Source organism: Mesorhizobium sp. M0016, from assembly GCF_040324035.1.
In the GTDB taxonomy this organism is placed as follows: Bacteria; Pseudomonadota; Alphaproteobacteria; order Rhizobiales; family Rhizobiaceae; genus Mesorhizobium.
Window position 1 is genome coordinate 334647 of record NZ_JAMYVM010000002.1, and the last position, 96133, is coordinate 430779.

Here is a 96133-nt window from a genome sequence, read left to right on the forward strand (position 1 = left end):
CCGTCGAGCCGCGGCGTGGCTAGCGAGGGTGCGCGCTATGGCGGCGTCGGCATCGCCACCAGCATCGTCAACTATCTCGTCTACTGCGCCATCCTGTTCGCGCTGCCGGCAATGCCGCCGCTGGCGGCACTTGCGATCGCCTCGCTGGTAGCGATGGCGCTGTCGTTCCTCGGTTACTCCCGGCTGGTCTTCGACTGTTAGGGGGTCTGGGCCAAGCAAGCGCGATTGGCAGAAGCCGCCAAGTTCCGTATATCGGCGACTTGCCTTGCCGCAATTCCGGACGGAAAACCGCTACGCACTTTTCCTGGACTTGCTCGACCCGCTGGAGACCAAAAGATGACCCTGAAGATCGCCGTCCAGATGGACCATGTCTCCACCGTCTCGATCGCCGGCGACACGTCGTTTGCGCTGTCGCTGGAGGCGCAGCGGCGCGGGCACCAGCTGTTCCACTACACGCCGGACCGGCTGTCGATGCTGGGCGGCAAGGTGTTTGCCCGCATCGAGGAGATGAAGCTCCGCGACGAGAAGGGCAATCATTTTTCGCTGGGCGACAAGGTGCGCACCGACCTGTCGGAGATGGATGTGATCCTGCTGCGCCAGGATCCGCCCTTCGACATGAATTACATCACCACCACGCATATTCTGGAGCGCATTCACCCGAAGACACTGGTCGTCAACGACCCGGCCTGGGTGCGCAACAGCCCGGAAAAGATCTTCGTCACCGAATTCCCCGATCTGATGCCCGAAACGCTGATCACCAAGGATCCCCAGGAGGTCGCGGCCTTCCGCAAGGAATTCGGCGACATCATCGTCAAGCCGCTCTATGGCAATGGCGGCGCCGGCATCTTCCATCTCAAGGGAGACGATCGCAACCTCGCCTCACTGCTCGAAATGTTCGCCCAGCTGTCACGCGAGCCCTACATCGTCCAGCGCTATCTCAAGGACGTACGCAAGGGCGACAAGCGCATCATCCTGATCGACGGCGAGGCGGTCGGCGCCATCAACCGCGTGCCGGCCGACCACGATTCTCGCTCCAACATGCATGTCGGCGGCCGCGCCGAAAAGACCGAGCTGACGGAGCGCGAACGCGAGATTTGCGCCCGCATCGGCCCGTCGCTGAAAGAGCGCGGCTTCATCCTGGTCGGCATCGACGTGATCGGCGACTACATGACCGAGATCAACGTGACCTCGCCAACCGGCGTGCGCGAAGTGCAACGCTTTGGTGGCGCGGATATCGCCAGCCTGTTCTGGGACGCGGTAGAGGCGAAGCGGCGGAATTTGGCCGCGTAGTGTGCGTTGCTACGGAGGACTTTGGTGGGTCCAGAGAAGCATCGAAAGATGCTCTTTATCGGGTAAGACTGCCGAGCAAGCGGCTCATCAAATCAAACTATGTCCCGGAAGCGCCGAGGCCTCAGTTTCGGAGGAAGGAGACCGATAAGTCTGGTCTGCAATTTTCGCTGTGGTGTTGCCCAGTCTTTCAGCAGAAAACCCGCATCGGAGTTCTTTTCCAGCAATGCAAAAGCCGCAGACAGTCCGATCAGGTCGACCAAGGTCCTGCGCATTGAGTGGCGGGAGATTAAATGCGCCAGTCCCGGCGCCACTTCGCACCAACGATTGGCCAGTGCCCGCCGTATCGCTATTTCAGTATCAGGCGACATCCTGCCGAGGCCAACTCCGGTACCCAGGATGCGCCCGTCCGCCCAGCCATTGCCGCCGTGAAGCCGATAACTGCCAAGAGCCCGCCCAATCCTCACGGTTCCGCCGATCATATGGGCGGCACGAGCCATATAACCATCGGCACATATCCTTATTTCGTCCGGATCGGATGGACGCATGATTTCAAGCGGAGCTCGACGAAACATCATCCCCGATGTGGTTGACCAAAACCAACCCACGGTACCCCGATCAATAAATAATAATGTCGGGTCAGCTTCGGTGTCGACATGCAGGTAGCCGCTCATTTTCGGCATCGATCGCGGGTCGTTCAGGTGGAATACGGGATGACCGCCCGCAAGCAGGTTGCCGGCCGTATCTATCACCACCTCATCGGAGCTCGACATTGCCGCGATACGGGTTTGGCTGAGATGCGCTCTCACATGGCATTCTATGAAGTCAGGATGCCAAGCATCGTCACCGTCAAGAAAGGAGATCAGGGGCCCGGCTGTCGCGTCAAGCCCGGTCATCATTGCTGTCAACTGCCCGCCATTTTGCAGTCGGGGCAGAAAGCGGAAACGACTGTCGCCAAGCTGGGACAGACACTCTTCAATCCTTCGGCGGGAACCGTCGGTCGAAAAATCATCGACCACCACGCATTCGAACGCAGTGTATGTCTGCGCCGCTACGGATCGGATCGCAGTGTCGATGAATGCCTCTTGATTGAAACAGCCTACGCAAACGGATACGGTTGGTAGCGCGATGTGAGAACCAGCTCCGCTTGGGACGATGTTTTCTTTCAAGAGGCGCTTCTCCGTACACCAGATTTGATCGCCTGAGATATTCCGTCGATCAAATGGCGGTGTTTCTTTGCCAAATTTCTCTCTATCGAAGCGAGTTTTTCTCCGCACTCAAGATCGCAATTGCCGCATGTTGACCCTACAGCACGGGTATCGCCCTCCTACCAAATTCGAGATTGTCAGAGCCATGCTGCGTCATGGCCACAACCTCAGAAAAGGGCACCCTTCCGCGAAGTCGCAACCTGCTCTTCAGGCCAGTTTGCTGTCGGACGATCCGTTCATATCCTATTCGGGAATGTCCGGTACGCCGCTCGGACTAGCAAGTCATATGCCTTTCCGTCCACGCAGCCACCGCGCCTGGTTTCTCATCTCGCCAACCTGGTCCATCGAAAACAGTGCTAGCGTCAAAACCATCCGGACCTATGCCGTTCTGCATAGACTCAAGAACCCCCGTCACTCGCTAATCTTCCTATCCAACACTCAGGCAGAGGCTGATCTGTTGAACCAGTCCGGCGAGGCCGCCGTCCTGCACAACAAGACGTCAACAACCTCCGAACACATATTCAGGCCTCTCGATGACGTCCCTGTAGAATTTGATGCAATCTACAATGCGCAGCTGGCTCCGTGGAAGCGCCATGACTTGTCGCTTGGCATCCAGCGTTGCGCATTTGTCTTCTATCGAGATTCAAGCGGATCCTCCACGACGGAGTCGGAAAGAGCGCGAATAAATCGGCATAGGGAGCTCGCGCCGCATCACGTCTTTATCAACGAGTTTGACGGCACCGGCAAGCCTGTCCGATTGGCACCGGCTCAGGTGAACACGCATCTAAATCGTGCAGCCGTGGGAATCTGTCTCTCTCACCTGGAAGGACCAATGTTCGCAAGCACGGAATATCTTCTCGCGGGGCTTCCAGTGGTCACGACGCCGAACCATGGCGGCCGAGACCTTTATCTGGATGATGACTATTCGCTTACAGTTCCACCCGATCCTCGATCCATCGCGGAGGCTGTCTTAGCGCTGAAGGAGCGACGAATTCCCCGGGATTACATTCGTTCGCAAACTTTGAAACGAATCGAACGAGACCGCGGGCGGTTCATAGACCTTGTAAACGAGATTTTTCTGGAGAGCGGCTCTTCGCGCCGGATCGCCCTGCCTTGGCCTTTCAGATATCCTGTCATGGAGTGGCTTCCACCGCAGGTCGCGATCGATCGATCGCTTTCAGGTTCGGTCGATGCCTTCATCACCGCTTAGAAGCAACACCCTCAGATTGCCGAAGGGCCTAGGCGCTTGTTAACGCGGTCGAGGAGGCGGAGCAGCCGTTCCATTTGGCTTAACCATCTTCCGTTTTTGCAACCGGCACAGCGCGCTGCAACCACGATCGCATGTTCCTGTAATGTTCTTGCCTTGGCCTGAAATCTATGGTTGTCTTGTCCCTGACGTCGCTCGCGGTCTGAACCACAAGGCCGAGGCGAGCCGATATCCGGGGGCAGAGCAAGATGGTGGCGCGGGTTCGCACGGTGGCTTTCCAGGGCATCGAGGCCGTGCCGGTCGATGTCCAGGTGATGATCGCGCCGGGCAAGGTCGGCATGCAGATCGTTGGGCTGGCCGACAAGGCGGTGGCCGAAAGCCGCGAGCGCGTGCAGGCGGCACTGCATGCGTCGGGGCTGTCGATGCCGTCGAAGAAGGTGACGGTCAACCTGGCGCCTGCCGACCTGCCCAAGGAAGGGAGCCATTACGACCTGCCGATCGCGCTCGGCCTGATGGCAGCACTCGGCGCCATTCCCGGCGACATGCTGGCCAGCTATGTCGTGCTCGGAGAATTGTCGCTCGACGGTACCATTGCCGCGGTGGCCGGTGCGCTGCCGGCGGCGATCGGCGCCAATGCCGAGGGAAAAGGCCTGATCTGCCCGTTCGGCTGCGGGCCGGAAGCGGCCTGGGCGGGCAAGGATTTCGACATATTGGCGCCGCGCAGCCTGATTGCCATCGCCAATCATTTTCGCGGCACGCAGGTGCTGTCGCGGCCCGAGCCCGGCATCCATGTCTCGGCCCGCGACCTGCCCGACCTCTGCGACATCAAGGGCCAGGAAAGCGCCAAGCGGGCGCTGGAAGTGGCGGCGGCCGGCGGCCACAATCTGTTGATGGTCGGGCCTCCCGGCTCGGGAAAATCGATGCTGGCGCAGAGGCTGCCCTCAATTCTGCCGCCACTGGCACCGAAGGAACTTCTTGAAGTCTCGATGATCGCCTCGGTGGCCGGCGAGCTCGGCGAAGGCAAGCTCACCGACCGGCGGCCGTTCCGCGCCCCGCACCATTCGGCCTCGATGGCGGCAATGGTCGGCGGCGGCATCAGGGCGCGGCCGGGCGAAGTATCGCTTGCCCATAACGGCGTCCTGTTCCTCGACGAGTTTCCCGAATTCACGCCGCAGACCTTGGATGCGCTGCGCCAGCCGCTGGAGACCGGCGACTGCATGATCGCGCGCGCCAACCACCGCGTCACCTATCCAGCGCGCATCCAGCTGGTGGCGGCGATGAACCCGTGCCGTTGCGGCATGGCCGGCGAGCCCGGCTATCGCTGCCTGCGCGGCGAACGCTGCCGCACCGATTACCAGGCGCGCATCTCAGGCCCGTTGCTCGACCGCATCGACCTCAGGATCGAGGTACCGGCGGTCTCGGCCGCCGACCTGATCCGGCCCGACCGAGCGGAGAAAAGTGCCGCCGTCGCCCAGCGCGTGGCGCGCGCCCGCACCATCCAGCGCGAACGGTTCGAGCGGCTCGGCGTGACCAGCGCGACCACCAACGCGCATTGCTCGCCTTCTGTTATCGAGGACATCGCGATGCCGGATGCCGCCGGCCTGTCTCTGTTGAAGGACGCCAGCGAAAAGCTCGGCTTTTCCGCGCGCGCCTATCATCGGGTGCTGAAAGTGGCGCGCACGCTGGCCGATCTCGAAGCCAGAGAAACCGTCGGCCGCATTCACCTGGCCGAGGCGATTTCCTACCGCATGATGTCGGAGCGGGTGGCGCAGGCGGCGTAACGCTCCTCCTTGAGGGGAAGGTGGCCCCGAAGCGGCAGGGTGGGGGTCGCCGAAGAATGGTCGATCTTTTTGGAGCCGAGCCGAGAAAGGGCCTCTGCAATGACATTGCTTGTAGTGTCGTCCGAAGGGAGTCGCCGCACTTCACGCAGGACCCCACCCGGCCCTTCGGGCCACCCTCCCCTCAAGGGGGAGGGAAACGCAGGCGCTAATTCGCCCGCTCTTTCGCCTTCAGCTCCAGCCGCCGTGCGTGCAGCACCGGTTCCGTATAGCCATTCGGCTGCTCGCGGCCCTTGAACACCAGATCGCAGGCGGCCTGGAAGGCGATGGAATTGTCGAAATCGGCGGCCATCGGGCGGTAGAGCGGGTCGCCGACATTTTGGAGGTCGACGATCGCTGCCATGCGCCGCAGCGAATCCATCACCTGAATTTCGGAGCAGACCTTGTGGTGCAGCCAGTTGGCGATGTGCTGCGAGGAGATGCGCAGCGTGGCGCGGTCTTCCATCAGGCCGACATCGTTGATGTCGGGCACTTTCGAGCAGCCGACGCCCTGGTCGATCCAGCGCACGACATAGCCGAGAATGCCTTGCGCATTGTTGTCGAGCTCGCGCTGGATCTCGTCGGGGGTCCAGTTCGGCCGCACCGCCACCGGCACCGACAATATATCATCGAGCTTCGCCTTCGGCCGGCTCTTGAGCGCCGCCTGGACGGCATGGACATCGACCTTGTGATAGTGCGTGGCGTGCAACGTCGCCGCCGTCGGCGACGGCACCCAGGCGGTGTTGGCGCCGGCCTTGGGATGCTCGATCTTCTGTTCCAGCATCGCCGCCATCAGATCGGGCATCGCCCACATGCCCTTGCCGATCTGGGCATGGCCGGCCAGCCCGCATTCGAGCCCGGCGTCGACATTCCACGCCTCGTAGGCGGAAATCCAGGCGGCCTGCTTCATGTCGCCCTTGCGGATCATCGGGCCGGCTTCCATCGAGGTGTGGATCTCGTCCCCGGTGCGGTCGAGGAAGCCGGTGTTGATGAACACGACGCGTTCCTTGGCGGCGCGGATCGCCTCCTTGAGGTTGACGGTGGTGCGCCGCTCCTCGTCCATGATGCCCATCTTGATGGTGTTTTCCGCCATACCGAGCAGCGCTTCGACGCGGTCGAAAATCTCGACTGCGAAGGCGACTTCCTCCGGCCCATGCATCTTCGGCTTCACCACATACATCGAGCCCGCGCGGGAATTCATCCGACGCCCGTTGGCGCCGACATCGTGCAGCGCGATCAGCGCCGTCATCGCCGCATCCAAGATGCCTTCCGGCACCTCGTTGCCATCGCGGTCGAGGATGGCCGGATTGGTCATGAGGTGACCGACGTTTCGCACCAGCATCAGCGAGCGGCCAGGCAAGCTCAGCGCGCCACCACTGGGCGCGGTCCAGGCGCGGTCCGGATTGAGCTTGCGCGTGAAGGTTTTGCCGCCCTTGCTGATTTCCTCCGCCAGATCGCCCTTCATCAGGCCGAGCCAGTTGCGGTAGACGATGACCTTGTCCTCGGCATCCACCGCCGCGACCGAATCCTCGCAGTCCTGGATGGTGGTCAGCGCCGATTCCAGGATCACGTCGGCAATGCCGGCCGGGTCGGTGCGGCCGATCTGGTTGGTGCGGTCGATGAGGATCTCGATGTGCAGGCCGTTCTGGACCAGCAGGATGGCTTCCGGGTTGGCGCCGTCGCCGCGGTAGCCGGCAAATTGTTTCGGGTTGGCCAGTGTGGTGCCGCCGGCGCCGGCGCCGAGCCGCAAGGTGCCACCCGAAACCGTCAGCCCGTTCACGCCGGCCCATTTGCCCGAGGTGAGCGGCACGGACTCGTCCAGAAAACTCTTCGCCCAGGCAACCACCTTGGCGCCGCGCACGGGGTTGAAGCTTTTACCCTTCTCGGCGCCACCGGTCTCGGCAATGGCGTCGGTGCCGTAGAGCGCATCGTAGAGCGAGCCCCAGCGGGCATTGGCGGCGTTGATCGCATAACGCGCATTCATCACCGGCACCACCAGCTGCGGCCCGGCAACGGTGGCGATCTCGGGGTCGACATTGTCGGTCGACACGGAAAAGGCCGGCCCTTCGGGCACGAGATAGCCGATCTCACGCAAGAAGCTTTTGTAGGTCTCCATATCGATGGGCGCGCCATTGGCGCGGTGCCAGGCGTCGATCTGTTCCTGCATGGCGTCGCGTTTGGCCAACAACGCCCGGTTCTTCGGCGCGAGATCATGGACGATAGCCGAAAAGCCGTTCCAGAAGGCGTCGGCGGCAATGCCGGTACCCGGCAGCGCTTCGCCGACAAAGTCATGCAGTTCGCGGGCAATCCGCAATCCGGCGATCTCGACGCGATCGGTCATCAGGGCTTCTCCAGATGAAAGGCTTTGCGGCCTTTGGCATGTCAGGGGTGAAGGGTCAATTCAGCTTAGGGTGAAGGCGGGGAATTTGAAGCTGCTGATCTCTCCCCAAGGGGGGAGATTACCTAAACCGCAATCCTCGGCCGACCCGATGCAACCGCCACCACATGCGCTTCGATAAACATCCGTTGGGCCTCAACGGTAGACACCTTGAACTCGGTCGAAACGTCGATCTCGGCATTATCCGTGCCTGCATCCTTCGCCCGCTCGGCTACGATCGCCCGCACATCAGCCTCCGCTGCCGCGATCGCCTTGGCCTCGTCCGTGAAGTCGCGCACCGTTTGCCCCGACGCGACCCGGAACAAACCTTCCTTGGGCTGGCTGACGCGGGCTTCGGCCGAGACGCGGACCTGGCCGACGACGGCGCCGAGCGCGTTGGCGACGTCGGTATCCTCCGGCACCACGCACTCATTACCGACCAGCTCGGCCAAGCCGGCATAGTGCAGCGGCGCCGAGGCGCCGAGGCCAATGACCGGACGATCGAGCGCGACGCTGAGCCTTGCGATGCCGGGATGGGAATCGACGGCGCGCTGCACCAGCGCGTGCGCGACGGTGGCTGCACCATCCAGCCCATCCTCGGCAAAGGCTGTCTCCAGAATGTATTCGGCCGACCAGCGCGTGAGCGTCAGCAGCACGCGTTCGGAAATCACCTCCGGAGACGGCGCGATGTACTGGCCTCGCCCATCACGCTTGCGGGCAAACAGTTCGGCCCCGAGCCGGGCCGCAAGCGGGTCCCAGTTGGCCTGCTTGCCCAGCACATGGGCGGCATCCGAGGGGGTGAAGCCCGAGATATGCACCAGCCCGCGCGATACCAGCCGGTTTAGCGTCGCGTTCTGGGCGTTCGAGGTCAGCAGCCTATCGATGGCGAGCGGCACAGCGCCGATCTGCTCGTAGAGCTTTGCCTCGGGCGCGGTCAGGCCGGCGGCGAGCCGGTCCGGCACGCCGGTGCGCAGCGCGAAGCGGCCATCCATGCGGCCGGGGTTGGGCGCCCTGAGCTGGCGCTCGAGCTCCGATGTCACGGAAACACCATGCATCATGCCGGCCAGCGCCAGCGGCACCAGGCGGCGCGGCCCGAGCAGGATTTTCGGGTTGAGCGCGCCATCTTCCAGTGCCACCTCGGAATCGCCGCCGAGGCCGAAAGTGCGCATGGCGACCGCCTCGACCATGGTGCGGAAGCCGCCGACAGTGGCGCCTTCGGGATCGAGCCGAGGACGGCCGCCGTCGAGCACGGCGACATCGGTGGTGGTGCCGCCAATGTCGGACACCATGGCGTTGTCCAGGCCCGTCATGTGGCGGGCGCCGACCAGGCTGGCGGCCGGGCCGGACAGGATGGTCTCGATCGGCCGCTGGCGGGCAAACGCCGCCGAAACCAGCGCGCCATCGCCGCGCACCACCATCAGGGGGGCTACGATGTTGCGGGCCTCCAAAAATCCTTCGGTTGCCGCCACCAGCCGGTCGATCATCGAGATCAGCCTGGCGTTGAGCAAGGTGGTGAGCGCGCGGCGCGGGCCGCCGAGCTTGGCCGACAATTCGTGGCTGGCGGTGACCGGCAGGCCGGTCTTTTCGCGGATGAAGTCGCGCGCGGCGAGTTCATGCGCCGGGTTGCGGGTGGCGAAATAGGCGCAGACGGCAAAGCCCGACACCGAGGCGCCGAGTTCAGGGAGTGCTGCTTCCAGCCCCGACAGATCGAGCTTGGCCGCATTGCCGTGCACGTCATGGCCGCCCGGACAAAACACCACCGGATCGGTGCCGAGCGCCGTCTTCAGCCCGTCGCGCGCAAGGTCGGCCCCGGTAAAGCCGATCATGATGAGCGCCACACGCCCACCCTGGCCCTCGACCAGCGCATTGGTGGCGAGCGTCGTCGACATCGACACGAGTTTGATCGCGGCCGGATCGGTGGCCGATTTTCCCAGCACCGCATCGACCGCGCCGGAAATGCCGACGGCAAGATCGTGCCGCGTGGTCAGCGCCTTGGCCTTGGCCAGCACCTTGCCTTTTGGCCCGCCTTGTTCCGACCACAGCACGGCATCGGTATAGGTGCCACCGGTGTCGATACCGAGAAACAGGGGTTTTGGCTTGGCGGTCATGTCTGGCGGTCCGGGATTCTGCTCCCCCGCCCTTAGCCGATACGGCCCGGCTGATAAAGGCGGGAGAGGTGGGCCAGTTTGACCCTCGTCGCCGCTCATGCCCGCCAAACTTTGTAACGGTCACATTTTTTCATTGGTGCGTGGCCTGCCTTTGCGTGCACCATGCGCCGATCTCATCCCTTTCAGGACTTCGCCATGACCACGCTCCCCGGCATCGCCGACATCCATGCCGCCGCCGCGCGCCTCTCCGGCCTGATCGCCGAAACGACCTTGATCGAATCGCTGGAACTCAACAAACGCTTCGGCGGCCGCATCCTGTTCAAGCCGGAGACGCTGCAGCGCACCGGCTCGTTCAAGTTCCGCGGCGCCTACAACAAACTGTCTTCGCTGAGCGAAGAAGAGCGCAGCCGCGGCGTCGTCGCCTTCTCCTCAGGCAACCATGCTCAGGGCGTCGCCGCGGCGGCTGCCATGTTCGGCGTCAAGGCGGTCATTGCCATGCCGGCCGACGCGCCGGCGATGAAGATCGCCAATGTCCGCAAGATGGGCGCCGAAGTGGTGCCGTTCGACCGCTTTCGCGACGACCGCATGACGGTGGTGCGACCCTACATGGACAAGGGCATGGTGCTGGTGCCTCCTTTCGACGATCCGGCCATCATCGCCGGCCAGGGCACGATCGGTCTCGAACTGACGCGCCAGGCAAAAGCGCTCGGCGTCAGCCTCGATGCGGTCGTCATTCCCTGTGGCGGCGGCGGCCTGACGAGCGGCATTTCGATCGCCGTCAAGGATGCCTCGCCGGCCACAGCAGTCTGGGCCGTTGAGCCCGAGCATTTCGACGACACCCGCCGCTCGCTGATCGAAGGAAAAAGGGTTTCCAACGAGCCCGGCCACAGTTCGATCTGCGATGCCATCCTCACCGCAGAGCCCGGTGCCATCACCTTCGAGATCAACCGCAAGAACCTCGCCGGCGCCATCGCCGTCTCCGACAAGGCGGCCGCACAGGCGGTGCGCGACGCCATGGCCCATCTCAAGCTGGTGGTCGAACCCGGCGGCTGCGTGGCGCTGGCGGCGCTCTCGTCAGGCGAGATCGAACTGTCGGGCAAATGCGTCGCCGTCGTGCTGTCAGGCGGCAATGTCGATTTCACCACCTATGCCGAGATCATGGCCGCGGCCTGAGAACCGATATGGCAGACGCTGAGATAAGGGCGGCTCTCGATCGCCATTGGGCTGCCTCCGATGCCAATGATCTCGAGACGGAGCATCAGATCTATCGCGAGGACGCGGTGCTCGATTATCCGCAATCAGGCGAGCGCATCAGCGGACGGCACAACATCCAGTCGTCGCGCGCCACGCAGCCCAACCGGAAGCGCTTTGCCGTGCGGCGGATCACCGGGTCAGGCGACCTCTGGATCACCGAATATGTCCTGACCTATGACGGGATTCCGTCCTATACGGTGAGCATCATGGAGTTCGTCGATGGCAAAGTGGTTCGCGAGACCCAGTATTTCGGCGATCCGTTCGAGCCGGGGCAGTCGCGCGCGCAATGGGTCGAACGGATACCTTGAAACACGGCGGCGGTAGCATGACCGGCCACCATCCGCTCGATCGTGCCGAACTGCCTGATGATACGGCCGATCTCGCCCGCTATCTCATCGGCAAGCTCGTGGTGCGGGAGCTGCCGGAAGGCATCGTCAGCGGCCGTATCGTCGAGACCGAGGCCTATGTCACCGGCGACGCCGCCGGGCACGGCTATCGCGGCATGACGCCGCGCAACCGTTCGCTGTTCCTCGGGCCCGGACACGCCTACGTCTATCTCGCCTATGGGGTCTCCTGGATGCTCAATGTCTCAAGCGAGGGGCCGGGCACCGGCACCGGCGTGCTGATCCGGGCGCTGGAGCCGCTCGAAGGCATCGCCATCATGCGGCTGAACCGGGGCGTGGAGCGCCTGCGCGACCTGGCGCGCGGGCCGGGGCGGCTCGCCCAGGCATTGCGGATCGACCGTTCGCTGGACGGCCTCGATCTGTGCCGCCAAGGCCCGCTATGGCTGGCAGCCGACGAGCATCAGGCCAGCGACATCGGCCAAGGCATCCGCATCGGCATCACGAAGGATGCGGACCGCCCGCTGCGGTTCTATGTCAGAGGCAGTCCGTTCGTCAGCGGTCCGCGATCGCTCAATTCCTGAACGCTCAGTCGAGCGTGCGCCTGAACCGCACCAATGCGACGCCGGCAAACAAGGCCACGAACCCGACCAGCCAGGCGATCTCGCCCGCAACCGCCGGCAGTTCGGCGCCCTTCAGCATCACCGCGCGGGTGATGCGCAGAAAATGCGTCAGCGGAAAAATCTCGCCGAAGGTCTGCGCCCAGCCCGGCATGCCGCGATAGGGGAACATGAAGCCGGACAGCAGGATCGACGGCAGGAAGAAGAAGAAGGTCAGCTGCAGCGCCTGCATCTGCGTGCGGGCGATGGTCGAGATGGTGTAGCCAAGCAGCACCAGCGCCAGCACGAACACCAATACGGCTGTAAGCAGCAGCGACATGGAACCGGTGAAGGGGATGGCGAACAAGAGCTTCGACGCCGCCAGCACCACCACCACCTGGACGCCACCGACCACAAGATAGGGCAGCACCTTGCCCAGCATGATCTCAAACGGGCTGGACGGCATGGCGAGCAGGTTTTCCATCGTGCCGCGCTCGGTCTCGCGGGTCAGCGCGATCGAGGTCATCATCACCAGGGTCATCTGCAGGATGACGCCGAGCAGGCCGGGCACGATGTTGTATTGCGAGATGCCTTCCGGATTGTAGCGCTGGTGCACCACCACATCGAGCTGGCCCCTGGCGGCCTCACTCGCCGCCTCCTGCATGCCTTGCGCCCGAAGCAGCGCCTGGCTGGCCACTTTGCTTAGCGTCGAGATGGCGCCGCTGGCGGCGGCCGGGTCGGTGGCGTCGGCCTCGATGAGTATCTGCGGATTGTCGCCGCGCTCCACCCGGCGGCCGAAATCGGCCGGGATGGTGACGACGAAGGCGACATCGCCGCGCGCCATCAGGAATTCGGCATCCTCGGCACTTTGCGCGACATGGTCGAAGCGGTAGTAGCCGGTCGTCTGCAGGGCTGCGACAATGGCGCGGGTGTAGGGGTCGTTGCTGGTCGCCACCAGTGCGGCAGGCAGGCTTTTGGGATCGTTGTTGATAGCGTAGCCGAACAGCACCAGCTGCAAAAGCGGCACGCCCAGCATCATGGCGAAGGTGATGCGGTCGCGCCGCATCTGGATGAATTCCTTGATCAGCAGCGCACCGAGCCTGGCGAAGGAGAAGACGCTGTTCATGCCATATTGTCCTTCGAGCCGGACATGAACTGGATGAAGACGTCCTCGAGGCTGGTCTCGCCGGGTTTTACGCTGACGCCCTTGTGCTCCTTCTCGACATCGGCGAGCGCCTTTTCGAGCTTTGCCTTGTCGGAGCCGACGACATGCAGCGTCGCGCCGAACGGCGCCACCTGGTCGACGCCGGGCCGGTCCCTGAGTGCATCGGCGACCTGGTCGAGGCGCGGTCCCTGCAGCACGAAGGTGGTCAGACCGGCATTCGTCACCACCTCGTCCACCGTGCCGGTGGCCAGCATCTTGCCGTAGGAGATGTAGCTGATGCGGTGGCAGCGCTCGGCTTCGTCCATGTAGTGGGTGGACACCAGCACGGTCAGACCGCCGCTCGCCAGCCGGTGGATCTCGTCCCAGAATTCGCGCCGCGCCTTCGGATCGACGCCGGCGGTCGGCTCGTCGAGCAGCAGCAGCTTCGGCTTGTGCATGATGCAGGCGGCCAGTGCCAGCCGCTGCTTCCAGCCGCCCGACAACGTGCCGGCGAGCTGGTTGCGGCGGCTCGTCAGGCCAAGCTCTTCCAGCGTTTTCGACACATGCTCCTCGACCGGTTTCAGCCGGTAGAGCCGCGCCACGAATTCGAGATTCTCGCCGATCGTCAAATCCTCGTAGAACGAGAATTTCTGCGTCATGTAGCCGACTTCGCGCTTGATGCGGAGCGACTCGGTGCGGATGTTGAAACCCAGCACCGTACCTTCGCCCTCGTCGGGCGTCAGCAGGCCGCACATGATGCGGATGGTCGTCGTCTTGCCGGACCCGTTGGGCCCGAGAAAGCCGACGATCTCGCCCTCGGCCACCGTCATCGTCACATGGTCGACGACAGTCTTGTCGCCGAAACGCTTGACCAGGCCATGAACGTCGATGGCGTTCATTTTGAGGCCGCCAGCTCGACATCGACGATCTGTCCCGGCTGCAGCGCTTGCGCCTTGCCCTCAGGCCGCGCCTCGACGAGGTAGACCAGCTTCTGCCGGTTCTCGAGCGAGTAGATCACCGGCGGGGTGAATTCCGGGTCGGGCGAGACATAGCTGACGCGCGCCTTCACCTCCGGCCCGCAGCCGTCGCAATGCACGACAAGCAGCGTGCCGACCTTGATCGACGAGAACGCACTTTCCGGGACATAGACGCTGAGCTTCACCGCACCGTCCGGCAACATCGAAATGACAGGCGCGGTCGGACCAGCGGTGTCGCCGGGATTGCGGATGACGTCATTGATGCGGCCGGGCGAGGGTGCCGCCAGCACGCGCTTCGATAGCCGCCACTCAGCCTGTTCCAACGCCGACTGCGCCTGTTTGACCTGATTGTCTGCCGCCTTGATCGTTTCGGGACGCGCAGGCAGACCGCCGACGGCGAGGTTGGCCTGCGCCTGGCCGACCTGCGCATTGGCGGTCTCCAGCGTCGCGGCGGCGGTGTCGTAGTCGGCCTGCGTGCCGGCACCGCGCTTGAACAGGTCGGCGGCGCGGTCGTATTTGCGCTTGGCATCCGTGGCCTGGGCCTTGGCCATGTCGACCTCGGCCTTCAGCACCGCGATCTCCTCCGGCCGCTTGCCGATCTGCAGGTCGGCCAGCTGCGCCTGCGCCTGGGCGAGCGCGGCCCCTGCCTGGGCGACGGCGATTTTTGCGTCGGCGCTTTCGAGAGTCACCACCGGCGTGCCTGATACAACACGGTCGCCGCGCTTGACCGCGACGGTCTCGACCTGCGCCACCTCGATCGGAGCCAGCAAGACATAGTCGCCCTCGACATAGCCGACGGCAAGCGGCGCTGCCGGCGCGCAGGCGCCGAACAGCTTGGCCGCGAGAGGCAGGGAACAGAGAAAACTCATCGCTTGCCCTCCTTGCGGGCGACCGGATTGCGGGCCGCCAGTATGGCGCCAAGATTGCCTGTCACCGCCGCCACCACCTTGGCGGCCTCGGTGTTGCCGATCTCGCGCCAGCCCATACGACGCATCACTGCTTCGCGACCGATGCGGAAATAGATGACCTGGCCGATCAGCGTGAAGACCACGAGCTTGGTGGCCTCGCTTTCGGCCGGCTCGCCCGTCGCCTGTTCCCAGATCTGGCAGAGGCGGCGATGGGTCGGTTCGAACACCCCGTCATAGATGCGGTCGAGTGCGGCGGTCGGATGCGTCAATTCCCTAAGTACAAATTGTACGATATCGCCAGCTTCCGGTCTGGCTACGATAAACGCCACCATCGCTTCCAGCGCGGCGAACAATTGTGCCCTCGCCGCCTCCGGGCCGGCTTGACCCGGCAATTGCGTGCCGCCGAGCGCCTGGCCGGCAACCGACTGGATGGTTTCGACGATGTGGTCGGCGGCGGCCGCGCGCAACCCTTCCTTGCCGCCGAAGTGATAGGCGATCGAGCCGATGTTGGCCTTGGCCTCGGCGGCGATCTCACGCGTCGACGTGCCGTCGAACCCTTGCCGTCCGAACAGCTTGAGCGCCGAAAGCACGAGTGCGGCGCGCGTCTGCTCTGCGGGGGATGTCTCCTGGCGGGGCGTTTTATCGGCTACGGCTTTGATCATGCTGGGCACTTAATCAATCGATTGATTAAAGTCAAATTGATTATCCGCGGCGGCTTGCCATGTCGGGCCGCAGACGCTTTAGTGGGCGGCCATGGGCAAGGAAGTCGAACGCAAGTTCCTGGTCTCCAGCGCCGAATGGCTGGAAATGGCCGAGGCGAATATACGCATTCGCCAGTTCTATCTTGCCGCAACACCCGGCCGCACCGTGCGCGTGCGCATCAGCGACGGCAGTTCGGCGAAGCTGACGCTTAAATTCGGCAGCAAGATCCGCGAGCGTGACGAATACGAATATGAAATTCCACTGGCGGACGCAGAGGAGATGCTGGCCTTCGCCATCGGACATGTCATCGAGAAGACACGCCACCATGTTAGGCATCGCGGCTATCTCTACGAAGTCGATGTTTTCGGCGGGATTCTAGCCGGCCTTGTGGTGGCCGAACTGGAGACGCCGGAGGATGTACCTGACGAAATGCTGCCTGATTGGCTCGGCCGCGAAGTGACCGGCGAGCAGAGATTTTACAACGCGTCGCTCGCCCTAGAGCCGGATGATTTTAGGTCGGGTCGACCTAAAATCGGAATCCGGCTCTAAATCAAAAGAGATGGAGCATGATGTCGTCCGAAAACCGCTTCACACTTTTCGGCATCATGCTCTAGGGGGATTCCGGAGATCGCCGCATGAGCTTTCGCATCGATCCGCGCCTGCCGCTGACCGGCGAGGTCAGGCGTATCCTTGGCGAGGAGATCGGCAAGGCGCTTGCCCATCTGGCCGTCGCGCGCGACCAGCCGGAGCAGGCATTGCACAAATGCCGCAAGCGGCTGAAGAGCGCGCGCGCCTTGCTGCGGCTGGTCCGTTCCGGAAATGAAACATTCTGTCGGACTGAGAACCAATGCTACCGTCAGGTGGCGGCGCTGCTTGCCGGGCCGCGCGAGGCGACCGCGCTGGTCGAGACCGTCGACCGGCTGGCAGCCGCCTTTCCCGAGCAGGTTGCCGGCGGCGGCCTCGACAGCGTGCGCGACCGGCTTATCGCCCGCCAGCATGAAATCCATGCCGGGGCTGGTCTCGACGCCGCCATAGGCGCGGCCACGGCCGCCTGCGAGGAAGGCCTGATCCGGATCGAGCGGCTGCTGCTCCCCGATCTGCCTGAGCATGCAGCCGATGTGCTTGCGGAAGGCGCTCGCAAGACCTTGCGCCGGGCCAGGAAGGCGCTGGACAAGGCCGGATCCCACGGAGGAGCCGAGGATTTCCACGATCTGCGTAAGGCGGCCAAGACCCACTCGATGCATCTTTCGCTGCTCGGCCGGCTGTGGCCGACGCCGATCAAGGTGCGGCGCAAGGCGGTCGACGAACTGGGTGAAAAGCTCGGCGAACTGCACGATGTCTTCGTCATGCGCGCCCTGCTCGAAGCCGACGGCGAGCCGCTCGGCGATGCGCAGGACACCAAGCTCCTGGGCAAGCTTTTGAAGCGCTCGGAAAAAAGCCTGAAGAAGAGCTGCCTCGCCGGGGCGGCCGAACTGTTCGGCGACAGTCCCAAGCGCTCGACAAAGAAGCTCGCCCGCAATGCGCGCGACGACCTCGCCGGGCCGGCACTGCCGGAAGAGACAGTGCCGGCCGGCTGACGCTGGCACTCCCCCGCCGGCGCGTGCTAGTCACGCTCTACCATGACCGCACCTGCCGACACGCTTCTGGACCGACTTGGCCGCTGGCTTGCCGGCCGGCTGCAGGACGAATCCTCCGGCTATGAGCCCTACACGCCGTCCGACGCCGAGACGTTGCGGCGCACGCTCGAGCCCGGCGACATCCTGCTCATCGAAGGCAACCAGAAGATCTCGGCGGCGATCAAATACCTGACCCAGTCGACCTGGTCGCATGCGGCCTTCTATATCGGCGATGCCTTGTCCGAACCGGAGGACGGATCGGAACGGCGTCGGCTGATCGAAGTCACGCTCGGCGAAGGCTGTGTCGCCGTGCCGCTGTCGCGCTACCGCACCTACAACACCCGTATCTGCCGGGCGAGCGGGCTGACCCCGGAAGACCGCGACCATGTCGTCGCCTTCATGATCGGCAAGCTCGGCCTGAAATACGATCTCAAGAACATTTTCGACATGCTGCGCTTTTTCCTGCCGACGCCGCCGGTGCCGGTGCGCTGGCGCCGCCGCATGCTGGCTTTCGGCTCCGGCGACCCGACGCGCGCCATCTGCTCGACCCTGATCGCCGAAGCCTATGGCGAGATCCGCTATCCGATCCTGCCCGAGATCACCCGCGCGCCCGGCCGCGCCTCAGCGCAGTCGAACTATTCGCGCCGCGAAATCCTGCACATCCGCCACCACTCGCTCTACACGCCGCGCGACTTCGACCTGTCGCCCTTCTTCCGCATCGTGAAACCGACGCTGGAATTTGGGTTCGACTACCGGGCGGTGACCTGGGAAGATAGGGCCGCTGAGGCGAAGGCCGCCGAATAGCAACCATTCAAACCGGCGCCGATGGCGAGTGGCGCCCTATGAGATCATTCGAGACAGTGTCGATGATCTCAGCGGAAAGCGTCGGATCGGGCACGACGCGGGAGAGGATCACCGATCCGACCATTTCCGCTAGGAATGCGATCGCGGCACTCCGCTTCGCGGCCGGGTCGCTTCCCGGCAGGAGTGAAATGATCAACGCGACATAATTGCTGACGATGCTTCCGAAGAACGATCGAAGCGCTGGATCGTCGTGCCGGGCGGCATCGGCCGCCAGTGCGGTGAGGCTGCATCCGTGCCCCGGATTGTCGCGATGATGGTCCGAGATGTAGTGGCGCACCAGCGTCTCAAACGGAGTATCGGTCGAAGCGAGCCGGGCGGATAGATCGGCGCTCATGTCACTGAAGGCCCGCTGCATGGCCTGAACGATGAGGTCGTCCTTCGACTTGAATTGTCGGTAGAAGCCTCCGTGGGTAAGCCCGGCCGCGCTCATCAGATCGGCAATGCCGATCCCGTCGATCCCTTGTTCGCGGAAGAGCTTTGCGGCGGTATCGATGACCCGCTCTCGATTTAACTCGACCATCTCCTTGCTCACCTTCACGACCGCATCCTCTTCTATTGATGATGATCGACATATAAGACGTGGCGGAGGCGCTTGACAATGATTATGGCGGTCATTATCACCCAATGATTACGATCATAATCATTAGGCAGGAAAGTTGAGATGACACAAGTTCAGTCGCGCGCCGAGAAGATCGCGCTGATCACCGGCGCTTCGGGTGGCATCGGGCATGCGGCCGGACTTGCGCTCATCCGGGCGGGGTATCGCGTGTTCGGCACCAGCCGCCGAGCTGCGCCCAACGAAGTGCGTCAGGGCATTCACATGGTCCCTTGCGACGTCACCGATGATGGGTCCGTCAGAGACGCCATCAAGCAAGTTGTCGCCCTCGCCGACCGGATCGACGTACTGGTAAACAATGCGGGCCGCAGCCTGATCGGCGGCGCCGAGGAATCATCGGTCGCTCAAGCCCAAAGCCTGTTCGACATAAATGTCTTCGGCATCGTTCGCATGACCAATGAAGTGCTGCCCATCATGCGCAGACAGGGCGAGGGCCGGATCATCAACATCAGTTCGGTCCGGTTTCCTGCCGGGGCCATTCACCGCCCTCTACACCGCCACCAAACACGCAGTCGAAGGATATTCCGAGTCGCTCGATCACGAACTTCGAACGTTCGGCATCAGGGTTTCCCTTGTCGAGCCCGCCTTCACCCGCACCGGACTGGAAGAGAACGCCGAACAGCCTGACCGGATTTCCGGCGTCTACGAACAGGGGCGCTCAGCCATGAATTCGACCTGGCGCAACAGAATCGCGAGCGGCGATCCGGTGGAAGCGGTGGCCGACAAAGTGGTACAGGCAGCCACCGAAAAGACGCCGAGCATGCGCTATACGCCTGGCAAAACGGCAGGCCGTCTTCGCTTCATGCGGCGCTTCGTGCCCGAAAACATGTTCGACAAGAGCTTCCGCAAGCAGATGGGCGTGGCCGATTGATCTAAAATCAAGGCATGGCCAGGCCAGTCCGGCAGGCGAGCCTCCTTTCGCCGAGGAGCGACGAATGAAGTCCTATTTGTGCAAATATATTCCGCCGCGTTCCGACTTTCTGGCAACGATGACCACCGATGAGGAAGAGTGGATGAAGCAGCACCGAGCATTCCTGGATGACCTGCTTGAAAAGAGGCTTATCGTCGCGCACGGCCCCGTGATGGACCCGGCTGGCGGTTATGGGGTGTCGCTCTATCGGATTGCCGATGATCTGGACATAGAGGCGATCACCTCGGAGGACCCGATCGTGAAGAATGGCGCCGGGCACTACGAACACCATCCGATGCTGCATTTGAAAACGCACGGCTAACCATTTCGACCAAACCGCATCGATGCGGCAGCGAAAGTCGCTCTCGAAGGGGCCAGCTTTGCGCACGCTGGCGGGCGCGATCCAGTCGAGGTTTCTGGCGTCCATCCTGCCGAGGTGCAGGCGTCTCACATGGCGGCCGGCATCACGCCGAAACCGCAATGGCGCCCTGGTTTTCGGCTCTGTGTTCGACCCAGATATGGACCGGTTCGTCCCGGCCGCGGATGCTCACCGGCCCATGATCGCGCGCATTCAACCGTGTCGTTGGCGATTCCGCCTTCGCGGCCTCGATCAGTCGTGACCCAAAGCAAATATTCGCCTGAAGCTCACGGCAGAGCGCCTGCAAACGGCTGGCGACGTTGACGGTGTCGCCCACCACCGCGAAGGACAGGTTGCGCTCGCTGCCGACCGCGCCGAGGACGACGGCGCCATATTGTGCACCGATCCGAACGTCCAGCGGCGGATATCCTCTGGACACACGCTGGACATTCCAGTCTTCGATAGCGGCGATCATCGCTTCAGCGCACCGGATGGCCCGGGTTGCGTCGTCATGGCTGGCTTGCGGAACCCCGAAGGTCGCCATGATGCAATCGCCGATATAGTTGTCGACGGTGCCATGGTGGTCGAAAACGACCTGCTCCATGCGACGGTGGAACTGACGCAGTAGTTCGAACACTGCTTCGGCCGGATGATCCTCGGAATAGTGTGTGAAGCCGACGATGTCGGCGAACAGCACCGCGATATCCTGCCGGCGGACCGGGCCGAAGGGCTCGTCATCCGTGGCGAGCTGGTCGACGACATTGGGCGAAAAATGCCGGGCGAGATTGGCGCGGGCGCGCTCCGCCTTGACATAGTCTTCCGACAGATGTCGGGAACGAGAGACGACCAGCGCCATGATCGCGCCGATAATCAGCACAACCAACACATTGGTCGCCTGCGCGAACGTATCGACGAAATTGGGGTTGAGATAGAGATTCAGTCGCTCTGTCAGCTGCAGCGAATAGAGGTTCGTTGCCGGAATGACGGTTCCCGCATGAAAAACCACCCATCCCACCCCGATCGTCCACGTCAAGGCCGCGAGCGCGCCGAGATAGAGCGCCAATCGTGTCGAAAGGGTCAGCGCGCCAAGGCATACGAAAATCAGCAGGAATTTGAAGCTGCCCTCGCGCAGTTGCATCGCGGCCGGCGCGACCTCGAGGGAAAACGGGTTGGGCGTTACCAGCAGAACGGTCAACAGAATGATGTCCAGCGTACCGACGAGGTAACCGATCCACCATGGCGCGTTGCGACGGCGCGCAAAGCGAAACTGGATCAGGCCGACGAGTTGGAACAGCGCGAGGCCCGCCAGCACGAAGAGCAGCGAGGCATCCCAGCGGCTGATCAAGGAAAAGAAGCAGGAGATCACGGCGAGCGATGCCGTGCGCGCCCAGAACTGCAATGCAGCACCCTGGCGTTCTGCCCGCTCCCGCAAATTTTTCAGGCGCGAATAGCGGCGAAGTTCAAGTGTTGGCGCGGTCGGCATAGGATCACTTCGATTTTGCGGGGACGGTCACGCATTCGGCAAACCCGCCCCGTACAGTCTGGCAAATCAGCGCGCGAACTCTATCATGAATGTGGCTTCATTTTTGAAGCACCTCCGGACTGGAGCGCGACAAGCTCAGCCGCCAGATGCAATCCTGCTCGGATGATGGCCCAGTCAGGCCGGCAACGGGCGGCGTCCCTTTGCCGGAGCGGTGGGCCGGTCGGACGCACCGGCATCCCTGGGGTGCGGGCCGATCGGCATGATCGCCGGAAACGGGGTTGCGCCAAAAGCAAACGTCCATTTGTAGCCGGTCAGCCCGTCTTCCGGCGTCGTGTGCTGGTCGTGATGGGCGAGCAGTTTGGCGCGCTCGGCCAGTTCCTCCGCCTCGCGCTTCACCATCTCCGCCGTCTCCGGCCGCATCCGCCTGGAGAAAGAGACGAAGGTCGCTTCCCGCTCCAGATGGGTGATCGCCCAGCCGATGAAATTCTTGTTTGTCATCTCGAACAGCGGCCTGAGCGGCCCTTCGAAATTCCACTGGATCGGTGTGTCGACCAGCAGCCGTGCCGACAGCCCGCCGCCCAATGCGATCAGGCCGAGCGCTTCGAGATCGCGCAGATAAAGGAACATCGAGGCTTCGCTCAAGCCTTGCGAGCGCATGACGCCTTCGGGCGTGAACTTCTCCGACAGCATGACGAAGATGAACAGCAGCGCCGGCCGTCCCGCGAGCTTGCGCTCGATCTCCGGCGCGATGCGATTGACCGGTCCCGGCCCCCGGTTCATCGACCCCAGCACGTTTTCCAGCTCGACGCCGGCGGCAGCGCAGATCCCGATGAGACGGTCGAGCTTGCAGTTGCGCTCGTGGAAGATGCGCTTCACCGTCGGCTCGGAAACGCCCATCCGCCCGGCAAGCTCACGATAGGTGACGCCCTTGGCCTTCAGCGTCCGCTTCAGCGCCTCGAAAATCAAGCCGTTCATGGAATGCACCTCTTTTGCGCCATTTCGTATCGGTTTCCGATACTAGCTCGAATCTTCCTTCCGGAAAAGTATCGAAACTCCTACCTCTCCGCCATCCATCACAGGAGACCTGGCCATGAAAACCCTCATCCCCTCTATTTGTCTCGCCGCCTTCGGTATCGCGCTCGTGCCTGCGGCCGAGGCCGCCGAACTCTGGCGCGCCTCGGGCTTCGAGCAACCCGAATCGGCGCTGTTCGATGCCGCCAACAATCGCATTATCGTCTCCAACATCGTCGGCAATCCCGGGGAGGCCGACGGCAACGGCTATCTCTCGGTGCTGTCGCTGGACGGCAAGGTCGTTAGCCGGCACTGGACCGCCGGCATGGATGCACCGAAGGGCTCGGCGATCTCTGGCGGCAAGCTCTACGTCGCCGACATCACCAAGGTGCGCATCGTCGATCTCGCCAGCGGCAAGCTCATCTCGACGATCGATGTGCCCGGCGCCGTTTTCCTCAATGACGTGACATCGGACAGTTCGGGCAAGGTTTATGTCACCGACATCCTGGCCGATGCGATCTACCGCATTGACGGCGACAAGCCGGAACTGTTCGTGAAGGATGCGAAGCTCGCCGCACCCAACGGCATCTTTGCCGATCGCGATCGGCTGATCGTGGCGTCCTGGGGCAAGGGCATCAAGCCGGACTTCAGCACTGCCGCGCCCGGGGGCCTGCTGTCGGTCGATCTCGCGACGAAAGCCGTGACGCCGCTGCCTGGCGCACAAAACTTTGCCGACCTCGACGGCGTCGTCGCCATCGGCGACAGCATCTACGCCACCGCCTTCATGACCGGCACGCTCTATCGGTACAAAGTCGGCGAGGCGCCGGAGGCTGTAGAGCAGTTCAAGCCGGGCAGCGCCGATATCGGCACAGACGGCACGCGGATTTTCGTGCCGCTGATGAACGAGGGCGAGATCGCGGTGCTGAGCCTGGACTGACGGCGCACATTTGCCGGCTCAGCCAACGGGCACGGCTTTGAGTTGCGCCCGCGCATCCTTGATCGAAGCGGCAAAGGTCACCAGCGGCCGCTTGACGCCGTGGTTGATCAGCATGCGCCGTGTCTGCGGCGAGGCGCCGGCGATGATGAAACGCACGCCGGCGCGTTTCGCCTTGTGCGCCGCGCCCTCGATGACATTGGCCGCGGTGGAATCGAAGAAGGGCACCGCCGAACAATCGAGGATGAAGTTCTTGCGCTGGTCGGCGATGCGGTCGAGCACCGTGCCGACAGTAGAGGCGGCGCCGAAGAAGAAGGCGCCGGAGATGCGATAGACGACGGTGTCGGCGTCGCTTGCCTCGCTTGCATCGTAGGCGCGGCCGCTGCTGTCGGCGACATCGTCCTGCACCAGCGGCAAATCCGCCTCCACGGCGATCGACTTGGCCATGCGGTCGATGAACAGGATCGAGCCTAGCGCGAAGCCGACGACGATGCCTTCGGTGAGGTCGCGGAAGACGACGATCAGGAAGGTTGCCATCAGCACCAGGGCATCGCCGCGCGAAGCGCGCAGCAACGTGGCGAAGGCCTGCTTCTCGAACATGTTCCAGCAGACAACCGCCAGCACCCCGGCAAGGGCGGCAAGCGGGATGTAGCTGGCCAGCGGTGCGGCCACCAGCATGAAGACCAGCAGAAAAAGCGAATGCAGCATGCCGGAAACCGGCCCATGCGCGCCGGCCCGCACATTGGTGGCGGTGCGGGCGATGGTGCCGGTGGTGCAGATGCCGCCGAACAGGGCAGACGCGATGTTGGCAAAGCCTTGCGCCACCAGTTCGCAATTGGAACGGTGACGCCGCCCGGTCATGCCATCGGCGACCACGGCCGAGAGCAGCGATTCGATGGCGCCGAGCAGCGCAAAAGCCACCGCATCCGGCAGCACCGCAATCGCCTTGTCGAGGTTGAGTCCCGGCAGTGCCGGCAACGGCAGGCTGCGCGGAATGCCGCCATAGCGGGTGCCGATCGTTTCCGCCGGCAGCGAAAGCAGCGCCACGACAAGGGAGGCCAGTCCGACGGCGATCAGCATGCCCGGCCAGCCGGGCCGCCAGCGCTTCACCCCGACGATGGTGGCGATGGTCAGCGCCGCCACCAGCGTTGCCGAGATATTGAGCGTGCCGGCCGCGTGGCCGATCGCCATCAGCTTCGGCAGCAGCGGCCCGGGCTCCGGCCCGGCAAGCCTCAGCCCGAACAGTTCCACGATCTGGCCGGAGAAGATGATGATCGAGATGCCGGCGGTGAAGCCGACCGTCACCGGGTAAGGGATGAATTTGATATAGGTTCCGAGCCGGAGATAGCCGATGGCGAGCAGGAAGATGCCGGCCATCATCGTCGCCAGCAGCAGTCCGTCGACGCCTTCGCGCTGCACCGTCGCCGCCACCAGCACGATGAAGGCGCCGGCCGGGCCGCCGATCTGGAAGCGGCTGCCGCCGAGCGCCGAGACGATGAAGCCGCCGACAATGGCGGTGAACAGGCCGCGCTCCGGCGTCACGCCCGAAGCAATCGCAATCGCCATCGACAGCGGCAACGCGACAATAGCGACGGTCAGCCCGGCCATGAAGTCGGCCTTGAACTGCGGCAGGCGGTAACCTTCGCGCCAGACCGTCACCAGCTTGGGCGTGAACAGCTCTGAAAATGTCGGCTTTGCCGACTTCTGGGCCGGTTGATGCACTGCCCGCCGGATCTGATCCATGGACTGCCTTCCGCTTGCGTGAAGGCGGCGGGATCGTCGGCAGGACTGTCGGCGGTCGCCGTCGCGACTATATGCCGGCTCAGCCTTGCGGGTTCGGCGGAGCGACCGGCTTGAGGCGCACGCCCCGGCCGCCGCGCTCGCTGGTCTGGTTCTCGCCGATGAGCTCCACCCCGGCCTCGTCGAGAGCCTGGATAACCTTCATCAGCGTATCGACCACACCCCTGACCACGCCGTCACTCGCTTCCATGCGCTGGATTGTCGGAAGCGAAACGCCGGCACGCTCGGCGAGTGTCTTCTGATCGATGCCGGCCAGCGCCCTCGCGGCGCGCATCTGGGCGGCAGTGATCATCGGTCGGAACCCCCGTCTGAGTCTGCGGAGACGACGTGTAATACAATCATAGTGATGTTTCAACCATCATAAAGCATACATGAAACATGATCTCCTCACAAAGCCGGATGCCGGGATACGGGATGAGCATGCTACGTTACCGCCTTGGCTCTTATTGGCGGGGAAATATCCGTTGAAGATTTTCAGGACCTTGACGACGTCGGCAGCCTTGCTGTCGGCGGTTTTTCTGCTGGCAGGCTGCGGACACGGGCTGATCAACCGGCTGATTTGAATGTCGCTCCGGATCGTCAGTCTTCGGGCTCGTTGCCATCGGCCACCGCCTTGTTCCGCTGCAGCATTCGCGCCGCCAGCCAGCACAGCGTCGCCCAGGTGAAGCCGGCGCACCATCCCGCCAACACGTCGGAAGGCCAGTGGACGCCGAGATAGACGCGGCTGACGCCGACCAGCAGCGTTACCAGCACCGCCAGGCTGAGGACATAGATTTTCGTCGTTCGTCCCGGCAGGAAGCGCGCTGCCAGCGAGCCCAGCGTGAGATAGGTCACCGCCGACAGCATGGCGTGGCCGCTGGGAAACGACAGCGACGTCTCGTTGGCCAGGTGCGAGACAAGATCGGGGCGCGGCCGGTCGACGCCGGCCTTGAGCAAGGTCGACAGCAGCTGCCCGCCGGCCACCGCGACAAAGATCAGCAGCGCCGTCCTCGGCCTGCGGATCAGCAGGAGGTAGACGATCACCGCCGTTACGATCAGCACCAGCACGCTGGAGCTGCCGAGGCTGGTGATGTCGCGCATCGCGCCTTCCAGCCATGCCGGGCCGACGGGAACATCCGGCTGACCCACTTTTCGGAAAGCGAGCAGGATCTCAGTATCGAAAGCGTGCGGCGTGGTGGCCCGCGCCACCTCCATCAGTTCCTCGAAGCCCCACAGCCCGGCGGCTATCACCAGCCCGGCCAGCAGCACCGGAAATTCAAGCCAGTTGGTGAACGCACGCGGGGTCTTCATCGGATTACGGTCGCCCCTGCAGGTAAGGCCCGAGCGAGATCAGCACCACCGCCGCGATGGCCAGCACGATGCCGGTCGCCTGCAAGGCATTGACGCGTTCGCCGAAGAACACCAGCGCCACCACATTGACCGCCACCAGCTGGATCACCGCCGACAGGCTGAACGACACCGACATGCCGAACTCACGAACCAGCCGCAGCATCATCAGATTGCCCGCCGTATAGAGCGCCAGTGTCAGCACGATCTTGCCAAGGCTCGGCGCCAGCCCCCATTGCTTGGCCGCGATTGCCGCCAGCAGGAAGATCACCGTCGAAACGACGAGCTGCGCCAGTCCCCAGAAACTCACTTTTTTGCCTCGCTGTCGTTTGTGGCAGCCCTTGTTTCGCAAGCGCGCCGACACGTCAAGCAGACTGCGACGAGACAGGCCACGGCCGAGGTGCTGAATGAATGGCAGCGCGATCGCGGTCTGACTGCCACGCTCGGTCGGATTCGTGCAAACCCAGGCAGCTGCGCTCAAGCATTGGAAGAGAATGGACTTTTAAGCATGGCGTCCTACGTCTTCTGGAGGAGACTGCGATGCCAAAGTCCGTCTATGCCCGTGGCCTGCTGAAACCCGACGACATCGCCAGGCTGCAACGCGTGTTCGACGAAGCCTGCCGCAGGCGCGACGTGCATCCCGATTCGGCGGAGGCGCGGGAGATCGCGCTGAACCTGCTTGCGCTGCACAATGCCGGCATGGTCGAGGAAGATATGCTTATGGAAACCGTGGGTTTCCGCCGGTTGGAGCCGAAATCAGCCTGAGGCCCGCAAGGCGGCCTGGAGCAATTCCAGGAAAAGTGTGAAGCGGTTTTCCGTCCGGAATTGCGTAAAAATAAAGGCCTAGGAGCGGTTCGCCGTTTCCGTGAAACGGTGAAACGCTCTAGCCGGGGCGCTGCACGACGGCCACATTCATCTCTGCCCGCAGCCTGAAGCCGATGGACTCGTACAATCCAACCGCGTTGGCATTGCTGGCATAGGCATGCAGGTAGGGAACTTCGCCGCGCGCAAAAATTCGGTTGGCCACGAACACCGACAGCAGCCGGCCGAGGCCGCTGCCGCGAAATTCGGGATGCGAGCAGACGCCGCTGAGTTCGCTGTAGCCGGGCTGCTTCATGCGCTCGCCGGCCATCGCCGCCAGCCGGCCGTCGATTTTCACGCCCCAGAACTCGCCGAGGCTCAGCGCCTTGAGCGTGAACGGGCCGGGCTTGGTCAGTGACGCCAAAGCAAGCATCTCGGCCGCGTCGTCCTGCGTCAGCTGCTGCACACGCTCGTCCGACACGGAAGGCAATGGCGCCTCGGCAACCATCTGAACGCCGAAGGCGGTCGCGGTCGCGGTCAGTTCCGGCGGCAAGGCAATGGGGTCCGCCTGGAGCATGAACACGCTCTCACCTGCAGGAATGAGGCTTGCGAGCGCCTGCAGACTCTCAGCGTCGTCTGCCCCGGAAGCCGCGAAGGGGACGATCGAGGAGGGATAGCGCCTGGCGAGCCTGTCGCCATACGCAAAGATCCGATGCCGCGTGTCGAGCGCGCTCCAGACCGGACGATCGAGGACATGGCTCATGGCGCGACATCCTGTTTCACACGGCGGTCGAGCGGGGCCGCCGCCAGGCCGTCCTCCATTGCCGAGAGTTGTTCGAGAAGCGGCCCTGCAAGGCCTTTGCACAAGTCGGCAACGGCGTTCTCGATGCGCGGCCAAACGTCTCGCTTCGCCTTATCGACCAGGCGCTGGCCGTTCGCGGTCAGCGAGATCATCCTGCGGCGCTGGTCGTCGTTCGATGGCGCGGCCTCGACCAGCCCCAACTCGGCCAGCAGCGCCACGCTGCGCGTCACCCCCGGCTGGGTGATCCCCAGTGACTGCGCCAGCTCGCCGACAGGCAGCGGCCCGAGCCGGTCGAGCGCGGCCAGCAGAGGATACTGGCTGGACTGCACCGGCACCTCCAGCCCATCGAGCATGCGCTGCGTATCGGCCTGCAACTGCTCGCCGATACGCTTCAGCCTGCTGCCGAGGGTGAGGTAGCCAAGGGATCGAATGATGTCTTCCATGGGTGATCCGCCTGCTGGATAACCATAACATGTTATATAATGGTGCAATGAACGAGTTCAAGCGCCTGCTTTGGAGGTTGGCCGCAAGCATCTCAACTTCGTCGTCCTTGGGCGAAGCAGGAGCGAAGCTCCGTCGCGGAGACCCAGGGATCATGCCTTGGCCGTGGAAGCAGCGGAGCAGAACCTGCAACGCAGCGTAGTTCAGAAGTCACGGCATGGATCCTCGGGTCTGCGCCGTCGCTACGCTCCTTGCTTCGCCCGTGGATGACGACGGGATCGGCGTTTCAGCCAATCGCCAGGATATTCGATCCGTCTTGCAGATGCGTTGAACCACTAGTCCGCGCCATAGCAGCAGCCCGAAGTGCGCGGTGTTTCTCCGTCCAGAAGCGCTCGTCTACAACCCCTTGGCGATCTGACGGGCAATCGCTTCGGCCTGCAGGCCGGCGCTGTGAAAATAGCTGGTCAGGCTTGGCCGCATGCCGATGAACCACAGGCCGGGCTGGCCGCTCGGGGTGCCGCCATTGGCCTTCGGCACGCCCTTGGCGTCGAGCACGCCGAGATCGCCCAGCATGGCCTCCAGGCCGGTGCGATAGCCGGTTGCCGCGATCACTACATCCGGCTCGAGCACCGTGCCGTCGTTCAGCCGCACGCCGGCGCCTTCGAAAGCCGCCACCGGCGCCACCACCGAAATCCGTCCGGCCTTCAGCGCTGCGACGGCGCCGTCGTCAATGGCAATAGCGATCTGCTCGACGCCGAGCCGGCTGGCGCCGCCCTTCGGCGCCGGCGGCAGGCCGAAGCGGGTGAGGTCGCCGAACACCAGCCGCTGCGTCGCGGCAATCGCGGCATCGGCAATCCACGTCGGCAGCATCGCCATGAAACCGCCGAAGCGCGCCACGGCGACCTTGCCGATCCGTTTCGGCATCAGCGACGGACCCTGCCTGGCTGACAAGCAGATGGCCTTTGTGTCGGCACGGGCGAGGTGGTTGAGCACGTCGAAGCCGGAATTTCCGGCCCCGACCACCAGCACGCTTTTGCCCACATAGTCCTGCGCTGTGCCGAAATCGGCGGCGTGGACAAGTTTGCCGGTGAAAGTCGCCTTGCCTTGCCAGTCCGGCGTCCATGGCAAGCGGTCGCGGCCGGTGGCGACGATGACATTGCGGGCGCTCAGCGTTTCCCGGCCCGTATGGACGAGCCAGCCATTGCCTCTGCGTCCGATCCGCTCGGCGGCGGTGCCGAATTCGACCCTTACGCCGCGCGCGCGGGCAAAATCCTCGAGATAACCGACGATGGCATCCTTGTTCGGAAAGGCGGCGGTGCGTGGCGGATAGGCAAGGCCGGGCAGGGCCGACAGCGCGCGATGCGTGTTGAGGGTCAGCTTCTCGTGCCGCCCTCGCCACGGTTCGGCGATCCGCGGCTCCTTTTCAAGCACGACGACCCGCACGCCGCGCCGGCCAAGCGCGTCGGCGGCCGCCAGCCCCGCCGCTCCGGCGCCGATGACGATAACCGTATAGTCGAGTCCTTTCGGCCCCGGGACGATAGGCATCGTTTCGCTTGTCGTAGCCGCCATTCGGTCGAGATTTCCTTTCAGGTGCGCCATGGGGACCCGTCCAATATGGCACGTCCCATATGGCACAGGGGCGATATGATCGATAATGAGGTCGCGTCAATGCGACTGATTCGAGGCCTTGGGGGCAAGCCTCTGTTTATCATCGGCACGCGGAAGCTCGACCATGCCCTCCTTGCGCATCTTTCTCGACAGACTGCTGGAGGGCGCCGCAGCCAAGGTGCCGCGCCAGGATTTTTCGCATGTCGAGCGGCTGGCGCTTGTCCGCCAGCACGGCGACTTCTCGCTGGCCTATTCGACCGCCGTGCAGCAAAAACTGTCCTATTTCGGCGACGCCGACGGCTACATCGCCTTCGGCACCAAGATGAAGCACCATTTCGCGCTAGGTGACCCGGTGGCCCATCCGGCCGATCGGTCCGACTATATCAGGCGCTTTGTCGAAGCCGCCGACAGCCCGTGGTTCGTGCAGATCGGCGAACCGACGGCGCGCGTGCTGTCCGGGCTCGGCTACCAGGTCAACCGTCTCGGCGTCGACACGCGGCTGGAACTGCCGGCTCACGATTTTTCCGGCAAGCGCAACGAAACCGTGCGCTATTCCGAACGCTGGCTCTTGAAGAAGGGGTTTTCCTTTGGCGAAGGAGCGGTCTATCTCGACGAGGTCCAGCGCCTGTCGCAGAACTGGCGGGCAGACCGCATCGTCAAGCGCTGGGAGATGGCGTTCCTCAACAGGCCCTTTGCCGATCATCTCGGCATCGATATGCGCCGTTTCGTGCTCTACAGCCCGGAAGGCGAGCTCGTCGCCCTGCTCGATTTCGATCCGATGTTCAGTGGCGGCAAGGTGATCGGCTACACCACCTCGTTCAAGCGCAAGCACATCGATGCCTCGCCGCATGCCGAAATCGGGCTGACCAAATTCGCCGTCGACCGGTTTCGCAATGAGGGCATTTCTGTCGTCACGCTCGGCCTGTCGCCGATGCTCGACGTCGGAGCCAACGGCTTTGCCGAATCGAGCTTCTGGCGCAACGCCTTCGAGCGGGCCTATGAGTCGCCCTGGGTCAACCGCAGCAAGTTCAACCTCAAGGGCCAGGCGGCGTTCAAGCGCCGCTTCCACGGCGTCGAGGAACCCACCTACATCGCCTTCCGCCAAGGCAGGCTGATCGAGATGCTGGGGTTGCTGCGCCTCATCAAGGCGATCTAGCAAGAAAACGCGACGCGCTTTAGAGCGGCAGGGTCAGTTGCGCAGCCGGTAGCCGGTGCGGAAGATCCAGGCGACGATGGCGATGCAGATGGCGAGGAACACCATCGTCATGCCCAGGCTGACGGCGACCGAGACATCGGACTTGCCGTAAAAGCTCCAGCGGAAACCGCTGATCAGGTAGACGACCGGGTTGAACAGCGTCACCGTGCGCCAGGTCTCGGGCAGCATGTTGATCGAATAGAAGCTGCCGCCGAGGAAGGTCAGCGGCGTGATGATCAACAGCGGCACCAGCTGCAATTGCTCGAAGCTTTTCGCCCATATGCCGATGATGAAGCCGAACAGGCTGAAGGTCACCGCCGTCAAGACAAGGAAGGCCAGCATCCAGAACGGATGCTGGATGGTGAGCGGCACGAACAGCGAGGCCGTCGCCAGGATGATCAAGCCGAGGATGATCGACTTGGTCGCGGCGCCGCCGACATAGGCGATGACGATCTCCAGATACGACACCGGCGCCGACAAGAGCTCGTAGATGGAGCCGACGAATTTCGGGAAATAGATGGCAAAGGAAGCGTTGGAGATCGACTGCGTCAACAGCGACAGCATGATCAGGCCGGGCACGATGAAGGCGCCGTAGCTGATGCCGTCGATCTCGGTGATGCGCGAGCCGATGGCCGAGCCGAAGACGACGAAATAAAGCGATGTCGAGATCACCGGCGAGACGATGCTCTGCAGCACGGTGCGGAACGCACGCGCCATCTCGACCCGGTAGATCGCCCATACTGCTCGCCAATTCATGGCTCTTGCCTCAACAGATTGACGAAGATCTCCTCGAGCGAGCTGTTTTGCGTATCCATGTCGCGGAACTGGATGCCGGCCGTCTCGAGTTCGCGCAGCAGCGATGCGACGCCGGGGCGTTCGCTCTGATTGTCATAGGTGTAGGTCAGCTGTGTGCCATCGCCCGACAGCTCCAACGCGTAGTGCGAGAATGCATCGGGAATGGCGGGGAGCGGGTTGCGCAATTCCACGATCAGGCGCTTGCGGCCGAGCTTGCGCATCAGTTCGGCCTTGCCCTCGACCAGGATGATCTCGCCGCGGTTGATGACGCCGACACGGTCGGCCATCGCCTCGGCCTCTTCGATATAGTGCGTGGTGAGGATGATGGTGACGCCATCGTCGCGCAACCGTCGCACCATCGCCCACATGTCCTGGCGCAGTTCGACGTCGACGCCGGCCGTCGGTTCGTCGAGGAACAGGATGCGCGGCTCATGCGACAGCGCCTTTGCAATCATCAGCCGCCGCTTCATGCCGCCCGACAGCGTGATCGCCTTGGCGTCCTTCTTGTCCCACAACGACAGGTCGCGCAGCACCTTTTCGACGAAGCCCGGATTGGGCGCCTTGCCAAACAGGCCGCGGCTGTAGGTGACGGTTGCCCAGACGCTCTCGAACGCATCGATGGTCAGCTCCTGCGGCACCAGCCCGATCAGGCTGCGCGCCGCGCGGTAGTCTCGGTTGATATCATGGCCGTCGACGGTCACCGTTCCCGACGAACGGTTGACGATGCCGCAGACGATCGAGATGAGCGTCGTCTTGCCGGCGCCGTTCGGCCCCAGCAGCGCGAAAATCTCGCCGCGTTCGATGTCGAGGTTGATTTCCTTCAGCGCCTTGAAGCCGGTGGCGTAGGTCTTGGTGACCCCGGAAATCGAAATGATGGAAGGCAAATTAGTGGAAGACATGAGGCCGAAAACGACTGTTTGAAAGAGGCGGGGATTATTATTGCGCTGAATGTCGGTGCGCACGGCGGGAAGTCAATGCCGCTGCTGACAATTGTGGACAAACGTTCCCCTCTTGCCGTTTCGTCATGGGGGTATCGGGGCACTGACGGATTGATCCCATCTGCTGCGACAACGCGCCCCGCGTGACGCCAAGCCGCTTTGACCGGACCGCATCCGCCGCCTATTCTGCGCCAACAAACAGCAGCCGGAGCCCGCATGGACCCGCTCATCCTGTCGCGAATGCAGTTCGGGGCGAATATCTCGTTCCACATCCTGTTTCCGACCATCACGATTGCGCTTGGCTGGGTGCTGCTGTTCTTCAAGCTCCGCTACAACACCACCAATGATTCCGCCTGGATGCGCGCCTATTTCACCTGGGTGAAAGTGTTCGCACTGTCCTTCGCCATGGGCGTGGTCTCCGGCGTCACCATGAGCTTCCAGTTCGGCACCAACTGGCCGGGCTATATGGAAAAGGTCGGCAACATCGCCGGGCCGCTGCTTGCCTACGAGATCCTCACCGCCTTCTTCCTCGAAGCGGCCTTCCTGGGCATCATGCTGTTCGGGTTCCGCCGCGTCTCCAACCGCGTCCACACGCTGGCGACGGTATTGGTCGCCGGCGGCACCACGCTGTCGGCCTTCTGGATCATTGCGCTGAACTCCTGGATGCAGACGCCGGCCGGCTTCGAGATGATCGATGGCAAGGCGCATCCCGTCGACTGGTGGGCGATCGTCTTCAACCCGTCCATGCCCTACCGTCTGACGCATATGCTGCTTGCCTCCGGCCTGACGGTGTCGTTCCTGATCGCCGGCCTGTCGGCGCTGCGCTACCTCACCGGCGACCGGTCGGAATCGATGTGGAAGGCGCTGCGCACCGGCGTCTTCACCGCCGCCATCCTGATCCCGATCCAGATCTTCGCCGGCGACCAGCACGGGCTGAATACGCTGGAGCACCAGCCGCAGAAGATCGCGGCCATGGAGGCCAACTGGAACACCGGCCCCAACGTGCCGCTGGTGCTGTTTGCGCTGCCCGACGAGGCGGCGAAGGAAAACAAATTCGAGATCGCCATTCCCGACGGCGCCAGCCTGGTGCTGCGTCACTCCACCAGCGGCATCGTGCCGGGGCTCAACGACTATCCCGGCCTGCATCCGCCGGTCTTCCCGGTGTTCTGGGGCTTCCGCATCATGGTCGGCACCGGCATTTTGATGCTCATCGTCTCGTGGTCGGCGACCTTCTTCCTCAAGCGCCGCCACAGCCTGCCGAGGCCGCTGGCCATGCTGATGGTGCCGATGGCGCTGTCGGGCTGGCTGGCGACGCTGGCCGGCTGGTACACCACCGAAATCGGCCGCCAGCCCTGGCTGGTCACCGGCGTGCTGAAAACCGCCGACGCTATCGGCCCGGTCGCCGGCAGCCATGTCGCGCTGACGCTCGCCATCTATCTCATCCTCTATGTGCTGCTGCTGATCGCCTATCTTGGCGTGCTGGTGCACCTGGCGCTGAAGGCCGCCAAGGACGGCGATACCTCGCCGCTGCCGGGCGTCATGAAGACGGCGATGTCGCAACCGGCCGCAGCGGAGTGAGGAATGGTCCGCGTAGCGGACGAAAAGCCAACGATTTGGCTTTCCGAATGACGAACGCCCGGAGCCATAGCGAAGGGCAGAACCGTTGATGAGAGGGATGACAGACCGATGAGCTTCGACTGGCCAACCGCGCTGCCCCTGATCTTCGCCGGCCTGATGGGCCTCGCCATCCTGATCTACGTCATTCTCGACGGTTTCGATCTCGGCATCGGCATCCTGTTCTCGGTCGCCGAAGATGCCGAGCAGGACACCATGATCGCGGCAATAGGCCCGTTCTGGGATGCCAACGAGACCTGGCTGGTGCTGGCCGTCGGCCTGCTCCTGGTCGCCTTCCCGCTGGCGCATGGCGTCATCCTCACCGCGCTCTACATTCCGGTCTTCGTGCTTTTGGTCGGCCTCATCCTGCGCGGCGTCGCCTTCGATTTCCGCGCCAAGGTGCCCGCCGGCAAGAAGCATCGCTGGAACCGCATTTTCTTCCTCGGTTCCGTCATCGCCTCGCTGGCGCAAGGCTATATGCTCGGCGTCTATGTGCTTGGCCTCGATGTCGGCTTTGGCGGCATCGCTTTCGGGGCGCTGGTGGCGCTCTGCCTGTCGGCGGCCTATGCAGCGATGGGCGCTGCCTGGGTCATCTACAAGACCGAGGGCGAATTGCAGAGGAAGGCGGTGGCCTGGCTGCGGACAGCCCTGGTGCTGACCGCGCTCGGCATGGCGGCGGTGTCGCTGGCGACCCCATTCGCCAGCCCGCGCATCTTCGCCAAATGGTTCGTCTGGCCCGAAATGCTCTTTCTGTCGCCGCTGCCGATCCTGTCGGCGCTGCTGTTCCTGTGGCTGTGGCGGCAGACCTTCCACCTGCCCAAGCCCGACGACCGCCATGCGCTGCGGCCGTTCCTGACGCTCGCCGCCATCTTCGCGCTCGGCTTTGCCGGGCTTGCCTGGTCGTTCTACCCCTTCGTGGTGCCCGAGAGGCTGACCATCTGGCAGGCGGCGTCGGCGACGGAAAGCCTGGCCATCATCCTCGCCGGCACGGTGGTCGTGCTGCCGGTGATCATCTTCTATTCGTTCTATGCGTATCGGGTGTTTGGGGGCAAGGCGACGGATCTGACGTATGATTGAAGGGGAGCTGATCTCCCCCCTTGAGGGGGAGATGGCCGGCAGGCCAGAGGGGGTCGCCGCGCGTGGAGCGCTAACCTTCTTCTGCCGCAGGAGGTCGCGTCCGGTCGGACCGACCCCCTCTGTCGCCTCCGGCGACATCTCCCCCTCGAGGGGGGAGATTAGGTGCTCAGCTCTTCCCCGCCAGCACGAGCACCGGCTTCTCGCTATACAACCCCGGGAACAGCGCCTTCAAATTCGCCACCTTGGGCAGGTCGTTGTAGACGATGTAGGGGTAGGTCGGGTTCAGCGTCAGAAAGTCCTGGTGATATTCCTCGGCCGGATAGAAGGTTTTGCCCGTCTCCAGCGTGGTGACGATGGGTTTTGAAAACACCTTGGCCTGGTCGAGCTGGGCGATGTAGCTCTGGGCGATCTTCTGCTGCTCGCCATTCTCGGCAAAGATGGTCGAGCGGTACTGGGTGCCCGAGTCCGGCCCTTGATAGTTCAGCTGCGTCGGGTTGTGGGCGACCGAGAAATAGACCTGCAGCAGCTGGCCGTAGGTCACCTTGGACGGATCGTAGGTGATCTCGACCGATTCGGCGTGGCCGGTGCGGCCGCTGCCGACCGTTTCGTAGACGGCGTCATCCTTGGCGCCGCCGGTGTAGCCGGAGACGGCCTTGGTCACGCCCTTGACGTGCTGGAACACGCCCTGCACGCCCCAGAAGCAGCCGCCGGCGAAGATAGCCTTCTCGCTGCCGCTGGCGGCCTTCTCGTCCACTGCCGGCGGCGGGATCACCACCGCGTCCTCGGCCGAACGCGCCGGGCTCTGCCAGAAGGCAGCCGCCGCGGCGGCGACGATGAGCGCGGCAAGCGCGCTCTTGAAGATCGGCGTTCTCGTCCTTGCAATCCCGGTCATGTCTGATCTCCTTGATGGTGGCGAAGACTATACGACAGAACGTCCCGCCTGGTTTCTCAAATTGCCGTGCGCCGGCCCGGCCATTGTGCGGCCGGGCCATGGGACCAAGCCTTATTGCGCGGGCGCCATGGCGTCCGCCGGCTTCATCGCATCCGTTGCGGGTTTCATGGCATCGGCCGGCTTCATGGCGTCGGTGGCGGGTTTCATCGCATTCGTCGCCATTGGGTCGGCGGGCTTCATGGCACCGGTCGCCGGCGCCATGGCATCGGTCGCGGGCTTCATCGCCTCGGTGGCCATCGCCGGCTTCATGGCGTTGGCCGCTTCGTCGGCACGGGCGCCGGCGGCGAAGGTGGTCATCGAAAGCGCAAAGGCGAGCGCGGTCAGGGTCTTGTTCATGATGGTATTTCCTCCTTGAAGAGGGCGCGCGGATGCGAGCCCGGTTATGCCGCGCTAGCGGCGTTGGGTAGAAAAAGAATCAGTCGGCTGCTGCAGCCAGGATCGGCCCACCGCCCTGCGCCTGCACCAACACCGCGGTGCTCAGCCCGCCGTTCGCCGCTGGCAGCGGCAGCGTGGTGGCGTCGCCGCTCCAGCTGCCGAGTTTCTCCAGCGAGTGCACGACATTGGCATGCGGCAGCGTGCGGCCGGTGTTCTCGCCGCGCGCCACCGGCACTTCGAGGACGCCCTTGTTGTAGCGGACCAGCCAGACATCGGCGCTGCCGGCCGGCGCGGAACCGGCGCCGATGCTGATCTTGCCGCCGTCGAGCGACAGCGTCGGCCCGTTCGTGCGGCCACTTGCGGAAATCAGCTGCTCGATCTCGCCTGATGCCGCGCCCACCGCATCGGCACCGCCATTGACCACCACCTGCGGCGTGAACGGGCCGGAGCGGCCGAGCGACGGCTCATAGCGCACCTGGCGCTGGGTGAATTCCTCGCGGCCGAAAATGTCCTTCCAGCCGAGATAGTCCCAGTAGGTGACGTTGAACGACAGCGCCAGAACGCCCGGCTGGTCCTTGACCTTGATCAGATTCGCGTTGGCCGGCGGGCAAGACGAACAGCCCTGGCTGGTGAACAATTCGACCACGGTGAGCGGCTGGGCAAAGGCGGTGCCGCCAAGCATCATCAGCGCCGCGCCTGCGGCAGCCAGCATCGCGCTGCGTTTTGGGTTAAGTCCAGTCATCGGGGGTCTCCGTTGCGGCGGGTTCATCCCACACTTCGCCGCTGCCCGAGGCTTCGTTACATGGTTCACCGCTTCGTGATTGGGGGCGGACGCGTCGTTGCCTTCTCCCCTTGTGGGAGAAGGTGGATCGGCGCGAAGCGCCGAGACGGATGAGGGGTGTTCCAGCGGAGTGAGACGTTGGTTAATCTAACGTCATGCCACATCAGCCCGTCGCTCCTGCCAAACGAAACTTTGCCCGTTCGCTCCGACGTGAAATGACGGAGGCGGAAGACAAACTGTGGCACGAACTACGTGACCGCAGGCTCGATCGGATCAAATTTCGGCGCCAAGTTCCTGTTGGAAAATACGTCGCCGATTTCGCTTGTCTTGAATCACTCCTCATCATCGAGATCGATGGGAGTCAGCATGCGGACTCAGAGTCAGACCAGGCCCGTAGAACGGAACTGGAGGCGAGAGGCTTTCGTGTGTTGCGCTTTTGGAACGACGATGTCCTGAAAGACATGGACAGCGTCTGCACCACGATAATCGCTTATGTAAGGGATGTCAGTTTGCAGCCATGGCGGTGAAAGAACGCCGGCGTCAAGCTGGAACACCCCTCATCCGTCTCGGCGCTGCGCGCCGATCCACCTTCTCCCACAAGGGGAGAAGGCAAGGGCACCGCCACCCCGCTTGCCCCTGCAACCCGCCCCTGCTAAAGCGCGCGCCATGAGCACGCCTCTCGACCACATCCGCAATTTCTCCATCGTCGCCCATATCGACCATGGCAAATCCACGCTTGCCGACCGGCTGATCCAGTCCACCGGCGGGCTGGAGCTGCGCGACATGAAGGAGCAGGTGCTGGACTCGATGGACATCGAGCGCGAGCGCGGCATCACCATCAAGGCGCAGACGGTGCGGCTGAAATACCGCGCCAACAATGGCGAGGACTATATCCTCAACCTCATCGACACGCCCGGCCATGTCGACTTCGCCTATGAAGTGTCGCGGTCGCTCGCCGCCTGCGAAGGTTCGCTGCTGGTCGTCGACGCCTCGCAAGGCGTCGAGGCGCAGACGCTGGCCAATGTCTACCAGGCCATCGACAACAATCACGAGATCGTCGTGGTGCTGAACAAGGTCGACCTGCCGGCCGCCGAGCCCGAGCGCATCCGCGAGCAGGTCGAGGAGGTCATCGGCATCGACGCCTCCAACGCCGTGCTGATCTCGGCCAAGACCGGCCTCGGCATTCCCGATGTGCTCGAAGCCATCGTCCACCAGTTGCCCCCCCCGCGCGAAGGCGATGCGTCAGCACCCCTGAAGGCCATGCTGGTCGACAGCTGGTACGACGCCTATCTCGGCGTCATCGTTCTGGTGCGCATCATCGACGGCGTGCTGAAAAAGGGCGCGACCATCCGCATGATGGGCACCGGCGCAAAGCATCTGGTCGAGCGCACCGGCGTGTTCACGCCGGCCCGCATCAATGTCGACGAGCTCGGCCCCGGCGAGTTCGGCTTCTTCACCGGCTCGATCAAGGAAGTGGCCGACACCCGCGTCGGCGACACCATCACCGAGGACAAGCGCCAGACCGCGCATGCTTTGCCCGGCTTCAAGCCGGCGCAGCCGGTGGTGTTTTGCGGCCTGTTCCCGGTCGACGCCGCCGATTTCGAGGATCTGCGCGCCGCCGTCGGCAAATTGCGCCTCAACGACGCCTCCTTCTCCTATGAAATGGAAACCAGTGCCGCGCTCGGCTTCGGCTATCGCTGCGGCTTCCTCGGGTTGCTGCATCTGGAAATCATCCAGGAGCGGCTGGAGCGCGAGTTCAACCTCGACCTGATCGCCACGGCTCCATCAGTTGTCTACCGGCTGCTGCTTACCGACGGCTCGATGAAGGAACTGCACAACCCGGCCGACATGCCCGACGTGGTGAAAATCTCGGCCATCGAGGAGCCGTGGATCCGCGCCACCATCCTGACGCCCGACGACTATCTCGGCGGCATCCTGAAGCTTTGCCAGGACCGGCGCGGCATCCAGGCCGACCTGTCCTATGTCGGCAAGCGCGCCATGCTGATCTACGATCTGCCGCTCAACGAAGTCGTCTTCGACTTCTACGACCGGCTGAAGTCGATCTCCAAGGGCTACGCCTCCTTCGACTATCACCTGACCGACTACAAGGAAGGCGATCTGGTGAAGATGTCGATCCTGGTCAATGAGGAGCCGGTCGACGCGCTGTCCATGCTGGTCCACCGCACCGCGGCGGAAAAGCGCGGCCGCCAGATGTGCGAGAAGCTGAAGGAGCTGATCCCGAACCACCTGTTCAAGATCCCGATCCAGGCCGCGATCGGCGGCAAGGTCATCGCCCGCGAAACCATCTCGGCGCTCCGCAAGGATGTCACCGCGAAGTGCTACGGCGGCGACGTGTCCCGCAAGCGCAAGCTGCTGGACAAGCAGAAGGAGGGCAAGAAGCGGATGCGGCAGTTCGGCAAGGTGGATATTCCCCAGGAGGCGTTTATTCAGGCGCTGAAGATGGGAGACTAACCGGTCCGGCCTTCTGGCCGCACGTGTCGACCCGGTGGGTCGGTGCGAGCGCAAGTCCGCGTAGGAGCTGCCGAAGGCAGCGGGTCCCACCCCGGGGGGGTGCGGCAGTGCGGTGACCTAGTCGGACGCCCCGTGCGAAGCACTATTCCATCAAGCGGTACCAATTGCGGACAACGAGCTTAAGCTTCACAACGTCATCCTCACCTAAAACACCGCAATGCGCGATTGGACCTCGAAGCATGTTGAGTTGCTGTAGCACTTTTTCAACACCAACTTTGTCGTGCCTAGAGAATACCCCTCCGAATACGTCCCAGTTCGCTTTTATAATTTCGCCAAGCTCGCCAAACGTAGTGTAATCGATCATTCGGTCCGATCTCGGAATTATTCCCTCTCGGCGCTCTCGCTCCAAATTCTTCGCGGCGTTCAGCCTAACATTCTCAGGAACCTTGCTTAGCCACCAATCTGTTTCATCACTAGATTCTATCAGATCAACAATGAAACTTCTTATCTCGTTTTCCAACAAATAAAACAATTTATAGTATGACGCCATGCGGTCTGCCTGTTGTCGATTCTCGGAAGACGCTACCGAAATATAGCCCTTAATAAGAGCATCTGAAAACTTCTCAATGGCGGTTACGTGCCCCCTAACGCCTTGCTCCGCAAGCGCATTGTCTACAGCCGATCGTAGCGAAGCTCCCATTAGTAAGAAATGTTGAAGCTCTATTTTCAATTTAGCAAATTCTCTCTAATTGACCGGAAAATCGCGTTGTATACTTGTACGTCCGTTGTCTCAGGAAGGACGACGTTTATGGTGGTAACGAGATTAAATTCGTGGTTGTCGCTCTGTCTTCTGACGTCGCCTTTAGTGGCGCCATCCGTTTTGCTCGATTGATTAATTGCCGGATCTTGAGCCTTTGCTTCCTTGGCGCTTTTTGCGAATTCGTTAAAGGCGCCGAACGTGCCGAAAATCGCACTGACGATCTGGTCGCTCTTGTGTAGGCCCGTTATCTCTATAATCAGTTCTTTGATCCGATCGTCCGGCAGCCTGTGCGCATACTCGTTTCTTCTGAAAATTTCTGAAAATCCGTTTTTAAGTGCTGCGAGCGCTGCCTCCGAGCGCGTTGATTCTGACTTAAACTTGGAGTATAGGTCAGTTGGAGAGTTGTCAGAACTCAACAACCCCATTCTCTTCAGGATTGGAGGGATTGCCCTAGCACTACCACCTCGAATCTTCAGTACACTGTCCAAGAAACTTTCGTTGAACTGCTGCGGTCGCTCCGCCTCGATCAGGGCTTTTAGCGCCTCGCTTAGCCTACCGTGAGTAGGGGTGTATGGAAGATTCCCTGGGATTTCGCGCCTAGTCCCTTTCTTTTCACCCGGCGTTTGATCCGATTTTGTTGTTTCTTCTACCGGGCTCGCCTTTTCTGCCAATTGATCCTCCCGCCAATAATATTGAGGGAACTATACGCGTCCTGAAGTGCGCGATGTCAAGCTATTGCCAACCAAGTGCTTCGCACGCGAATATGTGTATCTCTGCCTCCTCCTGAATTTGCAGGATCGAGCCAACCGCATCGCAACCGTGCGGGTAGCCACGCCGACACCGGATCATGGCCGCTTGGAACCCCCCGTTGCCAGGCGCCTTTGGGAAACATCACATGCGCACCACATCAGACAGCGGCTGGGCAATGACTGCATAGCTGCCGGGTTCCTCACCTTCCTTGCCGGCGAAAGCATGCTGCTCGCCGGCAATGCGGCGGGGCTGGAGGCCAGCGTGCCCTCCTATGTCGGCGGCATCTCGCTGTGGGCGGCAGCGCTTGTCCTGATCAGCGCGGCCAACACTTTTGCGCTCTGGATGCGGCTCACCGGCTTCATCGCCGCCATCCTGTTTGTCGTGACGGCGGCCATGGTGCTGTGGGGCGCACCCTTGCTGCCGACCTCGGCGCCGCTGCCCGCCGCGGGCTATCCGTTCCTGGTGCTGGCGTTTGCCGGCTGGATCTGGACGTTGCTGAAGACGCCGAGGTGATTGCCGCGATCCGGCGGCTGGCGCCGCATGTGAAGGTTGGCGCTAATCTCCCCCCTCGAGGGGGAGATGTCGCCGAAGGCGACAGAGGGGGTCGCCTCGCGTGAAGCGCTAGCCTCCATCTGCCGCAACAAGGCAACAAGGTTGAGCCCGGTCGGACCGCCCCCTCTGGCCTGCCGGCCATCTCCCCCTCAAGGAGGGAGATTGCCCGCTCGATCGCCTCGCGTCGCCTCTCCGCTCATGCTTTAGTTCCCGTCTCCGATTCGGATACCCCCGCCATGCTCCGCCTCACCCTTGCCGCCCTCCTCATCGCCACGCCGGCGCACGCCGCCGATATGGCGTTCTTCGTCAAGAACCTGCGCAGCCAGGCGGTCGCGGTGGAGCTGTTCAGCCGGGACCGCAAGATGTCGTGGCCGGGCGGCGACCAGGTGTTTCTGATCGAGCCCAGCTCGCAGAAATCGGTGCCGATCTCGTGCAATCCGGGCGAGAACATCTGCTACGGCGCCTGGGTGAACGGCAATGATGCGATTTCGGCCGGGGTGGGGCCGGACAATGACCAGCCGTGTGACACCTGCTGCTTCATCTGCGTGGAGAAGACGACCGAGATGATCGATCTGGTTGAGTAGTGGGGGTGCCGAAGCTGCTGATCTCCCCCCTCGTGGGGGAGATGTCCGGCAGGATAGAGGGGGGCGCGAAGGATCGCCAGCATATGGATCAGCAAGCCTAAAATTGAAATAACGCGGCTGCAGGAATGAGAGGTCGGCGGGACAGCGCCCCCCTCTGCCTTGCCAGGCATCTCCCCCACGAGGGGGGAGATCAGCAGCTCCACCAACCTCTCCCAATCCCCCCAAAATCAGTCACGCCCCGCCCTTCAATGTCAGCCGCCATCATGCGATGCTGATTCCCTCGGCCGGGGGGCCGATTTGCCTCGGGGGAACACCATGTCTTTCACTTGTCTGCGCCGCGTCGTCGCGCTCTCGCTGGCCGCGCTGTTTGCGCCGGCCGCGCACGCCGCCGACATCACCTTCGCCGTCAAGAACAGCCATCCCAACGCCATGCGCCTCGAGCTCTACAGCCAGGACCGCGACTATGTCTGGCCGGGCAATGACAAGGATTTTTATCTCGACGATGGCGAGACCAAGCAGATCCCGGTGTCCTGCGACGAAGGCGAGTCCATTTGCTACGGCGCCTGGGTCGACGGCGACGAGGGAACCTATTGGGGCGTCGGCCCCAACAACAAGGAAAAATGCGAGGATTGCTGCTACACCTGCAATGGCGGCGAGACGGAAGAGATTGAACTGACGCCGTAGGGCGGGCGAAGCTGCTAATCTCCCCCCTCGAGGGGGAGATGTCGCCGAAGGCGACAGAGGGGGTCGCCGCGCGTGAAGCGCTAGCCCTCCATCTGCCGCGCAGGACGTCGAGCCCGGTCGGACCGACCCCCTCTGCCTTGCCAGGCATCTCCCCCTCAAGGGGGGAGATCAGATGTCGCTTCGGCTTTCGCCAATTATCCCAGCAACGCCCTTTGACGCTTCGGGCCGCCCGCCTTGCGCCAGGAATTGAACCGGTGCGTCGCGGCGGCAAACGAGATCTTCATCTGCTGGGCGACCGAGTAGCGCGACTTGCCTTCGTCGAACAGGCGGTAGCAGCATTCGACGCCCTCCTCGGTCAGTTTGCCGTCGGGCGCCTTGTTGTGCGGATTGGCGGGGTCGAATTTTTCGACCTGCTGTTCGACCAGGCCTTTCAGCCGTTGCAAATCGGCCTCGATGCTGGCGATCAGATCGAGGATGGGTTTCGGATCGAAGTGGTCGTGCGGCTTTGCCGTCATCTTGCTCATGCCTTTCGCTTGCGTATCGCGACCGATATAGGCGAACATTTGCTGATAATGAAGGGCGCGTTGCAATCCGGCGCTTCAACATTTCTTGACTGGTGATTGACCGCGGAGACTGCAGCGCCTAGTTTAGAATTGTTCTAAACTGGGGTGAATTTCTCATGCTTTCCCGTGTCTTCGGTTTCGGCCGCCGTCCTTTCGAAACGCTGTCGGAACAGGAGATCCTGGCCCTGGCAATTTCATCCGAAGAGGATGACGGGCGCATCTACCGCGCCTATGCCGACGGGCTGGCGGACAGTTTTCCGCAATCGGCGAAAGTGTTCGAGGCGATGGCGGAGGAGGAGGACGGCCATCGCGATTCCCTGATCGAGCTCTACCGCAAGCGTTTCGGCGAGCGCATTCCGTTGCTGCGCCGCGAGCACGTGAAAGGCTATTACGAGCGCAAGCCCGACTGGCTGGTGCGGCCGCTCGGCATCGAGCATGTGCGGCGCCAAGCCGAAGAGATGGAGCGGCAGGCCTATCGCTTCTATGTCGAGGCGGCCAAGCGCACCGGCGATGCCTCGACCCGGAAACTGCTCGGCGACCTGGCCGCGGCCGAGCAAAGCCATGAGAATTCGGCGCATCGGCTGGAGCAGAAACTTGTGCCGGGCGAGGTGAAGGACGAGGAAGCCAGCGCCGAGCAACGCCAGTTCATCCTGACCTATGTGCAGCCCGGGCTTGCCGGGCTGATGGACGGCTCGGTGTCGACGCTGGCGCCGATCTTTGCCGCAGCGTTTGCCACGCACGACACCTGGCAGACGCTGCTGGTCGGCCTCGCCGCCTCGATCGGCGCCGGCATCTCGATGGGCTTTACGGAGGTCGCTTCCGACGATGGCAAGCTGTCGGGGCGTGGCTCGCCGATCAAGCGCGGCCTCACCGTCGGCATCATGACGACGCTGGGTGGTCTCGGTCACGCGCTGCCTTACATCATCCCGCATTTCTGGACGGCGACGGCGGTGGCGGCCGTCGTGGTGTTCTTCGAATTGTGGGCGATCGCCTTCGTGCAGAACCGCTACATGCAAACCCCGTTCCTGCGCGCGGCGTTTCAGGTGGTGCTGGGCGGGGCGCTGGTGTTTGCGGCCGGGGTGCTGATCGGGAATGCATGAGCGCCAAGCGCCCCCTCACCCAGCCTCCGCTTCGCTCGGCTGACCTCTCCCCGAGGGGAGAGGAGGTTTTCGACGCCTGCGCCAGTCTCTTCTCCCCAGCGGCGAGAAGGTGGCCGCGAAGCGGCCGGATGAGGGGGCCTGGCGCGACGCCGATACCTAGTCACCCATTCACCGCCCGGCTGTCGGCCGGCGCTTCATCCCTCTCCGTCAGCCCATAGTCCCGCAGCACATGCGCAATGCGCAGCCGGTAGCCGGCAAAGATTCCGCCACGGCCGGCCTTTTGCGCCTGCCGGTGCTCTTCCGTGTTGCGCCAGGCTTTCACCGCTTCCTCGTCGCGCCAGAAGGACAGCGACAGCACGCGGTTCGGGTCGACCAAGCTCTGAAACCGCTCGATCGAGATGAAACCGTCTATGCCGTCGAGCAGCGGCCTGAGTTCCGCGGCGATACCGAGATAGGCATCGCGCTTTCCCTCAGCCGGTTGCACCTCGAAGATGACAGCGATCATATCTCCTCCTTGACCGCGGTCTGGAACAGCTGCCGCGGTCCATGCGGCCCCGACACCAGCTTCAGGAAGATGCGGTCCTCTTTCAAGATGAACTTTTCGCGGCGGGCGAATTCGTAATTGGCCTTGCCCGCCGGATCTGCGGCGAGACGGGCGCGATATGCTTCGTAGGCGGCGAGGCTGTCGATGTTGTAGGCGGCGTAGGCGGTGGTGGCCGAGCCCTCATGCGGGGCGTAGTAGCCGATCAGATCGGCGCCGCAGCGCGGGATCGCCTGGCCCCAGGCCTTGGCATATTGCTCGAAGGCCGGCTTGCCGAACGGGTCGATCTCATAGCGGATGAAGCAAGTGATGGTCATCGTGATCTCCTTGGGTTTCGCGTGGATAGTTCGAGCGGCGTCGAAACGTTGTGCCGCAGGGTCTGCTAAGCAAAAGCGCTGGCTGTCAGGCCTGCCAGAAGGATTTTGCGCATTCGCGGCGCACATCCTCACGGGTCAGGCCGAGATCGCGCAGCAGATGGTCGTCGATCTCCGCGAGGCCGAGCCGCTGCAGGTGGCGGTCGTACCAGCGGGCGAGCAGCCGCCGTTGCAGCCAGGTGACGAATGGAAAAGGCCGGCGGCTGGCGAGTGGGGCGGAAGCGGTTGGCATCGGCGTTCTCCTTGATCCCGCCCGACAATAATGCTTATCTGACGAGAATGCTTCGATGGAGACCTAACTATGCGTGAAGGACCCGACATTGCCCGCATCGCCAGCCTGGTCGGCGATCCGGCGCGGGCAAACATGCTGAATGCGCTGATGGGCGGCACGGCTTTGACGGCCAGCGAACTGGCGCTGGAGGCCGGCGTGTCGCTGCCCACCGCGTCCTCGCATCTGTCGAAACTGATGGAGGGCGGGCTTTTAACTTTGGCCAGCCAGGGACGGCATCGCTATTACGGCCTCGCAGGGCCGCAGGTGGCCGGCATGATCGAGGCGATCACCGGGGTGGCCGAAGCGGTCGGCCCCAAGCGGGTGCGGCCCGGCCCGCGCGACGGCGCCATGCGCGTCGCCCGTGTCTGCTACGACCACCTCGCCGGCGAACATGCGGTGGCGATGCTCGACCGCCTCGTCGCGCGCGGCATCCTGTTGCGCGACGACAATGAGATGAGGCTGGGGCCAGCAGCAGCCTCGCATTTTTCGGCCATCGGCATCGACGTCGGCGCCAAGCCGCGCCGGCCGGTCTGCCGCGCCTGCCTCGACTGGAGCGTGCGCCGCTCGCACCTTGCGGGAACGCTGGGCGCGGCTATTCTGGACAAGATCCTGGCGGAGAAATGGGCAAGGCGGGAGAAGGACAGCCGCGCGGTGGTGTTTTCACCGCCGGGGAAGCAGGCGTTCGAGCGGGTGTTTTTGGCGTAGAGGTTCGGCAGCGCTAATTGGGCGACGCTGGCGGGAACAGCACCCCCCCTCTGGCCTGCCGGCCATCTCCCCCTCAAGGGGGGAGATTACGCGCTCAACAGCTTTCGCCAATCTCGAACATCGTAAAGGTGAGCTGCGCCTCGAAGCTGCCAATCTCCCCCCTTGAGGACAGAGGGGGGTGTGACCGAACGCTTGCGTAGCAGGTGAGGCGCGCGACGCTCACCCCCGCTTCAGCACCTTCGCCTGCTCGAAGAAATCCGCCCACGGATCGGCCTTCTCCAATTCCTTCAGCGTCGTCTTGTCGCCGATCGGGAAGGAATTCGGCGCTAGCCCCTTCTCAACCTCCGCCCACGTCACCGGTACCGAGACCGTCGCGCCCTTCTTGGCGCGGGAAGAGTAGGGCGCGACGGTGGTCGAGCCCCTGCCATTGCGCAGATAGTCGACGAAGATTTTTCCGGTGCGCGCCTTTTTCGACAGCGTCGCCGTGTAGCGGTCGGGCGCGGCCTGCTCCAGCGCCTTGGCGAAATCATGCGAGAAGGTTTTGACCGCCTCCCAATCCGCCGACGGCTTCAGCGGCACCAGCACGTGATAGCCCTTGCCGCCTGACGGCTTGACGAAATTCGGCAGCGACAGATCGTCGAGCTTGCCTCTGATGTCGAGCGCGGCCTCGCGCACCGCCTTGACGTCGACGCCTTCGTCGGGATCGAGATCGAAGATGATCTGATCCGGCTTTTCCAGCTCATCGATCTTGCAGCCCCAGATGTGGACCTCGACCACGCCGTACTGGACCAGAGCGGCAAGGCCGTCGAAATCGCGGATGAACAGGATTTCCTCGCCATCGGTCGGGTCCTTCATGCGGGCAATCTTGTCGCTCATGCCGGCCGAAGCATGTTTCTGGAAGAAGCGCGGACCGCCGATGCCATCCGGCGCCCTGACCAGGCTGAGCGGCCGGTTGACGATGAACTGCTCCATGCGCGGCCAGACCAGCGCGTAGTGTTCGAGCAAGTCCTGCTTGGATATTTTTTCCTCGGGCCACAGCAGCTTGTCAGGATGGGATAGTTTTACGCTGGTCGTGATCGTCGCGGGCGCCTTAGCCCCGGCGGCCTTGCCGGCGCCGCCTGCCGCCGGCTTTGCCTTGTTTGCCGCCTTCGATGGCTTTTCCTGCACGACTTCCTCCGCCGGCTTGTCCTCGCGCAGTCCCTGGAACGACGCGTGGCGTATTATACGGTCCGAGGTCCAGCTGCGGAACTCCACTTCGCCGACAAGTTCGGGCCTGACCCAGACCAAACCCTTGCCCTTTGGCACCGCGGCGGCAAACGGCGAGGCGTCTGCCTTCAGCGCATCGAGTTTTTTCTTCAAATCGGTGGCGCTCCTGGCTGTGAAGCCCGTGCCGACGCGGCCGGCATAGTGGAGCTTGCCGCCCTCGTGGTAGCCGACCAGCAGCGAACGCAGGCCGCGGCCGGTCTTGTCCGAGGGCAGATACCCGCCGATGACGAATTCCTGGCGGGCCGTGCATTTCGACTTCACCCAGCTTGGGCCACGGCCGCTGCGGTAGGGCGCATCGGCGCGCTTGGAGACGATGCCTTCAAGGCCCATGCGGCAGGCGTGCTGCAGCATGATCTTGCCGGGCTCGGCGAAATGGTCGCTGAAGCGGACGGGGGCATTTTCGGCCGTCTCGCCGAGCAGCTCCTGCAGCGCCTGCTTGCGCTCGACCAGCGGCTCGCGGCGCAAATCGTTGCCGTCAAGCCGCATAAGGTCGAACACATAGTAGGTGAAGCGGTCGGTTCGATTGGCGGAGAGATCCTGCTGAAGCAGCGAGAAAGACGAAACGCCGCTGTCGGCGAGCACGACGATCTCGCCGTCGATGATGGCGTCGCTGCATTTCAGCTGGGCCAGTTCCGCGACGATCTCAGGGCCGAATTTCTCCGTCCAGTCGAGGCCGGTGCGGGTCAGCAGCCGCACCTCCGTGCCGGCGATCTGCGCCTGCATGCGGTAGCCGTCGAATTTGACCTCATGCAGCCAGTCCTCGCCGGGCGGCGCCTCGCGCTCCAGCGTCGCCAGTTGCGGCTCGACGAAGTCGAGGCGCTTGCCGGCTTTCGCCTTGCTGGATGCCGCAGGCTTGTTGGAGTGCCAGACCTTCGGCTTCTTGCCGTCGGCGGTCTTGCCTTCCGCGACCTCTTCGATGGTCAGGCCGGACTTCACCGATTTCGGTGCGTCCTTCAGGATATCCTCGCCGGGGCGGGCGGCGGCATCGTCGGATTTGATCAGCAGCCAGTTGTCGCGCTTTTCGCCAGGGCGGGGTCTTAACCTGACCAGATGCCACCGCCCATTCAGCTTCTGGCCGTTGAGTTCGAAGTCGATATGGCCCTTCTTCATCGCCTTGGCGGGGTCGATCTCTGGCGTCCATGTGCCTTCGTCCCAGACGATGACGGTGCCGCCGCCATACTCGCCCTTGGGAATGGTGCCCTCGAAGCCGGCATAGTCGATCGGGTGGTCCTCGACATGCACGGCCAGCCGCTTTTCGTGCGGGTCGAGGCTCGGGCCTCGCGTCACCGCCCAGCTCCACAACACGCCCTCATGCTCGAGGCGGAAATCATAGTGCAGCCTGGTCGCGTCGTGCTTCTGGACGACGAAGATGCCGCCGGGCTGCTTGCCGCGCGCGACCTTGCCCCCCGGCTCGGCCGTCTTCTTGAAATCGCGCTTGGACTGATATTGTTCGAGGCTGGCCACGGCGCCGACCCTCAAGCCGACTTGCGCTTGGGCGCAGAAGCTTTCGCCTTGCCGCTTTTTGCCGCCGGCTTGGCCTTCTTCGCCGAGACTTCCGCCTGGCCGCCATCGGACAGGCTCTTCTTCAGCGCGTCGAACAGATTGACGACATTGGACGGCTTGGGCGCGGCCTGCGCTTTCGGAGCCTTCTTTCCGGCCTTCTTGGCGCGGATCAGTTCGAGCAGCGCGTCCTCAAACTTGTCCTCGAATGTCGACGGATCGAACTTCCCCTTCTTCTTGTCGATGATGCGTTCGGCCATATCGGTCATCTCCTGGTCGGTCTTCACCGCCTTGATGTCGCCGAAGATGCTCTCCGGCTCCCGCACCGTGTTGCCGTAGCGCAAGGTGGTCAGCACCATGCCTTTGCCGCGCGGCTCGATGACCACGGGCCGCTCGCGGCTATAGAGCACGACGCGCGCCAGCCCGGCCATCTTCTTGTCCGCCATGGCATCGCGGATGACGGCAAAGGCCTCCTCCGACACCTTGTCGGCGGGCGTGACATAATAGGGCGTGTCGAGATAGATCTGCTCTATCGAGGCTTTGTCGACGAAGCCGTCCAGCGCCATCGTGTGCGAGGACTCGATCTGCACCGCTTCGATCTCTTCGTCCTCGATATGGACGAACTCACCGGGGCTCACCTCATAGCCCCTGATCTCGTCGCCATCGCCCAGCGGCTTGCCGGTTTCAGAATCGACATAGATGCGCTTGACCGTGTTGCCGGTCTTGCGGTTGAGCACCCGGAACGAAACTTTTTCGGCGTGGGTGACGACGTTGGTCAGTTCGACAGCGCAGGTGACCAGCGACAGTTTCAGATAGCCCTTCCAGGCGGGGCGAGGTGCCATGGCGAACTCCTGCGCGATGCGGTTAAAGCGAGAACGGGCAAGGCCCGTTCCGGTTCCGGGCGCGCAACCAGGGGCATTTCGGCAGCGAGCATGGAAATTTCGAGAGGCTCGCCAAATCTGAAACAGAACCGCGCTCAAGCGACATCCAGACGAAACATATGTGATGCAAAAGTCACAATGCCGGAAATGGCGACGAACCACACCGAAAGACCCCCAAACAGCCGCATTCCGGCCACGAAGCATGGGGTTTTCGACCAAAGATTAACATCGTGTTCACCGACTATTCACGCCTCGACGCTATGATCCCCGCAATCGGACGGGACATCCGAAAATCGGGACAGGGACTTGAGTAAAATGAAATTCTGGGGCCACATCGCCGGCTATGCCGCCGCCATCCGCGAGTTCATCGCGCCGACCTATCGGCCGGAGCGCTACTACATGCGCGGCCCGGGTCCGGCCTGCGCCCGTCGCGGCAGCTCGCTCGGCGCGCATTGATCATGACATTCGAAACGCGTCACGACAGCCGGATCTGCAGACCGGAGGCCGATCCCCGCGCAACCACCTATCGCGCCGAGCGCCCCGCGCTGGCCGCGAGAAGCCGTGCGACAACGCCGCGGCTTTGATCCCGCTGCCGGCGGGCTTAGTGTCTGAAGACACAAGCTGCCGGACGTCCCGTGACTTCTTCTCCTGAACCCTTCGATGCCAGCCAGCCATTGATCGTTTTCGACGGCGTCTGCGTGCTGTGCTCGGGCTTCGTACGCACGGTGGTCGGGCTCGACCGCAAAAACCGCTTCCGCTTCGCCACGGCGCAGTCGCCCTTCGGCGAGGAGCTGTTCCAGAGATACGGGCTGCGCACCGACAGCTACGAGACCAATCTGGTCCTTGTCGGCGGCGCTCCCTTCATGCGGCTGGACAGTTTCATCGCGGTGATGGCCGAACTGGGCTGGCCGTGGCGGGCGGCGAAAGCGCTGCTGCTCATCCCGCGCCCCTTGCGTGACTGGCTCTACGAACGCATCGCCAAAAACCGCTACGCCATGTTCGGCCGCAAGGATAGTTGCGAGATCCTGTCCGCCGCGATACGTGCGCGCATGATCGGCTAATCGCATGTCACCCAAAAGTGACCTCGGTCTGGGAAAACGACATACGCAAAAAGAGCGGCGAGATGAGGCTTCTGGTCGTTGGCGGCTATGGCATTTTCGGCGGCCGCATCGTGCAATTGCTGGAGAGCGAGCCACGCCTGATCCTGCTCGTCGCCGGGCGCTCACTGGCCAAAGCCGAGGCCTGGTGCAAAACCCGCACCGGCGCGGCGCCGCCGCTCGTGCCGACGCGCTTCGATCGCAACGGCGACGTCGCGCAAGGCCGGCCTGTTCGTTCGCGCCTCAGTCCGGCAGCGCCGCGACGGCGACGATCTCGATGACGATGTCTGCCTGGGCAAGCGCTGCGACGCCGATTACCTCCGAAGGCGGCGGATTGTTGTCGCTGCAATGCTTCGGACAATGCTCGGCGAAAAACGCGTCCAGCACGTCGAGACGAAAATTAGGCGAGCTGAGGACGCCGCCGTCGGGAAATGGCCCTTTGACGAAAAAGGTCAGCCTGATGAGATGGTCGAGCCCGCTGCCAAGTTCTTCCAGATCCGATTTGATGTTGCCGAGAACTTCCCGCCACTGCGCCGCGGCATCGCCGGCGAAGCCGCCACCCTTCTTGCCGGCCGGATCGTAGTCAGCCGATGTCGCGGTGTTGCCGCAGAGATAGACGGTGCCTTTCGCACCGCTGACGACCGTGCCTTTGCCCCATGGCATCAACCGGCCGTTCTTGAATTTCTTGTGGGTCACGAGTTCCATTCTCTTCTCCCACGCCTCGTGTGACGTGCCCGCCAACGACAGAGGATAGTGCTGTGCGGAGCCACGGCCAGTCCGCTGCCGGTCATCCGCCAGCAGACGAAGAAACATCTGGTCCTTGCGAAATCTCCTGGCGGAGGCGAAAGTTTTTTCTGAAGCCTGTCGAAATCGGCCGCCGCCGCGCGACATACGTCTGGCCCCGCTAGGACGCGGCCTGCGAAACCACGGGAGAAGACCCATGCGATACATGCTTTTGATCAACAGCGACGAAGCCGCGCAGGCGAACACGCCAATCGAGAAGGCTCAGCAGATGAGCGCAGCATATGCCGCCTATACCGAAGCGTTGAAGAAATCCGGCGCATGGCTCGCCGGCGAACGGTTGCGCCCGACCCAGGCGACCACCTCGGTGCGGATCACAGACGGCAAGACCAACGTGATCGACGGCCCCTATGCCGACACCAAGGAGCAGCTTGCCGGCTTCTACATGATCGAGGCGGCCGATATCGATACCGCCATCGAGTGGGCGGCGCGCTGTCCGGCGGCGAGCGCCGGCACGGTCGAGTTGCGGCCGATCTGGGAAATGGCCGACTACATGCCCAAGAAATGAAACCGTGATGGACAATCGCCCGGAGATCGCGCGGGCGGCGGCCGAAGCGGCCGCCCGGCAGAGTTACGGCAAGCTGGTCGCCTGGCTAGCGGCGCGCACCCGCGACGTGGCCGGCGCCGAGGACGCGCTGGCCGAGGCCTTCGCCGCGGCGCTGGAGCGCTGGCCACAGACCGGCGTGCCCGACAAGCCGGAAGCATGGCTGCTGGCCGTGGCGCGCCGGCGGCGCGTCGACGCGGTGCGCCGTCGGCTGACCAGCGAGGCGAGCCGCGACCATCTCAAGCTGATGGCCGAGGAGATGGAGGCGAGCATGGAAGACGAAGACCTTCCCGACGAACGTCTCAGGCTGATGTTTGCATGTGCGCATCCGGCGATCGAAGCCAGCGTGCGGGCGCCGCTGATCCTGCAGACCATTCTGGGTTTCGACGCGGCGACGATCGCCTCGGCCTTCCTGGTTTCGCCGGCGACGATGGGCCAGCGTCTGGTGCGCGCCAAGAGCCGCATCCGCGAGATCGGCATTCCGTTCCGCGTGCCGGATCGCGCCGAACTCGGCGAGCGGCTGGGAACGGTGCTGGAAGCGATCTACGCGGCTTTCGCCGAAGGCTGGACCGACCCGGCAGGGACCGAGACGAGAGCGCGCAATCTGGCGACCGAAGGCATCTGGCTCGGGCGGCTGGTGGCATCGCTGATGCCGGACGAACCGGAAGCGCTCGGCCTGCTGGCGCTGATGCTGTTTGCCGAGGCGCGCCGCCCGGCGCGGCGCGATGCGGCTGGAGATTATGTGCCGCTCGCCGGCCAGGATTGCCGTCTTTGGGATCACGCGCTGATCGACGAAGCCGAGGCGCTGCTGGGCCACGCCGCCACCATGGGCGTCATCGGCCGCTACCAGCTCGAAGCGGCGGTACAATCGGTGCATGCGACGCGGCGACGGACCGGCCAAACCGATTGGGCGGCGATCCGTAACTTCTACGATGCGCTGTCGGCGATATCAGGCTCGCCGGTGATTTCGATCAACCGCGCCGTGGCGATTGCCGAGGCCGAAGGGGCGGCGGCAGGACTGGCGGCGCTCTACGTGCTGGGCGACGACAAGCGGCTCAACGACTATCAGCCCTATTGGGCCGCTCGCGCCGGCCTGCTGGCCAGGCTCGGCAATGCGGCGCAAGCGGTCGAAGCCTATGACCGGGCGATCGGCCTTGAACGCGACCCCGCCGTGCGCCGCTTCCTGCAGGCGAAACGGGCGATCCTGCGAAATTGAAGCGTCCGTTCAGGCCGGCCACATTTCATGCGTGGTGTTGAGCCGTTTCATCAGCGGATGCGCGCGCAGCGCCGACCATAAGCGTTCGATGTTCGGCCAGTCGGCTCGCGCCTTGTCCATATCGGGGTGCCAGGCCACCAGCATGACGAGGTAGATGTCGGCCAGCGACATCGCGTCGCCGACCAGCCAGCCGCGCCCCTCGAGGGCTGCATCGACAATGGCGAAGCCGCGGTCCATCTCGGCAATGGCTGCCTGCTTGACGGCTTTCTTGCCGTCGGCATCGGTGGTGTAGCGATGGGCATAGTAGAGGCGCAGGATGGCGGGGTAGAGCACCGATGACATGAACGCCATCCAGCGCAGGAAACCGGCGCGATCCGGCGATCCGGCGGCCGGCGCCAGACCCGCCTCCGGATGGCGCTCGGCAAGCAGGATGCAGATCGCCGCCGATTCGGTTATCGATTGACCGTTGGGCAAGGTCAGCACCGGAACCTGGTTCAACGGGCTGATGTCGAGGAAAGCCGGGTCCGGCGAATCCTTCTTCGGCACATCGATCTGGTCGAATTGCGCGTTTGCCAGCGCCAATGCGGCCTCGACGACAAAACCGCCGCTGCCTGGGCGCGTGTAAAGCTTGTACATGTGATTCTCCCCCTGCCCGCGCGAAGCAGGCCGGGGCGATTTGACCCTGAAGCCGCCTCCCGCTCAAGCCGGTGGCGGACGCCACGGCCGGGTTTTCTGCGGTCCAGCCATGAGACTTCCGATGTCGGAGGGACAGCACCCCCGATGCCCGGCAGGGCAGAGGGGGGTGCGAAGGATCGCCGCCTATCCAGTTAAGACGTTAAGCCCCCAGCCCGTCGAACAGGATCGTCGACAGATAGCGCTCGGCGAAGGACGGGATGATCACCACCAGGTTCTTGCCCTTGTTCTCCGGCCGCGACCCGACGGCGATGGCGGCCTGCAGGGCAGCGCCCGACGAGATGCCGACCGGCACGCCTTCAAGGCGGGCGACGAGGCGGGCGTTGGCGACCGAATCCTCGTTGGAGACCTTGACGATCTCGTCATAGATCGAGGTGTCGAGGATCTTGGGCGCAAAGCCGGCGCCGATGCCTTGGATCTTGTGCGGGCCGGGCTGGCCGCCCGACAGCACCGGCGAGGCCTCCGGCTCGACGGCGACGACATGCACCGAGGGCTTGCGTTGCTTCAGCACCTGGCCGACGCCGGTGATCGTGCCGCCGGTACCGATGCCGGCGACGAAGATGTCGACCCCGCCATCGGTGTCGTTCCAGATCTCCTCGGCGGTGGTGCGGCGGTGGATCTCCGGGTTGGCCGGGTTTTCGAACTGCTGCGGGATGACGGCGTCAGGCAGGGTGGCGGCCAATTCGTCGGCCTTGGCGATGGCGCCCTTCATGCCTTTCGGCCCTTCCGTCAGCACCAGTTCGGCGCCGAGCAGCGCCAGCATCTTGCGGCGCTCCACCGACATGGTTTCGGGCATGGTCAGGATCAGCTTGTAGCCCTTGGCGGCGGCGGCGAAGGCGAGCGCGATGCCGGTATTCCCCGAGGTCGGCTCGATCAGCGTCGTCTTGCCGGGTTTGATCCGGCCCGACGCTTCCAGCGCCTCGATCATGGAAACGCCGATGCGGTCCTTGACCGAGGCGATCGGATTGAAGAATTCGAGCTTGGCAAGAAGGTTGGCAACGACGCCCTTCTCCTTGGCGAACTTGTCGAGCCGCACCAGCGGCGTGTCGCCGATCGTCTCGGTGATCGAGTTGTAGACACGGCCGCGGCCGGGCACGCGCGCGGAAGGCTTGTTCATTGGTTTCGCTCCCAAATCAGATCAGGCAATTGGCGTCGGCGGACAGAATAGGGCTTTCGCCCGCGCAAGATAGGCTGCCGGCCGAAAATATCGAGTGGGCCGCTTGCTGAAAACGCTTGTCCCCTCAAGCCGCATTTTCCGGATGGACCGATCGGCGGAATGGATGGGCCTGAACCGATCTACTGACGTGCGGCAATGGCAGCGGCCGCGCCCACCATGAAGCCGGCGGCGGTGCGGTTCAGCGCCTTCAGCGCGCGTGGCGATTTCAGGAACCAGCGCGCCTTGGCGGCCAGCGCAAGATATGGCACCAGCACCACGAAGAGCACAATGACGGTGAGCGCGACCAGGATGCCGTAGTCGGCGAGCGTGATGGTCTTCAGGTCGACGATGGTCGGCGTGATGGCGAGGTAGAAGATCATCGTTTTCGGGTTGCCCAGCGTGACGGCGAGGCCGGCAAGGAAGCTCGATACCAGGCCGCCCTTGCCTTTCCTGGCCTCGACAGTCTCGGGCGTGATCCCGGCCGTCCAGAAACGCCAGCCGAGGAAGGCGAGATAGGAGACGCCCAGCCATTTGATGGCGAGAAACACCATGCCGAAGCTTTGCGCGACAAAGGCAAGGCCGAGCACCACCGCGGTGAGATAAATGAGGTCGCCGAGCATCAGGCCGAACGACATCGCCAGCGATGAGCGGAAGCCGGATCCGAGCGCCCGCGCCACAAGCGCGGTGACGCCGGGCCCGGGAATGGCGGCGGCGATGCCCAGCGCAGCACTATAGGCAAGGAAGCCGGCGAGGGTCATGACGGTCGCACCTCGTGAAACGACTCTGATGCCATGAAAGCCTGCAACGGCAAAACGGATTCGATTGCGCCAAGCAGGGCATGAAAGCCGGTCATCCTCGCCTGAAAGCGAGAGATGGTTCACTTACGCCCCGAAGGCGGTCGGCTATCTCGCATGGCTCCGAACGGCAGGAGCACCCATGTTAGCCAAAAGACTTCACATCCAGCTCATGAAGTGGATGCCCAACAACTATTCCGAAGCACGCGGTCACGTCCACGAGCTGGAATGGTATCTGTGGTTCGAGGGGCGTCAGGCTTTCAGCCTGTTCGACAAGGGCGATAGCGATGTCGTTCCGCAGACTGGATATTTTACCGACAGCCGGAACCCTGGCGCCTACCCCGTTCGTCCGATGATCTATCCGCTGGTCGTCAACAACCGCTTCAAGGTGCGGCTGGTGGCGATCGAGCGTGACGGACCGCAAAAGATAGACCCCGACGACACCGCCAAAGGCGAATTCTACATCGACCTCGACACCAAATATCCGCCGGTCTCGGACTGGCGCATCATTGCTGCCGATCCGCGCAATACCGACCTCAACGTGGAAGCGTCGTTCCAGCTGCAATGGCTGGACTATGTCGATACCGCCGAGATTGCCGAGGATGGCCCGCCACGCATCATCGACAAGTCCAACTATCCCTATCCCTGGGGCGCCAATGTGATGGTGTTCGAGCACTGGCTCGGGCTTGGCCGCAAGGCGCCGCTCAAACTCATCGACCCGAACCGCGCATCGCGCCGCGAATACCGGATGATCAATGGCAATGCGGCCCGGCGCATGGTGCAGGACCTCTATCGCTTCAACGTCAACCAGCTTGGCGTCGCCAACGACACCATCAGCAGTGTTTACGTGCCGAAGCTCAATGCCGGCCACGTCACGGTGACCCTTTACGAACACGATTTCAGCGACGGCCGCTTCGCGCAAGGGGCGAAGAAGTCCTTCGGCTCGGTCGGCCTCTTCAATCTCAGGGATACCGGTTTCGATGACCGCGTCTCATCGGCCGAGGTGATCCATACCTATCCCAAGGTGATCCATCGGGACGTGCATTGGGGCCGGATTGCGCTGTTCGCCGGCTCAGGATGGGCCATCGACATGGGTGATGCGCCAGATGGTGCCGTTGCCATCCTCGGTGACGATAAGCGCGCCGTCCCTGGCCACCGCGACGCCGACCGGCCGGCCCCAGACGGCGTCGTCGGAGAGGACGAAGCCGGTGATGAAATCCTGGTACTCGCCGGTCGGCTTGCCGTGGCTGAATCTCAGCCGCACCACCTTGTAGCCGGTCCTCATACCACGGTTCCAGGAGCCGTGCAGGGCGACGAAGGCGTCACCCTTGTACTCTGCCGGGAAATTGCCGCCGCCATAGAAGGCGATGTTGAGCGGCGCCGAATGCGCCTGCATCAGCACGTCGGGCACGGTGACCGAGCCGGCGAGGTCTGGGCGCGCGCCCTCGTGACGCGGGTCCTCGTTGGCGCCGATATAATACCAGGGCCAGCCATAGAAGGCGCCGTCCTTGACTGAGGTGGCATATTCGAACGGCACATCGTCGCCGAGACCGTCGCGCTCGTTGACGACACACCACAGCGCGCCGGTGGCCGGTTGCACGGTCATGCCCGAACAATTGCGCAGGCCGGTGGCGAGGATGCGGCCATTCTTGCCGTCGGGGCCGAAGGCCAGCACGTCGGCACGGCCATCCTCGGAACCCCAGGTGGCGCCGAGTGGCTGTGATTTTGCCCAGGCGTCAAGGCCGCCCTTCGGTGCCTTCTGCATGCCCTCCGCGACGTTCGATCCGGAGCCGACCGAGAGATACAGCGTCTTCCCGTCCGGCGAGAAGGCGATATCGCGGGTCCAGTGGCCGCCGGTAGGGATGTCGGAGACAATCGTCTCCGGTTCGACGGAGGCTTTAAGGTCGCCGTCCCGATAGGCGTAGCGGACCACGCTGTCGTTGTTGGCGACGTAGACCCATTGCGGCTTGTCGCCAGGCGGGTAGAAGGCGATGCCATAGGGCTGGTTGAGATTGTCGGCAAAAATGCCCTCTTCGGCCGGCTTCGCGCTACCCTTGGCCAGCCGATAGACGCGGATCTGGTTGGCGTCACTGTCGGCGACGAACAGGTCGCCGTTCGGCGCCACGCGCACGACCCGCGGATTGGAAATGCCGGAAGCAACCAGTTCGGCCGAAAACCCAGGCAGCAGGACGGGCTTCGCGCCCTCGGGCCGATCGCCAAGGCCGGCGCTGTTGGAGGCGGATTCGGTGATGTTGGGCTTTTGCAGATCATCCGGCTTGATCAGCCGGCGCACACCTGGCTTGTCGGCCGTCCAGTCGCCGAAAGCGTCTTTGCCGGTCAGCAGCGGTTGATCGGCCTGCTGGGCGAAGGCGCTGGTGGCCAGAAGCAGGGCAAGGCCTGCCAAGCCGGCAATCCGGATCATGCTGTTCTCCTCGAACTCGCGCCGGTCGGCGCGTCATGCACAAGGGAGATATTGTGCGGCCGCCGCAAAAGAGAAGCGTGCGCGCGCGCAGATTCGGCGAGAGAACCGCTCAACTTTCCTGTTCGACGTCGAGATCGTCGTCGAGACGCTTTTCCAATGCGACGAGATCTTCCGGCAGCGGCAAGCCCATGGCGCGCATTTCGCGCAGTTTTTCGCGCAGCTGCTCCTGGATTTCGTGCTCGTCCTCCGGCTGGTTGACCATTTCTTCGAGCAGCATGCTGATCTGGGCCTTGAACGATTCAAGCGCCATTCTGCGCCCTCCTTTACGGTGATCCCGGCTTTCGAATTATCTTAACATCCGGGTAATCAATTGCGCAGTGTAGTCGACCATAGGCACGATGCGGGCATAATTCAGCCTGGTCGGGCCGATGACGCCGAGCGCGCCGACGACGCGGGCGTCCTTGTCGCGGTAAGGCGCCACGACCAGCGACGAGCCGGAGAGCGAGAACAGCTTGTTTTCCGAGCCGATGAAGATCCGCACGCCGGGGCCGTCCTCGGCGAGGTCGAGCAGCTGGATCAGCCCGTCCTGCGTCTCCAGATCCTCGAACAGGTGGCGCAGCAATTCGATATCGGCCTGGGCGGTGACGTTTTCGAGCAAATTGGCGCGGCCGCGCACGATAAGGCGCGCCGGCAGGCCGCTATCGGCGCCGGCCCACACCGCCAGGCCTTTCTCGACCAGATCCTGCGACAGCGTGTCCAGCGCTGCCCTGGTCTCGTCCTTGATGCGGGCGATCTCGATGCGCGCCTCGGCGAGCGTGCGGCCCCTGATATGGGCGTTGAGGAAGTTGGAGGCCTCGTGCAGCTGCGAGACGGTGATGCCGGCCGGCAGGTCGACGACGCGGTTCTCGACATCGCCATTCTGCGACACCATCACCGCCAGCGCCTTGGTCGGCTCGAGCTGGATGAACTCGATGTGCTTCAGCGCCACCTCGTTCTTGGTGGCGAGCACTAGGCCGGCGCCGCGCGACATGCCCGACAGCATCTGGCTGGCCTCGGTCAGCATGTGTTCCAGCGTCGCGCCCGAGCCGGAGGCGCGCACCTGCGCCTCGATGACCCGGCGTTCCTCGTCGGAGAGATCGCCAAGCTCCATGAAGGCATCGACGAAGAAGCGCAGGCCGGTCTGGGTCGGCAGGCGCCCGGCCGAGATGTGCGGGGCATAGATCAGGCCGAGATGCTCGAGGTCGCTCATCACGTTGCGGATGGTGGCCGGCGACAGCGACGACGGCAGGATGCGCGACAGGCTGCGCGATCCCACAGGCTCACCGTCCTTCAGATAGGATTCGACGATGCGCCGGAAAATGTCGCGCGAACGCATGTCGAGCGATTGCAGCGCGGGCGCCAGCAGACTGGGTTCGGTGACTGCCTTGGTCATTCGAGCCAAAAACCTCCGGCTCAAGGATATAGACTTCCATCGCCCCCGCGCAACCCAGCGTCTGTGCCAGATCGCCCGGCCTTTTCCTTTGCGCCATGGGCTGCATGCGTCTACAAGCCGCCGACGCAACCGTAAAAGAACAGAAAGAGGCCTCGATGCGCCCTTCTAAACGCCAAGCCGACGAAATGCGCGCCATCTCGTTCGAGCGCGGCGTCTCCAAACACGCCGAAGGCTCGTGCCTGGTGAAATTCGGCGACACGCATGTGTTGTGCACGGCAAGCCTGGAGGAAAAGGTGCCAGGCTGGATGCGCAATTCCGGCAAGGGCTGGGTGACGGCGGAATACGGCATGCTGCCGCGTTCGACCGGCGAGCGCATGCGCCGTGAAGCCTCGGCCGGCAAGCAAGGCGGCCGCACGCTGGAAATCCAGCGGCTGATCGGCCGCTCCTTGCGCGCCGTTGTCGACCTGCAGGCACTGGGCGAACAGCAGATCACCGTCGACTGCGACGTCATCCAGGCCGATGGCGGCACCCGCACGGCCTCGATCACCGGCGGCTGGGTGGCGCTCTACGATTGCCTGCGCTGGATGGAAGCGCGGCAGATGGCCAGTGTTGCCAAGGTACTGAAGGACCATGTCGCGGCAATTTCCTGCGGCATCCATGACGGCCAGCCGGTCATCGACCTCGACTATATCGAGGATTCATCTGCCGGCACCGACGCCAATTTCGTCATGACCGGCAAGGGCGGCATCGTCGAGATCCAGGGCACCGCCGAGGGCGAGCCGTTCTCGGAAGGGCAGTTCGCGGAGCTGATGGGCCTGGCAAAGAAGGGCATTCAGCGGCTGGTGAGCTTGCAGCAGATGGCTGTGGCCTGATTGAATTTAACGTGATGACGTCGGCGATCCTTCACACCCCCCTCTGGCCTGCCGGCCATCTCCCCCGCAAGGGGGGAGATCAGAGGTCGCTATCGTTTTCGCCAACCATCAACGTTGAGACGCCGCCAGCGGAACTGCCAATCTCCCCCCTTGCGGGGGAGATGCCCGGCAGGGCAGAGGGGGGTGCCTGATGCAACCCTCCGCTATTCTTGAGTCAGCGCTTTACGTCACGGATCTCGCCGCTGCCGAAGCCTTCTACTCCAACGTCCTCGGCCTCCCTCTCCTCGGCAAGGTCGACGGCCGCCATCTCTTCTTCCGCTGCGGCCCGGGCGTGCTGCTGGTCTTCAACGCCGAAGCCACCAAAATCCCGCCGGCGCCCGATGCGCGGCTGAAAGTGCCGCCACATGGCACGGTCGGCGAGGGCCATCTCTGCTTTGCCGCAAGTGCGGATGAACTCGCACAGTGGAAGGCGCAACTTGAGGCGAAAAACATCGCCATCGAAAGCGAATTCGAATGGCCGCAGGGCGGGCGCTCGATCTACATACGCGACCCCTCGGGCAATTCGATCGAATTCGCCGAGCCAAGGATCTGGGGCCTTTGATGCATTCTCTCGATGGAAAGAAGATCGTCGTTGCCAGCCACAATGAAGGCAAGCTGCGCGAATTCGCCGACTTGATGGGTCCGTTCGGCTTCGAGGCGAAGTCGGCCAAGGACTACGGCCTGCCGGAACCGGAGGAGACCGGCACCACCTTCGAGGAAAACGCCTACATCAAGGCCTTCGCCGCGGCTAAGGCGACCGGCCTGCCGGCGCTGTCGGACGATTCGGGCCTGTGCGTCGACGCGCTCGACGGCGCTCCCGGCGTCTACACCGCCAATTGGGCCGAAGCTCCCGATGGCAGCCGCGACTTCGGCATGGCCATGCAGCGCACCGAAGTGGCCTTGCAGGAGGTCGGCGCCGCCGAGCCAGCGCAGCGCAAGGGGCGGTTCGTCGCCGTCATCTGCCTGGCCTTCCCCAATGGCGAGGCTGAATATTATCGCGGCGAGGCTGAGGGAACGCTGGTGTGGCCGCCGCGCGGCGAACTCGGCTTCGGCTACGACCCGGTGTTTTTGCCCGACGGTTTCGAAAAGACGTTCGGCGAGATGAGCGCTGAGGAAAAACACGGCTGGAAGCCCGGTCAGCCGACGGCGCTGTCGCACCGCGCCCGCGCCTTCCAGAAATTCGCCCGCGCCAGGTTAGGCTCAGCTTAATGTCGCTGGACCGCAGCCCGGGCTTCGGCGTCTACATCCACTGGCCGTTCTGCGCGGCCAAATGCCCGTATTGCGACTTCAACAGCCATGTCCGTCACCAGCCGGTCGACCAGGAGCGCTTTGCCCGCGCCTTCGAGACCGAGCTGAAGACGATGCGCGAGCGGACCGGGGCGCGCGAGGTGACCAGCATCTTTCTCGGCGGCGGCACACCGTCGCTGATGCAGCCGCAGACGGTGGCGGCGGTGCTGGACGCCGTGGCGAAGAACTGGACGGTGCCCGACGGCATCGAGGTGACGCTGGAGGCCAATCCATCCTCGGTCGAGGCCGAGCGCTTTCGCGGCTACCGAGCCGCCGGCGTCAACCGCGTCTCGCTCGGCGTGCAGGCGCTGAACGACAAGGATCTGCGCTTTCTCGGCCGACTGCACAATGTCGACGAGGCGCTGCATGCCATCGGGCTGGCACGCGAAATCTTTCCGCGCCTCTCCTTCGACCTGATCTACGCCCGCCCCGGCCAGACGCTGGACGACTGGCAGGCGGAGCTCGAACAGGCGATCGGCCATGCCGCCGACCATCTGTCGCTCTACCAGCTGACCATCGAGGAAGGCACGCCGTTCCATGCGCTGCATGCGGCGCACAAGTTTACCATTCCCGACAATGACCGGGCCGCCGATCTCTATGCGCTGACTCAGGAGATCACCGCAGCGCATGGCCTGCCGGCCTATGAGATTTCCAACCACGCCAGGCCGGGCGCCGAGAGCCGGCACAATCTGACCTATTGGCGGTATGGCGAATATGTCGGCGTCGGACCGGGCGCGCATGGCCGCTTCATCGAAAACGGCCAGCGCATCGTGACGATCGCCGAGCGGATGCCGGAGACCTGGGCGAATCTGGTGGAGGCCAGGAGCCATGGCGTCACCGGCGGCGAGATCCTGACGCGCTCCGAAGAGGCCGACGAGTTCCTGCTGATGGGGCTGAGGTTGGCCGAAGGCATCGACCTTTCCCGCTACGAGGCGTTTTCCGGGCGCGGCCTGTCGAGCGCCCGGCTGACCGTGCTGCAGGATGAGGGGCTGGTGGCGCCGATCGGCAATGCCAGGCTACGCGCCACGCCAGCCGGCATGATCGTGCTCGATGCCGTGGTGGCGGATTTGGCGCGATAGGCCCGCAGGCCAAGTGGCTTAACCGAGCGGACGATTTATCGGCTCGAACAAGGATGCTAGGAGTTCTGCTTAGCCATTACACCGCATCCAATAGGGCCTGCCATGAAGTTCCTGATCCACGAAACGCTGCGGACATTGAACACAGATGATGTCTTTGAGTTTGGACTAACCGAGATATCGAAATCCCTCGAGTACGAAGATCTCTATGAAGCCGAGGCAATATTCATCAAAAACAGGAAATCCAGAAAGGTTAAGCTGTCGGGCCTAAGCGAGTTCGATGTAGTGCGCGCCTTCATGTCGTACGTAGGGATAAACCTCAGGGCGACTGCCAAGGATGATTCGATAGCATTCGATCTGTGCGGGCTTACGCCTGACCAGTACATTCCTCTAACTAAAACGATACGAGATGTGGGATGAGTAACCGCTTTCAGCGGGGCACAATTTGGTTTTCCAACCGGGGAAACAACCAAATCAAAGATCGAAGCTGTTGAAGAACGTCCTCTTCGTCTGCAGCCAGAATCGCTTGCGCAGCCCGAGCGCCGAACAGGTGTTTTCCAACGCAGGGATATCGAGGTCGCCTAGGGCGGCACCACCCACGATGCCGACACCCTGCTGACGCATGAGCTGGTAGTCTGGGCCGACATCATCTTCGTGATGGAAAAGGCGCACCGCCGCAAGCTGCAGAAGAAATTCAGGGCAAGCCTGAAGAAAGCGCGGGTGATCTGCCTCGATATCCCGGATGACTATGAATCCATGGCCCCGGAGCTGGTGCGATTGCTGGAGGTGAGGGTGACGCGATACCTGGGCTGACGGGCGTTCACGACCGAGCGCTTTAGAATTCTGCGCCGCTGCATCCTTCGGCAGACGTCAGGGAATGGATCCTAGGGTCTGCGCCGCGTCGCTTCGCTCCTTGCTTCGCCCTAGGATGACGATGTTGCACGGATCGACAAACTAAGCGTCGTGCTTGAAGCGGCGCTTGCCGCGGTGTTTCTCGGCATGCGCCTCTCCGGTCCGGGCCGGCTTGGCGTCGCTCTTGTCCCGGCGGACGCTGTTCTGGTCGTTCATCGGATGCGGCGGCGCGCCTTCGCGGGCGCTCTTCGTTTCAAGACGGGTGATGAAGATATCGAAACGATTGGGCATCGTACGGTCAGTGCTCCGTCGTGCTGTCCGGTTTGTTGTCCGAAAGCCTGACATTCGTCGGCAAGGCGGTGGCCGCCCGACTGGTCAGGCCGGTGTCGCTCTCGGCGAGCGCACGCTTGCCCTTTGGCGCGGGCACGCGGTTGCGCCCGGCATAGTAGGGCTCGAAAACGTCCTGCAATTCCAGGCTGTCCATCCTGTCCTCCTCCTCAAGAGACTCAGGTATTCAATCCGCCAGCCACGCTTTCGTTCCCCACTGTGGCAAAGACATGGCCGCCGGGTTACATCGGCGTCAGGTTTGGCCCGACGTTCGGGAGTTTTGCAACCCGGCACGCGCCATGCCAAACAGGGCGAAATGGAGAGACCCGGTGACCGGCGAGAAACGCAGCTATGTGATCGGCCAGACCGAGATCGCAGTCCGGCCGCTGGCGCCGGCGCTGTATCTGGTGGCGACGCCGATCGGCAATCTCTCCGACATCACGCTGCGCGCGCTGGAGACGCTGGCGGCCGCCGACGTCGTCGCCTGCGAGGACACCCGCGTCTCGCGCGTGCTGCTCGACCGCTACGGCATCCGCCGCCGCACCACGGCCTATCATGAACACAATGCCGGCGAGGCCGGACCGAAGCTGATCGCGGCACTCGAGGCCGGGCAGAGCGTGGCGCTGATTTCGGATGCCGGCACGCCGCTGATCTCCGACCCAGGCTACCGGCTGGTCGGCGAAGCGCTGGAGCGCGGCCTGCGCGTGGTGCCGATCCCCGGCCCATCGGCGCCGCTGGCGGCACTGACGGCGTCGGGACTGCCGTCCGACGCCTTCCTGTTTGCGGGGTTTTTGCCGGTGAAATCTGGGCAGCGGCTGACCAGGCTGGAGACCTTCAAGACGGTGCCGGCAACGCTGATCTTCTTCGAGTCGCCACGCCGGCTGGCCGATACGCTGGTCGCCATGGTCGAGGCGTTGGGCGGCGCGCGCAAGGCCGCCATCGGCCGCGAGCTGACCAAGACTTTTGAAGAGATGCGGACGGGAACGCTGCAGGCGCTGGCCGACCACTATGCGGCGGCTGACACGCCGAAGGGCGAGATCGTCATCTGCGTCGGGCCCGCCGAGATCAAGGCCGACCAACCCGCCGACATCGACAGGCTGCTGCTGTCGCTGGCCGCCGAAATGCCGGCGTCCAAGGCGGCGGCGGAAGCGGCGAAGATGACAGGCGGGCAGAAGCAGTCGCTCTACCGCCGGCTGCTGGAACTCAGGGATGCGGTTGGAGAAGGCGAAGGTGGCTGAGCGCCCGGCCGCCAGCCGCCAAAAAGCCTATCGGCGCGGCCATCGCGGCGAGTGGCTGGCGGCGGCGGCGCTGATGCTGAAAGGTTATCGCATCCTCGCCCGCCGGCATCGCACCCGCTTCGGCGAGATCGACCTGATCGCCAGGCGCGGCGACCTAGTGCTGTTCGTCGAGGTCAAGGCGCGGCGCACGCTGATGGAAGCGATGGAGGCGATTGGCCACGAATCGGAGCGCCGCATCGAGGGCGCGGCCGACATCTGGCTGTCGCGCCAACCGGATTATGGCAGATTGTCGATGCGCTTCGACATGATCGCGGTGCTGCCCTGGCGCTGGCCTGTGCATGTCGAGAACGCGTTTTATGGGAGGAGTTAGCGGCCTTTACCCTCCCCCTTGTAGGGAGGGTCGGTGAGCAAGCGACGCGTCGTTGGCGAAACGGGGCGGGGGTGTGGCGCCGACCCCCACCCCGATCCGCTTTGCGGATCGACTGACCGGGGCGAGCCGCCTGTCTCGCCCGTCCTTCGGACCCCACAAGGGGGGCACAAGGGGGAGGGTAAAGCTCACCCCCAGATCATCAGCGCCACCAACCCCACACTGCCCACCACCAGCCGCCACCAGCCGAACAGCGAGTAGCCGTTGCGCGAGACGTAATCGAGCAGGAAGCGCACGACGATCAGCGCGGTAACGAAGGCGGCGACGAAGCCGATGGCGATGATTGGCAGGTCGGCGCTGCTCAGCACGTTGCGGTTCTTGAACAGATCGAAGGCGAAGGCGCCGACCATGGTCGGGATGGCGAGGAAGAAGGAGAATTCCGCCGCCGCGCGCTTGTCGACGCCCAGCAGCAGCGCGCCGACGATGGTCGAACCGGAGCGCGACGTGCCGGGGATCAGCGACAGGCACTGGAACAGGCCGATCTGCAAATAAAGCCTTGTCGGGAAGCGCTCGACATCGCGATAGACCGGCTGCAGCTTCATGCGGTCGACGACCAACAGCACGACGCCGCCGACGATCAGCATGATGCAGATCAGCCTTGGCGATTCGAACAGCACCGTCTTGATGAAATCATGCGCCAGCGCGCCGATAATGGCGGCCGGCAGGAAGGCAATCAGGATGCCGAGGACGAAATGCCGCGTCAGCCGGTCATGCGGCAGGTCGAGCAGCATCTGCCACAGGCGGCGGAAATAGACGCTGAGGATCGCCAGGATGGCGCCCAGCTGGATCAGGATCTCAAAGGCCTTGCCGGTGGAATGGAAGCCGAGGAAATGGCCGGCGAGCAGGATATGGCCGGTCGAGGAGACCGGGATGAACTCGGTCAGCCCCTCCAGCAGGCCGAGCAGCAGGGCTTCGACGATGGTGTGGCTATCCATGGCAACCTCGGCATTCAAGGGACGGAAGGAAACGGCTTGCGAATGGCTTGCTTGTCACGGCGCGGAAGTCCCCCTATAGGTCGCAGCACCGTGACGGCCGCATGACGGGCCGCCAAGACTTACCGGTGCGGACGGCGATTCGCCAGTGCGCCTTAATATCGCGGAATCATGCTGACGCTTTTCCATCACCCGATGTTCGCCACCTGCCGCTTCGTGCGCCTCGCCTTCGGCGAATATGGCGAGGAGCTGGCGCTGATCGAGGAAAAACCGTGGACGCGGCGCAAGGAATTTCTGGCGCTGAACCCGGCCGGCACCTTGCCGATCCTGCTTGCCGAGGGCGACGTGCCGATCGTCGGCGCCATGGTGATCGCGGAATATCTTGACGAGACACGTGGCGTCCTGAAGCGCGACAAGCGCCTGTTTGCGGAAGACCCGATGCAGCGCGCCGAAATCCGCCGTCTCACAGACTGGTATCTCAACAAGGCCGAGAGCGAAGTGACCCGGCATCTGGTGCGCGAGCGCGTGCTGAAGCCGGTGATGCCGGAAACGGCGGGCGGCGGTTCCCCCGATTCGGCGGCGATCCGCGCGGCGCGCGCCAACATTCGCCAGCACATGAAGTACACCAACTGGCTGGCCGGCACCCGTCATTGGCTGGCCGGCAGCAAGGTCACCTATGCCGACTTGGCGGCGGCCGCGACGCTGTCGGTGCTGGATTATCTCGGCGAGATCGATTGGCGCGAGCATGCCGCGGCGCGCGAATGGTACACGCGGGTGAAATCGCGGCCGTCGTTCCGGCCGCTGCTCTCCGACCGGGTGCGCGGCCTGTCGCCGGTGTCGCATTATGCGGACCTCGACTTCTAGAAGCCAAACCCTGCGCGCGCTAGTCGACGCCGAGGCGCGGCGCGCCGGCTTCGATGCGGTTGCCGTCACCACGCCCGATGCGATCCCGCTGGCGCCAGCCAGATTGGCCGAATTCGTCGCCGATGGTTTTCACGGTTCGATGGCGTGGATTGCGGAGACGCTTCAACGCCGTAGCGAGCCTTCGACGCTGTGGCCCGAGGTGCGCTCGATCATCGTGCTGGCAATGAATTACGGCCCCGACCACGATCCGCGTGCGCTGCAGGCAAGGCGCGATCTCGGCGCGATCTCGGTCTATGCGCAAAACCGCGACTATCACGAGGTGATGAAGGGCCGGCTGAAGGAGATCGCCGGCAAGATCGTCGCGCGGGCCGGCGGCGACGTGAAGGTTTTCGTCGATACGGCGCCCGTGATGGAAAAGCCGCTGGCTGAGGCCGCCGGGCTCGGCTGGCAAGGCAAGCACACCAATCTGGTCAGCCGCGAGCACGGCTCCTGGCTGTTTCTCGGCACCATCTTCACCACGGCGGAGCTCACGCCAGATGCGACCGAGGTAGACCATTGCGGTTCCTGCCGCGCCTGTCTCGACGCCTGCCCGACCGATGCCTTTCCGGCGCCCTATCGGCTCGATGCCAGGCGCTGCATCTCCTACCTGACCATCGAGAACAAGGGGCCGATCCCGCAAGAATTCCGCGAAAAGATCGGCAACCGCATCTATGGCTGCGACGATTGTCTCGCCGCCTGCCCGTGGAACAAGTTCGCCCGCGCCGCCTCGGAGGCCAAGCTCGCCGCGCGCGATGAACTGCGCGAACCGCCGCTGGCGGAACTGTTGCAGCTGGACGACACGGCGTTCCGGACCTTTTTCTCCGGCTCGCCGATCAAGCGCATCGGCCGCGACCGCTTTGTCCGCAATGTGCTGACCGCCGCCGGCAATTCCGGCGATGTTTCGCTGGCCGGCCCGGTGCGCGATCTGCTTGGCGATGCCTCGCCGCTGGTGCGCGGCGCGGCGATCTGGGCGCTGGCGCGGCTGGTGACGGCCGCCGAATTCAACGGGCAGGCGGCGATCTACTTGAAAATCGAAACCGACACTACAGTGCAGGACGAATGGCTGTCCGCATTGCCAATCGAGGCGCATGCATGAGCGAAAAACAGGTTTTTATCTTCGGCGCCGGCTATTCGGGCAAAGCCTTTGCACGGGCCAATGCGGAGGCGATTACGATCTTCGGCACCACGCGCTCATCGGAAAAATTCGACGCGCTGCGGCAGGTCGGCATCGCGCCGCTGCTGTTCGACGGCGCCCTGACCCCTGAAATCGGCGATGCGCTGGAAAAGACCCCCCATCTCATCGTCTCCGTGGCACCGGAGGAGGCCGGCGACCCTGTGCTTCTCGCCGCGCGAAAGGCGATCGAGGCGATGCCGGCGCTTCGCTGGATCGGCTATCTCTCGACCGTCGGCGTCTATGGCAATTATGACGGCGCCTGGGTCGATGAAACGGCCGAGTGCCGGCCGGTGTCGAAACGCTCGTCGATGCGAGTGGCGGCCGAGCGGGACTGGCTGCAGCTTGGCCTCGAGACCGGCAAGCCGGTGGCGATCCTGCGGCTTTCCGGCATTTATGGGCCGGGACGCAACGCGCTGGTCAATCTGGAAAACGGCACGGCCAGGCGGCTGGTCAAGCCCGACCAGGTGTTCAACCGCATCCATTGCGACGACATCGCCGGTGCGCTCTGGCACCTCATCGGTGGCAATAGAGGCGGCATTTTCAACGTCACCGATGACGAGCCGGCGCCGCCGCAGGATGTCGTCACCTATGCCGCTTCGCTGATGGGCGTCGAGCCGCCGCCGGAGATTCCTTTCGAGACCGCCCAACTTTCGCCCATGGCGCGGTCCTTCTATGGCGAGAACAAGCGCGTCGCCAACGCCGCGATCAAGGCAGCGGGCTACCGGTTCCGCTATCCGGACTACCGCCAGGCGTTCGATCGGATGTGGGCCGACGGCAGCTGGCGCGACGGCGAGCCGCGCAGCCCGATGAAGGTAGATAATCGAAACGCGAGCCCGAGGTGATATGATTCGATTGTGTTGCGGACTTTTGCAGTGGGGTTCATGACGATTTCGATGCGATCCTTGACCGGCAGACGGCTGTTCCTGACGGCGGCGCTGGCGATCGTGGCGCTGGCCGGGCTGGTGGCGGGCGCAATCACGGCCGAGCCACGGGCAAAGGACCTGTTCGGCGCCAAGAAGCTGCCGGCGATGGCTGCGGCGCAATCCTTCGGCTTCTATTCAAAGGGCTGCTTCACCGGCGGCGTCGCCATTCCGATGGACGGCCAGAACTGGGAGGTGATGCGCCCCTCGCGCAACCGGCGCTGGGGTCATCCAACGATGATTGCGCTGATCGAGAAGCTGTCGCGCGATGCCGCCGCCGACGGCTGGCCGGGGCTTCTGATCGGCGACATCTCTCAGCCGCGCGGCGGCCCGATGCTGACCGGGCACGCCTCGCACCAGATCGGCCTCGACGCCGACATCTGGCTGTCGCCGATGCCCGACCGCAAGCTTACGACCCAGGAGCGCGAAAACATCAGCGCCACGCTGATGGTCGACGACAAGACGCATCTGGTGAAGGACAGGCTGTGGAAGCCGATACATACCAAGCTGTTGAAGCGCGCCGCGAGCTATCCGGAAGTCGAGCGCATCCTGGTCAATCCAGGCATCAAGAAGAAGCTGTGCGACACCGTCACCGGCGACCGTACCTGGCTGAGAAAAATCCGGCCGTTCTGGGGCCATGACTATCATTTCCACATCCGCATCGGCTGCCAGCCGGGTTCGCCCAACTGCAAGGGACAGGAAGCGACGCCCGACGATGACGGCTGCGGCAAGCCGCTGGCCTGGTGGTTTACCGAGGAGCCGTGGCGCCCCAACAAGAACCCGGATGCGCCCAAGGCGCGCGACCTGATGACGATGGCGAACCTGCCGAAACAATGCCAGTTCGTGCTCGACCAGCCCGACGCGGACTCGGCGGAAGCCGTCACCTATCGCGGCGGCGGCGTGCCGATCGCCGCCAGGGCGCCGGAACCCGACGCGCCTCCGCCCATAGCGGGCAATGCGGGCGGCTTGCCTGGCGCAGCCAACGCATTCACCGCCACGCCGGAGATCGGCATTCCCCTGCCGAGGCGACGGCCGCCGGCAAACGTCGGACAGTGATGGCGAACTGACGCTTTCCCTTTCCGGGGCCATGCGCTAGTCAATCGATTGAAAACCGGGCGATTGAAAACCGGGCGCTTGAAACGGTCGCAACGGCGCCGCAAAGGGGACGAGCAAGAGCATGTCAGGCGACGACGACACCGCGTTGCGGTTTCCAGTGCTGATCGGCGACATCGGCGGCACCAATGCGCGCTTTTCGATCGTGCTCGACGCAAATTCGGAAGCCGGTGAGCCGCATATCGTGCAAACCGCCAATTTCGCCACCATCGACGAGGCGATCCAGGCGGCGGTGCTGGACCGCTCCTCCATCCGGCCGAATTCGGCAGTGCTGGCCATCGCCGGACCAGTCGATGGCGACGAGATCCCGCTTACCAATTGTCCCTGGGTGGTGAAGCCGAAGCAGATGTTTGCCAATCTGGGCCTGGGCGACATCGTCGTGCTCAACGATTTCGAGGCGCAGGCGCTGGCCGTCGTGGCGCTCGGCGAAGAGCACATGGAAAAGATCGGCGGCGGCACGCCGGAGGAGAATGCCGGGCGTGTCGTGCTCGGTCCCGGCACCGGCCTCGGCGTCGCCGGGTTGGTTCATGCCCTCCATCACTGGATACCGGTGCCTGGCGAAGGCGGCCACATGGATATCGGTCCGCGGACGCCGCGCGATTTCGAGGTGTTCCCGCATATCGAAAAGCTGGACGGCCGCATTTCGGGCGAGCAGATCCTGTGCGGGCGCGGTCTGGTCAATGTCTACCGGGCGGCCGCCAAGGCCGACGGCAAGCCGGCGCCGTTCACCACGCCGGCCGAAATCACCGGGGCGGCGCTGGCCAAGACCGACCCGGTTGCCGAGGAAGCGCTGGCGCTGTTCGTCACCTGCCTCGGCCGCACCGCCGGCGACCTCGCGCTGGTGTTCATGAGCCGCGGCGGCGTGTTTTTGACCGGCGGCATCGCGCAAAAGATCGTGCCCGCGCTGAAGGAAGGCAATTTCCGCGCCGCCTTCGAGGACAAGGCGCCGCACAGCGCGCTGATGGCCTCGATGCCGGTCTATGTCATCACCCACCCGCTGGCGGCACTTCTGGGCCTTGCCGCCTATGCCCGCAACCCTTCGCTGTTCGGCGTCCAGACCGCGGGGCGGCGCTGGCGGGCATGATCCATTTCGTCCCGAAAACGGGTATTTTCTTGGAAATGGCTGCCGCTTTCGTGACCCCAACCTCGGGCCGCGACGAAGTTTCGCCATAGGCAAGCCGTAGCCGGGGCGCTAAGAGGGGCCGAATTCCAGCCTGGCATCCCTAGGGCCGGATGATTTCAGATCGAATCGACCTGAAATCTGAATCCGGCTCTAAATCAAAGAGATAGAGCATGATGTCGTCCGAAAACCGCTTCACACTTTTCGGCATCATGCTCTAGCAAACCACGAAGCGCCCGCGATTTGACCGCTCAAAGTCCACTCAAACTGAAAGTCCAGCCAGCTGAGGTCACTGCGGTGCTGCGCCGCATCCTGGCCGAAAACGGTAGTGAATATCGCTGGACCTATGTCGTTGCCGTCGGCTGCCTGCTGATTGTTTCCGCCACCACCGCCTTCACGGCGTGGATCATGGCCCCGATGATCAACGAGATCTTCTACGAACGACGCGGCGACATGATCGTCTGGATCTGCGCCGGGTTCATGGCCGCCTCCGTGCTGCGCGGCTTCGCCGGTTACGGCCAGGCGGTCGCGTTGGCCAAGATCGGCAACAATCTGGTCGCCCGCTACCAGAAGCGCAGCTTCGACCACCTGATGAAGCTCGGCGTCGACTTCTTCAACGATACGCGTTCCGGTCGGCTGGCGGCACAGGTCAACGAGAATGTCGGCGGCGTTCGCGATCTGCTGTCGCTGACGCTGACCTCCATCAGCCGCGACGCGGTCTCGCTGATCGCCCTCGTCGGCGTCATGATCTACCAGGATCCGGTGTTGTCGCTCAGCTCGCTGCTGATCGGGCCGCCGCTGATCTGGGCCGTCGTCTACATCACCCGCCGATTGCGGCGCATCAACCGGGAATCGGTGCTGATCAACTCGCGGCTGAACGGGTCCGTACAGGAGGCCACGCAAGGCATCGCCATCGTCAAGGCCTTCACCCTGGAAGCCGAGCTGGCGCGCCGGATCGGCATCATGGCCGATACGGCCGAGCAGCGTAACAACAAGATCGCCCGGGTCGCGGAGCGGCTGTCGCCGATTTCCGAGATTTTGGGCGGTCTCGCCATTACCTCCGTCCTTGCCTATTCCGGCTACCGGGCGCTGGTGCTCGGACAACCACCAGGCGCTGTGTTTTCCTTCATCACCGCGCTGATCATGGCCTACGATCCGGCACGGCGCCTGGCTCGTACGCAGGTCGGTATGGAACGTGCCCTGGTCAACGCCCGGATGATTTACGAGCTGCTCGACCTGGAGCCTAAACAGGGCGATGCGCCCGACGCGGTCGAAGCCAGGATCACCACCGGCGAGGTTCGCTTCGACAATGTGACGTTCGGCTACAGCGCCGACATGCCGGTGATCAGGAACCTGAGTTTCACCGCCGCGGCCGGCAAGGTTACGGCGGTGGTCGGGGCCTCGGGTGCCGGCAAGACGACGCTCGTGGCGCTGCTGCAGCGCTTCTACGATGTCGACAAGGGTTCGATCGAGATCGATGGCCAGGACATTTCCAAAGTCACCAAGCACTCGCTGCGCGGCTCGATCGCCTATGTCTCGCAGGCGCCCTATCTGTTCGAAGGCAGCATACGCGACAACATCCGTTTTGGCCGACTTTCGGCGACCGACGCCGAGATCGAGCGGGCGGCGGTGCTGGCGGCGGCCGACGAGTTCATCCGTCAGCAGCCGCAGGGCTACGACACGCCCGTCGGCGAGGGCGGCTCGACCCTTTCCGGCGGCCAGCGCCAGCGCGTCTCGATTGCGCGGGCGATCGTGCGCAATGCGCCGATCCTTTTGCTCGACGAGGCGACCTCGGCGCTGGACAACGAGGCCGAAGCCCGCGTCCAGGAAGCGCTGACCCATGTGATGGAAGGGCGCACCACCATCGTCATCGCGCACCGCCTGTCGACGGTCGTCAACGCCGACCACATCATCGTACTTGAAGAGGGCCGCTTGGTCGAGGAAGGCAACCATGCCAGGCTGATGGCCGATCCGCACAGCGTCTATGCCCGCTTCCACCGCGTGCAGGGCAAGAGCGGGTTGGGGCTTGTCGACGACGCCCAGCCAATCCAAACTCCGGCATAGCCGCGCCAGCAAGGCGATCGGGAGAACAGCATGAGCGAATCCGGCGAAATGGGCTTGGTGGTGGTGGGGGCGGCCGGCCGCATGGGCCAGACGCTGATCCGCGCCATCCATTCGATCCCCGGCGCCCGCGTCGTCGGCGCGGTCGAACGAACCGGATCGCCCTATCTCGGCAGGGATGCGGGCGAGCTTGCCGGCATCGGCATCATCAATGTGACGGTCGGCGACGATCCGCTGCCGGTGTTCGCCAAGGCCGACGGCGTGCTCGATTTCACCATGCCGGCAGCCACCGTCGAATTCGCAGGCTATGCCGCGCAGGCACGCATTGCCCATGTCATCGGCACCACCGGCTGCTCGGCGGAAGACGACGCCAGGATCGAGGCCGCGGCCCGCCACGCGACGATCGTCAAATCCGGCAATATGAGCCTCGGCGTCAATCTTCTGGCGGTGCTGGTCGAGCAGGCCGCGCGCGCGCTCGGTCCAGAGGATTTCGACATCGAGATCCTCGAAATGCATCACAAGCACAAGGTCGACGCGCCGTCGGGCACCGCCTTGCTGCTCGGCGAAGCGGCGGCGGCGGGACGCGGCATTTCCCTTGCCGGCAACGATGTGCGGTCACGCGACGGCCATACCGGCGTGCGCAAGCCAGGAACGATCGGCTTTGCCAGCCTGCGCGGTGGCTCGGTGGTCGGCGACCACAGCGTCATCCTGGCCGGAACCGGCGAGCGCATCATGCTGTCGCACCATGCCGAGGACCGCGCCATCTTTGCCCGCGGCGCGGTCAAGGCCGCGCTCTGGGCGCGCGGTAAAAAGCCCGGACTTTATTCCATGCGGGACGTGCTCGGCTTGAGCTAAACTATCCATAATTTTGAAGGAGCAAACATGTCGGGAACTCTCGTGCTCGTGCGCCACGGCCAGAGCGAATGGAACCTGAAGAACCTGTTCACCGGCTGGCGCGATGTCGACCTTACCGAGCAGGGCCACAAGGAGGCCAAGGAAGCCGGCCAGAAGCTCAAGGCACGCGGCTTGAAATTCGACATTGCCTTCACCTCGGCGCTGATCCGGGCGCAGAAAACCTGCCAGCACATTCTCGACGCGGTCGGCCAGAGCGATTTGAAGACGATCCGCGACCAGGCGCTGAACGAGCGCGACTACGGCGACCTCTCCGGTCTCAACAAGGATGACGCGCGTCAGAAGTGGGGCGAAGAGCAGGTGCACATCTGGCGCCGCTCCTACGACGTGCCGCCGCCCGGCGGCGAAAGCCTGAAGGACACCGGCGCCCGCGTCTGGCCCTATTATCTTCACGACATGCAGTCGCATGTGCTGAAAGGCGGCACCGTGCTGGTCGCCGCGCATGGCAATTCGCTGCGCGCACTGATCATGGCGCTGGACGGCAAGAGCGGCGAGGAGATCGTCAAGCTCGAGCTCGGCACCGGCGTGCCGGTGATCTACAAGCTCAACGCCGATTCCACTGTGGCGTCGAAGGACGTGCTGGAGGGGTGAGGTTTTCGGCCAACTCATTCGCCGAGTCGGCGCTGCCCCTCATTGCCCTGCCGGGCAGTTCTCCCGGTGTAGTGACGGGGAGAAAGGGCTGGCCGCAGCCTCGGCGCTCTTCTTGTGACGCAGGTGACCGGCGAAAATCATCGATGAGAGCGCCCCTCTCCCCGTCACTGTGCGGGGAGAGGATGCCGGCAGGCAGGTGAGGGGCGGCGTTGACCCCCGGGAAACTAAGCCGGCAGGCTGCGGCCCTCGAAAAAGCGCGTTGACACATATCGTTTGCCCGCTTACATGAGCCCGCACCAGCCCAGATGGCGGAATTGGTAGACGCGCACGGTTCAGGTCCGTGTTCCGCAAGGAGTGGAGGTTCGAGTCCTCTTCTGGGCACCAAATTCCCGTTTCGGATAAGTCCGAAATGATTTAGACGCGAAGCAAAAAAGCCCGGTTCCCGGGCTTTTTTGCTGATGGATGACAGATAGTCCAGCGGAGGGTCAATGCGGCGGGCGAACCGCTTTCATTGCTTCTTCTTCGAGTGTCTGGAGCTTCTCCCGAATCTCCTCCGGCTCGGCATGCTCCAAGCCGACGACATCGTTTCTGGTCTCATTCAGCGAAACGATAATCTCATCAAGCTTGGCGTGAATGGCGGCCGTGTCGCGGTAACCCTGGATCAGCACAACGCCGGTGATCACGATGGCCGCTACCGACAATGCGTAGGTGACCACATTGGTCAGGCCGAATGGCACCAACGCAGTACAGAGCAGCATGGCTACAAGAAGGACATAGAAGCCCGGTGGCCGGGATAGAAAGTCGCCCATCACAAACAGGAAGCGATTCATATCCAGGCCGCGGTCAAAAATGCCACGAGTGCGGTGACGGCTACGCAAATTGGAATTGCCGCGAGTAAGGCAGCTTCCAGGACCCAAGTTTCCTTGTCGCTAAACATCAGACATCCTCCCGTTGAGAAAAGGCTGCCCGTAGACTTTCACAGGGCAGCCACAGCCCGCCGCTCCAGACCGGAGCGGCGGGCTCGCGCGTTATTCGATGATCTGCACGACCTTGCGCGTGTCGGGATCGACGAGAACCGCATGATCTCCGACAACCGTATGCTTGTAGCGGACATCCGGAACGTCGATTGCGTGGAGCTCGACAGTGTCTGGAAGTGCCGTGCCGACATTGAGTTCGACGCCGAGCAAACTGACTGAGGCCAGCTTCTGCTTATGGATATATTCGCGAATGACCGTCTGTTGTTCGGGCTTGAGAACAATAACATCCTCGGCAAACGAGGTGCCGATGCCCGCCATAAGGACGAGGGCGCCGGCGGCGCTGACGAAATATCTGGTCATGGGAATTTCCTTTCATAGGTCAGTTTGAAGGCGTGGATACGACCAGATCAGCCGCCACTCGCAGGGGCTGGGGCAGGTGCCGCAGGCTTTGCGGGTGCAGCCGGAGCTTCCACCTTTGGCGCTTCAACCTTGACGTTGATATCCTTGCCGCCGTCGCCGCGGATATTGATGACGCCGGTAAAAATAAGCAACACTACGACCGCAATAAGTGCAAGAACAACAGCAATCGCAGTGCCGCCGCCACCCCCAGAATTAACAACAGTTGGGCCGTCGGCCATGTGTTCCTCTCCTGTTTTATTTAGTTGCATTTGGGAAACGCCTGCCCCGCTTGAACGTTCCGCCTCGGGACTTGGGTCTTAGCTGATATCCGACTTTGGTCTGGTTCGCCGCGGACTGAAGTCACAGGAACAATCTGGCTGATCTCAAGTTCGGTCCCTCGGCGAACAGGCGTGGTGCCGTCGCCGGATTACGCGAGGAGAAAACCATGAAAATCCACTTTGCAAGTGCCGCTGCAGGCTTGTTGCTTTTGGCTGGGGTCGGCGCCGCCGCAGCTCAGGATGTCGTCATCACACCGGAGCAGGATACGGTCGTCCGCGAATACGTAAAAAAGCAGCCGCTGGCTTCGGTGAAGATCCCGGGCGTGGAGCTGAACGTCGGCAGTGCCTTGCCTGATACGGTCGAGCTGCACGAAGTTCCCAACGTCAAATACCGCTACGTCGTGGTCGACAACCGCACCGTCCTGGTCGATCCCAGCACCCGGAAAATTGTGAAGGTCTACGACTGATCGAATAGCTGCCGCCCGCCGCCGGCCATGGCGGCGGGCAGCGGATTTCACATTGCGCTCCAGGATGATCGAAGATGATCGATCACGTCGAGACATCGCCAGCCCTTGATACCCGCCTGGGTTCTCTCAGGGCGAGAATGCGCGATGCGCGCATAACAGAGGCCGACATGAAGACCTTTCAGAAAGTCGCATCCATCATGGTTGGCGGCAGTGGCCGCATCAGCGGCGATGACCTGATTGCAGCGTCGTTCGTCCTCGAGGACCAGCCGGAAGGCTTGTGAGGCGGAGTACTCACGTGTGCAGGCTCCCGCAACGCTGATCCCAAGTGTTCTGGTGCTGAACACATTCCTGCTACGGGCCGGCGTCGAAGGCGTGCCCGCTGGCGAGGTCGCGTCGCGCTCAAGCATCGTCCAGAACACCATGTCGCCGCATGTGACGATACTCGGCCATGCTAGCCGATGCGGGCGCCATAGAAAATCACCGTGGCCGGCAGAACCGGGCAGGCCGGTCCAGAGCGTCGCCACGCCTATGGTCAGAAATGTCACCGAGGCCAGTTTGGTGCAGATCGGATGATGGTAGCGAGCGATCGCCATATCGACCGTACGGGCGCCGGCCTGGGAAGGACCCACCAGCGCGCCGCCGCGCCCAGCGTGGTCGGCGCGCTGTTTGCCCTGCAACGCGGGGCTATGCGGCGTGCTCGCACAAGTTAGCTCCAACTTGAGGCACGGCGTGAAGTCTCGGTGCTTGCCCCCACGATGGCGAGGTACGAAGTCAAAAAGCGGTCAATGTGATTAGCGATCTACAGTCGACTTCAGCCGCCTTCGGATGATAGCGCCGCAATCACGAGATTTGTCGATAATAATCGATATTAGGCTGTATTCGCGACTATCCCTCATAGTGGGCGATTAGATAAAATTGATATGATATCCCAGATTTGAGGAGATCGATCCACTCGGGCCGGCATCAGCATGATTGAACCGCAGCTACCGCAAGTTGACAGCGATCATCGGGCGGATCTGGTTTTGTACGAAGTCTTAATACGTCTCACCTAAGGTCCAACTTTGACTTCGGGAGCGCGACGTTCGACAGACATATCTCCGCAGGTTACATTCGCCAGTCAGACAGCGCTCCGCACTCGAATGGATGTCTCTGAATGCCGGGCCTCACGCCTTCACGACCGCACCCGAGAACCTTGGGATGGATGGGCACGACAGCGCTCGCCATGGGTGGCAGCAATCAAAGCCTGTTTCTGATTGCCGCCCTTTTTGTCGGCCAGGGGAATATTCCCGGTCAAGGAAGCGCTGCGGTTCCTTTGCTCGTTGTTGGTCTGCTTCTAAGCTGGGCCGCCGCGCCTGCGTGGACCGAATTGGTTCTCATGTGGCCAAACCGCGTCGGCGGTATCTCTGCAGCGTGCGCCGAAGCCTTCCGACCTTACAGTCCCGTTCTCTCGGCTCTGACGGGCACCTGCTATTGGTGGGGTTGGGTGCCGACCTGCGGACTGACAGCGGTTCTTTCAGCGTCTGCAATACAGCAATGGTACCTGCCGGGCCTCCCCGTGGAGGCGGTCGCCTGCGGGCTCATCGCATTCTTTACGGCGGTCAACCTGTGTGGAATCAAGTGGGTGGTCCAACTGGCGATCCCGATCGCCACTGCCTCCGCGACGCTTGCGTTTCTCTCATCCCTCGTCCCGGTCATCAGTGGCTCGGTCGACTGGCGGCAGGCGACGGATTTTGCCCTGACCAGCCCGTTTACCGGCCTGTTCGGCGATATCACGTCGGTGATGGCGGGACTGTACCTGATCGGGTTTGCCGCACCGGCATTTGAGGCTGCAGCCTGCCATGTTGGCGAAACCATCGATCCCAACCGCAACATTCCTCTGGCGATGTGGGCCAGCGCCGCAATGGCCGGCGTCTATTTCCTGGTCCTGCCGGTTGTCTGGCTGGGTGTGCTCGGGCCGGAGCCGCTCGGCACCGACCTCGCCATAGCTCTCGGGCCCACCTTTGCGCCCTTGTTGGGGAGTTTCGGCAAGGCGGCCGCCATCTGGCTCATCATGCTGAACATGTTCCATGGAACGTTGCAGCCATTGGCAGGCGCCGCGCGGACCCTTGCGCAGCTGAGCGAAGACGGCCTGCTGCCGAGCTTCCTGGCCAGGCGCACCTCAACAGATTGTCCCTGGGCGGCAACGCTGCTCACAGCTGCCGCGGCAATCGGCTTCATGCTGTGCGGGTATCCGCTCTGGATGATCGCCGCGGCCAATTTTACGTACCTGATCAGCATCTGCATGCCAAATATCGCAGTCTGGCTCTTGCGCCGTGATAGTCCCGAAGCCGAGCGACCCTTCCGGGCTCCCAGGGGAACGATCATCCTTGGCGTAGGCGCGGCTGCAATATGGCTGTTGACCGCCATACTGGGATTTCAGCAATTTGGCCTTCCTACCGTCCTGTTCGGTCTGGCTTTGGCATATTCGGGTGCTGCGCTCTACGCCTGGCGCACGATGGAGGATCGATACGCACTCGGTCTACCCTTGCTGCCACATACGCTTCACCTGAAGCTTACCGGAGCCATGCTTTTTGTGCTCGTGCTTGACGGTGCCGGCTATTTCCTGGCGATCGGCAGCGTTCCCCAAGGCGACACTTCATTGGTCGCCGCGCTGGAGGACATTTTTGTCGTTGTCGCGCTGCTGACCATCAGCGTTGGCCTGATCTTGCCGGGAATGATCACCCATTCGGCGACCGAGGTGAGCAACGCGGCAAAGCGTCTGACATCCGGAACGCTGAAGGATTTCTCTCTCGCCATGGTCGCCCTGGGGCGGGGAGACCTCGCGGCGGCGCATGCCTCCGTGAATATCATGCCGGTTACGGTAAACTCTCGTGACGAACTTGGAGAGATGGCCGAAAGCTTCAACCTGCTCCAGGACAAGGTGAGGGAAGCCGCCCACGGCCTGGACGACGCGCGCGAGAACATGAACGTAGCGCGCACCGAACTGATGGCACGGCACGAGGAAATCGCGCATCTCGCGCACCACGATCCGCTTACCGGCCTGGCGAACCGAGCCGCGCTTGCAGCACACCTGGCCACGACGCTCGAGCGTGCAAAAGCAACGCACGCCAGCTTTGCCGTCTTCAGCATCGACCTTGACCATTTTAAAGAGGCGAACGACGTTTTCGGGCACGCCGCCGGCGACGATCTGCTTTGCACCATTTCCCGGCGTCTCCAAACCGCGGCGCCTGAGGCCTTTATCGCGCGCATGGGCGGCGACGAATTCACGGTTGTCCTGGCCATGGATGACCGGTCCGCGAGTGCCAAGGATGTTGCGGACCGTCTGTTCGAATCGGCGGCAGGCAAATTCGAAATCCGGGGCCAGCACATTTCGATCGGGGTGAGCATCGGGGCGGCGATCTATCCGAAAGACGGAGAGAATGCAGCGGCGCTGATGGCAAATGCCGACGCAGCGCTCTACCGGGCCAAGGCGGACGGTCGTCGGATGGTGCAATTCTTCGATCCTGAGATGGATAAGCGGCTAAGAGAGCGCTACGCCTTGCAGCGAGATTTGCGCTCTGCGGTCGCCCATGGCGAACTTGTGCTTCATTATCAGCCGCAAGCCAGGATGGACGGCGAAATCTTCGGCTTCGAGGCACTCGCCCGATGGCACCATCCAAAGCATGGGCTCATCTCCCCAAACGCGTTTGTCTCGCTTGCCGAACAGGATGGCACGATCGTTGAGATAGGTGAATGGACGCTCAGGCAGGCGTGCAGAGACGCGGCCTCCTGGCCCTCACCGCTGCAGATCGCCGTCAACCTCTCTCCCGTGCAGTTCCGTTTCGGGGATCTGGTAGGCCTCGTTCATTCTATCCTCTACGAGACCGGCCTTGCTCCGGGGCGGCTGGAACTGGAAATCACGGAAGGGGTTCTCATCCGCGACCGGGCAACTGCCTTGTCGGTTTTGCGGAGGTTGAAGGCGTTGGGCGTCAGGGTCTCGATGGATGATTTTGGCACCGGGTATGCCTCGCTGTCCTCGCTGCAGGCGTTTCCATTCGACAAGATCAAGATCGATCGCAGTTTTGTTTCGGGTGTCGGTTCGAATGTCCAATCGGCCGCCATCGTGCGCACGATACTCAGCCTGGGGAATGCGCTGGCCTTGCCTGTCATCGCGGAGGGTGTCGAAACAGAGGACGAGCGTGCCTTCCTGATGAAGGAAGGATGTCCCGAAATCCAAGGATATCTGGTGGGGCGCCCGCATCCGATAGCGCTCTACAAAGATGTGACGAATGGGATTTCGCCAGGATCTGCCTTCGGGGAGCCCAAGGATACCACCGCACCTCAGGCGCTTGGCGTAACGCGATAGCCCGGCGCCGACCGTCGGCGCGCTGCTCTTGCAGCATACTGGTGAGCGAGGACTGCTGGCGGTACTGCTCGGGCTCGCCCTTATAAAGGTCGCACTTGTCGGCGCACTGTTTGCCTTGCAGCTCGGGGCCATGCGAAGCATCCGCACCAGCTGGCGCGGGAGCCACCTCCCCTTCCGGCCAGTCCCCCAACAAACCACTTCAAACCCGGCCGTCTCGGCGCTACGCTCGCACCTATGGCCCCACCCACCCAGCCGATCACCGTCACCCGCCGCGACCAGATGTTTCCCATCCTGGGCGACGCCGATATCGAGCGCATGCGCCGGTTCGGCGAGGCGAGTTCCTATGCCGCCGGCGAGCATATCGTCACCGCCGGCACCGTGGCGCCGGGGCTGATCGTCATCCTGTCGGGCACGGTCGATATCACCCAGGATGTCAGGCCCGGCCGGCGCGAGACCATCGTCACTCATGGTCCCGGCAATTTCATCGGCGAGCTGGCGCAGCTTTCCAGCCGGCCGTCGCTGGTCAATGCGGAGGCGGCCGAGCCGGTCGAGGCCTTCGTCATCCCCTCGCAGCGGCTGCGCGACCTGATGGTGCAGGAGGCAAGCCTTGGCGAGCGGATCATGCGGGCGCTGATCCTGCGCCGCGTCGGGCTCCTGGAAAGCGGCAGCAGTGGACCGATCGTCGTAGGCCCGGCCGGCAACGGCGATACGCTGCGGCTGCAGGGATTTCTGCGCCGCAGCGGCCAGCCGCACCGCGCGCTCGATTCCGACAGCGACCCGTGCGCCAAGACGCTGATTGAGCATTTTCATGTTGACCCGCACCATCTGCCGATCGTGCTCTGCCCCAACGGCAAGCTGATGCACAATCCCGGCGAAACCGAACTTGCCCGCTGCATCGGCCTGCTGCGGCCGATCGATCCCGACATGGTCTATGACGTCGCCATTGTCGGCGCCGGGCCGGCGGGGCTGGCGGCCGCGGTCTATGCGGCATCCGAAGGGCTGTCGACCATCGTGCTCGATTGCCGCGCCTTCGGCGGCCAGGCCGGCGCCTCCGCGCGCATCGAGAACTATCTGGGTTTCCCCACCGGCATTTCCGGCATGGCGCTGATGGCGCGCGCCTACAACCAGGCGCAGAAATTCGGCGTCGAAATAGTCATCCCCGACGAGGCCAAGCTGCTCGGTGCAGCAGGCGAGGGCTACACGCTTACCGTCGGCGACGGTGAAAGCCTGCGCGCACGCACGGTGGTGATCGCCAGCGGCGCCCGCTACCGCCGCCTCGACATCGCCAAGCTGGCCGAGTTCGAGGGAACGTCGGTGCATTACTGGGCCTCGCCGATCGAAGCGCGGCTATGCACAGGGCAAGAAGTGGCGCTGGTCGGCGCCGGCAATTCGGCGGGGCAGGCGGCGGTCTATCTCGCCAGCCAGGTGCGCAAGGTGACGATGCTGGCGCGCCGCGGCGGCCTCAGGGAAACCATGTCGCGCTATCTGGTCGAGCGTATCGAGGCGCAACCCAACATCGAGGTGCTTGGCGAGACCGAGATCGAGGCGCTGGAAGGCGAAGGCGGCAATCTCACCCAGTTGCGCTGGCGCAACCCCGGCGGCGTCGAGATGCGGCCGATCCAGCATCTCTTCCTGTTCATCGGCGCCGACCCCAACACCGATTGGCTGGCTGGGTGCGATATCGCGCTCGACGCCAGGGGTTTCGTGCGCACCGGCGCCGACATAGGGGCGGGCCAGATGGAGACCAGCCGCAGCGGCGTGTTCGCCATCGGCGACGTGCGCTCCGGCTCGGTCAAGCGGGTCGCCGCCGCCGTCGGCGAAGGCGCCCAGGTGGTGGCTGCCTTGCACGCCTATCTCGCGCGACCCGACGCAGCAGCGCCCGAACTGGCCAGGAGAGCATAATGGATGAATGCAAACACACGCGCGACATCAAGACGGTGACGCCGAGCGCGCTCGGCTGCGAGGAATGCCTGAAGAGCGGCTCGATGTGGGTGCATCTCAGGCTGTGCCGCACCTGCGGCCATGTCGGCTGCTGCGACGACTCGCCCAACCGCCACGCCACCAAGCATTTCCACGCCACCAAGCACCCGATCATCGAAGGCTACGACCCGCCGGAAGGCTGGGCCTGGTGCTTTGTCGACGAGGCGTTCATCGACCTGGAAGGCGACGTGACGCCGCAGAACGGCCCGATCCCGAAGTTTTTCTGAGGCGGCCGACTGTCGGCCGACCGCTGCGCCTATTTCACCGAGCCAGTAACCGTGCGGTCGATGGCATTGGGATTGTGGTCGTTGCCGGCAAGTGCGGCAATGATCAGAAGACTGGCGACGACCGGGACGAACAGGATGGCCACGCGGGCCTGCACATAAAAGATGGCTCGCCATTCGCTGCGCTTTTCCGGGCTGTTGTCCATCACACTCACTCTCGCCATGCCACCCGGGCGGGACATAGCGGCGAAGGGTTAAGCAAAGGCTGCTGAATGTGTTAACGCGCGGCGGATTGGGATTTAATCTTGACGGTCAGCGCCGCCCCTCATTGTCATCGGTACGCGTCCGGTACGCCTACCCCCGCAACGCCTGCTCCAGATCGGCGATCAGATCATCGCCATCCTCTATCCCCGCCGACAACCGCACCAGCGAATCCGAAATGCCGATTTCCGCGCGCTTTTCCGCCGGGATCGAGCCGTGCGTCATCAGCGCCGGGTGTTCGATCAGGCTTTCGACGCCGCCGAGGCTTTCAGCCAGCGTGAACAGTTGCGTCCGTTCGAGGAAGCGTTTGGTGCCCGCGAGGTCGCGGTCGAGGTCGACCGAGATCATGCCGCCGAAGGCATGCATCTGCTGGACGGCGATGGCGTGCTGCGGATGGCTGGCCAGGCCGGGATAGACGACGCGGCGCACATCTTTTCGCGCCTCCAGCCACTGCGCAATCTTCAGGCCGTTCGTGGAATGCCGCTCCATCCTGAGCGCCAGTGTCTTGATGCCGCGCAGCGCGAGAAAACTGTCGAAGGGACCGGAGATGGCGCCGATGGCGTTCTGCAGGAATTTCAGCTGGGCCGCCAAATCCTTGTTGTCGCCGACGATGGCGACGCCGCCGACCATGTCGGAATGGCCGTTGAGATATTTCGTCGTCGAGTGGACGACGATGTCGATGCCGAGTTCAAGCGGCCGCTGGATGTAGGGGCTGCAGAACGTGTTGTCGGCGACCGTCAAAACCCCTTTGCGCCTGGCGAGTGCCGCAACGCCTTCGAGGTCGACGATGCGCAGGAGCGGATTGGTCGGAGTTTCGACCCAGAGCAGTTTTGTCTCCGGGCGAATCGCTGCTTCCACCGCCGCCAGATCGGTGAAGTCCACAAAACTCACCTGCAGATTGGCCGAGCGCTTGCGCACCCGCTCCATCAGCCGGAACGAGCCGCCATAGATGTCGTCGGTTGCAACGATATGGGCGCCGCTGTCGAGCAGCTCGAGCACGGTCGAGATCGCCGCCAGGCCGGAAGCAAAGGCAAAGGCGGCCGAGCCGCTCTCGAGATCGGCCACCGCGCGCTCGAAGGCAAAGCGGGTCGGGTTTTGGCTGCGGGCGTACTCAAACCCCTTGTGCACGCCGGGCGACTGCTGGCCATAGGTCGAGGTCGCGTAGATCGGCACCATCACCGCGCCGGTCAGCGGGTCATGGCTCTGGCCGCCATGGATGGTGCGCGTGGAAAAAGCCAGGCGGTTCTTGCCCGATGGGGATGTTTCAGCAGTCATCGTGCGCGCCTCAAATGGTTGATCAGGTCGATACGGGTTATCAGGCCGACGAACTCGTCGCCATCGAAGATGATGGCGACCTCGTTGCGGTCGAACACCGGCAGCAGCGCATCCAGCGTCTGGCTGGCCTGCAGCGTGTGCAGATTGGAGGTCATGGCGGTGCGCACCGGGGCGTTGAAGCGGTCCCAGCGGCCGTCATAGGGGCCGTCGACCTTGGCCAATATATCGCCCTCATCGATAATGCCGACCAGCTTGCCGTTGTCCAGCACAGGCAGCTGCGAGACATCGGAGCGGCGCATGCGGCCATAGGCGTTGAGCAGGCTTTCGTCGGGGCCGACATAAACGGTGTCGCCGGTGCGGTGCGAGCGCATGACGAGGTCGCGCAGATCGCCATGCTGTTCCTGTTCGGCCAGCCCCTGCTCGGCCAGCCAGAAATCGTCGAACACCTTCGACAGGTACTTGTTGCCGCTGTCGCAGACGAAGGTGACGACGCGTTTTGCTGTCGTCTGCTCGCGGCAATAGCGCAGCGCGGCCGACAGCAGCGTGCCGGAAGACGAGCCGGCGAGAATGCCTTCCTTCGAAAGCAGGTCCCGCACGGCCAGCATGCTCTGCTTGTCTGGGATGGAATAGGCTTTCCTGACCAGCGACAGATCGGCATTGGGCGGCACGAAATCCTCGCCGATGCCTTCGACTGTCCAGCTGCCGGCCTCTTCCATCTTGCCGGTCTTGATCAGCGGCGCCAGCACCGATCCGACGGGATCGGCCAGCACCATTTCGGTCTTCGGCGACGTTCTGGCGAAGTAGCGGCCAAGCCCGGTCAGCGTGCCGCCGGAGCCAACGCCGACGACCACGGCGTCAAGGTCGCCATCGAGCTGGGCAAGGATTTCCGGTCCGGTGGTGGTCTCATGCGCCTCAGGGTTGGCCGGGTTGGCGAACTGGTTGGCGTAGAAGGCGCCGGGCGTTTCCGATGCGATCTTCTCGGCCATATCCTGGTAATATTCGGCATGGCCCTTGCCGACATCGGAGCGGGTCATGCGCACTTCGGCGCCGAGCGCGCGCAGATGCTGGATCTTTTCGCGCGACATCTTGTCGGGCACGACGAGGATGATGCGGTAGCCCTTGGGGATGCCGACCTGGGCGAGGCCGAGGCCGGTATTCCCGGCGGTCGCCTCGACGATGGTGCCGCCGCGCTTCAGCTTGCCTTCCTTCTCGGCCGCGGCAATCATCGACAGCGCAATGCGGTCCTTGATCGAACCGCCGGGATTCTGGCTTTCGAGCTTGATGAACAGCCGGCACTTGCCGGTGTCGAATTTGGTCAGTTCGACCACCGGCGTCTGGCCGATGAGGTCGAGCACCGAGGCGTAGGGCGGACGCAGGCGGGATAACGCGCCGTCCGAACTGCCTGGCGCAGCTTTTCCGTGCTCGCTCATATCGATGTGCTCCCTTGAACAAGCGACCGCCTCGGGGGCAGAGCGGCAGCGTAGCTTCTTTTCCGGCCGTTTGCAGTCGGAAAGAAGGTAGATCGTGCCAATCAACCGGCGAGAGGGGGAATGGAATTCCAGTTTGAGGCCGGCTTTGGACTCAAGCCAAACACCCTCCGTAGCGATCCTTCCCACTCCCCTCTGAGGGGGGTGCTATCCCGCCGACGTCAACAGCTTTACCCCAGCAGCTGCTTGCTCAGCCGCGCGCACTGGACTCGGATATCGGGGATGGCGTCGATCTCGAAGAAGGTGCCGCGGGTCAGCGGCCCGACGGCGAGGATCTTGGCCGATGCGGTGCCGTCGCCGGCGATGATTTCGCACTTGGCCGTTACATCGAGGCCAAGCCGCAGCGGGTCGGGCCGCGCCAGGCCGCGGTCGACCAGCGAGCGCACGACGCTGTTCGACGTCGTCGAGATGTCGCGGGCGATGCCGGTGCAATCATAGATGCGGGCGACCTGCAGCGTTTCCAGCGCCTTTGTGTGGCGAGACTGGATGCCGACGGTGAATCCATCGCCAGCCTCGATGCCGACGACACGGCCGGCGACCGGGCGGATGCGGCCGGTGCGCACCGCTTCGGTGACGCGGGCATGCACCTCGGGCGCCAGCCGATGGCGATGGATGTCCCACCAGGCCTTGGTGTGCTCAACGAAGCGGCGCTTGGCCGAGGACGGCCAGTTCTGCCAGATCTTCTGATTGAAGGGGCGCAGCCCATCGACGACGTCGCGCCAGTCGATGCCGGCCTTCTGGTTTTCGCGGATCAGATCGCGGAACCAGCCGACGAAATAGGAGAGCTGCGTGCCGAGCGGAATGTCGGCGACGTCGAGCTTGATCGGGTTGCCCTTGCGGTGCGGCGACGGCAGCAGCCCGCGCCGCGATACGGCGACGATCTCGCCGCGATGGCCGCGCTGCTCGAGCGACAGGAAGGCATCGACCATGCTGAGCCCGGTGCCCAGCACCAGCACGCGGGCTTGAGGATCGAGCGCGGTGTCGGCCTCGGTGCCCATGCGGATGGCATGACCTTGGCCCGCGCCGGGCTGCTCGTCATGGCCGGTGGCAAGCACCGCCAGATGCGCGACGACGCTGGTGCCGTTGGCCAGCACCACTTCGACACCGGACGATGTCGGCGAGATCGACAGGCTTTCCTCGCGAATTAGCCTGAGACGGCCGGTTTCCTTTTCGCGCGCTTCGAGCTCGTCGAGCACTTCCTTGAGGTAGCGGGCATAGACGCTGCGCGGCGCATAGAAGGGTGTCTGCGGCGTCTGTTCCTGGCTTATCAGGCCGCGCCCCTGCAACCAGCGCCAGAAATTCAGGGGATCGTCGGCATAGGCGCTCATCCCCGCAGCGCTGACATTCAGCACGTGCGCCGACAAAAGCGTCGAATAGGCGATGCCCTGACCGAAATGCGGACGCTTTTCGATCAGCGTAACGCGCAGGTCCGGATTGGCCGATTTGAGCAGATGCGCGGCCAGCACGACGCCGCTGGCGCCGCCGCCGACGATGATGATCGAGCTGGGGATGATCGAATTGGCGCGCGCGACGCTCATGCGAGCACGCTCAGGATCAGGCGGGGACCTTTTGCGCCGGCGCAAGCTCGTCGATGTCCCTCGCGACCGGAAGGTCGTCGAGGACGATGTCGCGCATTTCGGCCAGTGTGCGCTGGTCGAGCACCTCGGCGATCGCCTGCCGGACCTCGAGCATCAGATGTCGGACTTGGCATGTCGCCTCATTGCAGTCTTCACAGCGCTGATACTGGGTGCGGCTGGCGCAGGGGATGGGCGCCAGCGGTCCGTCGAGCACGCGCACGACATGGCCGACCTTGATCTCGTCGGCCGGGCGCGCCAAGCGATAGCCGCCATCCTTGCCCTTGCGGCTCTGGACGAAACCGGCATTGCGCAATTCGCCCAGAATGGCATCGAGGAATTTCTTCGGAATGTTGTTGCCGCTGGCGATGTCGCCGACGAAGGCGAGCTGTCCCGTCGGCAGTTGCGCCAGATGGACCAGCGCCTTGAGGCCGTACTTGCCTTTTTTGGTGAGCATAGACCGAATGTTTCTCTGTCAGGCGATGGCCCAGAACCATCGGTTGCGAAACGCCTGACGTGCCTCCCCGCCGCGTGCAAGCTGCTTCGACACATAAATTCTACTGACATGATATACAAGCCGAGAAACCTTGATTTTGCTTCGTTTTCACGCCGCAGGGGCCACTTTAGCAAGGCTTTGTGCCGTTACGGTCACAGCCAGCCGCGAGCGATTGCGGGCGATGAGCGGCGGCTCCTGCTCCCAATGTCGATAAGATTACTATACTTACCCTCGAACACGCGGAACGTGTTTTCAAATCAACCGTCTTTTACAGCATGGATTTGCGCCATTTGGGGCTTCGCCAGGAATTTTTGGGTCGCAGCCCGCGGATCGGCGAAACATGACTCCCGACAACTCGGGCGCCGCCCTGCGCCCGATATCAGGACGCCGCCTTGCCGCCCTGAGACCGGGCGGCCTTGGCGGCCACCGGCACGCCGCTTGACCGCAGCATCCAGCGGTGGCCGTCGCTGCGGAAGTCGGTGAGGCTCAACGGCTCGACATCGATCCTGCGGCAGGCCGCAAGCGGCGCGCCGAGCACCAAATCAGCCCTCTTCCGTAGCGAGGGTTGGCAGGACCACCAACTCTTCAGCACCTTTGGGGCGCCGTTTGCGTTTGTGCACGGTCCGACACGGGCCGGTCACCGCGCCCGCATCAGCCGTTGGTTTTTTTCTAACAAGTGCTTTTTCCTTGGAACGATTTAACTCTACAAGAATGATAGAATTACTGACTATGAACAGGCATCCGGTTTTTCTCATTTTTCATGGAGCCTTTCATGTCCAGCATTTCGCGACGCATTGTCCTCCTGTCGTCGGCAGCTTTGGCGGGTGCGGCCTTCCTCGGCCCGGCCCAGGCGCAGGACCTCAACATCACCATCGGCTACCAGACGGTGGTCGAACCTTCCAAAGTAGCGCAGGCCGACGGCGCCTATGAAAAGGCGACCAAGGCCACGATCGACTGGCGCAAATTCGATTCCGGCGCCGATGTCATCGCCGCCGTTGCATCCGGTTCGGTCGATATCGGCTATGTCGGCTCGAGTCCGCTGGCCGCGGCCGCCAGCCGCGAACTGCCGATCCAGACCATCTTTGTCGTCGGCCTGATCGGCCAGTCCGAGGCGCTGGTCGCCCGCAACGGATCCGGCATCGAGAAGATCGCCGACCTCGCCGGCAAGAAGGTGGCGGTGCCGTTCGTGTCGACCACGCATTACAGCCTGCTTGCCGCGCTGAAGCACGAAAACGTCGACCCGAAGTCGGTCGAAATCCTTAATCTCAGGCCACCGGAAATAGCCGCCGCCTTCGCTCGCGGCGACATAGACGCGGCCTATGTCTGGGATCCGGCGCTCGGCCAGATCAAGACGACAGGCAAGGTGGTGCTGGATTCCTCGCAGGTTGCCGCCTGGGGCGCGCCGACCTTCGACGCCTGGATCGTGCGCACCGACTTCGCCGAAAAGAACCCGGACGCCGTGCGCGATTTCGTCAAGGTGACCGGCGAATCCTATGCCCAGTTCCTGGCCAAGCCCGAGGCATGGTCGGTTTCGTCGCCGGAAGCGGCCAAGATCGCCAAGATCACCGGCGCCAAACTGGAAGAGGTGCCGCAGCTCCTCAATGGTTACGTCTTCCCGACATTGGAAGAGCAGGCTTCCGACAAATTCCTCGGCGGCGGCACGGTCAAGGCGATCGAGGCAGCTTCGGCCTTCCTCAAGGAGCAGGGCAAGATCGACGCCGTGCTGCCCGACTATTCGAAATACGTGTCGTCGAAATACGTGACCGAGGCTCTGGCCTCGAACTGATCTTCAGTTTTACGCAATTCCGGACGGAAAACCGCTTCACACTTTCCTGGAATTGCTCTGAACACGCGCGGTTTCCTCTTCCCTGACGCCGCGTGCTGCCTGTCCCGGATCCGCTTAACGAGGGCCGGGGCAGGCTGATTTTCTTCCGGAGCCCCTTTTCATGCCGCATCTCGTACTCGACCCGCATCTCGTACTCGACAAGGTCTCGGTTCACTATGACGGCCAGGCAGCGCCGGCGGTCGACCGGGTTTCCATCGATGTCGCCAAGGGTGATTTCGTCGTGCTGGTCGGCCGCTCCGGCTGCGGCAAGACCTCGCTGCTCAATGTCGCCGCCGGCCTGGTCGACCCCGCGCGCGGGGTCGCCACGATCGGCGGCAGGCCGATCACCGGCCCAGGCTCCGCCCGGGCGGTCGTGTTCCAGCACGCTGCGCTGTTTCCCTGGCTGACGGCTCGTGAAAACGTCGGCTTTGCGCTCAGGCTGCGCGGCGTGCCGCAAGCCGAGCGGGCGCGCCGCGCCGACCAGTTGCTGGCGCTGGTCAAGCTTGACGGCGTCGGCGACAAACGCATCTGGGAATTGTCCGGCGGCATGCGCCAGCGCGTCGGCCTCGCCCGAGCGCTCGCGGCCGAGCCGGAATTCCTGCTGCTCGACGAACCGCTCGGCGCACTCGATGCGCTGACGCGCGAGCGCATGCAGACGACGCTGCTCGACCTGTGGACCGCAAGCCGGGTTGGCGTGCTGATGGTCACGCATGGCATCGAGGAGGCGCTGGTGCTGGCCACAAGCATCGTCGTTTTGGCGCCCGGACCGGGCCGCGTGGTGCGGACATTCGAGACCGGTTTCAGCCGGCGCTATGCCGCAGGCGAGCCGATCCGCGCCATCAAGGCCGATCCAGTCTTTGCCGCGGCGCGCGGCGAGCTGACCGATGCGATCTTCGAAGGAGAGGCGGCATGAGCGTCACCTCCTACAGCGAGCGGCCGGCCACCGGGACCGGCGAGGCCGATGCCATTTCGGTGCCGTGGTCGCGGCCGGTGCGGAAGCGGCGCGGGGTTTCCTCGCGGGCGATCAGCGCCGTCACCATCCTGGTCGTGCTGGCGGCATGGGCGCTGTCTGCGCGCCTGCAACTGGTGTCGCCGGTGTTCCTGCCGTCGCCCGCTGCCGTGTGGACCAAGTTCATCGTGGTGATCAAGGACGGCTTCGTCGACGCGACTTTGCTCCAGCATATCGTCGCCAGCCTCGGCCGCGTGTTCGCGGCGCTGCTCGCGGCAATCGTCATCGGCGTTCCGGTTGGGCTGGCTATCGGCATTTCGACGGTCGGGCGCGGCATCTTCGATCCCTTGCTCGAATTTTTGCGGCCGATCCCGCCGCTCGCCTATCTGCCGCTGGTCATCATCTGGTTCGGTATCGGCGAACCGTCAAAGATCCTGGTGATCGCCATTGCCATGCTGGCGCCGGTGGCGCTGTCGACGGCCTCGGGCGTGCGCGGTGTCTCAAAGGAGCGCATCGATGCGGCCCGTTCGCTTGGTGCGACGCAGCGCCAAGTGGTGCGCCATGTCATCCTGCCCAGCGCGCTGCCGTCGATCCTCACCGGCCTGCGCATCGCGCTCGGCGCCGGCTGGTCGACGCTGGTTGCAGCCGAGCTGGTGGCGGCAACGCGCGGCCTCGGCTTCATGATCCAGTCGGCCGCCCAGTTCCTGGTCACCGATGTCGTGGTGATGGGAATAGTGGTGATCGCGACAATAGCCTTCGTGCTGGAATTCATCATCCGCCGGATCGAGCGTCAGCTGGTTCCGTGGGCGGGAAAGGAATGACAACAAGTTTCTGCCGGTTTGACCGGCTGCTTCCCTTCGCAGCACGGCGACCGCCGACCCTGGAACAGAAGGAGTGATGTCATGACCCAGTCCACCGCGGCGCTGTTCGCCCATCTCGGCAACTGGCTGCTCGCCTGGCGGGAGAACTCGTCGTCGCAGCCGCAACCGAAATCGCCGGCCCCGGTGCAACTCGACGCCGAACGCGACCGCCTGCCGCCACGAGACGAGGGATTTTACTGGGCCTGGCAGTATTGGTCGCAGTGAGGTGATTGGCGCTCCTCGCCCCGTGAACGGCGAGAAAGAGGCTTTCTCGACCCGCCCGTAGAAAACAATTCCGCTCCGCCTATTCATCTCGCAAAATCGTTTCTCTACTAAATTTATAGACCTACCTAGCCTTGTCTCTCATCCACGGCAGGGAGCCCTTCCCGGCGCCGGTTCGCAGCGAAGGAAGAGGGATCATGTTCAGCCTGACCAGACGCGTTTTCGGCCTTGGCCTTTTGGCGGCGGGCATTGCTGCCTCGCTCAGTGCCTCGGCGCAGGAGTTGAAGCAGCTCAACATCGGCTATCAGAAGACCGGCCTGCCGGTCATCGCCCGGCAGCAGCAGGTGATCGAGAAGGCGCTGAGCGACAAGGGTGTCGCGGTGAAATGGGTCGAATTCACCGCCGGCCCGCCGCTGGTCGAGGCGCTCAATGTCGGCGCCATCGATGTCGGCTGGACCGGCGACGCACCGCCAATCTTCGGCCAGTCGGCCGGCGCCAACATCGTCTATGCGGCGGCACTGCCGGCCAATGGCGACGGCGAAGCGATCTTCGTCAAGCCGGCATCGCCGATCCAGTCGCTCGCCGACCTCAAGGGAAAGCGCATCGGCGTCGGCAAAGGCACCAGCGCGCACAATCTGCTGGTCGCGGCGCTCGAAAAAGCAAACATCCCCTTCGACCAGATCACCCCGGTCTATCTCAGCCCGGCCGATGCCGCGGCGGCCTTCGCCAGCGACCAGATCGATGCCTGGGCGGTCTGGGATCCGTTCTACGCCATCGCCGAGACACGCTACCAGCCGCGCGTGCTGGCGCGCTCCAGCGAGGTGCTGAAGGTGAACACCTATTTCCTCGCCAACAAGGATTTCGCCAAGGCGCATCCGGAGACGATCGCCACGACGATATCGGCGCTCGGCGTGGCGGCGAAATGGGCGGACGCGAACCGCGACAAGGTTGCCGCGGCGCTGCATGAGGTGACCGGCGTGCCGCTCGATGCACAGACGATCGCGGCCAACCGCACCAAATTCGGCATCTTCCCGATCACCGACGAGATCATCGCCGGCCAGCAGGCGACAGCCGATCGCTTCTACAAGCTCAAGCTGATCCCGAACGCGGTGCGCATCTCCGACGCCGTGTGGACCGCACCGGGCAATTGAACTTTCACGTGTGGCGGCCGGGGGGAGAAGCCCCGCCCCGGAGGCGGGTAAATAATAAGGGAGTTAGGCAAGTGCCCCGGAACAAACCCCCCCCCCCCCCCCGCCGCGTTATTATTGTTTTTAAACCCCCAATCG

General features: G+C 63.5%; 104 protein-coding genes, 1 tRNA gene and 2 pseudogenes (1 of these 107 running past the window's edge). 56 read left to right on the forward strand and 51 right to left on the reverse strand.

Going from position 1 to position 96133, the window contains the following annotated elements; translation table 11 throughout:
- Together NKJ88_RS04460 and gshB are read left to right on the forward strand one after the other, a co-directional pair.
- Positions 1 to 201: the 3' portion of a GtrA family protein gene (locus tag NKJ88_RS04460; RefSeq protein ID WP_023821716.1), read on the forward strand. The gene continues 174 nt to the left of window position 1, outside the view; 201 of the gene's 375 nt are visible here — the last part of the coding sequence; its start codon lies beyond the left edge, outside the window; the stop codon is at positions 199 to 201.
- 135 nt (positions 202 to 336) lie between these two features.
- Positions 337 to 1290, forward strand: coding sequence for a glutathione synthase (gene gshB, locus NKJ88_RS04465; protein ID WP_023821715.1), 954 nt, complete (start codon positions 337 to 339; stop codon positions 1288 to 1290).
- A 92-nt stretch (positions 1291 to 1382) separates the two neighbouring features.
- Here gshB and NKJ88_RS04470 read toward each other — a convergent pair whose 3' ends face one another.
- Positions 1383 to 2456: a glycosyltransferase family 2 protein gene (locus NKJ88_RS04470; RefSeq protein WP_023714454.1), complete on the reverse strand. Its 1074-nt coding sequence runs from the start codon at positions 2454 to 2456 to the stop codon at positions 1383 to 1385.
- A gap of 184 nt (positions 2457 to 2640) precedes the next feature.
- Between NKJ88_RS04470 and NKJ88_RS04475 the strand changes: the two genes are divergently transcribed.
- Together NKJ88_RS04475 and NKJ88_RS04480 are read left to right on the forward strand one after the other, a co-directional pair.
- Entirely contained in the window at positions 2641 to 3705 is a 1065-nt protein-coding gene (locus tag NKJ88_RS04475; RefSeq protein ID WP_155923791.1) for a glycosyltransferase, read from the forward strand.
- A gap of 245 nt (positions 3706 to 3950) precedes the next feature.
- Positions 3951 to 5483, forward strand: a complete 1533-nt coding sequence (locus NKJ88_RS04480) for a YifB family Mg chelatase-like AAA ATPase (protein ID WP_023692982.1) — start codon at positions 3951 to 3953, stop codon at positions 5481 to 5483.
- Between the two features lie 205 nt (positions 5484 to 5688).
- Here NKJ88_RS04480 and NKJ88_RS04485 read toward each other — a convergent pair whose 3' ends face one another.
- Both NKJ88_RS04485 and NKJ88_RS04490 read right to left on the reverse strand, forming a co-directional pair.
- Positions 5689 to 7860, reverse strand: a complete 2172-nt coding sequence (locus NKJ88_RS04485; protein WP_352443614.1) for a malate synthase G — start codon at positions 7858 to 7860, stop codon at positions 5689 to 5691.
- A 122-nt stretch (positions 7861 to 7982) separates the two neighbouring features.
- On the reverse strand, positions 7983 to 10004 hold the full coding sequence (locus NKJ88_RS04490; RefSeq protein ID WP_352443615.1) for a hydantoinase/oxoprolinase N-terminal domain-containing protein: 2022 nt from the start codon (positions 10002 to 10004) through the stop codon (positions 7983 to 7985).
- Between the two features lie 195 nt (positions 10005 to 10199).
- Between NKJ88_RS04490 and NKJ88_RS04495 the strand changes: the two genes are divergently transcribed.
- Genes NKJ88_RS04495 through NKJ88_RS04505 form a run of 3 tightly spaced genes read left to right on the forward strand, consistent with a single transcriptional unit; the run spans position 10200 to position 12183 of the window.
- Positions 10200 to 11177 carry a threonine ammonia-lyase gene (locus NKJ88_RS04495; protein ID WP_023748246.1) on the forward strand — a complete coding sequence of 326 codons (978 nt, stop codon included), beginning with the start codon at positions 10200 to 10202 and terminating at the stop codon, positions 11175 to 11177.
- Between the two features lie 8 nt (positions 11178 to 11185).
- Positions 11186 to 11566 (forward strand): nuclear transport factor 2 family protein, encoded by a 381-nt coding sequence (locus NKJ88_RS04500; RefSeq protein WP_023681284.1) that lies wholly within the window; start codon positions 11186 to 11188, stop codon positions 11564 to 11566.
- 17 nt (positions 11567 to 11583) lie between these two features.
- A complete protein-coding gene (locus NKJ88_RS04505) occupies positions 11584 to 12183 on the forward strand; it encodes a DNA-3-methyladenine glycosylase (RefSeq protein ID WP_023748245.1) in 600 nt (199 codons plus the stop codon).
- Positions 12184 to 12187: 4 nt separating this feature from the next.
- Here the strand turns inward: NKJ88_RS04505 and NKJ88_RS04510 are convergent, their stop codons facing one another.
- Genes NKJ88_RS04510 through NKJ88_RS04525 form a run of 4 tightly spaced genes read right to left on the reverse strand, consistent with a single transcriptional unit; the run spans position 12188 to position 15889 of the window.
- Positions 12188 to 13324, reverse strand: a complete 1137-nt coding sequence (locus NKJ88_RS04510; protein ID WP_023696062.1) for an ABC transporter permease — start codon at positions 13322 to 13324, stop codon at positions 12188 to 12190.
- On the reverse strand, positions 13321 to 14241 hold the full coding sequence (locus NKJ88_RS04515) for an ABC transporter ATP-binding protein (protein ID WP_023673289.1): 921 nt from the start codon (positions 14239 to 14241) through the stop codon (positions 13321 to 13323). The genes NKJ88_RS04510 and NKJ88_RS04515 overlap by 4 nt, the downstream gene beginning before the upstream one ends.
- Complete coding sequence (locus NKJ88_RS04520; protein ID WP_023828853.1) at positions 14238 to 15188, reverse strand: HlyD family secretion protein; 951 nt, start codon at positions 15186 to 15188, stop codon at positions 14238 to 14240. Before NKJ88_RS04520 ends, NKJ88_RS04515 begins: the two co-directional genes overlap by 4 nt.
- Positions 15185 to 15889 carry a CerR family C-terminal domain-containing protein gene (locus NKJ88_RS04525; protein ID WP_352443616.1) on the reverse strand — a complete coding sequence of 235 codons (705 nt, stop codon included), beginning with the start codon at positions 15887 to 15889 and terminating at the stop codon, positions 15185 to 15187. The genes NKJ88_RS04520 and NKJ88_RS04525 overlap by 4 nt, the downstream gene beginning before the upstream one ends.
- Positions 15890 to 15980: 91 nt before the next feature.
- Between NKJ88_RS04525 and NKJ88_RS04530 the strand changes: the two genes are divergently transcribed.
- From NKJ88_RS04530 to NKJ88_RS04540, 3 genes are all read left to right on the forward strand, one after another.
- Entirely contained in the window at positions 15981 to 16478 is a 498-nt protein-coding gene (locus NKJ88_RS04530) for a CYTH domain-containing protein (protein ID WP_023728787.1), read from the forward strand.
- A gap of 86 nt (positions 16479 to 16564) precedes the next feature.
- The gene (locus NKJ88_RS04535) at positions 16565 to 17506 is read left to right on the forward strand and encodes a CHAD domain-containing protein (protein WP_023828854.1); all 942 of its coding nucleotides are present in this window, start codon (positions 16565 to 16567) and stop codon (positions 17504 to 17506) included.
- A 42-nt stretch (positions 17507 to 17548) separates the two neighbouring features.
- The gene (locus NKJ88_RS04540; protein WP_023834577.1) at positions 17549 to 18349 is read left to right on the forward strand and encodes a C40 family peptidase; all 801 of its coding nucleotides are present in this window, start codon (positions 17549 to 17551) and stop codon (positions 18347 to 18349) included.
- Between the two features lie 7 nt (positions 18350 to 18356).
- On the opposite strand, the gene NKJ88_RS04545 is transcribed toward NKJ88_RS04540, so the two are convergent.
- Positions 18357 to 18947: a TetR/AcrR family transcriptional regulator gene (locus tag NKJ88_RS04545; RefSeq protein WP_023673283.1), complete on the reverse strand. Its 591-nt coding sequence runs from the start codon at positions 18945 to 18947 to the stop codon at positions 18357 to 18359.
- Between the two features lie 123 nt (positions 18948 to 19070).
- Between NKJ88_RS04545 and NKJ88_RS04550 the strand changes: the two are divergent.
- Both NKJ88_RS04550 and NKJ88_RS04555 read left to right on the forward strand, forming a co-directional pair.
- Positions 19071 to 19896, forward strand: a pseudogene (locus NKJ88_RS04550) (oxidoreductase).
- Positions 19897 to 19960: 64 nt separating this feature from the next.
- Complete coding sequence (locus NKJ88_RS04555; protein ID WP_023834575.1) at positions 19961 to 20257, forward strand: YciI family protein; 297 nt, start codon at positions 19961 to 19963, stop codon at positions 20255 to 20257.
- Positions 20258 to 20399: 142 nt separating this feature from the next.
- Here NKJ88_RS04555 and NKJ88_RS04560 read toward each other — a convergent pair whose 3' ends face one another.
- Together NKJ88_RS04560 and NKJ88_RS04565 are read right to left on the reverse strand one after the other, a co-directional pair.
- Positions 20400 to 21776, reverse strand: a complete 1377-nt coding sequence (locus tag NKJ88_RS04560) for an adenylate/guanylate cyclase domain-containing protein (protein WP_352443617.1) — start codon at positions 21774 to 21776, stop codon at positions 20400 to 20402.
- 174 nt (positions 21777 to 21950) lie between these two features.
- Positions 21951 to 22751: a helix-turn-helix domain-containing protein gene (locus NKJ88_RS04565; protein ID WP_023710374.1), complete on the reverse strand. Its 801-nt coding sequence runs from the start codon at positions 22749 to 22751 to the stop codon at positions 21951 to 21953.
- A 115-nt stretch (positions 22752 to 22866) separates the two neighbouring features.
- Here NKJ88_RS04565 and NKJ88_RS04570 point away from each other — a divergent pair, with 115 nt between their 5' ends.
- The gene (locus NKJ88_RS04570; RefSeq protein WP_352443618.1) at positions 22867 to 23724 is read left to right on the forward strand and encodes an NHL repeat-containing protein; all 858 of its coding nucleotides are present in this window, start codon (positions 22867 to 22869) and stop codon (positions 23722 to 23724) included.
- 18 nt (positions 23725 to 23742) lie between these two features.
- Here NKJ88_RS04570 and NKJ88_RS04575 read toward each other — a convergent pair whose 3' ends face one another.
- On the reverse strand, positions 23743 to 25464 hold the full coding sequence (locus tag NKJ88_RS04575; protein WP_023710372.1) for a SulP family inorganic anion transporter: 1722 nt from the start codon (positions 25462 to 25464) through the stop codon (positions 23743 to 23745).
- Positions 25465 to 25543: 79 nt separating this feature from the next.
- Positions 25544 to 25813, reverse strand: a complete 270-nt coding sequence (locus tag NKJ88_RS04580) for a helix-turn-helix domain-containing protein (protein ID WP_023673276.1) — start codon at positions 25811 to 25813, stop codon at positions 25544 to 25546.
- Between the two features lie 79 nt (positions 25814 to 25892).
- On the opposite strand from NKJ88_RS04580, the gene NKJ88_RS04585 reads away from it, so the two are divergent.
- Positions 25893 to 26084, forward strand: a complete 192-nt coding sequence (locus NKJ88_RS04585) for a hypothetical protein (protein WP_352443619.1) — start codon at positions 25893 to 25895, stop codon at positions 26082 to 26084.
- 16 nt (positions 26085 to 26100) lie between these two features.
- On the opposite strand, the gene NKJ88_RS04590 is transcribed toward NKJ88_RS04585, so the two are convergent.
- Together NKJ88_RS04590 and NKJ88_RS04595 are read right to left on the reverse strand one after the other, a co-directional pair.
- Positions 26101 to 26811: a phosphatase PAP2 family protein gene (locus NKJ88_RS04590; RefSeq protein WP_023703857.1), complete on the reverse strand. Its 711-nt coding sequence runs from the start codon at positions 26809 to 26811 to the stop codon at positions 26101 to 26103.
- Between the two features lie 4 nt (positions 26812 to 26815).
- Entirely contained in the window at positions 26816 to 27157 is a 342-nt protein-coding gene (locus NKJ88_RS04595) for a hypothetical protein (RefSeq protein ID WP_352443620.1), read from the reverse strand.
- A 230-nt stretch (positions 27158 to 27387) separates the two neighbouring features.
- Between NKJ88_RS04595 and NKJ88_RS04600 the strand changes: the two genes are divergently transcribed.
- Positions 27388 to 27612: a hypothetical protein gene (locus NKJ88_RS04600; protein ID WP_352443621.1), complete on the forward strand. Its 225-nt coding sequence runs from the start codon at positions 27388 to 27390 to the stop codon at positions 27610 to 27612.
- A gap of 118 nt (positions 27613 to 27730) precedes the next feature.
- Here NKJ88_RS04600 and NKJ88_RS04605 read toward each other — a convergent pair whose 3' ends face one another.
- The 3 genes from NKJ88_RS04605 to NKJ88_RS04615 all read right to left on the reverse strand — a co-directional run bounded on the left by NKJ88_RS04605 (position 27731) and on the right by NKJ88_RS04615 (position 30436).
- Positions 27731 to 28411 (reverse strand): GNAT family N-acetyltransferase, encoded by a 681-nt coding sequence (locus NKJ88_RS04605; protein WP_352443622.1) that lies wholly within the window; start codon positions 28409 to 28411, stop codon positions 27731 to 27733.
- On the reverse strand, positions 28408 to 28893 hold the full coding sequence (locus tag NKJ88_RS04610; RefSeq protein ID WP_023687520.1) for a MarR family winged helix-turn-helix transcriptional regulator: 486 nt from the start codon (positions 28891 to 28893) through the stop codon (positions 28408 to 28410). Before NKJ88_RS04610 ends, NKJ88_RS04605 begins: the two co-directional genes overlap by 4 nt.
- 394 nt (positions 28894 to 29287) lie before the next feature.
- Positions 29288 to 30436 (reverse strand): flavin-containing monooxygenase, encoded by a 1149-nt coding sequence (locus NKJ88_RS04615; protein WP_156933273.1) that lies wholly within the window; start codon positions 30434 to 30436, stop codon positions 29288 to 29290.
- Between the two features lie 187 nt (positions 30437 to 30623).
- Here NKJ88_RS04615 and NKJ88_RS04620 point away from each other — a divergent pair, with 187 nt between their 5' ends.
- Positions 30624 to 31655 carry a phosphatidylglycerol lysyltransferase domain-containing protein gene (locus NKJ88_RS04620; RefSeq protein ID WP_023687523.1) on the forward strand — a complete coding sequence of 344 codons (1032 nt, stop codon included), beginning with the start codon at positions 30624 to 30626 and terminating at the stop codon, positions 31653 to 31655.
- 33 nt (positions 31656 to 31688) lie between these two features.
- Here the strand turns inward: NKJ88_RS04620 and NKJ88_RS04625 are convergent, their stop codons facing one another.
- Together NKJ88_RS04625 and NKJ88_RS04630 are read right to left on the reverse strand one after the other, a co-directional pair.
- Positions 31689 to 32450 (reverse strand): ABC transporter permease, encoded by a 762-nt coding sequence (locus tag NKJ88_RS04625; RefSeq protein WP_023681263.1) that lies wholly within the window; start codon positions 32448 to 32450, stop codon positions 31689 to 31691.
- A complete protein-coding gene (locus NKJ88_RS04630) occupies positions 32447 to 33373 on the reverse strand; it encodes an ABC transporter ATP-binding protein (protein WP_023687524.1) in 927 nt (308 codons plus the stop codon). The genes NKJ88_RS04625 and NKJ88_RS04630 overlap by 4 nt, the downstream gene beginning before the upstream one ends.
- A 270-nt stretch (positions 33374 to 33643) precedes the next feature.
- Here NKJ88_RS04630 and NKJ88_RS04635 point away from each other — a divergent pair, with 270 nt between their 5' ends.
- Both NKJ88_RS04635 and NKJ88_RS04640 read left to right on the forward strand, forming a co-directional pair.
- A complete protein-coding gene (locus NKJ88_RS04635; protein ID WP_023687525.1) occupies positions 33644 to 35005 on the forward strand; it encodes a cytochrome ubiquinol oxidase subunit I in 1362 nt (453 codons plus the stop codon).
- Positions 35006 to 35113: 108 nt separating this feature from the next.
- Positions 35114 to 36118, forward strand: coding sequence for a cytochrome d ubiquinol oxidase subunit II (locus NKJ88_RS04640; protein ID WP_023687526.1), 1005 nt, complete (start codon positions 35114 to 35116; stop codon positions 36116 to 36118).
- 166 nt (positions 36119 to 36284) lie between these two features.
- Here the strand turns inward: NKJ88_RS04640 and msrA are convergent, their stop codons facing one another.
- From msrA to NKJ88_RS04655, 3 genes are all read right to left on the reverse strand, one after another.
- Positions 36285 to 37010: a peptide-methionine (S)-S-oxide reductase MsrA gene (msrA, locus tag NKJ88_RS04645; RefSeq protein ID WP_023703867.1), complete on the reverse strand. Its 726-nt coding sequence runs from the start codon at positions 37008 to 37010 to the stop codon at positions 36285 to 36287.
- Positions 37011 to 37121: 111 nt separating this feature from the next.
- Positions 37122 to 37406 (reverse strand): hypothetical protein, encoded by a 285-nt coding sequence (locus NKJ88_RS04650; protein WP_023703868.1) that lies wholly within the window; start codon positions 37404 to 37406, stop codon positions 37122 to 37124.
- 79 nt (positions 37407 to 37485) lie between these two features.
- On the reverse strand, positions 37486 to 38187 hold the full coding sequence (locus NKJ88_RS04655; RefSeq protein ID WP_023726764.1) for a DUF1223 domain-containing protein: 702 nt from the start codon (positions 38185 to 38187) through the stop codon (positions 37486 to 37488).
- Positions 38188 to 38381: 194 nt separating this feature from the next.
- Here NKJ88_RS04655 and NKJ88_RS04660 point away from each other — a divergent pair, with 194 nt between their 5' ends.
- Together NKJ88_RS04660 and lepA are read left to right on the forward strand one after the other, a co-directional pair.
- Entirely contained in the window at positions 38382 to 38753 is a 372-nt protein-coding gene (locus NKJ88_RS04660) for an endonuclease domain-containing protein (protein ID WP_023681256.1), read from the forward strand.
- A 139-nt stretch (positions 38754 to 38892) separates the two neighbouring features.
- Positions 38893 to 40698: a translation elongation factor 4 gene (lepA, locus tag NKJ88_RS04665; RefSeq protein WP_023687530.1), complete on the forward strand. Its 1806-nt coding sequence runs from the start codon at positions 38893 to 38895 to the stop codon at positions 40696 to 40698.
- 142 nt (positions 40699 to 40840) lie between these two features.
- On the opposite strand, the gene NKJ88_RS04670 is transcribed toward lepA, so the two are convergent.
- Positions 40841 to 41428: a Swt1 family HEPN domain-containing protein gene (locus tag NKJ88_RS04670; RefSeq protein WP_031198315.1), complete on the reverse strand. Its 588-nt coding sequence runs from the start codon at positions 41426 to 41428 to the stop codon at positions 40841 to 40843.
- Complete coding sequence (locus tag NKJ88_RS04675) at positions 41425 to 42129, reverse strand: DUF5343 domain-containing protein (protein ID WP_155921606.1); 705 nt, start codon at positions 42127 to 42129, stop codon at positions 41425 to 41427. Before NKJ88_RS04675 ends, NKJ88_RS04670 begins: the two co-directional genes overlap by 4 nt.
- Positions 42130 to 42313: 184 nt before the next feature.
- Here NKJ88_RS04675 and NKJ88_RS04680 point away from each other — a divergent pair, with 184 nt between their 5' ends.
- From NKJ88_RS04680 to NKJ88_RS04690, 3 genes are all read left to right on the forward strand, one after another.
- A complete protein-coding gene (locus NKJ88_RS04680) occupies positions 42314 to 42721 on the forward strand; it encodes a hypothetical protein (RefSeq protein WP_352443623.1) in 408 nt (135 codons plus the stop codon).
- Between the two features lie 275 nt (positions 42722 to 42996).
- Positions 42997 to 43344, forward strand: coding sequence for a hypothetical protein (locus NKJ88_RS04685; RefSeq protein WP_352443624.1), 348 nt, complete (start codon positions 42997 to 42999; stop codon positions 43342 to 43344).
- Between the two features lie 315 nt (positions 43345 to 43659).
- The gene (locus tag NKJ88_RS04690) at positions 43660 to 44028 is read left to right on the forward strand and encodes a hypothetical protein (RefSeq protein ID WP_352443625.1); all 369 of its coding nucleotides are present in this window, start codon (positions 43660 to 43662) and stop codon (positions 44026 to 44028) included.
- A gap of 194 nt (positions 44029 to 44222) precedes the next feature.
- On the opposite strand, the gene NKJ88_RS04695 is transcribed toward NKJ88_RS04690, so the two are convergent.
- Positions 44223 to 44543 carry a hypothetical protein gene (locus NKJ88_RS04695; protein WP_031209595.1) on the reverse strand — a complete coding sequence of 107 codons (321 nt, stop codon included), beginning with the start codon at positions 44541 to 44543 and terminating at the stop codon, positions 44223 to 44225.
- A 164-nt stretch (positions 44544 to 44707) separates the two neighbouring features.
- Here NKJ88_RS04695 and mbfA point away from each other — a divergent pair, with 164 nt between their 5' ends.
- A complete protein-coding gene (gene mbfA, locus NKJ88_RS04700) occupies positions 44708 to 45691 on the forward strand; it encodes an iron exporter MbfA (protein ID WP_023681248.1) in 984 nt (327 codons plus the stop codon).
- 160 nt (positions 45692 to 45851) lie between these two features.
- Here the strand turns inward: mbfA and NKJ88_RS04705 are convergent, their stop codons facing one another.
- From NKJ88_RS04705 to NKJ88_RS04715, 3 genes are all read right to left on the reverse strand, one after another.
- Positions 45852 to 46196: an antibiotic biosynthesis monooxygenase family protein gene (locus NKJ88_RS04705; protein WP_023673249.1), complete on the reverse strand. Its 345-nt coding sequence runs from the start codon at positions 46194 to 46196 to the stop codon at positions 45852 to 45854.
- Positions 46193 to 46549: an NIPSNAP family protein gene (locus NKJ88_RS04710; protein WP_023673248.1), complete on the reverse strand. Its 357-nt coding sequence runs from the start codon at positions 46547 to 46549 to the stop codon at positions 46193 to 46195. Before NKJ88_RS04710 ends, NKJ88_RS04705 begins: the two co-directional genes overlap by 4 nt.
- A gap of 85 nt (positions 46550 to 46634) precedes the next feature.
- Positions 46635 to 46838 carry a DUF1127 domain-containing protein gene (locus tag NKJ88_RS04715; RefSeq protein ID WP_023687540.1) on the reverse strand — a complete coding sequence of 68 codons (204 nt, stop codon included), beginning with the start codon at positions 46836 to 46838 and terminating at the stop codon, positions 46635 to 46637.
- A gap of 69 nt (positions 46839 to 46907) precedes the next feature.
- On the opposite strand from NKJ88_RS04715, the gene NKJ88_RS04720 reads away from it, so the two are divergent.
- Positions 46908 to 47582, forward strand: a complete 675-nt coding sequence (locus NKJ88_RS04720) for an ArsR/SmtB family transcription factor (RefSeq protein WP_023687541.1) — start codon at positions 46908 to 46910, stop codon at positions 47580 to 47582.
- 219 nt (positions 47583 to 47801) lie between these two features.
- Here the strand turns inward: NKJ88_RS04720 and ligD are convergent, their stop codons facing one another.
- Together ligD and ku are read right to left on the reverse strand one after the other, a co-directional pair.
- Complete coding sequence (gene ligD, locus NKJ88_RS04725; protein ID WP_023687542.1) at positions 47802 to 50312, reverse strand: DNA ligase D; 2511 nt, start codon at positions 50310 to 50312, stop codon at positions 47802 to 47804.
- Between the two features lie 11 nt (positions 50313 to 50323).
- Positions 50324 to 51190: a non-homologous end joining protein Ku gene (ku, locus tag NKJ88_RS04730; protein WP_023748231.1), complete on the reverse strand. Its 867-nt coding sequence runs from the start codon at positions 51188 to 51190 to the stop codon at positions 50324 to 50326.
- 345 nt (positions 51191 to 51535) lie between these two features.
- Here ku and NKJ88_RS04735 point away from each other — a divergent pair, with 345 nt between their 5' ends.
- From NKJ88_RS04735 to NKJ88_RS04745, 3 genes are all read left to right on the forward strand, one after another.
- The gene (locus NKJ88_RS04735) at positions 51536 to 51685 is read left to right on the forward strand and encodes a hypothetical protein (protein WP_196813601.1); all 150 of its coding nucleotides are present in this window, start codon (positions 51536 to 51538) and stop codon (positions 51683 to 51685) included.
- 179 nt (positions 51686 to 51864) lie between these two features.
- A complete protein-coding gene (locus tag NKJ88_RS04740) occupies positions 51865 to 52290 on the forward strand; it encodes a thiol-disulfide oxidoreductase DCC family protein (RefSeq protein WP_031203643.1) in 426 nt (141 codons plus the stop codon).
- A 62-nt stretch (positions 52291 to 52352) separates the two neighbouring features.
- Entirely contained in the window at positions 52353 to 52607 is a 255-nt protein-coding gene (locus NKJ88_RS04745) for a hypothetical protein (RefSeq protein WP_023744857.1), read from the forward strand.
- Here NKJ88_RS04745 and NKJ88_RS04750 read toward each other — a convergent pair.
- Complete coding sequence (locus NKJ88_RS04750) at positions 52570 to 53031, reverse strand: RidA family protein (protein ID WP_023687546.1); 462 nt, start codon at positions 53029 to 53031, stop codon at positions 52570 to 52572. The genes NKJ88_RS04745 and NKJ88_RS04750 overlap by 38 nt on opposite strands.
- Positions 53032 to 53266: 235 nt before the next feature.
- On the opposite strand from NKJ88_RS04750, the gene NKJ88_RS04755 reads away from it, so the two are divergent.
- Together NKJ88_RS04755 and NKJ88_RS04760 are read left to right on the forward strand one after the other, a co-directional pair.
- Positions 53267 to 53635, forward strand: a complete 369-nt coding sequence (locus NKJ88_RS04755) for a YciI family protein (protein WP_023744856.1) — start codon at positions 53267 to 53269, stop codon at positions 53633 to 53635.
- A gap of 7 nt (positions 53636 to 53642) precedes the next feature.
- The gene (locus NKJ88_RS04760) at positions 53643 to 54887 is read left to right on the forward strand and encodes an RNA polymerase sigma factor (RefSeq protein ID WP_286439500.1); all 1245 of its coding nucleotides are present in this window, start codon (positions 53643 to 53645) and stop codon (positions 54885 to 54887) included.
- A gap of 9 nt (positions 54888 to 54896) precedes the next feature.
- On the opposite strand, the gene NKJ88_RS04765 is transcribed toward NKJ88_RS04760, so the two are convergent.
- The 7 genes from NKJ88_RS04765 to hrcA form a co-directional block, all read right to left on the reverse strand.
- A complete protein-coding gene (locus NKJ88_RS04765; protein WP_352443626.1) occupies positions 54897 to 55523 on the reverse strand; it encodes a glutathione S-transferase family protein in 627 nt (208 codons plus the stop codon).
- 199 nt (positions 55524 to 55722) lie between these two features.
- Entirely contained in the window at positions 55723 to 56697 is a 975-nt protein-coding gene (gene cysK, locus NKJ88_RS04770) for a cysteine synthase A (protein WP_023672045.1), read from the reverse strand.
- A gap of 179 nt (positions 56698 to 56876) precedes the next feature.
- Complete coding sequence (locus tag NKJ88_RS04775; protein ID WP_023706961.1) at positions 56877 to 57494, reverse strand: LysE family translocator; 618 nt, start codon at positions 57492 to 57494, stop codon at positions 56877 to 56879.
- A 181-nt stretch (positions 57495 to 57675) separates the two neighbouring features.
- Positions 57676 to 58452: a hypothetical protein gene (locus tag NKJ88_RS04780; RefSeq protein ID WP_352443627.1), complete on the reverse strand. Its 777-nt coding sequence runs from the start codon at positions 58450 to 58452 to the stop codon at positions 57676 to 57678.
- Positions 58453 to 58602: 150 nt separating this feature from the next.
- Complete coding sequence (locus NKJ88_RS04785; protein ID WP_352443628.1) at positions 58603 to 59952, reverse strand: PQQ-dependent sugar dehydrogenase; 1350 nt, start codon at positions 59950 to 59952, stop codon at positions 58603 to 58605.
- 109 nt (positions 59953 to 60061) lie between these two features.
- Positions 60062 to 60262 (reverse strand): hypothetical protein, encoded by a 201-nt coding sequence (locus tag NKJ88_RS04790; RefSeq protein ID WP_352443629.1) that lies wholly within the window; start codon positions 60260 to 60262, stop codon positions 60062 to 60064.
- A gap of 36 nt (positions 60263 to 60298) precedes the next feature.
- Positions 60299 to 61384, reverse strand: coding sequence for a heat-inducible transcriptional repressor HrcA (hrcA, locus tag NKJ88_RS04795; protein WP_023681233.1), 1086 nt, complete (start codon positions 61382 to 61384; stop codon positions 60299 to 60301).
- Between the two features lie 155 nt (positions 61385 to 61539).
- On the opposite strand from hrcA, the gene rph reads away from it, so the two are divergent.
- From rph to NKJ88_RS04825, 6 genes and pseudogenes are all read left to right on the forward strand, one after another.
- Positions 61540 to 62256, forward strand: a complete 717-nt coding sequence (rph, locus tag NKJ88_RS04800; RefSeq protein ID WP_023672052.1) for a ribonuclease PH — start codon at positions 61540 to 61542, stop codon at positions 62254 to 62256.
- A 190-nt stretch (positions 62257 to 62446) separates the two neighbouring features.
- Positions 62447 to 62857 (forward strand): VOC family protein, encoded by a 411-nt coding sequence (locus NKJ88_RS04805; RefSeq protein WP_023698063.1) that lies wholly within the window; start codon positions 62447 to 62449, stop codon positions 62855 to 62857.
- Positions 62857 to 63504, forward strand: a complete 648-nt coding sequence (gene rdgB, locus NKJ88_RS04810; protein ID WP_023816142.1) for an RdgB/HAM1 family non-canonical purine NTP pyrophosphatase — start codon at positions 62857 to 62859, stop codon at positions 63502 to 63504. Before NKJ88_RS04805 ends, rdgB begins: the two co-directional genes overlap by 1 nt.
- Positions 63504 to 64661, forward strand: coding sequence for a radical SAM family heme chaperone HemW (hemW, locus tag NKJ88_RS04815; protein ID WP_352443630.1), 1158 nt, complete (start codon positions 63504 to 63506; stop codon positions 64659 to 64661). Before rdgB ends, hemW begins: the two co-directional genes overlap by 1 nt.
- Before the next feature lie 102 nt (positions 64662 to 64763).
- Positions 64764 to 65078 (forward strand): hypothetical protein, encoded by a 315-nt coding sequence (locus NKJ88_RS04820; RefSeq protein ID WP_352443631.1) that lies wholly within the window; start codon positions 64764 to 64766, stop codon positions 65076 to 65078.
- 70 nt (positions 65079 to 65148) lie between these two features.
- A pseudogene (locus tag NKJ88_RS04825) lies at positions 65149 to 65471 on the forward strand (low molecular weight protein tyrosine phosphatase family protein).
- A 141-nt stretch (positions 65472 to 65612) separates the two neighbouring features.
- Here the strand turns inward: NKJ88_RS04825 and NKJ88_RS04830 are convergent.
- On the reverse strand, positions 65613 to 65801 hold the full coding sequence (locus NKJ88_RS04830) for a hypothetical protein (RefSeq protein WP_023672058.1): 189 nt from the start codon (positions 65799 to 65801) through the stop codon (positions 65613 to 65615).
- Positions 65802 to 65808: 7 nt separating this feature from the next.
- Entirely contained in the window at positions 65809 to 65994 is a 186-nt protein-coding gene (locus NKJ88_RS04835; protein WP_023681229.1) for a hypothetical protein, read from the reverse strand.
- Between the two features lie 172 nt (positions 65995 to 66166).
- On the opposite strand from NKJ88_RS04835, the gene rsmI reads away from it, so the two are divergent.
- Together rsmI and NKJ88_RS04845 are read left to right on the forward strand one after the other, a co-directional pair.
- Positions 66167 to 67075, forward strand: a complete 909-nt coding sequence (rsmI, locus tag NKJ88_RS04840; protein ID WP_352443632.1) for a 16S rRNA (cytidine(1402)-2'-O)-methyltransferase — start codon at positions 66167 to 66169, stop codon at positions 67073 to 67075.
- Entirely contained in the window at positions 67068 to 67445 is a 378-nt protein-coding gene (locus tag NKJ88_RS04845; protein WP_023745884.1) for a YraN family protein, read from the forward strand. The genes rsmI and NKJ88_RS04845 overlap by 8 nt, the downstream gene beginning before the upstream one ends.
- Positions 67446 to 67630: 185 nt before the next feature.
- Here the strand turns inward: NKJ88_RS04845 and NKJ88_RS04850 are convergent, their stop codons facing one another.
- Positions 67631 to 68437 (reverse strand): undecaprenyl-diphosphate phosphatase, encoded by an 807-nt coding sequence (locus NKJ88_RS04850; protein WP_352443633.1) that lies wholly within the window; start codon positions 68435 to 68437, stop codon positions 67631 to 67633.
- A 168-nt stretch (positions 68438 to 68605) separates the two neighbouring features.
- Here NKJ88_RS04850 and NKJ88_RS04855 point away from each other — a divergent pair, with 168 nt between their 5' ends.
- From NKJ88_RS04855 to NKJ88_RS04895, 9 genes are all read left to right on the forward strand, one after another.
- Positions 68606 to 69298, forward strand: a complete 693-nt coding sequence (locus NKJ88_RS04855; RefSeq protein ID WP_023672063.1) for a glutathione S-transferase family protein — start codon at positions 68606 to 68608, stop codon at positions 69296 to 69298.
- The gene (gene queG, locus NKJ88_RS04860) at positions 69279 to 70433 is read left to right on the forward strand and encodes a tRNA epoxyqueuosine(34) reductase QueG (protein WP_352443634.1); all 1155 of its coding nucleotides are present in this window, start codon (positions 69279 to 69281) and stop codon (positions 70431 to 70433) included. Before NKJ88_RS04855 ends, queG begins: the two co-directional genes overlap by 20 nt.
- Entirely contained in the window at positions 70430 to 71353 is a 924-nt protein-coding gene (locus NKJ88_RS04865; protein WP_352443635.1) for an SDR family oxidoreductase, read from the forward strand. Before queG ends, NKJ88_RS04865 begins: the two co-directional genes overlap by 4 nt.
- A 51-nt stretch (positions 71354 to 71404) precedes the next feature.
- Entirely contained in the window at positions 71405 to 72487 is a 1083-nt protein-coding gene (gene mepA, locus NKJ88_RS04870) for a penicillin-insensitive murein endopeptidase (RefSeq protein ID WP_502904728.1), read from the forward strand.
- A gap of 121 nt (positions 72488 to 72608) precedes the next feature.
- A complete protein-coding gene (locus NKJ88_RS04875) occupies positions 72609 to 73628 on the forward strand; it encodes a glucokinase (protein ID WP_023824069.1) in 1020 nt (339 codons plus the stop codon).
- Positions 73629 to 73907: 279 nt separating this feature from the next.
- On the forward strand, positions 73908 to 75728 hold the full coding sequence (locus NKJ88_RS04880) for an ABC transporter ATP-binding protein (RefSeq protein WP_050590521.1): 1821 nt from the start codon (positions 73908 to 73910) through the stop codon (positions 75726 to 75728).
- Between the two features lie 30 nt (positions 75729 to 75758).
- Positions 75759 to 76580, forward strand: coding sequence for a 4-hydroxy-tetrahydrodipicolinate reductase (gene dapB / locus NKJ88_RS04885; protein WP_023702425.1), 822 nt, complete (start codon positions 75759 to 75761; stop codon positions 76578 to 76580).
- Between the two features lie 27 nt (positions 76581 to 76607).
- Complete coding sequence (locus NKJ88_RS04890) at positions 76608 to 77228, forward strand: 2,3-bisphosphoglycerate-dependent phosphoglycerate mutase (RefSeq protein ID WP_023672068.1); 621 nt, start codon at positions 76608 to 76610, stop codon at positions 77226 to 77228.
- 299 nt (positions 77229 to 77527) lie between these two features.
- A tRNA-Leu gene (locus NKJ88_RS04895) sits at positions 77528 to 77612 on the forward strand.
- A 101-nt stretch (positions 77613 to 77713) separates the two neighbouring features.
- Here the strand turns inward: NKJ88_RS04895 and NKJ88_RS04900 are convergent.
- The 3 genes from NKJ88_RS04900 to NKJ88_RS04910 all read right to left on the reverse strand — a co-directional run bounded on the left by NKJ88_RS04900 (position 77714) and on the right by NKJ88_RS04910 (position 78843).
- Positions 77714 to 78058 (reverse strand): low affinity iron permease family protein, encoded by a 345-nt coding sequence (locus tag NKJ88_RS04900; protein ID WP_023672069.1) that lies wholly within the window; start codon positions 78056 to 78058, stop codon positions 77714 to 77716.
- A 198-nt stretch (positions 78059 to 78256) separates the two neighbouring features.
- Positions 78257 to 78565 (reverse strand): DUF1236 domain-containing protein, encoded by a 309-nt coding sequence (locus tag NKJ88_RS04905; RefSeq protein WP_352443637.1) that lies wholly within the window; start codon positions 78563 to 78565, stop codon positions 78257 to 78259.
- Positions 78566 to 78612: 47 nt separating this feature from the next.
- Complete coding sequence (locus NKJ88_RS04910) at positions 78613 to 78843, reverse strand: hypothetical protein (RefSeq protein WP_033001362.1); 231 nt, start codon at positions 78841 to 78843, stop codon at positions 78613 to 78615.
- 206 nt (positions 78844 to 79049) lie between these two features.
- On the opposite strand from NKJ88_RS04910, the gene NKJ88_RS04915 reads away from it, so the two are divergent.
- On the forward strand, positions 79050 to 79349 hold the full coding sequence (locus tag NKJ88_RS04915) for a DUF1236 domain-containing protein (RefSeq protein WP_023681215.1): 300 nt from the start codon (positions 79050 to 79052) through the stop codon (positions 79347 to 79349).
- Between the two features lie 47 nt (positions 79350 to 79396).
- Here NKJ88_RS04915 and NKJ88_RS04920 read toward each other — a convergent pair whose 3' ends face one another.
- Positions 79397 to 80026 carry a hypothetical protein gene (locus NKJ88_RS04920; RefSeq protein ID WP_196813594.1) on the reverse strand — a complete coding sequence of 210 codons (630 nt, stop codon included), beginning with the start codon at positions 80024 to 80026 and terminating at the stop codon, positions 79397 to 79399.
- A 476-nt stretch (positions 80027 to 80502) separates the two neighbouring features.
- Here NKJ88_RS04920 and NKJ88_RS04925 point away from each other — a divergent pair, with 476 nt between their 5' ends.
- From NKJ88_RS04925 to NKJ88_RS04935, 3 genes are all read left to right on the forward strand, one after another.
- Positions 80503 to 83694, forward strand: coding sequence for an amino acid permease (locus NKJ88_RS04925; protein WP_081726857.1), 3192 nt, complete (start codon positions 80503 to 80505; stop codon positions 83692 to 83694).
- Positions 83695 to 83928: 234 nt separating this feature from the next.
- Positions 83929 to 85596 (forward strand): FAD-dependent oxidoreductase, encoded by a 1668-nt coding sequence (locus NKJ88_RS04930; protein WP_352443638.1) that lies wholly within the window; start codon positions 83929 to 83931, stop codon positions 85594 to 85596.
- On the forward strand, positions 85596 to 85901 hold the full coding sequence (locus NKJ88_RS04935; RefSeq protein WP_023672079.1) for a UBP-type zinc finger domain-containing protein: 306 nt from the start codon (positions 85596 to 85598) through the stop codon (positions 85899 to 85901). The genes NKJ88_RS04930 and NKJ88_RS04935 overlap by 1 nt, the downstream gene beginning before the upstream one ends.
- 29 nt (positions 85902 to 85930) lie before the next feature.
- Here NKJ88_RS04935 and NKJ88_RS04940 read toward each other — a convergent pair whose 3' ends face one another.
- The 6 genes from NKJ88_RS04940 to NKJ88_RS04965 form a co-directional block, all read right to left on the reverse strand.
- Positions 85931 to 86104 (reverse strand): hypothetical protein, encoded by a 174-nt coding sequence (locus NKJ88_RS04940; protein ID WP_352443639.1) that lies wholly within the window; start codon positions 86102 to 86104, stop codon positions 85931 to 85933.
- Positions 86105 to 86252: 148 nt separating this feature from the next.
- Entirely contained in the window at positions 86253 to 87434 is a 1182-nt protein-coding gene (locus NKJ88_RS04945) for a trans-sulfuration enzyme family protein (RefSeq protein WP_352443640.1), read from the reverse strand.
- On the reverse strand, positions 87431 to 88864 hold the full coding sequence (locus NKJ88_RS04950) for a pyridoxal-phosphate dependent enzyme (protein ID WP_023692936.1): 1434 nt from the start codon (positions 88862 to 88864) through the stop codon (positions 87431 to 87433). Before NKJ88_RS04950 ends, NKJ88_RS04945 begins: the two co-directional genes overlap by 4 nt.
- Positions 88865 to 89091: 227 nt before the next feature.
- Positions 89092 to 90459 (reverse strand): FAD/NAD(P)-binding protein, encoded by a 1368-nt coding sequence (locus tag NKJ88_RS04955; protein WP_352443641.1) that lies wholly within the window; start codon positions 90457 to 90459, stop codon positions 89092 to 89094.
- Positions 90460 to 90475: 16 nt separating this feature from the next.
- Positions 90476 to 90952 carry an RrF2 family transcriptional regulator gene (locus tag NKJ88_RS04960; RefSeq protein WP_023692934.1) on the reverse strand — a complete coding sequence of 159 codons (477 nt, stop codon included), beginning with the start codon at positions 90950 to 90952 and terminating at the stop codon, positions 90476 to 90478.
- Positions 90953 to 91370: 418 nt separating this feature from the next.
- Complete coding sequence (locus NKJ88_RS04965; protein WP_352443642.1) at positions 91371 to 91532, reverse strand: hypothetical protein; 162 nt, start codon at positions 91530 to 91532, stop codon at positions 91371 to 91373.
- A gap of 231 nt (positions 91533 to 91763) precedes the next feature.
- Between NKJ88_RS04965 and tauA the strand changes: the two genes are divergently transcribed.
- From tauA to NKJ88_RS04990, 5 genes are all read left to right on the forward strand, one after another.
- Positions 91764 to 92777 (forward strand): taurine ABC transporter substrate-binding protein, encoded by a 1014-nt coding sequence (gene tauA / locus NKJ88_RS04970; protein ID WP_352443643.1) that lies wholly within the window; start codon positions 91764 to 91766, stop codon positions 92775 to 92777.
- A 160-nt stretch (positions 92778 to 92937) separates the two neighbouring features.
- A complete protein-coding gene (locus NKJ88_RS04975; protein ID WP_352443644.1) occupies positions 92938 to 93729 on the forward strand; it encodes a taurine ABC transporter ATP-binding protein in 792 nt (263 codons plus the stop codon).
- The gene (locus tag NKJ88_RS04980; RefSeq protein ID WP_023672088.1) at positions 93726 to 94586 is read left to right on the forward strand and encodes an ABC transporter permease subunit; all 861 of its coding nucleotides are present in this window, start codon (positions 93726 to 93728) and stop codon (positions 94584 to 94586) included. The genes NKJ88_RS04975 and NKJ88_RS04980 overlap by 4 nt, the downstream gene beginning before the upstream one ends.
- Positions 94587 to 94667: 81 nt before the next feature.
- On the forward strand, positions 94668 to 94850 hold the full coding sequence (locus NKJ88_RS04985) for a hypothetical protein (RefSeq protein ID WP_352443645.1): 183 nt from the start codon (positions 94668 to 94670) through the stop codon (positions 94848 to 94850).
- A gap of 194 nt (positions 94851 to 95044) precedes the next feature.
- Positions 95045 to 95998, forward strand: coding sequence for a sulfonate ABC transporter substrate-binding protein (locus tag NKJ88_RS04990; RefSeq protein WP_023687582.1), 954 nt, complete (start codon positions 95045 to 95047; stop codon positions 95996 to 95998).
- Positions 95999 to 96133 lie beyond the last annotated feature (135 nt).

Excerpts from the sequence above, each read along its gene's own strand:
- gshB (WP_023821715.1), top strand. The coding sequence starts at position 337 with ATGACCCTGAAGATCGCCGTCCAGATGGACCATGTCTCCACCGTCTCG.
- NKJ88_RS04475 (WP_155923791.1), top strand. The coding sequence starts at position 2,641 with ATGCTGCGTCATGGCCACAACCTCAGAAAAGGGCACCCTTCCGCGAAG.
- NKJ88_RS04480 (WP_023692982.1), top strand. The coding sequence starts at position 3,951 with ATGGTGGCGCGGGTTCGCACGGTGGCTTTCCAGGGCATCGAGGCCGTG.
- NKJ88_RS04485 (WP_352443614.1), bottom strand. The coding sequence starts at position 7,860 with ATGACCGATCGCGTCGAGATCGCCGGATTGCGGATTGCCCGCGAACTG.
- NKJ88_RS04490 (WP_352443615.1), bottom strand. The coding sequence starts at position 10,004 with ATGACCGCCAAGCCAAAACCCCTGTTTCTCGGTATCGACACCGGTGGC.
- NKJ88_RS04495 (WP_023748246.1), top strand. The coding sequence starts at position 10,200 with ATGACCACGCTCCCCGGCATCGCCGACATCCATGCCGCCGCCGCGCGC.
- NKJ88_RS04500 (WP_023681284.1), top strand. The coding sequence starts at position 11,186 with ATGGCAGACGCTGAGATAAGGGCGGCTCTCGATCGCCATTGGGCTGCC.
- NKJ88_RS04505 (WP_023748245.1), top strand. The coding sequence starts at position 11,584 with ATGACCGGCCACCATCCGCTCGATCGTGCCGAACTGCCTGATGATACG.
- NKJ88_RS04510 (WP_023696062.1), bottom strand. The coding sequence starts at position 13,324 with ATGAACAGCGTCTTCTCCTTCGCCAGGCTCGGTGCGCTGCTGATCAAG.
- NKJ88_RS04515 (WP_023673289.1), bottom strand. The coding sequence starts at position 14,241 with ATGAACGCCATCGACGTTCATGGCCTGGTCAAGCGTTTCGGCGACAAG.
- NKJ88_RS04520 (WP_023828853.1), bottom strand. The coding sequence starts at position 15,188 with ATGAGTTTTCTCTGTTCCCTGCCTCTCGCGGCCAAGCTGTTCGGCGCC.
- NKJ88_RS04525 (WP_352443616.1), bottom strand. The coding sequence starts at position 15,889 with ATGATCAAAGCCGTAGCCGATAAAACGCCCCGCCAGGAGACATCCCCC.
- NKJ88_RS04530 (WP_023728787.1), top strand. The coding sequence starts at position 15,981 with ATGGGCAAGGAAGTCGAACGCAAGTTCCTGGTCTCCAGCGCCGAATGG.
- NKJ88_RS04535 (WP_023828854.1), top strand. The coding sequence starts at position 16,565 with ATGAGCTTTCGCATCGATCCGCGCCTGCCGCTGACCGGCGAGGTCAGG.
- NKJ88_RS04540 (WP_023834577.1), top strand. The coding sequence starts at position 17,549 with ATGACCGCACCTGCCGACACGCTTCTGGACCGACTTGGCCGCTGGCTT.
- NKJ88_RS04555 (WP_023834575.1), top strand. The coding sequence starts at position 19,961 with ATGAAGTCCTATTTGTGCAAATATATTCCGCCGCGTTCCGACTTTCTG.
- NKJ88_RS04560 (WP_352443617.1), bottom strand. The coding sequence starts at position 21,776 with ATGCCGACCGCGCCAACACTTGAACTTCGCCGCTATTCGCGCCTGAAA.
- NKJ88_RS04565 (WP_023710374.1), bottom strand. The coding sequence starts at position 22,751 with ATGAACGGCTTGATTTTCGAGGCGCTGAAGCGGACGCTGAAGGCCAAG.
- NKJ88_RS04570 (WP_352443618.1), top strand. The coding sequence starts at position 22,867 with ATGAAAACCCTCATCCCCTCTATTTGTCTCGCCGCCTTCGGTATCGCG.
- NKJ88_RS04575 (WP_023710372.1), bottom strand. The coding sequence starts at position 25,464 with ATGGATCAGATCCGGCGGGCAGTGCATCAACCGGCCCAGAAGTCGGCA.
- NKJ88_RS04580 (WP_023673276.1), bottom strand. The coding sequence starts at position 25,813 with ATGATCACTGCCGCCCAGATGCGCGCCGCGAGGGCGCTGGCCGGCATC.
- NKJ88_RS04585 (WP_352443619.1), top strand. The coding sequence starts at position 25,893 with ATGAAACATGATCTCCTCACAAAGCCGGATGCCGGGATACGGGATGAG.
- NKJ88_RS04590 (WP_023703857.1), bottom strand. The coding sequence starts at position 26,811 with ATGAAGACCCCGCGTGCGTTCACCAACTGGCTTGAATTTCCGGTGCTG.
- NKJ88_RS04600 (WP_352443621.1), top strand. The coding sequence starts at position 27,388 with ATGCCAAAGTCCGTCTATGCCCGTGGCCTGCTGAAACCCGACGACATC.
- NKJ88_RS04605 (WP_352443622.1), bottom strand. The coding sequence starts at position 28,411 with ATGAGCCATGTCCTCGATCGTCCGGTCTGGAGCGCGCTCGACACGCGG.
- NKJ88_RS04610 (WP_023687520.1), bottom strand. The coding sequence starts at position 28,893 with ATGGAAGACATCATTCGATCCCTTGGCTACCTCACCCTCGGCAGCAGG.
- NKJ88_RS04615 (WP_156933273.1), bottom strand. The coding sequence starts at position 30,436 with ATGCCTATCGTCCCGGGGCCGAAAGGACTCGACTATACGGTTATCGTC.
- NKJ88_RS04620 (WP_023687523.1), top strand. The coding sequence starts at position 30,624 with ATGCCCTCCTTGCGCATCTTTCTCGACAGACTGCTGGAGGGCGCCGCA.
- NKJ88_RS04625 (WP_023681263.1), bottom strand. The coding sequence starts at position 32,450 with ATGAATTGGCGAGCAGTATGGGCGATCTACCGGGTCGAGATGGCGCGT.
- NKJ88_RS04635 (WP_023687525.1), top strand. The coding sequence starts at position 33,644 with ATGGACCCGCTCATCCTGTCGCGAATGCAGTTCGGGGCGAATATCTCG.
- NKJ88_RS04640 (WP_023687526.1), top strand. The coding sequence starts at position 35,114 with ATGAGCTTCGACTGGCCAACCGCGCTGCCCCTGATCTTCGCCGGCCTG.
- msrA (WP_023703867.1), bottom strand. The coding sequence starts at position 37,010 with ATGACCGGGATTGCAAGGACGAGAACGCCGATCTTCAAGAGCGCGCTT.
- NKJ88_RS04650 (WP_023703868.1), bottom strand. The coding sequence starts at position 37,406 with ATGAACAAGACCCTGACCGCGCTCGCCTTTGCGCTTTCGATGACCACC.
- NKJ88_RS04655 (WP_023726764.1), bottom strand. The coding sequence starts at position 38,187 with ATGACTGGACTTAACCCAAAACGCAGCGCGATGCTGGCTGCCGCAGGC.
- NKJ88_RS04660 (WP_023681256.1), top strand. The coding sequence starts at position 38,382 with ATGCCACATCAGCCCGTCGCTCCTGCCAAACGAAACTTTGCCCGTTCG.
- lepA (WP_023687530.1), top strand. The coding sequence starts at position 38,893 with ATGAGCACGCCTCTCGACCACATCCGCAATTTCTCCATCGTCGCCCAT.
- NKJ88_RS04685 (WP_352443624.1), top strand. The coding sequence starts at position 42,997 with ATGCTCCGCCTCACCCTTGCCGCCCTCCTCATCGCCACGCCGGCGCAC.
- NKJ88_RS04690 (WP_352443625.1), top strand. The coding sequence starts at position 43,660 with ATGTCTTTCACTTGTCTGCGCCGCGTCGTCGCGCTCTCGCTGGCCGCG.
- NKJ88_RS04695 (WP_031209595.1), bottom strand. The coding sequence starts at position 44,543 with ATGACGGCAAAGCCGCACGACCACTTCGATCCGAAACCCATCCTCGAT.
- mbfA (WP_023681248.1), top strand. The coding sequence starts at position 44,708 with ATGCTTTCCCGTGTCTTCGGTTTCGGCCGCCGTCCTTTCGAAACGCTG.
- NKJ88_RS04705 (WP_023673249.1), bottom strand. The coding sequence starts at position 46,196 with ATGATCGCTGTCATCTTCGAGGTGCAACCGGCTGAGGGAAAGCGCGAT.
- NKJ88_RS04710 (WP_023673248.1), bottom strand. The coding sequence starts at position 46,549 with ATGACCATCACTTGCTTCATCCGCTATGAGATCGACCCGTTCGGCAAG.
- NKJ88_RS04715 (WP_023687540.1), bottom strand. The coding sequence starts at position 46,838 with ATGCCAACCGCTTCCGCCCCACTCGCCAGCCGCCGGCCTTTTCCATTC.
- NKJ88_RS04720 (WP_023687541.1), top strand. The coding sequence starts at position 46,908 with ATGCGTGAAGGACCCGACATTGCCCGCATCGCCAGCCTGGTCGGCGAT.
- ku (WP_023748231.1), bottom strand. The coding sequence starts at position 51,190 with ATGGCACCTCGCCCCGCCTGGAAGGGCTATCTGAAACTGTCGCTGGTC.
- NKJ88_RS04745 (WP_023744857.1), top strand. The coding sequence starts at position 52,353 with ATGAGGCTTCTGGTCGTTGGCGGCTATGGCATTTTCGGCGGCCGCATC.
- NKJ88_RS04750 (WP_023687546.1), bottom strand. The coding sequence starts at position 53,031 with ATGGAACTCGTGACCCACAAGAAATTCAAGAACGGCCGGTTGATGCCA.
- NKJ88_RS04755 (WP_023744856.1), top strand. The coding sequence starts at position 53,267 with ATGCGATACATGCTTTTGATCAACAGCGACGAAGCCGCGCAGGCGAAC.
- NKJ88_RS04760 (WP_286439500.1), top strand. The coding sequence starts at position 53,643 with ATGGACAATCGCCCGGAGATCGCGCGGGCGGCGGCCGAAGCGGCCGCC.
- NKJ88_RS04765 (WP_352443626.1), bottom strand. The coding sequence starts at position 55,523 with ATGTACAAGCTTTACACGCGCCCAGGCAGCGGCGGTTTTGTCGTCGAG.
- cysK (WP_023672045.1), bottom strand. The coding sequence starts at position 56,697 with ATGAACAAGCCTTCCGCGCGCGTGCCCGGCCGCGGCCGTGTCTACAAC.
- NKJ88_RS04775 (WP_023706961.1), bottom strand. The coding sequence starts at position 57,494 with ATGACCCTCGCCGGCTTCCTTGCCTATAGTGCTGCGCTGGGCATCGCC.
- NKJ88_RS04785 (WP_352443628.1), bottom strand. The coding sequence starts at position 59,952 with ATGATCCGGATTGCCGGCTTGGCAGGCCTTGCCCTGCTTCTGGCCACC.
- NKJ88_RS04790 (WP_352443629.1), bottom strand. The coding sequence starts at position 60,262 with ATGGCGCTTGAATCGTTCAAGGCCCAGATCAGCATGCTGCTCGAAGAA.
- hrcA (WP_023681233.1), bottom strand. The coding sequence starts at position 61,384 with ATGACCAAGGCAGTCACCGAACCCAGTCTGCTGGCGCCCGCGCTGCAA.
- rph (WP_023672052.1), top strand. The coding sequence starts at position 61,540 with ATGCGCCCTTCTAAACGCCAAGCCGACGAAATGCGCGCCATCTCGTTC.
- NKJ88_RS04805 (WP_023698063.1), top strand. The coding sequence starts at position 62,447 with ATGCAACCCTCCGCTATTCTTGAGTCAGCGCTTTACGTCACGGATCTC.
- rdgB (WP_023816142.1), top strand. The coding sequence starts at position 62,857 with ATGCATTCTCTCGATGGAAAGAAGATCGTCGTTGCCAGCCACAATGAA.
- hemW (WP_352443630.1), top strand. The coding sequence starts at position 63,504 with ATGTCGCTGGACCGCAGCCCGGGCTTCGGCGTCTACATCCACTGGCCG.
- NKJ88_RS04820 (WP_352443631.1), top strand. The coding sequence starts at position 64,764 with ATGAAGTTCCTGATCCACGAAACGCTGCGGACATTGAACACAGATGAT.
- NKJ88_RS04830 (WP_023672058.1), bottom strand. The coding sequence starts at position 65,801 with ATGCCCAATCGTTTCGATATCTTCATCACCCGTCTTGAAACGAAGAGC.
- NKJ88_RS04835 (WP_023681229.1), bottom strand. The coding sequence starts at position 65,994 with ATGGACAGCCTGGAATTGCAGGACGTTTTCGAGCCCTACTATGCCGGG.
- NKJ88_RS04850 (WP_352443633.1), bottom strand. The coding sequence starts at position 68,437 with ATGGATAGCCACACCATCGTCGAAGCCCTGCTGCTCGGCCTGCTGGAG.
- NKJ88_RS04855 (WP_023672063.1), top strand. The coding sequence starts at position 68,606 with ATGCTGACGCTTTTCCATCACCCGATGTTCGCCACCTGCCGCTTCGTG.
- queG (WP_352443634.1), top strand. The coding sequence starts at position 69,279 with ATGCGGACCTCGACTTCTAGAAGCCAAACCCTGCGCGCGCTAGTCGAC.
- NKJ88_RS04865 (WP_352443635.1), top strand. The coding sequence starts at position 70,430 with ATGAGCGAAAAACAGGTTTTTATCTTCGGCGCCGGCTATTCGGGCAAA.
- mepA (WP_502904728.1), top strand. The coding sequence starts at position 71,405 with ATGCGATCCTTGACCGGCAGACGGCTGTTCCTGACGGCGGCGCTGGCG.
- NKJ88_RS04875 (WP_023824069.1), top strand. The coding sequence starts at position 72,609 with ATGTCAGGCGACGACGACACCGCGTTGCGGTTTCCAGTGCTGATCGGC.
- dapB (WP_023702425.1), top strand. The coding sequence starts at position 75,759 with ATGAGCGAATCCGGCGAAATGGGCTTGGTGGTGGTGGGGGCGGCCGGC.
- NKJ88_RS04890 (WP_023672068.1), top strand. The coding sequence starts at position 76,608 with ATGTCGGGAACTCTCGTGCTCGTGCGCCACGGCCAGAGCGAATGGAAC.
- NKJ88_RS04900 (WP_023672069.1), bottom strand. The coding sequence starts at position 78,058 with ATGAATCGCTTCCTGTTTGTGATGGGCGACTTTCTATCCCGGCCACCG.
- NKJ88_RS04905 (WP_352443637.1), bottom strand. The coding sequence starts at position 78,565 with ATGACCAGATATTTCGTCAGCGCCGCCGGCGCCCTCGTCCTTATGGCG.
- NKJ88_RS04910 (WP_033001362.1), bottom strand. The coding sequence starts at position 78,843 with ATGGCCGACGGCCCAACTGTTGTTAATTCTGGGGGTGGCGGCGGCACT.
- NKJ88_RS04915 (WP_023681215.1), top strand. The coding sequence starts at position 79,050 with ATGAAAATCCACTTTGCAAGTGCCGCTGCAGGCTTGTTGCTTTTGGCT.
- NKJ88_RS04925 (WP_081726857.1), top strand. The coding sequence starts at position 80,503 with ATGCCGGGCCTCACGCCTTCACGACCGCACCCGAGAACCTTGGGATGG.
- NKJ88_RS04930 (WP_352443638.1), top strand. The coding sequence starts at position 83,929 with ATGGCCCCACCCACCCAGCCGATCACCGTCACCCGCCGCGACCAGATG.
- NKJ88_RS04935 (WP_023672079.1), top strand. The coding sequence starts at position 85,596 with ATGGATGAATGCAAACACACGCGCGACATCAAGACGGTGACGCCGAGC.
- NKJ88_RS04940 (WP_352443639.1), bottom strand. The coding sequence starts at position 86,104 with ATGGACAACAGCCCGGAAAAGCGCAGCGAATGGCGAGCCATCTTTTAT.
- NKJ88_RS04945 (WP_352443640.1), bottom strand. The coding sequence starts at position 87,434 with ATGACTGCTGAAACATCCCCATCGGGCAAGAACCGCCTGGCTTTTTCC.
- NKJ88_RS04950 (WP_023692936.1), bottom strand. The coding sequence starts at position 88,864 with ATGAGCGAGCACGGAAAAGCTGCGCCAGGCAGTTCGGACGGCGCGTTA.
- NKJ88_RS04955 (WP_352443641.1), bottom strand. The coding sequence starts at position 90,459 with ATGAGCGTCGCGCGCGCCAATTCGATCATCCCCAGCTCGATCATCATC.
- NKJ88_RS04960 (WP_023692934.1), bottom strand. The coding sequence starts at position 90,952 with ATGCTCACCAAAAAAGGCAAGTACGGCCTCAAGGCGCTGGTCCATCTG.
- tauA (WP_352443643.1), top strand. The coding sequence starts at position 91,764 with ATGTCCAGCATTTCGCGACGCATTGTCCTCCTGTCGTCGGCAGCTTTG.
- NKJ88_RS04975 (WP_352443644.1), top strand. The coding sequence starts at position 92,938 with ATGCCGCATCTCGTACTCGACCCGCATCTCGTACTCGACAAGGTCTCG.
- NKJ88_RS04980 (WP_023672088.1), top strand. The coding sequence starts at position 93,726 with ATGAGCGTCACCTCCTACAGCGAGCGGCCGGCCACCGGGACCGGCGAG.
- NKJ88_RS04985 (WP_352443645.1), top strand. The coding sequence starts at position 94,668 with ATGACCCAGTCCACCGCGGCGCTGTTCGCCCATCTCGGCAACTGGCTG.
- NKJ88_RS04990 (WP_023687582.1), top strand. The coding sequence starts at position 95,045 with ATGTTCAGCCTGACCAGACGCGTTTTCGGCCTTGGCCTTTTGGCGGCG.